Origin of the sequence: Bartonella sp. HY761 (assembly GCF_026743145.1) — a bacterium.
In the GTDB taxonomy this organism is placed as follows: Bacteria; Pseudomonadota; Alphaproteobacteria; order Rhizobiales; family Rhizobiaceae; genus HY038.
This window is the reverse complement of record NZ_CP104887.1, coordinates 2,075,445-2,190,787: the sequence shown is the minus strand read 5'-3', so window position 1 is coordinate 2,190,787 and position 115,343 is coordinate 2,075,445. Positions and strand designations below refer to the sequence as shown.

Below are 115,343 nucleotides of genomic sequence, written 5' to 3'. Positions count from 1 at the left end.
GACGGCAATTTTTAATTGATGTGCATAATCCGCAATAATCTTATCTTGCCCCACATCGCCATTAGCGGCAAAAATTAGCACAGCACCATAGAGATGCTCAGAAGTGAATTTCTCAGCAAGCCAAACGAAATTATTGTCTTCAAGGCTATATTCTTTGATAAAATCTAAAAGATCATCTTCGGGCGCATCAGCAATTAATACCAATGCAGCTGAAGTTTCACGTAGGAGGCGCAGTTTCGCATAGGCTTCAGCGCCATTGCCGATAATGACAATTTTTTGCCCTGCAACTTTAAAAAATGCTGGAAAGGTTGCAAGTTTCTGCGCGTCAATGCTCATCATAAACCCCACATATGTAGCCGATTTCTTTGAGTTGAATAAGTTTGGCGAACTTATCTGGTAAAAAATCAGTATTACGATATTTTCCTTAGTATCGAGCAATTTGTGCATTTGGTTAAGAGATAACCGGTTCAATTTTTTAGAATTATTCGCATTAATTTTGCATTAAAAGAACTTTTTTGAGAAATTATTTTTTGTGCTAATGATAGCAACCCTCAGTTTATATGTGTCGCTAAAAGTTATATTTATTTAATTTATATAATATATTAAATATAACTAATTTAAAATGAACTATATTAAATTAAATATTGGGGTTTTTAAAAAATAAATTGAAATTTAAAAAATATTTAATATAAACGTCATTTGTATAGTTTTATTTAATGTTAAATTTTATCTTTATGGGGTGTTTAAATGGCAAGAGGCGTAAGTATAACAAAACCGTCAATGGTGGTTAATTCTGGTACGAATTATATATTTGGTACTAATAACGATGATTATGTAAATATTAAAGGTGAAGTTAAAGCGGGTTGGCGCTCACAGAATACAATTGAACTTGGTCACGGTAACGATACTGTCTGGATCGGTCAAAGTATGTGGGGATACGGCCAAAACACTATTAAGGGTGGTAATGGCAATAAGGTACTCAGCATCATGGGCGGGGTTGATTCCTGTGCTGGGGCATATAGTAAAAATGAAATCGTGTTTGACGGCGTAAGCACTGATAAACGTACTTTAAATTTGGGATATGTTCGATCAGCTGATTCAGGCTTGAACACCATAACAACAGGTGCGGGTACAGATTATTTGAATATTTGGGCAATGCATGCATTCAAATATGGTACAAATAGCATTTCTTTAGGCGATGGTGACAAATACCTAAATTTCCAAAACGACATTTTCGCCCGAGATTGGTATGGCGTTAATACAATCGATTTGGGTATTGGTAAGCATGACATTGTCATTGGCAGTAACTATATCGCTTATTATAGCACCACCAACAGACTAAGTACAGTATCAGGCGACACTAACATATGGATCAAAAATGCCATGTGGAGTGATTCTGAAAACAGTATTGAACTTGGTGAAGGTGTTCATAACATCCATATTGGTAATATGTGGTCACATTATAGTGGTTATAATTCCATCGTAACCGAAGGTACAACAACAATTAATATTGATCGTGACCTTGTTAGCTTCTCAAAAAACCTTATTCAAACTGGTGATGGCAACGACGTTATTAATATTAACTGGGGAATTAATGCCGATAAAGGCACCAACATGATTAATACTGGCGCTGGCAATGATACTGTTCGTGTTGGTTTTATGAATGCACAATATGCGGATAACATTATTGATCTCGGTGAAGGTGATGATCGCTTATCAATCAATGGTAACCTAACCTCAGGTCCCAATGCGAATAACTATATTTACGGTGGTGCCGGAAACGATTTTATCGAAATTTACGGTTACATTTTCCCAAATAGCCTCGTACTCGATGGTGGTGAAGGTTATGATACACTTTCCTTAAAAGCTGATTATAGTTGGGATTTTGCAGGGCGATATCAAAATTGGGTAAGTAATTTTGTATCAAGCCCAAGTTTTGGCTGGGCAAGTCTTGAAAATATTGATGTTAATATCAATAATAAATATAGTTTGAACCAGATTTCATGGCTTACAAACCTAATTAATAATCACAATGATCAAAATTCGGATTCTCACATCGATATGAGTCTTAATCTCGATAAATGGGGTAGTGTTTTTGAATTAAATAGCATTTTCACTTCAGCTGACGAAACTGCTATTAATAAAATCAATCTTACTGGCGGTAGCGCTAACCAGTTAAACATCCATTCATCATTGGATTTTAATGGCTATGATAATGATAAATTATTTATCAATGGTGATGCCAATGACACTGTTGCTTTTGATAATCTTTGGACAAAAGCTACAGATAAGTACACCGATGCCCAAACAGGTTTAGTTTATAACGAATTCCATAATTCGTATAATGAAACCGTCTATGTGCAAGAGAATGTTCAGTTGTCATATGTATAATTGAATATCTTAAAATCGATTATTTTTAATTTAAAGCCCGTAGAGTTTTATCCTTTACGGGCTTTTTATTTGTTTGATATCGGGTTGATCGTTTCCTTTAAAATCGTATATCATTAAGTAAATACAAAATTGCTTTTAAAAGCATAAAAAAACCCACTGGAAAACCAGTGGGTTAATGAGAAGGAATTTGGGCTGGCTGCTTTTTTATTCGCAAACCTTGCGAAAGACAAAAGCATGTGAGTTTATCAATCCGCATTTTCTCGTAAGGATCAAAAGATCAGTTGTATGCGTTTTATGATATATGTCGGCTTTCAAAAGAGTTTTAAAGGCCGACATATGCCATTAGTTAGCCTGACGACGCAGGAATGCAGGAATTTCCAACTGTTCATCTTCGCTTGGCGCTTCAGCGCGTTGTTGCTGTGGACGCATTTGCGCTTCATTTGGGCGGCGCGGTGTATAAATTGCCTGATCCTGATTAGGAGCCTGACGATTGTCACCCATGTTTGGCCGTTGTCCCATTTGATTTGGTTGAGCATTTTGACCGCTAGAACGCTGTGGAGCACTTTGCTTTGGAGCTACCGCAGGTTCGAGACGTGCGCTTGGCTCCTCGTCATCGCGATGAATAAAACCCTGTTTTAAACGCTGCCACAAACTGCGAGGTGTATTGCTTTCGTTGCTACCTTTACTTTTTTGATCAGCATTAATGCGCAAAGATGGCGGAAATGCTTCAATTTCAGGAATGCGCGACGAAGCTTGTTGTTGGGCCTGTTGCATAGGCTGTTGTTGAGCCTGCTGCATTGACTGTTGTGGTGCGCGCTGTTGTGGCGCAACTACACGCTGTTGACCATTAGCCTGTTGTGCCTGCATGTTGCCCTGCTGCGGGTTTAATGATTGGCTAAAATTTTGGCTAGCTGGAGCTACACTGCGGTTTGGTGCAACAGTATCAACACTTGGCGGCGTTGCTGCTGTTTGGCCCATAGGTTGCAAGGGAGCTGATGTGCGAGCAGGTTGCTTTGCAAGATTAGGCTGACCAACTACACGATTTGGTGCGGCTGGCTGCGCGCTTGCAAAAATTTGGCTTTGTGGACGAAATGGCTCTTCCATAGGCGCTGCCATTTCTTCTTCTAATGCCTCAATGACTTCAATAAAGGATTCTGGCTGCGGCTGCACTGGTCGAGTCGAGACCGGAGCTGCCGCTTCAAGCTTTTTTACAGCATGTACCGAAGTAGAGTTTTCAATTGTCAAGCCAGCTTCAAGTGCAGCGCGGTCAATGCCGGTTGCAACAACAGAAACGCGGATGATGCCTTCAAGTGCTTCATCATTAATAGCACCAAAGATGATGTTTGCGTCAGCATCCACTTCTTCCTTAATGCGGTTAACAGCTTCATCAACTTCAAACAAGGTAAGATCGCTACCACCTGAAACAGAAACAAGTAGGCCACGTGCACCGCGCATTGATGTTTCATCAAGCAATGGATTAGCAATTGCAGCCTCAGCAGCTTTTAATGCACGTCCTTCACCTGATGCTTCGCCAGTGCCCATCATTGCTTTGCCCATATCATGCATGACAGAGCGCACATCGGCAAAGTCTAGATTGATAAGACCCTTGCGGATCATCAAATCAGTAATCGAAGCTACACCTGAATAAAGAACCTGATCTGCCATAGCGAAGGCATCAGCAAAGGTTGTTTTTTCATTCGCAATGCGGAAAAGATTTTGGTTTGGAATAACGATAAGCGTATCAACGCTTTTTTGTAATTCTTCAATACCAGCTTCCGCTGTCTTCATGCGGCGTTGGCCTTCAAAAGAAAAAGGCTTGGTTACCACACCAACAGTCAAAAGACCTTTTTCACGGGCGGCGCGTGCAATAATTGGAGCCGCGCCCGTACCCGTACCACCACCCATACCGGCAGTCACAAATACCATATGAGAAGAATTAAGGTGATCTAGAATTTCATCAAGAGATTCTTCCGCTGCTGACTGCCCAACTTCTGGGCGTGCACCAGCACCAAGACCTTCAGTGACTGAAGCACCAAGTTGAACAACTTTTTCAGCCCGTGACATTGCAAGTGCCTGTGCATCCGTATTGGCCACAACAAATTCAACGCCTTCAAGACCAGCATTGATCATATTGTTAACGGCGTTGCCGCCGCCACCACCAACACCAAAAACCGTAATTTTTGGCTTTAACTCGACTATTTCTGGTCTTTGTAAAGTAATAGACATAATTTATTCCTTCTCACCTTAAACCGCAAGCCCAATGCGGTAAACTGACTATTTCTAGATATGAAAAAGGCATTCCAAAACCAAATTTCACATCCCATGATCTAAAACCGGTAAGCTTAAGTTAAAAGACAAGCTTACAAGCTAATTTTTTTAAGAACCTTTGCGAAGTCCTCCGCGCAACCAATGACTAACGCGGGAAAAATGTCCGCTATTGGCACTTGCATTGCTTGATGATCCCTGCACTTTATATTCTTCCATTCCGCTAATTTGCGGATAGATTAATAATCCTACAGCCGAGGAGAACGCCGCGCCCCTTGCCATATCTGGCAATCCAGAAATACCAAGCGGTCTGCCTATGCGTAATTGACCCTTAAGAATATGACGACCAACTTCGGCAATACCAGGTAGTTGCGAACCACCACCAGTTAGAATTATGCGCTTTCCAACCAAACTACCAAAGCCAGATTGTGTAAGCTTATCTCTTGTCATTTCAAGAATTTCTTCCACACGAGCGCGAATAATACGTGCAAGTAAGGCACGTGGATATTGACCTGCAAGCCCTGAATCTTGCCCATTACTGTCGCGCATTGGTGGCATGGAAATCATATGGCGATCATCGGCACTAACCGAGAGAGCCGAGCCATGCATCACTTTGATGCGTTCGGCTTCATCTAGCGGAATGGTAAAGCCGCGAGCAATGTCGAGTGTAATATGATTTGCCCCAATCGGTAGCATATCGGTAAAGACAAAACGACCCTCAGCAAATATCGAAATAGTTGTAGTGCCCGCACCGATATCAATACAGGCGGTACCAAGGCGCGGTTCATCACCAACAAGAACAGAAAGGCCGCTTGCATAAGGTGTTGCGACAACTGTCTCGACACTTAAATGCGCGCGATTGATACAATGCTCTAAATTACGCAACGGCGCACTTTCGGCCGTTACTATGTGCATTTCTGCACCAAGTTCACGCCCCATCATATCGCGCGGATCAGAAATGCCGCTTTCACCATCAAGGCTAAAATTGCCAGGTAATGAATGCATAATATAACGATCAAGATCAAATGCTGATTTCGAACATTCAGAAAGTGCACGGCGCACATCGCGCATATCAACCTTATCACCGCTAATATCAATTTTTGAATTAACTTGTGTACTTTTAAGCTTGCCTGCAGAAAAGTTGACAATCACTGAATCAACAATGAGGCCGGCCATACGTTCAGCGCTGTCAACAGCCAAACGAATGGCTGCTTCAGCCTTGGACATATCAACTATAATGCCGGCCTTTACACCCTGCGAACGCTGAATACCAAAACCAAGTACTTCCATACTATGGGTGCGACCATGGAGATATTCTGTTTGTTCCAATGGGCGTAAACGAGCAATAATGCAAACAATTTTACTTGAGCCAACATCTAGCACCGTCAAAAGCCGGGTTTTACGTGATGAAGAACCATTTAAGTGGGCGATAAAATTCATGCTCGCCCCGCTTTGCGTGCTTTTTCACGCTTTTCTAGTTCTTTTACAGTTTCGGTGCGTCGTTTTAATGCCTCATCAGTTAGCGCAACCGTGACACGGTCATCAAGGCGTAAATCAACACTTAAAATATCACGTGACAAAAGTCCGTCCTTTTGATCCATTTCAAGAATTTGGGTGAGACGTTTGCCAAAATTTTCTTCTGGTAATTTAACCCTTACGCCATTATCTAAAACAATGTCCCAGCGGCGGTCACCGATACGAATATAAGCGCGAACGCGCTCTTTGATGTTTGGAAATTCATCCATCGCATTAAGAAAATTTTGAGCCGTATTTTCGGCGCCAGTACCAACAATCAAGGGTAAGTGGCGGCTAAATCCAGCGCGATAAGGAATAATGACATTGCCATCCTTATCAACAATATCAACTTCACCATTATGCTGCCACAGCGCCATTGGTTGATGTTCGCTTAGCATAATATTGAGACGATCAGGATAAATTTTTTGTACAGTGACAGCTTTTACCCATGGTAAAGCTTTCAATTCATCGCGCACCTTATCGACATCATAGCCGATAATTGATGTATCGCCATCAAGGCCGATTGCGCCAAGCACATCAATCTCTGATGTAAAATAGTTACCTTTTACGTCAACCTTTTCTACGGCAAAGCCGAGGGATGATGTCGCAAGCTTTACTGCATCATCACTATGGTTTCCTGCATAAGTGCCATAAAATATTGTTGAACTTAATAAGGCCAATACAGCAAAAGAGCCGCTATGACGCGGTATAGCAATATGTCCAGACGTAAACCGTAAGACAATACCTTTTATCCGCCGTGAAAATTTAATCACGCGGTTTTTGAGCATTGTTCTCAAGTTCTGCTTGAAATTGCTGTTTAGCGCATGCACGATGCATCCTCCACGATCCATTTTACTAGATCACCAAATGTTAGACCGGAAACTTTAGCCATATCAGGGACTAGGGAGGTTGGCGTCATACCAGGTTGGGTATTGACTTCAAGCCAGATGAGATCATCTGTTTTTTCATCAAAACGAAAATCGGAACGACTGACCCCACGACAACCAATTGCCTGATGGGCTAGTAGTGCCATTCTTTGTATATTTTGGTAAATATTTGGTGAAATTTCAGCAGGACAAACGTGAATTGATCCGCCTTGTGCATATTTTGCATCATAATCATAGAATTTATAGCTGGCATTAGGAACAATTTCGCACACATCAAGTATGCGATCGCCTAAAACGCCGCAGGTAAATTCACGACCTGGAATATATTGCTCGACAATCACTTCATCACCATAAGGCCATTCTGGGGCGCTAAGTGATGCGGGTGGTGTATTTTGTCCCTCCAAAACGATGACAACACCAAAGCTCGAACCTTCTTTAACGGGCTTAACCACATAAGGAGGGGTAATAGGATGAATAGTACCAATATCATGGCGATCCATTACCCGAGACGGAGCAACCTTAACCCCTGCCGCGCTAGCAATTATTTTAGCCCGCGCTTTATCCATAGCAAGAGCTGATGCAAGTACGCCAGAATGGGTATAAGGAATTTTCAAAAACTCTAAAATTCCTTGAATTGTACCATCTTCACCAAAAGGACCATGAAGCGCATTAAAGGCAACATCAGGGCGAAGTTGTGCAAGGCGATCAGCAACATTGGTATCAACATCAAGGCGTGTCACTTGAAAACCAAGGGCTTCAAGTGCATCGGCACAAGCATTGCCTGATGACAGGCTAACTGGTCTCTCAGATGAAAAACCACCCATAAGCACAGCAACATGTTTGTTGTTCACCTTAAATCCCCTACAGATTATGCACAGTAAAAATTACAGTTTTGAATCATCAATTACCAAAAGATTCATGATACGAATCAAATATGTAATTATGGTTAACATAAGAATCAGACTGGCGCTGTAAAAACAAGTCCCCTTAGCTTGGCAAGGCTTGCCAAAGGCGGTTTTTATGTCTCATGTTTCTGAAAAGACTCAAAAATTTTTTTTTGATTTTTTTTGTATTTTTTAGAAAGTCGTTATCAATCTGCGTCTTTTAAAGCACTATCGAAAAGTCTTTTATTATTTTGTAAAAAAAGGACAGCAAAGCAGTCGATTTGGCGTGATAGTTTTTATTAGAGCAGATATAGATCTAAGATAATTTTTTTTAATATTAGTCACATTGAAATTATCTTTTTTATATTTCACCATTGAATGCTTAACCCAAGATTGTTTATGTTGTGACTGATATTTTTCCTACCCAAAAAGGTTAATTTCATCAAAAATCAGTAAATTACGATATTAGAATATATCTAATTTTTAGAGTTTTATTAATATTTGTTACAAATAGTGATAAATATGATTTTTTGAGCTTTATCTTTTGTTAAAGCTGCTTTATGCACATTTACGAATAAATGTTTTGCGTATGAATTGACTTTATAATCAAGGAACAAAAAATGCATAATAGCATTGGTTTACGGCCAATCAGGTCGACGATTTTTCGCACTCTCTTTTTAGGTGTATTAGCAATTGGCTTGGGGGCATGTACGACAACTGGTACAACGACAGTTGACGGACAGCCAACGACTAAAACAACCATCAAGCCACAAAGTTTTATTGAAGGAAATAAGTCGCTTGATGAGCGTTATGGCCCTGATAGAGATGAACCATTTAAAATTAAACCAATTCCTAATGGTGTTATCCCTGAAAAATTCCAGCGTACGGTTGTTGCTTATCCATCACGCGAAGCGCCTGGCACAATTATCGTTGAGCCAGCCAATCACTATCTTTATTTCATTGCTGGCAATGGCAAAGCTATTCGCTATGGTGTGAGTGTTGGTGCCGCCGGTCTTGGTTTTCAAGGCGAAGCAGATCTTAAAGTAAAACGTAAATGGCCGCGTTGGATTCCAACCAAGGATATGATTGCGCGTGCGCCAGAACGCTATAAAAAATATGAAAATGGCGTAGATGGCGGTCCAAGCAACCCCTTGGGCGCGCGTGCGCTTTATCTTTACCAAAATAATGTTGATACCTATTATCGCATTCACGGTACAACCCAACCATCAAGCATTGGTAAATCGGTGTCAGCTGGTTGCATCCGCATGGCAAATCCAGATGTGATTGACCTTTTTGCCCGTGTGCGTACAGGTGCTAAAGTTATCGTGCGCTAAGATACAAAAAATTGTATAACAAAAGGGCAGGAAGAGATTTTCTTTTCCTGCCCTTTTTACATGTTTAATCAATTTTCAGCTTTGGTTTTTTCATTTAAAGTGGCTTAATCGAATTTTTCTTTAGAATTGGCAAAGCCTTTTACCCAATAACCAGCAGCCTTAATCCAATTAAGTGGCACATGACGTTCGGTATTAAAGAACATACGTAAGTGGCGGGTTACCTTTCCTTCGGCGGCAATCCAGATAAATGTCCGCTCTTGCAAGCTTAGTTCCTTAACCTTTTCAAGCAGAAATTTGGGTTCATCAGCAAGTTCAACCGAGCGGTAAACCCAATGATAGGTTACATTGGCCTTGGTATTAAATTTTTGCACTTCCTGTTCATTGGCAACCGTTGCAATAACGGTGATGTCAGTGCCTTCAGCGGCTTCCTCAACCCGTCTGCCAATGGCTGGCAAAGCCGTTTCATCGCCGATTAATAGCCAAGCATTAATATTGCCGCCAATAACGGCTGAACCGCGTGGACCACCAATGACAAGTTCATCACCTTGTTTTGCATTTAATGCAAAAGTGCTTGCTGGTCCTGCATCATGTAACACAAAATCAATCGCTAATAGGTTGGCCTGTTCGTCATAAAAACGTGGTGTATATTCGCGGCTTTGCTGGGTTAGTTCATTCTCGCCAAAAAATAGCTTGATATGATCATCGGGAGCTGCTGAAACAAAGCCCGTAAGATCATCTCCACCAACGAATACCCGGCGCATCAAGGGGGTTACATCTTCAATTTTTTCAACTTTCAATATGCGGCGTTTGGTTTCGTGACGTACACGCTCAATATGCGGTGCTGTATCATTTTCTTGGGTCATGACTTTTCCTAAAAATTTTTGTTCTATTTTGCTTGATTTTACCGCTATTATAGCTGCATAATATTGTATTTGTCTCTTATATTTTTACATCAAACTCATCAAATTGCTCGATACCTTTACCTTGTGCAGTAAGGTCTATGTAATGGGCCATGCGCTTTTCATCCACAATGCTTGATGTCATGCCGCGCTTCCAATAGCCGATCGCTTTTATGTCGGCTTTCGCCACTTGCCCGCCACTTAAAAAGTGGTCGCGTATTTGTCGCGCTTCTTCACGCTCGCAGGCGATCCAAAGATTGGCTTTGGTGGTTGGATTGATGGAAAGAGCTTCTTTGACTAAAAAACCAGAAGTGCCGGCGGCACAATCATCTTGACGAATAAAGGTTTTATAATCTACCCCTGCGATCTTCGGTAATTCGTCTATTGCGGATTGATGGGCGCAATCAATATAGGCTGTGGCTTTTAAACCTTGTGGCCAATTTTTAAAAATAGAAAATAGCGCAGGAATTGCCGTATCGTCGGCAAAAAATATATTATCATGACCATTTTTATAATCAGGCATAAAATGTTGCTTTGGTCCCATAAGATAAATCTTGTCACCAATTTTTTGCTTGCTCAACCAGTCCATAGCCAAGCTTTGGCCGTGATGAACTACAAAATCGATTTCTGCAATATTGGTTGCGGCATAATAGTCACGAATGGTGTAAACACGGGTGATTGGCTTTCCACTACCAATGGCATCCATTTCAATTCGGACAGCATTATTGGCTTGCAACCATTGATCTAGGTTTGGATCTTTGACAATGCCGCTTACACGTATTACTGAAGCAAACGGTTTTGCAATCTCAGTAATTGTCATGCTATTGCGTATGATCTTGTGTCCCGACATTTTTGCGGTTTCACTTGCATTTTTAGAACTGGCTTTTGTTTCCATATTTGCCATTTTGCACCTACCCAAAATATTGTTGTCAGCATTGGTATAATGGCAATATTTCACAATGACAAATAAAACATGATAAAAATACTCAAATTAAATAATGAAAATAATTTTTGCGATAATGTTCTTGATATGTTCTTTAATTTTTGATATTGTGTTTCTGTCAGGGAATGGATGTTTAGCTATGCCTATAGGCAAGTAAATGCCATTTATTTATTAAGCTATTTCAATCAAGTATGGTTGCTCATTTGCTTTATGGCATTTCAGCAAGTTTTTGGCAGTGGTGCAATGTTAAAAATTCGGATTAATCATAATCTTGCTGATAATCTTGCCAAGGCTGATAAGGCAGCTTTTGGCGATGGTCGCCAAGCGCACGCTAATGATATTATTGAAGATAGCAATATGCGGCTTCAAGCAAAGCGTATAAAAGGGCGTGGAGCAGGGCTTAATCCTGCAGGGCGCTTTGAGGATAAATCAGTTTGTTCCTTTGATGATGGCTGGCAAAATGATGAAGAAATAGCACCGCTTAAAACAATTGTTCAAATTGAAAAAGCTCGCAATATTATTACAAGCAACAGTTCGCCTGATCTTGGATTTGACCGCTCTATCAATCCTTATCGTGGTTGTGAGCATGGTTGTATTTATTGTTTTGCCCGTCCTAGCCACTCTTATATGGGCTTGTCGGCAGGGGTTGATTTTGAAACACAGCTTTTTGCAAAACCTGATGCAGCAAAATTGCTAGAAAAGGAATTATCAAAAGCTGGCTATAAACCGAAAATCATTGCCATTGGTACGAATACTGATCCTTATCAGCCGATTGAAAAAAAATGGGCGATTATGCGAGAAATTTTGACCGTTTTAAATAGGGCCAATCATCCGGTAAGTATTGTGACAAAATCAGCTTTGATTTTGCGTGATGTTGATATTTTAAGCGAAATGGCGCAAAAACGGTTGGTACGGGTTTGTATATCACTTACCACATTGGATAGTAGGCTTTCACGGGCAATGGAGCCAAGAGCTGCAACGCCAAAGCGCCGCCTTGAAACTATAAAGCAATTGCATCAAGCCAATATACCGGTTTCCACATTAGTTGCGCCGGTTATTCCGGGTTTAAATGATCATGAGATTGAAAATATATTAGAGTCTGCAAAAGAAGCTGGTGTTCATGACGCAGATTTTGTCATGCTGCGTTTGCCTTATGAGGTTGCCCCTTTATTTAAAGATTGGCTTTTGCGCGAATATCCCAATCACTATCGTAAAATTATTTCAATTTTACGATCTATGCGTGGCGGCAAGGATTATGATGCTGATTGGCAAAGTCGGATGCGCGGTACAGGCCCTTTTGCCGAACTGGTTGCCCGCCGCTTTGCTATAACATGTCAAAGGCTAGACATTGGCAAGCGTCGTATTCCTCTTTCATTTGAAAATTTCGAGCCACCAATAAAATCGCCCGTACAATTATCGTTGTTTTAAAACATAAGGGGCTTTGATATTATGCAGTAAACTATTTAAGCAAAAATTATCGTAAAATAACTCTTCGGCAATTGCTAGGTTAGTATGTTAACATGGTCATAGAGTGTTGTTTAAATTGCCTTAATTATTTTGAATTGGAATTATGCTCTTGTCTCTTTATGATGTTAAGGACTTTGATGAATTTGTAACTTCGCTAAAATCTGTCACCTTGCACGACCAATGGCATGCAAGGGTAGCCAAGATTGGTGGTAAATTTTTTGCCGCCCTTGGTGGTAAAGGTGGTTTATGGGTTGATTGTTTGGTTTTTAAGGTAGCGCCTTCAAGCTATCTTATGATGCTTGAGCAAGATGGTATAAAACGTGCGCCTTATACATCAAGCACCTGGCCGGCCGTACATAAAAATTCAGAACTAACTGATGATGAATTAAAAATCTATATCGCGCGTTCCTATGATATTGTTGCTAAAAGTTTAACGAGAAAAAAGCGCCAAGAATGTGGTGTTGAGTAGAGTTTTTTAAGTTGATACGATAAAGAGATTTAAAACCATATACTCGTAAATAATCTTGTAATCATAAATATTGGGGCAATGCTGCAAATCTTCTCAAAATGCTTGCACAAATTTGCCGGTAATGTCACAAGGCTTTATGGCAAAAAAATTTAATCCTTTACCGCTTTTATTTGATATTCCTAAGCAACCAGATTTTTCTGGCGAGCAACGTTTAATGCGCCATGGGGCAAAATTTGTTGCGGGTACTGATGAAGCAGGACGCGGGCCTTTAGCTGGGCCAGTAGTTGCTGCTGCGGTTATTTTAAACCCTGATAACATCCCTGTTGGTCTCAATGACTCTAAAAAATTGTCGCATAAGCAGCGCGAAAAATTGTATCAACAAATTTTGGATAGCGCTCTTAGCGTTAGTATTTGCAGCGTGAGTGCATTATCCATTGATCTTAGTGATATACGTAAAGCCTCGCTTGAAGCCATGCGCCGTGCATGCCAAGGCCTTGCAGTGCAGCCCGATTATATTTTAATCGATGGCCGCGATATACCTGATGGCTTACCTTGTGCTGCCGATTCTTGGGTAAAAGGCGATCAACGCTCCGTCTCCATTGCTGCCGCCTCGATCATTGCCAAGGAAATGCGTGATAAAATGATGATTTTAGCAGCCAGTCAACATCCCCATTATGGGTTTGAAAAACATGCCGGTTATGCAACAGTTACCCATCGGCAAGCTATTGAAAGTCATGGGCCAGTTAAAAAATTGCATCGCTATAGTTTTGCGCCGATAAAAAATATGGATATTAAATAGTAGGCTTTTTAAATTTCTTGTTCTTGTGCTATAAATCTAAAAAATCTAAAAATAAAACTTAAGTAAAATATTATTATCGTTCATCTTTTTATTATAAAAGTTTAAAATATCATGATTGTTTCAGCATCGCCTACTATTATAAAACAAGTCGTTGCGCATTTGCGTGAGGGCAAGTTGGCGGCTCTACCTACCGAAACAGTTTATGGTTTGGCAGCAGATGCAACCAATGGAGAGGCGGTGGCAGAAATTTTTGCCACCAAAGGTCGTCCCCATTTTAATCCTTTAATTGCTCATGTTGCCTCCATGGATATGGCAGCACGTTATGTTGCAATTGATGATATGTCAGCCAAGTTGATGCAAGAATTTTGGCCAGGACCTTTGACACTTGTTTTACCACTGCGAAAAAATAACAATATTCACCCTTTGGCAACAGCTGGCTTGCCAACCCTTGCCTTGCGCAACCCTAAAGGAATTTTTGCAGATATTGTGCAAGGTCTTGATCGTCCTATTGTTGCACCAAGTGCTAACCGTTCTGGTCGAATTAGCCCAACAAGTGCCATTGCGGTTGAAAATGATTTTCAAGGTCGTGTGCCATTAATTATTGATGCAGGTCCATGTGAAGTAGGGGTTGAATCCACCATTATCAAAGTTGATGGTGATGATGTTTATTTACTGCGCCCTGGTGGTTTAGAGCGTGAAGCGATTGAGGCTATTATAAAGCGGCCAGTGAAACAACTGGATCATGGTGCAGCTATTCAAGCACCGGGTATGATGAAGTCTCATTACGCGCCCAATGCAACAATGCGTTTAAATGTTGATGAAGTCATGGAAGGGGAAGCGCTTTTACACTTTGGTGACACAGCAATTAAGGGGCAGGCAAATGCAAAAGCCATTTTAAATTTGAGTGAAAGTGGAGATTTAAAAGAAGCAGCAGTGCATTTATTTGATTATATGCAGCGCCTTGATCTTGTTGGCGCAAGTTCCATTGCGGTTGCACCAATACCGTTGACAAGTCTTGGTGAGGCAATAAATGACCGGCTTAACCGCGCCGCTGCACCAAAATAAAAACTCTGTTATGATAATTCCGCTGTGGCACTGGTTAAAAAGGCTAAATCGTCACCGCTTACAAATGGTGAAAGCTTTTCATAAACCTTTGCATGATAGGCGTTGAGCCATTGGCGTTCTTCCAAAGTAAGCATAGTGCTATCAATCAAGCTTTGATCAATTGGACATAGGGTCAAGGTTTCAAAACTATGCATGTCAATTTCGCCGCCATCAATTGGTTCTGCATCTTGCACAATAAGCAAGTTTTCAATGCGTATGCCAAAGGCGCCCTCGCGGTAATATCCGGGCTCATTGGAAATAATCATGCCTGCCATTAATTCTTGTGTGCTAGCGCGTGATAAGCTTTGCGGCCCTTCATGAACCGATAGAAAAGAGCCAACACCATGCCCTGTACCATGCTTATAATCAAGGCCAGCTTTCCATAAGGCGCTGCGTGCCAAAATATCAAGATCAACACCGCGTGAATGGGCAGGAAAACGTGCCAATGACATGTTGATCATGCCTTTTAACACCAATGTGAAACAGCGAATTTGTTCCGCATCTGGCTTGCCACCTTTAGCACAAATGGCAACGGTTCTGGTAACATCTGTGGTGCCATCGCGATATTGCGCGCCTGAATCAACGAGGTATAATTCATGCGGTTCTAATTTGCGGTTGGTTTTGGTGTTAACACGGTAATGGATAATAGCGCCATCACTCCCCACGCCCGAAATCGTGTCAAATGATAAATCTTCAAGCTTAGAATTGTGCTCAATTGCGGTTTTTGCGCGAAATTCTTCAAGCTTAATAGCGGCGGAAATTTCGTCTTGAGTACCTGCACTTTGCCGACTTAGCCACGAGAAAAATCTAACCAAGGCAACACCGTCACGCAAATGCGCCCGTCTTGCGCCTTCTAGTTCTACTGCGTTTTTAATTGCCCTTGGTAATTTTGCCGGATCTTGCCCTTCAACAATTTTTGCGCCAGCATCTTCAATAAGTGTGCGGATTTTTTCAGCACATAAATTGGCATCAAGCAATATTTTTTGATTACCGGCAATAATTTCCTTCAATTTATCAATCATATGGTTTGGAGCCACAATATGGCATAGCGGGTCTAGATAGGCTTTTTCTTCAACCCCAAGTTTTCTTGGATCAATAAATAAATAGGGCTTACTAGATGCTGATATAAAAGCAAAAGATAATGGTAATGGCGTATTTGAAACATCTGTTCCGCGAATATTAAACAGCCATGCAATTGATGATGGATCAGTTAAAATAGTGGCGGTGCAATTTTTCTGCCTAATATCCTCCTGAATTTCTGCAAGTTTAATATCTGCTTCTTTACCAGCCATGGAAAGCGGTTGAATGGTCACGCGGCCAAGTGGTGGTTCTGGCTGGTCATCCCAAATGACATCAACAAGATTATAATCTAAACTATGCAAATTGCCACCAGCCTTTGCCATAGCTTCACGCAGATGACGTGCTCCTGCAATAGTGGTGAGCCAAGGGTCAAAGCCAATTGTTAGACCTTTGCCATGCTCACTCAACCACTTTGATGGTGGATGTGATATTAAATCTTCATAGTCAAAAACATTATTATCGGTTTGTTGGCGAACTTGTAAACTATAACGCCCATCGGTAAAAATATAGGCTTTATCTTGCAAGACAAGTGCGCTTCCCGCCGATCCGGTGAAACCGGTTAGCCAAGCAAGGCGTTGCGCATGTGGCGGCACATATTCACCCTGATGCTCATCGGCGCGGGGTATGATAAAGCCATCAAGCCCTAAGCGGCTCATTTCTTTGCGCAATAGTGCCAGTCTTGGCTTGCCATTGTCCGGATTGGTTGCAATATCAAAGGTTTGAAACATTTTACACCTTGCAAGATTTGGCTTTATCGCTTGGATTAATTATTATTTGATTTATCGTTTTAAATGTAGTGTTACCCAACCATTACGGTGAAATGTTGATTGGTGATACAGTCCCTGTGCACGATAAGCTGCAAGAACACGGTCTCGTTGGCTATCTAAAATACCCGATAATATGATGGAGCCATTGGGTTTTAATGCCCGTGACATTCGCGGCGCTAGCATCATTAACGGCCGAGCAAGAATATTGGCAACAATCAAGTCAAATGGCGCACGCATCAATAATTCACGATGGTGGAAACCTGCTGCTGTTACCGCATCAATGCGCGATGCAACGCCATTTAATTTAATATTTTCCTTAGCAACCTTGGTCGCAATCGGGTCAATATCACTGGCGACAATCTTTACGGGGTAAAGCTTAGCCATGCCAATGGCTAACACGCCGCTGCCTGTACCAAGGTCAAGAATGTTTTGTGGATGCTCGTTGCGCATCACCATGCCAATCATTTCAAGGCAACCGGCAGTTGTGCCGTGATGGCCGGTACCAAATGCTTGGCCTGCATCAATTTCAATGGAAATATCATTAGCGGCAATTTTTTCTCGGTCATGGCTACCATGCACAAAAAAACGGCCGGCACGTACAGGTTTTAACCCTTCAAGGCTGTGTTGAACCCAATCAATTTCAGGTAAAATTTCAACCGTGATGCTATTTTCATCAATATTTAAAATATTGGCAAAGCGCGTGCGCATATCCTCAAGGTCATCATCTTCACAATAAAGCGAAACCTCGAAAATTTCTTCATCTTCATTAATTTCTGCAATAGAAACTGGTAAGCCATCTTCTTCAAAAGCTGGCTCAAGCTTGGCATAGATTGCCTCGGCATCGGATTTTGTATGGGTTATAAATAGGCGTATCTGTGACAAAATATTAGTTTCCTGCGCTTTTTGCCAATTCTTTTAACCATTCTACAGCAACTTCCTTATCTTGCTGGTAAGGAATAGTGGTGCGAACGCGCCCACCTTTTCTAAGCAAGATAACCGCAGCAGTGTGGTCATAAGTATAATCACCATCATTGCCAGGTACTTTTTCAGCCACAATATTAAAACTCTTTATGGCTGCATGTACCTTTTGCGGATCGCCAGATATGCCAATAATACGGTCAGAAAAATTGGAAATATAATCATGCATAACTTGTGGCGTATCACGCTCTGGGTCAACGGTAAAGAACCAAACTTTAATTTTATCTGCATCAGGGCCTAAAGCCTCTAACCATTCGGTAATATCCAAAAGTGTTGTTGGGCAAACATCGGGGCACATCGTATAGCCAAAAAATACGGCTGATGGTTGCGCACGAATATCATCTTGCGTAACGCTCTTACCATTGGAATCGGTAAGGCTAAAATCATCACCAAAGGGTTTGGGTTTGGTAAAATGTGCCCAAGCAAATATTGCCACAAAAAATAGGGCAGTAATTATGGCAAATTTGGTTAGTGCTTTCATTGAATAACCTAGTTATAATTGCGGCAAACCGATGCTTGATTTTAATACTGTAATTTGTTTTTTAACAAATCAATTTAAAAAACGTCATCAATTTATGGATGAAAAGGCTCTGTTTGCCTGTTAGAGTAAATTAAAGTAACTATAAGCATGCATTGATTGCTATTCAACCAATTTTAAAAGATAAAAAGTCGCACTATGAAAGATATCGGAAAAGATATAGGGGCTGAAACTGCTGATTTGCGGTTTCAAGATAAGGCCCCGCGCATTCACTCAACCGCGCGGCTAAAAGGCACAAAACTTGGTCCCTATAGTGAAATTGGCGAGCGTGTGCAGCTCACCGATATAAATCTTGGTGCTTTTAGCTATTTTGAACGCAATGGCGAAGCAATCTATGCCGACATTGGCAAATTTTGTTCAATCGCTGCCAATGTGCGGATTAATGCCCTTGAACATCCGATGGAGCGATTAAGTACCCACAAATTTAGCTATCGCCCCAATGAATATTTTCGTTTTTTAGCGCTCGATAGCGAATTTCGTGCACGGCGACAAAATAAAAGAGTGTCAATTGGCCATGATGTGTGGATTGGTCATGGCGCGGTAATTATGCCAGATATCAAAATTGGTCATGGTGCGGTGATTGGTGCCAATGCTGTTGTAACCAAAGATGTGGGGGATTATGAAATTGTGGTTGGAGTACCTGCAAAAAACATAAAAATGCGTTTTACAAAGCCCGTAGTTGAAGCTTTACTTGCACTTCAATGGTGGGATTGGCCATTGGAAAAGCTTTATGAAGCAATTCCTGATATGCAAAATATGAATATTGAAGATTTTATCGAAAAATGGCAAGCATAGTATTGTCAAATATTTGCCGCAAATAAAACAAAGTTATGAGTTTTTGATTTTAGAAACATTTTCATTCTAATATTGCCTGAAATATTGCATTTTTGTTGCAAGGTTTTCACAGTGACGTGATAATCTATTTTTACTGTTTTCTTTTTTTAAATTTGTAGCACTCTATGGCCACGATATGCTTATGGCGCATATCACCATTTAGAGCGCATTTCGATCTGATTGGATCAGATCGGCGCTCTAATGCATTGTTTACATCGCGTTTTTTGTCCGAAAACCGCTTCACACTTTTCGGAAAACGCTCTAATTAAGGAGATTGCATTATGTCCAAGAGAGTTGCAGATATCGTTGTAAAAACACTGGAAGATGCAGGCGTGCGGCGGTGCTATGGTATTGTTGGTGATACCCTAAACTATGTGACAACCGCGATTTCAAAAAGCCAAATCAGCTGGGTGCATATGCGCCATGAGGAAGCTGGGGCTTTTGCCGCTGGTGCTGATGCTTATCTTACTGGTGAAATTGCTGCTTGCGCTGGTTCTTGCGGGCCAGGTTCATTGCATTTTATTAATGGTATTTTTGAAGCAAACCGCAATCGCGCACCAATGGTATTGATTGCCAGCCAATTGGCAAGTGGAACTTTAGGTACAGCCTATCCACAAGAAGTGGATTTTCGCGCGCTTTATTCTCATTGCTCGGTATTTTGTGAGCAGGTATTAAATCCAGAAGATGCCCAGCGTATCACTGCGCAAGCCTGCCAAGCGGCTATTGCTAAAAAAGGTGTGGCGGTTATCATTTTACCATCGGATATATCTGAGGCTTTTATTAAAAATGAAACGCAATTTAAAACCTATCGTACCCATCCAGTTATTCGCCCAAGTGATAGCGAACTTTCTGAAGTTGCAAGCCTTTTGGCCAAGGGTAAAAAGGTTGGTATTTTTGTTGGCGCAGGTGTAAAGGGCGCTCATGATGAAGTGATTGCACTTGCCAAAAAATTAAAAAGTCCAATCGGCCATTCAACCCGTGCTAAGGATTTCATCGAATATGATAATCCTTATGATATTGGAATGACAGGGATGCTAGGTGGCAAGCCTTGCTTTACCATGATGGAAGAATGTGACACGCTCTTATTGCTTGGTACAGATTTTGCTTTTAGCCAGTTTTATCCCAATAAAGCGACATTAATCCAGATTGATGAAGATGCATCTCGTCTTGGTCATCGTCATCCTGTTGAGCTTGGTTTGGTGGGCGATATTAAAGCCAGCGTTGAAGCATTATTGCCAATCGTTGCAGAAAAATCCGACGCTAATTTCCTTGACCATTGTTTGAAAATAAATGAAGAGCATAAAAAAGAACAGGAAAAAGAGGTTCAAGAAGCAAAGTCAATTATCCATCCTCAGCGTCTTGTTTCCCTTATTAGCGAACATGCTGATGATGATGCGGTAGCTGTAGCAGATTGCGGAACTGCTATGGTTTGGGTTCTTCGTCATTTTAAAACCAATGGTAAACGGCGCACTTTATCCAGCCTTTTACATGGTTCAATGGCAAATGCTATGCCACAGGCACTAGGCATTAAAAAAGCCTATCCCGATCGCCAAGTCATTTCCATTTCTGGTGATGGTGGTCTTTCAATGCTTATGGGTGAATTATTGACGGCGGTGCAAGAAAAAATCAATGTCAAAATTGTTGTGCTCAATAATGCTTCCCTTAACTTTGTTGAACTTGAGCAAAAGGCTGAATCTCTGGTTAATGAATATACGGATTTAAAAAATCCAGATTTTGCTAAAATGGCAGAAGTTATTGGTTTTGGTGCTTGGCGAGTTGAAAAGCCAGAGCAACTTGAAAATGCCATAAAAGAATTTTTAGCCTATGATGGGCCTGCGCTTCTTGACGTTTTAACTAGTGGCTATGAATTGGTTATGCCACCAGAAGTTAGCGTTAGTGAAGTAAAAAACATGGCGCTTTATGGTGTAAAAGCCGTTTTAAAAGGACGCGTAAAAGAAGTTAAAGATCTACTTGTAGATAATTTTGTTCGCTAATAGTTAGAATAAAAAATCTAGCTTAAAAATGGATTTAAAAACACCTTTTCATTTTATGAAAGGGTGTTTTTTTATGCTTGACTCTCACCTTACGTAATCATTTACAAAAGCTTATGCAGTGAAAAACTACGATTAAAGCAAGCTTATGCCAAGATATAATCCAAATTGGCTTCGTTAGCTTTATTATTTATCTAGGGGCTTTTTATGAAAAAAGTAAAAAGGGATTGTGCGCTTTATAGTGTTAAAAAAATTGGGCAATTATCGGGGGTGTCGGTACGGACATTACATTATTATGATGCCTTTGGCTTGTTAAAGCCTTGCCATGTGGGAGCTAATGGTTATCGGTTCTATTCCCAATATGAATTAGTGCGTTTGCAACAAATTATAATTTATCGCCAAATGGATCTCAGCCTTGCAACCATTAAACAGCTTTTGGATGGAAATAACCAAGTTGAACTATTGCAAGGGCAAAAGAAGTTACTGGTTGAAAAAATAGCATCTTTTCAAAAAATGCTTCAATCCGTTCAGGCAACGATTGAAGCACTAGAAGGAGATAAAGGGTTGAAAATAAAAGATTTATATTCTGGTTATATCGAGCCTGAAAAACAAGCTCAATATGAAAGCCAATTGATTGAATACTACGGCAAAGAGGCTACCAAAATTATAAAAAATTCTATGCCAGAAAATAACAACGGCGAGATTTTTAATCAAGAAACAATGCAAGAATTGCAGTTTATTGAAACTGCGCTTGCAAATAGTTTTAAAAATAAACAAAAGCCTGATGCCGCAAATGTTCAAAAACTAATTTCTCAGCATTGGGCGTGGGTCTTAAAACAATGGCGTTGTGAAGCGCCTTGTGATGCCTATCTTGCACTGGCCGATAGTTATGAAAATCATCCTGATTTTATTGCTCGTTATGAAGCAATTGCTAGCGGGTTTACAGTGTTTTTAACAACCGCAATCCGCCATTTTGTTCATGCTCAATCAAAGTAGTCTAAAAAGCTTAGCTATCGCTCAAAAATGGTAAAGCGGGTAGGGTGGCTGTCTTTTTCGCCTGCTGCAACATCAAATGTTTCAATAGTTTGCCAATTGGTTAAATCTGGAAGTTTAAAAAACGTGTCGCCATCAATAGTGCTTAATATTTCAGTCAAATAAATGCGGGTGACAAAAGGCATAGCAATTTTAAAAATCTCGCCGCCGCCAATGACAAAAATCTCGTTAATATTACTAGCTTTTGCTGCTTCAATTGCAATAGTTTTAGCGTCATCAAAATTGGTGACGCTAGTTGCTCCACTTGCTTTAAACTTGGCATCACGGCTAATAACAATATTTTCGCGCCCCGGTAAGGGGCGACCAATCGAGTCCCAAGTTTTACGCCCCATAATGATTGGTTTGCCAAGGGTATGAGTTTTAAAGCGCTTTAAATCAGTTGATAGCCGCCATGGCATATCATTATCAAGACCAATGATACCATTTTGCGCAACTGCTACAATAATACTAATATCCATGATTTAATAACCTTTTAAACCGCAATTGGCGCCTTGATCGTTGGTTGGGCAATATAATCTTCCAACGTGAAATCCTCAAATTGGAAAGCAAATAGATCATGGATATTTTTATTAATATGCATTTTCGGCAAAGCGGTTGGCGTGCGGTTTAGTTGCTCTTTGGCTTGGTCAAAATGGTTGGAATAAAGATGGGCATCACCAAAACTATGGATAAATTCACCCAGTTGAAGCCCCGTTACCTGAGCGATCATCATGGTAAGCAAAGCATAGGACGCAATATTAAAGGGAACACCAAGAAATATATCAGCCGAGCGTTGGTAAAGCTGGCAAGAAAGACGGCCATTTGCGACATAAAATTGAAATAAGCAATGGCAAGGTGGCAAGGCCATTTCGTCGACTAGGGCAGGGTTCCAAGCCGAAACAATTAACCGGCGAGAATCTGGATTGGTCTTGATCATATGGATAAGATTGCTAATCTGGTCTATATGGCGGCCATCGGGTGCTGGCCATGAACGCCATTGGTAGCCGTAAACCGGACCAAGATCACCATTTTCATCAGCCCATTCATCCCAAATAGAAACGCGGTTTTCTTTAAGCCACGCAATATTAGTGTCGCCTTTTAAAAACCATAAAAGCTCATAAATTATTGATCTTAAATGCAGCTTTTTGGTTGTAAGAAGAGGAAAGCCCTCATTCAAATCAAAACGCATTTGATAGCCAAAGACTGAGCGTGTACCCGTTCCGGTGCGGTCGGATTTATCCGTGCCAGTATCGATGACATGGGAAAGAAGATCAAGATAAGTCTGCATGAAATCATTTACTCTAATTTATAAGATTGCAAAACTTTATATATTCTCATACGATTCTGCTACCATCAGAATAGCTATCAGCTTAAAAAAACTAGCTGTATCGCATATAAGTTATTATAAATTTGTCTTTCAAAATTTGGTAAGTTGAATAAAAGATTGGAATAATTATGTCGCCATTTGTAAATCAACCGCCATGGCTACTTAAAAAAGGCATGGCTTTTGAGCAAGAGAGCTGCAAAGCAGAATTAGTTGAGTTTATTGGCTGGTTAAATTCTTTGCCAATGGATCAGCGGCAAGTTTATGAAAAGCGTTTTTATCCGCCTTTGCCCTTGCGTAATATTTATCAACAAGGCGGCTCAAATCATGATGAGGATTATCTCATTCATAATGATTATAGGATCTTTAATTGGCAAAAATTTCGAAAATCTCATTTGACTGTTAAAACAATTGGCCAAAGTGCTAAAAAACAAAAGTTCTTATTCTTTTGGGGGCATCGCCCAGCCGCCAATGCACTTATAACCAAATCTTGTTTTAGCCAATGGTGGATTGATGAATTTACCATTAGTGGTGAAAAATTTTGCTGCATGGAGCAATATATGATGGCGGCAAAAGCGCGCCTATTTGGCGATGAAGACATGCGACTATTGATTATGGCGAACAAAGATCCAAAATCAATTAAGGCTTTGGGGCGTGGTGTCCGTGGATTTGATGAAAGTGCTTGGGATAGGTTCAAATATTCGACTGTGTGCAATGGTAATTATTATAAGTTTTTGCAAAATAGGCCCTTATTGGATTTTATCCTTTCAACAAGCAGTCGTATTTTGGTGGAGGCAAGTCCTTATGATAAGGTTTGGGGTATAGGGCTTCCAGAAAGTGATGAAAATGTCGATAACCCTAAATTTTGGCGTGGTGAGAATTTGCTTGGTTTTGCTTTAACGCAAATACGCGATGATTTAGCATCTGTTACCCAATAATTACGCTAGTATAGACCTAAATTTGAGGACTTCAAAATAATTTTGTCTTTGGTCTTTTCTTTGCCTAAATTTTCTCTTATATAGAGATTGCCTCTATAAGGGGCTATGGTGATAAATGGGCTTTGTAATAAACCTATTGGACCCGGGGGCGGTACCCGGCGCCTCCACCATAAATCGGACAATTGGCATTTTGGTTGTTGTCCGCTTTATGATGGGGGCGAAATAGGATCGACAAGGGCGTAAAGATTGATCTTTCACTCGGCATTGTACCACCGTTATCGGGCTAAAGTAGTAGTTGCAAATGACAATTACGCGGAGGCACGTCTCGCTGCTTAATGCAGTGCGATAGCTTCAAATTAAGTCTTATGCCGTCGCAGGTATAAGCGGGGTTCGGAGGCACCTGGCAACAGAAGCCTTCACTTTCAAATTCTTCATTTTTAATATTAGATATTGTTTATCCATCGATATGCTTAATTTGATATAATTGCTTTTTGCGAGATAATGTCTAAAATGTATTGTCAATGACTTTAAACATGCTGATGGTAAGTAAACCTATTTATAGATGATTTAAAAATCTTCATTTTAATGATGGTTGCAAATTTATCCTTATTATTTGCTATAAACAGCCCTTAAAAAGAGCTATAACTTAGTTAACCTCTAAATTTTAATCGGTACTTTTTAGTTGAAAGTTTGATTTTCTTCGGCTAACAAAAACGTGCGTTAAGATAATTTGTCGCTTTAAAAAGATTTTTAATTATGCAATGTTCTGTCTATATACTAGGCAGGAAAAGTTTTGAAAGAAGAGTCGCAAATGGCAACAGATCGTATCCATTATGAAGTGCTTGTGCAGGATGCATTACGCAATGTTATCCGCAGTGTACTGACCGAAGTGGCAAAATCTGGCTTGCCAGGTGAACACCATTTTTTCATTACCTTTTTAACCAATATGCCCGGCGTTGAAATTTCCAAGCGCTTGAAAGAGCGCTATCCCGAACAGATGACAATTGTTTTGCAAAATCAGTTTTGGGATTTAAAGGTAGATGATAAAGAGTTTAGCGTCACTTTATCTTTCGGCGATGTGCCAGAATATATAAAAATTCCTTTTATTGCTGTGCAGGGCTTTTACGATCCTGCGGCTGCATTTGAGGCCTCATTTGATCTTCCTGAATTGGTTATCTCTAGTCTTGATGATGATGAAGAGGAGGTGATGATTGAAAAGGAAGATGGTGTAACTGTTCCAGTTATCACTATAAAAGCGCCTGAAAAGCCTGCGACTGAAACCTTAGAAAAAGCTGAAAATAATATTGCCAGTGAAAGTAAGGAAAAAGCTTCAGCCGATGTTGTTTCGCTTGATTCTTTCCGTAAGAAATAATTAGTTTTGCGGTCATATAGAGTTTAGTTGAGTTTTATCGCAGTTGGACAATTGGCTATGGGTGATATTGTTAATTTACGTCTTTTCAAAAAACAAAAAGAGCGTAAAAATAAAGAACAATTAGCAGATGAAAACCGCCAAATTCATGGGCGAACTAAAATTGAAAAGAATTTTGATAAGCGTCATCATGAAAAGGCAGATCAATTCTTGGACAATAATCGCTTGCACCATGATGATAGTAATAATTGAATTTTTATGTGAGGCGTAGATTACGTAAAAACTGCTTATGTTGCCAGATAATAAGAGGGCAGCCCAATCTGCTAGCCATAACCCAATTGATGCAAATTTTGATGTATTTATCAATTGGCAAGATGCGACTTTACGTAAAATATCGATAAACTTAGCTGGCCATTCAACCAGCTTTTCATTGGAAAATCCATTTTTAGATATTTTGAAGAGTGAGGCACGGTTAAGACAGATACCCTTTGCCCAATTGGTGCGCATAATTGATGATCAACGGCCAACCAATATCAACTTATCATCGGCTTTACGGCTGGTAGCTTTGGCTATTTTAAAAAATAAATCCAATTATACAATAAATATCTAGCTTTGTTTTAATGAATTTATGATTATAAAAACTTTATTGGTCTATATTATTTTCGTTGTTTGCATTATAAGGCATCATTATGTCCTGTTTTACAAAATGGTGACAGCGAAAAAGTGCCGCAATATGATGAATCATTTGGTTGTTTGTTGAGTAGTTATGGAAGATTTTGAAGATAGTACCCGTCCAATTAATCCGCTTAAAGATGCAAGTTCGCTAAATGATTTCAATGTGACTGCTGTTTTAAAGCGCGATGTTTTTTCCGAAACACGGGTTGGCTATTTTACCGGTGATCCTGAAACACGTATTGTGCGCCGTATTGTTACCGCTTCGCCATGGTGGTCACGACCTTTGGCATGGATTTTAGCAAAGCGTGAAATTAAGGCATTGCATAATATACGCGGTCTTACTGGTGTACCGCAGCTTATTGCAGTCGATAAGCATGGGCTTTACCGTTCTTGGAGTGAAGGTACACCCTTGCATCTTGCCCGCCCTGACACAAAGCATTTTTATAAAACTGGCCATAAAATATTACGCGATTTGCGCCGCATTGGCGTCACTCATAATGATCTAGCTAAACCGCAAAACTGGTTGATGACGCCAGAGGGTGATGCATCCTTAATTGATTTTCAATTAGCAAGCTTTCATAAGCGGCGCGGTGCGTTTTACCGTTATTTGGCCTATGAAGATTTTCGCCACCTTATCAAGCAAAAGCGCAGCTTTGCACCAGATTTGATGACACCTACCGAGTGGCGCATTTTGCGTAAACGGTCATGGCCTTCAGCCCTTTGGTTGGCAACGGGTAAAAAAGTTTATAATTTTGTTACAAAGGGCCTATTTAACTGGTCTGATGGTGAAGGCACTGGCGATCGCTTGCAATCGCAAGGGCCAGAAATTCGCGCCGTTTTAGCAGATAATCCTGATATTAAAGACGTGGCAATTTCCGTCTATTCATTGCCTGCAAAGGGCGTTGGTCTTTATGTCTTTGCCGAAACTGATAATCTTGACGAAAAGCAAATCCGCAATCTTTTAAAAGGCCAAAAGGTTGAGGCAGTGCAGCCAGTTACAACGCTACCGCGCAGTGAAACTGGTGAAATTCGTGATGATCTATTGCGCTTAATTGCGATGAATGAATTGGGCGAGTTGGATGACATGCTTATTCGTGAGCCGCAATTGCGTGATATTATTCAACTCATTGTAGATGAACGTAAAAACTTTACCGATCGGCGCGTTTATGAATTTGAAAAAGAGCGCAGTGAAAGCTAGATTTTTATTGTCTACCTCAAATATTTTACAAAAAAGCTTTATGAAAGAATGCCGCTTGTGAATAACAGCGGCACGGCGACATTTATTAAGACAAGCCTCTTTATTGTACATTTAATTGCTGACTATTTTCGGTTTTTTTAGAAATAATATAAGCTATGTTGACATATTGTTCACAAAAAACGCACTTATTATTCGTTTGAAATAGGGTATATCCTAATTTTAATAACCACAATTAATCTGTGGCTTTTTAAAATTGCATCTATAGGATATTTCGACCATGTCAAATCACTCGCAAACTAAGCTTTTAGGCTATAGCACTGGTGCTATGATATTGCATTGGCTTATCGCTGCGCTTATTTTGTTAAATATTGCGGGTGGTTTCTTAATGGTACGTCTTGGCGGCATTTCAGATAGTACACGCTTTTATGTTTTCCAATGGCATAAAACTCTAGGTCTTCTAGTATTATTTTTAACCCTTGCTCGTATTGCATGGCGTTTGATGAATAAACCACCTAAAAAAGGTCCAATGTTAAAAGTTGAAGCATTGGCAGCAAGTGCAGTTAGTATTTTTTTCTATGGGCTAATGCTTGCGGTGCCGCTTTTAGGGTGGGTTGTTGTTTCTACAACCACAGTACGCATTCCAACATTCCTATTTTTAAGCCCATCTTTACCTTGGCCAAACCTGCCATTTTTGCGGAATGAAGCTTTTTCCCACCTTGCATTAAATGCCCATATGCTGCTTGCCTATGCCTTTGTTCTTTTGTTGTTTTTACATGTTGCAGGTGCAGTAAAGCATTCCCTTATTGACCGTCAAGCGGAGTTTTCACGTATGTTGCCCACCAAGCGTCTTGCGCATTTAAAAGCTAAAGCATTTAGCTGGCCTGTTATGTTGTTGGTTGTTATTGTGCCTGCATTAATTGGCGTTATCATTGCACAACGTCAAACCATTAATCAGTTGGAAAATCAAAGCGCTGCTTCAAGCGCAGCACCAATTACCAGTCAATCAAATGCTGGTAATTGGGTTATCAATATGGATAAATCAACACTTGGCTATAGTCTTGATTTTTCCGGCGCAGCAAAACAAGGTAAGGTTGGCAACTGGCATGCTGATGTGACATTTGCACCCGACCAACTTGATAACGCCAAGGCCGAAATCATTCTTGTTGCAAGTTCAATTAGTTATGAAGATTCTTTTGTGTCGGGTAGTATTGCGGATCCTGATGGGCTTGACCCAACGAAATATCCCGAAATTCGTGTTTTACTTCATAAATTTAGTGCCGATGGGGAAAATTTCCTTGGCAAAGGTACAATTACTATTCGTGGTGTGAGCCAGCCAATTGAAGTACCATTTAGTTTCACTAATAATAATGGCATTGCCAAAGTTTCAGGAAGTGCCAAGATTGAACGCCTATTATTTGGAATTGGTGCGCAAAATGATGGTGATGGTTCCTGGCTAGGTAAAGTGATTAATGTTAACTTTTCGCTAGAAGCTGAAGAAAAGAAATAATCCAAAATTAAAAATTAAAAATATGCCCCTTATTTTGTGAGGGGCATTTTTTTACAAATATATGAAAATAAGGCTAATGATAGCTTATTGTCAGATCATAGGCTTTTGGTTCCCAGCGCGTATTATAGGGCTTGTTTAGCAATGAGCAAACAATTTGCCCAAGCGTCATGTCAAGATGGGTCATAGCGGCTTTGGCACCACTGTCTAAGCGATTACTGTCTTCTACAAATTGTTTAAATGCATGTTTTTGCTTGGCAAGATGATAAACTAGCATGCGCCCCAAATCGTAAGCAAGCTCTGCTTTAGTGGAATGACTATAGGCGTCACCAGACCAAAAATTTTGAATAGTTTGGTGGTCCCAATAGGCTATATGCTTTTCATAAAGTTCAACAAGATATTCAGCCGGTGGCGCATTTTTTGCAATAACGCGCTCAACATTAACCGCAAGCCCTTCATCAAGCCACAGCGGTAATTCAAGGTGCGCTAAGTGGTAATGGGTCATTTCGTGAATAATGGTTGGTTCAGCTAAAGTTAATCGCGTTTCATTGGTAACAAAATGCGGTAGCACTGATTTTATAAAGACGCCAGCACTTAAAATTGTTTGTCCTTTGCCACTATTATATTTGCCAGTATAATTATAATACTGCTCCCCTTCATTGATCATAATTGAAAGGAGATCGCCAAAGGCTGCTGTAAGACCCGGTAAAGCTTTTAAAACACGCTCTCGCCCACTTTTTAAAAAATCCATAGTTAGCTTTATGATACGCTCATTTTGACTGGAGAGTAAAAAGACTTCATCGCTTTGATAAAGCTTATAATCAATGCCCAAACTATCGCGCAAATGCAGCAACCAAAAAATTGTCAATTGGCGGTTGAAATCTTGCAGTTCAGCTTGATTAAGCAAATCCTGCATATGAATGATGGATTGCTCTTTAAGTAGAGGATAATTATCCCGAAATGTTAAAATATTTAACGCTTCTGTTTTGATATCTTCATCGAATATGAAGATATTGGGTGCAGATTGATCAATGATTTTTAATGTATTTTTCTGCGTTAAAGCCTTTTTATTAAATAATTTTTTTAAAAAATTCATAAGAGTTCCCGCAATATCAATTGAAATTAATACTAAACAATAAAATGATAGATGTTTATTTACTATTACGCTCATTAAGTTATTTAATTTTTTGTATTGCTGCAAAACAAAAGTCAATTTAAATTTAAAAAATAGCAATTCCAAGTTGCATAATTCCTGAACTATTTTATAGTTAAGATTTGTGATATTTAGGGCTTACACCAAATTCTTTACGAAAGGCCGTGGTAAAACTTGCTGGGCTATCATAGCCAGTAAGATAGGCGGCCTGCGATACTGCAATGCCGCGGGTCTCTAGTAAAATTCGCGCTTTTTCTAGCCGCTCTTTACGAATAAAGTCAAAAATCGTCACATGATAATGGGCTTTAAAAGAGCGCTGCAGGCTTGATATATTCGCCGCCATAGCCTTTGATATTTCGCTCATTGTTAAGCAATCGGTCAAATGCGTAAGCAAAAAATCACGGGTTTTTTCTGCCAAGTCTTGGTCGCGCTTGTTGATTGGTTTTATACCATTTTGACTATTTTTGCTGGTAACAAAATGAGTGCACGCTTCATAAATTATATCCATACCAAGGGCATTATTGCGCAAATTCATCAATTCACTATTCACGCAATGGGTTGGCGTAATAATTTGCTCGGCGGCAGCGATAATTCTATTATTAGGCGCAAAAGAAAAATGATTAAGGTGGCCTTGTAAAAAATCTGTAATCAAAGGCATATCGGGCGCATTTTTGTCAAAAACAGTTTCAACCCAAGGTAAAGGCGCAGAGATCAAAACTTTTTTTAATGGAATTTGGCTATCATTAAAAAAGCGAATTTGACTAAACTGTGCAATATTTATCATAAAGGTAATTGGTGAATTATTTTTAATATTGCCAGCATCAATGCAAAATAATTGTCCATCGATTTCAAATTTTTGGCTTCCTGTAAAGAAAACCATTATCATGAATTTCGGCCAAATTTCATGGTAATTTTCGTCCGAACTGCACGATGTAACGCCATTAAGGCTACCTACAAAAATATGCTGTGGCACTTTTTTTACAAAATTCATGAGCCAATGCCGTTATTGAATAATTATTTGCCGCCTGCGAACAATAATATTTGGGTGACGGTGTAAACTTTACGCTTATACTTGATAAAGTCAATCAAGTTTGATCAAGTTTCTGATAAGGTCAGAAAATAGATCGGGGTAAAAGATGAAACAAAATATAAATCGCGTCAAAAATCTTCGGCATATGTCAGCCTTAGTTGTCGCTCTAGCAATAAGCTGTAGTTTTGCGGCAATATCAAAAGCACAAGAAAATTTGGAAAATAATCAAGCGCTTGATACAATTGTTATTAATAGCGAAAGCGATGATGGTGTTAAAACCTATGTGGCGCGCCAAAGCACGTCGGCCATGAAGACCGATACGCCGATTAGTAAAACGCCACAAACTATCAACATTGTGACAAATCAACAAATGCAAGATCAAGCGGTGCAATCGGTTGCTGAAGCATTAAGATATTCCCCCGGCGTTTTTGCCGAATATCGTGGCGCATCTAATCTGCGCGATGAAGTTTTTGTGCGCGGTTTTTCATATGTGCCAATTTATCTTGATGGGCTATTATTATCGGGGGATTCTTCCTATGCGCAAATAAATCCATATTTACTTGAAAGAGTGGAGTTAATTTCGGGGCCTAGTTCCGTTTTATACGGGCAAACCAATCCCGGTGGTCTCGTTAATGCTATATCCAAAAAACCAACCGATATGCCATTACGTGAAATGGAATTATCCATTGGCAATCGCGACGCTTATGGACTGTCGTTTGACCTTAGCGATAAGGTTACTAAGGATAGTCATTTTTCTTATCGCTTAGTTGGCACGGGGTTTACAACAGATCTACAAGAGCAATTTGCCCGAAAAAAAGGCTTTGCAATAGCACCTTCACTTCGCTGGGAACCAAATGCCCAAACGACCTTAACAATCTTATCTGGCTACCAATATGAACCCAAAGCAGGTTTTCGAAACTTTTTAGAAGCTGCCGGTACTGTAAAGCCGATTAATGGCTATGGTTATGTGCCGCGTAATTTTTTTGTATCTGATCCTAGTTTTGAACGTTTTAAAAGGCAGCAAGCATGGGTAGGTTATGAATTTGAACATGAGTTCAATGATATATTTACTGTCCGCCAAAAAATTCGTTACCATGAAATTAAAATGGACCAAAACCTATTGGTTTGGGGTTCATTAATGAATGATCCGCAAACAGGATTAAATACACTCATATCAAGGGTCGCCTCCTCTGGCCGCGACGAGTGGAAGCAATTTGCGGGTGATAATCAACTTCAAGCAAAATTTAATACAGGTGATTTTGAGCATATAATTTTGGCTGGCATTGATAGCCGCTATCGTAAGCGCAGTTACGTTTGGCAGCGTAATCGCAATGTACCTTCCATCTCACTAACTGACCCAATTTATGGTGACTATGACTTTAATAATATTGATATGCCTTTGAGCAGTTTTGAGCACCTATCAGCACGCCAAACAGGAATTTATTTACAAGACCAAAGTGCCTTTGGACGCCTTAATCTCATGGGTGGTATGCGCTATGACTGGGCTAATACCAATATTGATGATTACTTAAATGAAAAAAACTATCGCTATAAAGACAAAGCTTTCACATGGCGTTTGGGCGCACTTTATGCCTTTGATAATGGTATCTCGCCTTATGTTAGTTATTCGACCTCATTTGAACCATCATTGACCACTCCTAAAGGCGGGCAGGCGGCTTTTGATCCTGTCGATGCTAGACAAATTGAGGTTGGAATAAAATATGTGCCAGATAGCTTACCACTCGCCCTGACAGCTGCCTATTATGATTTAACCCAAAAAAATATTGTTCAAGGCTCATGGAATTCTCAATTAGCTGAAACTCTTTATCAACAAATTGGTAAAGTTCACAATAAGGGTTTTGAATTATCAGCGCGGGGTGAGGTTACGCAAAATTTCGCGCTTATTGGTTCATATTCCTATGTTAAGTCAACTATTGAAGAAACAATTACAGCAAGCGAGCTTGACAAAACACCATCACGCATACCGCAGCATCAAGCAAGCCTATGGGCAAATTACGATTTTAATAAAACAAAATTGCGGGGTTTAAAACTTGGCGGTGGATTGCGCTATATTGGTAAAAGCTGGGGAGATAATCAAAACACCTTTGAGGTTGATTCAACTTTGCTTATTGATGCAATGATTTCCTTCGATTTTGGCGAAATAAAACCGGAATTACAAGGACTGTCTTTGCAAATAAATGGCAAAAATCTTGGCAATAAAAAATATGTTGCATCATGCGCCAATAATTTCGCATGTTTTTATGGCGATGGCAGAACACTTACCGCTAGCCTTAAAAAGACATGGTAAATGCTATGATGTTTAAAGCTATTACATTACCTTTGTTATCAGCAATTTTGGTCTTATCCTTACCGGTTTTAGTGCATAGCCAAGACTTACTTTTGCAAGAATATTTAAAAAAGGGCGAAAGTCGTACTTTACCATTAAAAGGTCAAAATGGTGATTACGTTATTTTAGAAGTTGGAAGCAAACAAGGCTGCTTTGAGCTCAATATTATTGATAATCATCATAATATTTTGCGCCAACTTGCCAGTGCGCAAAGCGGATCTATATCACGGCGCTTTATTTTAGATAAGGCAACTAAGCTTGAACTAACAATTTTAGATGAGGGAGATTTTTCAGCCGCGGCGCGATTTTTAGCGCCGCAGCCAAAGGCAGTTTTACCAAGTGACAGCGAGATCTATTTAAGTCCTTTAATTAAAAATTTGGCGAAATCTGCCGATGAAAACAACAATGTTTTGCAATTTTGGCAGCAACAGAAGCATAAAGGAACACCGCTTATTGAAAAAGGGAAAGGCGATAGATTTATTTTGACCTTTCTTTATTATGGTGCCAAAAATAATGTTCGCTTATTCGGTGCACCCTCTGGCGATCATGAGGATTTATTGCGCCTTGGTCATAGTGATCTTTGGTATAAAAGTTTTGAAGTGCCAAGCGATACGCGCTTAACCTACCAGCTTGCTGCTGATGTTCCTTATATTGAAAGTGATGCGCGTGAACAACGCATGGCGATTATTGCAACTGCTAAGGCTGATCCATATAATCCGCAGCACTTTCCTGCACATGCGATTGATGCCTATAGTCAAGAATCTATCATTGAATTGCCCAGTGCCGAACCTCAACCCTTTATTCATGAACAAGGGGCAAAAAAAGGGAAAATTACCAATTATAATTTTAAAAGCAATATCTTAAAAAATGAACGCATTATTAGTATTTACCAATCGCCCAATGTCGATAAAAATAGTAAGCCATTATTATTATATGTTTTTGATGGTCGTGAATATCAAACCAAAGTAAACCTTCCGCAAATTTTAGATAATATGATTGCACAAAAAGCAATTGCCCCGATCATTGCGGTATTTATAGAAAACCCTGATCGGGAAACGCGAGCAATTGAATTGCCTGCTAACCCAGATTTTGCCGATTTTATGGCTAAAGAATTATCACCTTTTATCCATGAAAAAACTGGCTTTACAATAAAGCCATCTCATACGGTTTTGGCAGGCTCAAGTTATGGCGGGTTGGCGGCTCTGTCGGCAGCGCTACGTTATCCGCAATTATTTGGCAATGTTATAAGCATGTCAGGTTCTTATTGGTGGCATCCAAAGGATGCTCCGCTTGAGGATAATGAATATATAGCGAGCCAAATTTCTAAAAATCTTAAACCTCATATTAAGGTGTTTTTATCTGCGGGCCTATTTGAAGGGGGACATAGCGGAGGCACCGCATCCATACTCGATGCAAACCGCCATTTGCGTCATGTCTTAACGGCAAAAAATATTGAAAATTTTTATCGCGAATATGCAGGCGGGCATGATTATATTGTTTGGCAAGGGGCTATTTCAGATGGGCTTATTGCCTTATTTACCAAATAAAATCATGATGATTTAAGTTTCCAACAAAAGTAGCGGCCAAGGGATCATTGACCGCGGTTTGAAGTATTGCTTACGAATAAAAATTTTAAACGATAGTGGCATCGATAAAGCCATTTTCAATATCACCGCTTACCAAAATACCATGTTCTGTGAACATTTCGTTTTCACAGGCGAACCAAATTTGAAACTCAACCATATTATTAATATCAACGGTTGTTAATCGTAGAGTTTCAACAAAAGTTGTTTGGTTGATAGGGACTACTTTACTATTAGCCTCATCACCTTCTTCTTTGGCCCAGTCAGCTGCTTGTTGCGCCCATTCATTGGCAAGGGGTAACAACTTGTTGCAGGCAAAGGTTTTTGCTTCCGCTATTTTTGTTGAGTTTGGACCAGCAAGATAATCTAACTCCTCCAAGAATTCACGTGACGGAATTTGAAAACAACAATCAGGTATTTCATTGTCTAACCAACTTTCAAAAGCGTCCATTTGATAATCATATTTAAAGGTCCCAAAATATGGGTCAGTAAATTCCCTTTTATCTTCATCATCAAGCATCACTTATTCCCTTTATAAAAATTTGAAAACCTCACTTATATACACCTTGCATTTGAAAGCCTGAAAGAGAGGTATGTCATTATTTATCATCGTTCGTCTTGATCATTTGATTTTTTAAAAATCAAATGCGCTCAATACAAAAAAGAGTGCTCATTGATCTTATCAAAAAACACTCCTTTAATATTTATGTCAATCTTAGGCTATTTAAGCAAAACTACATGCCTTGCACGCCGCGATTCATCGCAACAATACCCGTGCGACAAATTTCGATAAGACCTAATGGGCGCATGATTGAAATAAATTGATCGATTTTTGACGATTTTCCGGTTATTTCAAAAATAAAATGATCAACGGTGGCATCAACGACTTTGGCATGAAACGCATCGGCAAGGCGCAAGGCCTCAACGCGGTCAACACCTTTGCCGGACACCTTAACAAGTGCAAGCTCGCGCTCGATCGGTGCATCTTGACGCAATTCCTTAGCGCGCTCCTCAAGGTCGATTACGCGGTGAACGGGCACGATGCGTTCTAATTGATGGCGAATTTGGTCAATAACATGCGGTGTTGCGCGTGTTACCACCGTGATGCGCGATAGGTGTTGCTCTTGCTCGGTTTCAGAAACAGTAAGGCTCTCAATGTTATAACCACGACCGGAAAATAGGCCGATGACACGCGCAAGAACGCCGGGCTCATTATCAACCAAAACCGCTAATGTGTGCTTTTCCAAGGGATCATTATCAGCCTCGATGAAATAAGCTGAACCGAATTTAAGACTTTGGGTATTCATGGTCTTATTCTTTCTAGCAAATGCTATAAATAGGTTTTGAAAAACAGTGTTGGCGCCAAATTGATCAGCGCCAAGGCTTTTGTGTTTCAATATTAGACGAGTGCGCGTCCTTCGCTATCAATGGCGTTGGCTACAGCTTCATCGGTTGCTTCATCTGGCAAGAGCATATCATTATGCGCGCGCCCTGATGGTATCATCGGGAAACAATTTTCAAGCGCAACCACATTACAATTGAAGATAACTGGACCATCAGTCTCGATCATTTCAATGATTTTATCATCAAGTTCGCTTGGTTTGCTGCATTCAATGCCTTTTGCGCCATAGGCTTCAGCTAGTTTCACAAAATCTGGCATAGCCTCAGTATAGGAATTGGAAAGGCGGTTGCCATGCAATAATTGCTGCCATTGGCGCACCATGCCCATATAATGATTGTTCAAAATAAATACTTTTACCGCAGCATTATGTTGGATAGCGGTACTTAATTCTTGAATGTTCATCTGGATAGATGCGTCACCTGCAATACACATAACCAAATCATCAGGATGGGCAATTTGCACACCGATTGCCGCAGGAAAACCATAGCCCATGGTGCCAAGCCCACCTGAAGTCATCCAATGCTTTGGTTTGTCAAAACCAAAATATTGCGCCGCCCACATTTGATGTTGACCAACTTCAGTGGTGATATAGGGGATGCGTTCCTTGGTAAGCTCGTAAAGGCGCTCAATCGCATATTGCGGCATGATGACATCGCGGTTTTCGCGATAGGCAAGTGAATTGCGGCGGCGCCATTTGTTAATTTCTTGCCACCATTGCGCGCGTGATTGTGCATCGGGTTTTGGTTGAACTGCGCGATAGCGGCGCATCAAGTCTTCCAATACGCGGGCAACATCACCAATGATTGGCACATCAACACGGATATTCTTATTAATAGATGACGCATCAATATCAATATGGATAATACGGGCATTGGGCGCAAAAGCATCAACGCGTCCAGTGATGCGGTCATCAAAACGCGCACCAATCGCTACCATAACATCACAATCATGCATGGTCATATTCGCTTCGTAAGTGCCATGCATACCAAGCATGCCAAGCCAATTTTTACCAGTTGCCGGATAAGAGCCAAGCCCCATCAAGGTTGACGTGATAGGAAAATCACCAAATTCCACCATTTCGCGCAATAGGCGAATCGCATCGGGCCCAGAATTCACGACGCCGCCGCCTGAATAGATTACAGGCCTCTTTGCTTCTGCAAGAAGCTGAACCGCATATTCAATGGCAGTAGCATCGCCATCAAGCACGGGCTGATAGCTAGTGCGCGGCATAGATTTTGGTGCTGTGTAAATACCTGTTGCAAATTGAATATCTTTTGGCACATCAATAAGCACAGGTCCGGGGCGGCCAGTGCGTGCAATGTGAAATGCCTCATGGATTGTTTTTGCAAGATCATTTACATTTTTCACCAACCAATTATGCTTGGTGCAAGGACGGGTAATGCCAACGGTATCGGCTTCTTGAAAACCGTCTGTGCCAATTAATGAAGTTGGAACTTGTCCTGAAATACAAACAAGGGGAATAGAATCCATTAAAGCATCTTGTAGTGGTGTGACGGCGTTAGTTGCTCCAGGACCCGATGTTACCAGCATGACACCGACTTTACCTGTTGAACGAGCATAGCCTTCCGCAGCATGTCCTGCTGCTTGTTCGTGGCGAACCAAAATATGTTGGAATGTTTCCTGCTGGAAAATTTCATCATAAATTGGAAGTACAGCACCGCCCGGATAACCGAAAATATGTTCGACACCTTGATCAATAAGCGCCTGAACTACGATTTCCGCCCCTGACATTTCCTGCCCATCTCTTGTCTTTTTCGGTTTTTGGTCGTTTATCATTGCTGTTACTCGTTTTTTGCTGATATTAAAAATAAAAAAGGCTCCCTTGTGGGAGCCTGGTTTTGCGCATGGGAGGCTTGTGCCGGGTGGTTACACCACCAGCTCCATGCGCATCCACACCACAAGAATAATAAGAAACTTTTTCATGAAAATAGCATATTCGCGTAATTTCCATTCGTCAATAACTATTTTTATGTAATTTTATTATTTGGATAAATCTATTCTGCATAAAATAAGTTTATATTTCTGCTTGATGATAAACGACATAATTAAAAAGTGAACATTCAATATGTACTCTTACCATGTCGACTTTTTACGAAGCTAAGTTAAAAACCAAGTTTTTTTAACATTTTGCTAAATAGGTAAGTAAAGCTTTCAAAGTTTGGGGTGTACCATAAGCCATAATTCCTTCATAGGTCTCAAGCTCTATTTTAATTTCTTGATTATCAATACAAAATAGCCATGTCTCAATTTCTTGAGATCCCGCAACCCCCCAATCATGTTTTACAAGAGTAGCATTTTTATCATGCAAATATCGTTTGATTTTTAATATTAATGCTTTATCTGCTTCACTGCCAAGATTGATTGCATTCATAATTAGCGCTTTAACTACCCATCAGATTTTTTAAAGAAATAAATGCTTTGTCGCTACTTTCAAAATGCTGCCAATCCTCTTTAAATTGATTGCGAAACCATGTCATTTGTCGTTTGGCATATTGGTAGGTTTCAATTTTTGCCCGCTCTAACGCTTCATTCAATGGGGCTTTGCCACTTAAAAAATTAGAAAACTCACGCACGCCAATAGCTTTCATTGCTGGCATTGAGGGCGCAAGGTCAAGAGCTAAAAGCGTCTCGACTTCGTCCAATGCACCGAATTTTACCATCTGATCAAGGCGCAAGCTGATACGGCTTTTATTGCTTTGGCGTTCGGGTGCCAAGACAATTTTAATCGCATTTTCAGCATTGATTAAGGGCTGTGTCTTTTGTGCCTGCCACCAAGTTATAGATTTTTGGGTCGCCTCAATGATTTCTAAAGCCCTTGCAATGCGTTGTCCGTCATTTGGATTAAGGCGCTCTGCGGTTATTGGGTCTTCAGTGCTTAAAACTTCATGTAAAGTTGGAGCGCCTTTTTCAATTAAAGCATTACGCCATTTTTCACGAATATGATTTGGTATTTCTGGCATTTGTGCAACGCCGCCGATTAGCGCGCGAAAATAAAGACCTGTACCACCTACAAAAATGAGCGTTTTGTTGGCGATTTGATTATCGTATAAAAGTTGTTGAACATTTTCTAACCAGTGGCCAGTAGAAAAAAATAGCTTAGGGGAAACATGTCCATAAAGATGATGAGGTGCTTGCGCGAGTTCGCGAGGCGAGGGGCGTGCGGTTAAAAGATTTAAAACATCATAAATCTGCATGGAATCTGTGTTAATGATGACACCATCATAGGCTAAAGCTAGATCAATTGCTAATTGTGACTTGCCGCTGGCTGTCGGACCAGCTATCAAAATAACATTGTTTTTTTGCGTGTTCGCGGAGTTCTGATCCATGCCTAATAGTGAACCTCTTATTGCTACGCTCATTGCCAATCCGGTTGATCCAGTTTTAACACCTGCATTGGCTGAAAAAGCCTCACAAAGTGTTAATGCAAGTGCTATTTATTGGCTTGCTGATAATATTGCTCTTGATATGCCATTAAAGCAAGGCATATCGCAAGAGGAAGCCTATCAAACTTTACTGGAAAGTCTTGATGGGGAGCCAATCGATGTAGTTGTGCAAAAAGTAGAAAAACGCCGCAAGAAATTGTTACTTGCTGATATGGATTCTACCATGATTGAGCAAGAATGTATTGACGAGCTTGCAGAGGAAGCAGGGCTTCGCGATCATGTTTCCGACATTACAAAACGTGCAATGAATGGTGAGATTGCTTTTGAACCCGCATTACGCGAGCGTGTAGCTTTATTAAAAGGTTTACCGCTTACAATCATTGACAAAGTTATTAAGGAGCGCATTAGCCTCATGGCAGGTGGGCGTGAACTCATACAAACAATGCGGGCAAATGGTGCTTATACTGCTTTGGTATCGGGTGGCTTTACGTTGTTTACTTCTGTCATTGGTGAAAAAATCGGCTTTAATGAGCACAATTCTAATCAATTATTGCATGATGGTGAAAATCTCACTGGTATTGTACAAGAACCGATTTTAGGCAAACAAGCAAAACTTGATAAATTATTAGAAATCTGTAACCGCTTGAGTATTACCCCGCTTGAAGCAATGGCAGTCGGTGATGGCGCTAATGATCTGGCTATGTTGCAAGCCGCAGGCTCTGGCGTTGCACTACATGCAAAACCCGTTGTTGCAGAAGCTGCTTCCATGCGAATTGACTATAGCGACCTTACTGCACTTTTATATATTCAAGGTTATCGAATGGCGGATTTTAAAGGTTAATTATTTTTGAAAAATAGAGCGCAGTAAAATGCGCTTTTACACTATTTTTGAGTAGTTAAAAATTAGCTGCTTTTTTCACCACATAGAGTGTAGAAGATCAATCTCATCAATATTTTGCATTTCGATAAAGATATAGAATAATAGAAAGATAAGATAAATGGAGACAGCCCGCTTGATTATTCGTAATTGGCAGGATGCTGATTTTTTAGCCTTTTATCGCTTAAATAATGATCCAAATGTTATGGAGTTTTTCCCAAAGCGGTTAGATGAGCAAGAAGCATTTGAAAAATTTCACCAAATACGTGAAAATAATGAAAAAACTAGTTTTGTGATTTATGCCTTAGAAGACAAGGCATCAGGTAGACTTATTGGCCTATGTGGATTGCAAGAGGTGCACTTAATACCAATAATACCAGCTGGAAAAATTGAAATAGCATGGCGTATTTTGCCTGAATTTCAGCGCCGAGGCTTTGCTTTTGAGGCAGCCCAACATATCATGAATGATGGCTTTCAGCGTCTTGCTGTCAATGAGATTATTGCTTTTACTGCTGCTGTCAATTTGCCTTCACTTGGGTTAATGCAAAAATTGGGCATGCGTGAATTATTAGAAAAGCGCTTTATTCACCCCAAGGTTCCTGATAACCATGCTCATTTAAAGCCTCATCGCATTTTTGCGGTCCATAAATGATCTTGGCTATGAATTGTCTTAACTTTCAGGAAAATGAAGGATAGATATTGTTGTAATGAGTATATGTGGAGGCAAATAATATTGCCCAACAAAAAAATGCTGGGCAATATTGTTATCGTTTACACACGGATAAACGGTCATCTAAAAAAATATATTTTTGCTTGAAAAATTAATTTTTAACAGATGGTTTGCGTGCAAACATTGTTTCCAATGTCGTTAATACTGGTGTTATCATTGGTGATGCAACTGAGTAATAAATTGTTTGCGCATCACGTCGTGTTGTAACGAGTTTGAGTGCACGCAATTTAGCTAGATGCTGCGAAAGCGCAGACTGACTTAAGTCCACTTTTTCGGCAAGCATTCCAACAGAAAGCTCTGCATCTGATAATTCGCACAATATTTGTAGTCGTTTTTCATTGGCCATTGCCGTCAAAAGGCCGCTAGCCTTATCCGTGTTCAAAACCAAATTTTTAAATGCAAGTTTGTTTGTCATTCAGTTATCCATCAAGCAGAATGTTTCAATGAATGGCTATGCACAAGCATAGACATCCCATCAAGATAACTAGCCCCCAATTCAGATGACTAAAACAAGTGAATTGATAATAAAGGCTTATGTACTAAAAAGCACACCCCACCGCTAGCCAATTTTAATTAATGTTTTTTAAAATAGCCTTTATTATAAGCTATTCCTATTGCCCCGATAAAAAACATTAACTAATCTTATTGATATTTAATTCGTGTATTATTGTCAAATGAAGTTTATCAATTACCGACATCTATTTTATTTTTTTTGCGTAAAAAGGCATTCTTATTTAATAGGTGCTAAAATTTAAACTTAAAATATGGGGTTTTTTCTAAGTATAGTCATAAAATACATTAACGCCGAGAAAGATGCGTGAGGATTTCCCTGTTGGAAACACTACCGATGATTTGACCTTTTTCGACGATTCCAATCTCTCCTGGGCTTCTTGCTAAAGCATTGATAAGCTCGCTAAGAGGGGTTGTCGCTTTAGCCATGGCCGAGACGCGAACACGTGCTGTTTCACGGTTGAAGGGAAGCATGATGTCGCGTGCTGTTAAAAATGTCAGTGGGTTAATATGTTGAACAAATTCAGCAACATGACTATCAATTGGTGATAAGACAATTTCTTGTGGAGTGCCATATTGGACAATGCGAGCATCACGCATAATGGCAATGCGGGTGCCAATGCGCATCGCTTCATTTAGGTCATGGCTGACAAAAATAATCGCTTTATTTAAGCGCTTTTGAATTTCTTTTAACTGGTCTTGCAAGTGAGTGCGGATAAGCGGATCAAGAGCTGAAAATGGCTCGTCCATTAAAAGAATCGGTGCGCCTGTGGAAAAAGCTCGCGCAAGACCAACTCTTTGCTGCATTCCGCCTGAAAGGGCACTAATGGGGTGGTCGGCCCATTCTTCAAGACCGACGAGAGCAAGTTGTTCTTTTACAATTTCTGCGCGGGTGAGTCTTGGAGTTTTAGCTATTTCCAAGCCAAGTCCTACATTTTCTGCAACGCTTCGCCATGGTAGTAACGCAAATTGTTGAAATACCATAGATACAAGCTTGGTGCGTAAAAACTGTAGTTCACGCTTTTTTAATTTTGCAACATCATAGGCATTATTCTCATCTTCAATAATGACTTGGCCGCGTGCCGGAGCGATAAGCCCGTTTATTGTTCGCAAAAGTGTTGATTTTCCAGAGCCTGATAGCCCCATTAATACCAAAATTTCGCCTTGCTCAATGGTAAGGTTACAATTGTGAACGCCTAATATGCCTTTGGTTGCTGTTTCAACCTCGCCTCTATTCGCGCCCTCATCGGCTAAAGCTAAAGCTTGCTGTCTATTTTTGCCAAAAACTACTGACACATTGTCGATTATAACGCGGGTCATTTAAATTTACCTTTCAATGCGCTTTTTTATGGGTCAGCGTGTTTTGCCGGGGCGGAACATGCGGTCAAGGAGAACGGCAATAACTACAATCATTAGGCCTGCTTCAAAGCCAAGGGATAGGTTAGCCGTGCTAAGGGCACGGACAACCTTGACGCCAATGCCGCCTCCACCAACAAAAGCTGCAATCACCACCATGGATAATGCCAACATAATTGTTTGGGTCATTGCTGCACGTATTTGTGGTAGAGCTGATGGAAGCTCAACTTTCCATAATAATTGCCAAGGGCTTGCACCAAAGGCACGGCCAGCTTCAAGCAATATATGGGGAGTGGTTCTAATGCCAATCTCAGTAAGACGGATGGGGGCAGGTATAACAAAGATAATTGTTGCAATCATACCTGGTACCATGCCGATACCAAAAAACATTAAAGCCGGTATAAGATAAACCAACGAAGGTATAGTTTGCATCAGATCAAGAATAGGCTGGATAAACCGATAAAAATGCCGGTGGTGGGCCGCATAAATGCCGATTGAGACGCCAATAAACATGCAAATAAGACAAGACCAAAAAACGATTGAAAGTGTTTCCATCGTATCTTGCCAATAACCTTGATTAATAATGAACAGCAAAGCAATAACAACGAGAACAACCACGCTAATACGTTCTTGCATAAACCATCCCAATAAGGCGAAAATCAAAATAAGTGTAGCCTCTGGTGGCCAAAAATCCATATTGACCAATCTTGTAATAATTGTAAGAGCAAGAACAACTGCGCCCAATAATAGGCGAGGTAGCTGCTTTGATAAATTGCGGCTAGTTATAAGGTAAAAAACGAGCGTGATGCCAAAGCCAGCAATAAGAATGGTATTAAAAAGGGGGGTAAAAAAACTATCAATAATTGCAAGGGCTATTAAGCCAGTTAAAAGCAAAATTCTATAACGCCAAGTTTTTTCCATTACCCACGCAAAAAGCATTATAAATAAGAGCAGCAATGGCGGAGCCATTAAAAATTCCAATGTCCATTGCAATACTGCATCAAGGCTAGTGCTAAAATAATCAAGAGGAAAGCTAAAGCTATCTTTAAGCCAAGTAAATAGCCACTCGCAATAATCACCTATCGGTATTTTTATAGCAAAAATATTTTGTAGCCATGTGAAAACCATTTCAAAAAAACCAAAAACTGGGTTTTTTTCCGCATTAGAATAGTCCAATGGTATCTCCATTTCTACACATAGGCAATCTCCCGTGAATGTCATAAACTATCCACGGGATTTAACGTAAATTATATCGAGGCTTATATACCGCAAATTTTGTTTTTTAAAACCATAACCAACATAATAGTTAATTGGCGATTAAAACATGCTGATAATGCTTTTATGTTAAGAATATCTCAATAACCTTAAATATACCAATTTTGACTTATTGGTTGCTTTATTTGCTAATAGCGTCTTTTACCAATGGAAGGCTTTCTTTGCCATCAAATGTGGTAACTCCTTCAAGCCATTGGTCGAGAACGTTGGGGTTGTTTTTTAACCAATTTGCTGCCGCGAGTTCTGGCTTTATGTGTTTTTCCAAAATGTCGCCCATAATTTCGTTTTCCATGGCAAGCGAAAATTCTAGATTGTTCAATAATTGGCCAACATTAGGGCATTCATTGGTATAATTCTTGCGAACATTGGTACTAACTGTCGCGCCGCCAAAATCTGGTCCAAAATACTCGTCGCCGCCATTTAAATAGGCAATGTCAAAGCGAGTATTCATTGGATGGGGTTCCCAAGCTAAAAAAATGATCGGTTTCTTTTTAGCAATATCGCCTTGCACTTTTGATAGCATGGCTTGTTCAGATGATTCAATAATTTTAAATCGATCAAGCCCATAAGCATGTTTTTCCAACATAGAAATAATAATGCGATTGCCATCATTGCCAGGTTCAATACCATAAATTGCGTAATTCACGTCTTTGCCAAATCTTGCAATATCTTCAAAGCTTTTTAGGCCGGCATCATAAGCATATTGTGGTACTGCAAGGGTGTATTTTGCACCGGTCAGGTTTACCCTTACAGTTTCCACGCTACCTTTATCAGCATAAGGCTTTAAATCTGCCGCCATTGATGGAGACCAATAGCCCAAGAATACATCGATATCACCGCGTGAGAGTGCTGCATAAGTTATAGGAACAGACAAAAATGTTGTTTTGGTTTCATAGCCAAGTTTTTGTAAAATATGTGATGTTACCGCCGTTGTCGCAGAAATATCGGTCCAGCCTGGTTCAGCAAAGCGTACAGTCTTACAGGCTTGCGGATCATTGGCAAGAGCGGATGAAATCAATGCAGGCGTGGTTAAGCAGCAAGTGAGTGCAATGCCAAATATTTTTAGTAAATTCATGGGCTGGGAGTTCCTGTTTTGTGAATTTTAGCAAGCTTTACAAGTTTCGGGTGGTAATAGAATTACAAACGAAAAAGACTTTATCACGAAAAGCTTTCTATTCCTATCTATGAAAATAGCTATGATTAATTCAATTTATCACGGCTATTGCGAGATTATCCAGTCTTTCACCTTTTCAATAATACGTCTTTTGGTACTATGTTTAAGGTAAACAATATAAAAAGCTTTTTCCATCAGTAATTGATGGCTAAATGCAAGAGCCAGCCGGCCGGCATCTAAATCTTGTTTTATAAAGCCAAAGCTAGTTAACACAATTCCTTGTCCAGCAAGGGCCGCGTCTATCGCAAGCGATGTTTGGTTAAAATGCAAATTGCGCCTTATATTCGGGCGCGGTGCATCAAAAAACGTATCAATAAATTGTGGCCATGCGTCATGAATGTCATGCAATAATTGATATTGCACAAAGTTATCCTTCACTTGGGGATCGCCGATCTTACTTAATAGAAGTGGGCTCGCCGCTGCAACCAAACTATGATCGAGAAATTTTACCGCATTTAATTCTTTGCTAAAAGGCGGCGCACTATAACGTAAAGCAATATCTACATTATCCGTTGCAAGATTGGATAATCTATCGGTTGCAAGAATAATAAGGTCGATATCAGCATGGGCTTTTGTGAAATCTGGTAGGCGCGGCAATAGCCATTTAGATGCAAATGTCGGGGTGACACTTAATGTTAGCTGCATAGGCTGTGGTTTTATATTTTCAGTTGCTTCGCTAATTTGCGAAAAAATAGCATGCATTTTTTCGGCGTAAATTGTGCCGGCACTTGTTAGTGCAAGCCCACGCGGCAAGCGATCAAATAGATGAATACCGATTTCTTGTTCAAGCGCACGCACTTTTTGGGCAACTGCACCTTGAGTTACCAATAATTCTTCAGCCGCGAGCCGAAAATTGAGATGCCGCGCCGATACTTCAAAGGCACGAAGACCGTTAAGTGATGGAATTTTCATGATATACAATAGAAAATCTACAGTCGATAAGAGTTAATATGATTTGTTAGGCTTTGTTTATCGAGTTAATAAACTGACATAAAACGATTTTTATCAAAAGGATAATAATATGACAATAGAAAATATACTTCGTTTATTGTTTAGTCAGATTGATATGAAGCGCAATTTATTGCCATTGCTTTTAACTGCCAATTGGGCAGATTGGCTATTTTCGATGATGCTGGGTTGCCAAAGGCGGTAGGATAATGAGAAAGCAAGCTCTTTTAGCCTTTGTGTTTATAGCGATTATTTGGGGAACGAATTTTATTTTTGTCAAATGGTCGGCTGAATATCTTAATCCGCAGCAAATTGTTTTCATGCGCTGTGTTTTTGGATTTATTCCCGTTTTTATATTTGCACTTATAACCCGTTCAATAAAACTGCATCATATTTTTTATCTTCACCATTTTCTTGTTATGTCGTTTTTGGCAACAAGTCTTTATTATTATGCTTATGCGGCAGGTACTGCGCTTTTACCCTCAAGTATGGCAGGGTTGTTAAGTGGGGCGATTCCCATTTTTACCTTTATTTGTGCCTTTTTGTTTTTAAAGGCAGAAAAAATCACCGCTTTAAAATGCTTAGGGGTATTTTTCGGCTTTATTGGCGTTGTGCTTATTGCCCAGCCTTGGTCGTTAAAAGGAGAGGTTGATTTGAAAGGCGTTTTTTTGATGGTTTTAGGGTCGCTTAGTGTTGGCATATCATTTGTCTATGCTAAGAAATATTTAAGTCCGCTTAACTTGCCTGCGAGTGCTTTAACCACCTATCAAATTGGGCTTGCATCAATATTTTTATATTTTATTACCGATATGAATAATATTGGTATTGTTTGGGCATACCCTAAAGTGTGGGTGTCGCTTGTTTTGGGTTTGGGGTTACTGGGAACGGGCTTTGCTTATATTTCCTATTATTATATAGTTGCAAAGATCGGCGCGGTTGCGGCTGCAAGTGTTACCTATTTTCCGCCTATCATTGCGCTTTTTATTGGTGTGTTTCTGGCTGGAGAAAAAATAAGTATTTTAGCCTATTTTGCCTTGGTATTTATTCTACTTGGTGTTGCGTTGTTACAATTTAAGCCAAAAAATATGGGTGGATCTAATATTTAGCCCACTGTTTTATCATAGAATGGTTATAAATTAAAAGTTAGCTATTGACCATTGTTATTTATAGAAAGTATTCTTTTCATTATTAAAAGCCAAGACATAGTGCTGTTTTTTTAAAAGTATTTAATTATAGTTTTCACTATGTTTGATAGCCTTTTAATAATGTTACGCAATTATAGATAATCGCGATTTTAAGGATCTTCCAAAATGACCAAGTGGGTTTACAGTTTTGGTAATAGCAAGGCAGAAGGTTCCGTTCGTCAGCGTGATCTTCTTGGTGGTAAAGGTGCAAACCTTGCTGAAATGAGCAATCTTGGTTTGCCTGTACCGCCTGGCTTTACTATTACAACTGAAGTTTGCACTTGGTATTATAGCAATAATCGCGGCTATCCAACTGGGTTGATAGCCGATGTGGATAAAGCTTTAGCAGAAATTGGTGCGTTAACTGGCCGCGTATTTGGTGACGGCGAAAATCCGCTATTATTATCGGTGCGCTCTGGTGCGCGCGCTTCCATGCCCGGTATGATGGACACAGTTTTAAACCTTGGTCTTAATGATGAAACGGTAAAAGCACTTGCTAAGCATGCAAGTGAGCGATTTGCATATGATAGTTATCGCCGCTTTATCCAAATGTATTCTAATGTTGTTCTTGATATTGACCATTCGGTTTTTGAAGAATTGTTGGATCATGCCAAAGCCGCCCATAATTATGAAGCCGATACCCAAATGACCGCAGCTGATTGGCAAGCTTTGATCGAGCTTTATAAGGATGCCGTTGAAGAAGAGTTGGGTGAGCCTTTTCCTCAGGATCCGCAAAAGCAATTATGGGGTGCAATTGGCGCGGTGTTTTCTAGTTGGATGACTGCGCGGGCGATTATTTATCGTAAGCTACATTCTATACCAGAAGATTGGGGTACGGCGGTTAATGTGCAAGCCATGGTATTTGGCAATATGGGGGATGATTCTGCAACGGGTGTTGCTTTTACAAGAAATCCATCAACCGGCGCTAATGAGCTTTATGGCGAATTTTTAGTGAATGCGCAGGGTGAGGATGTTGTTGCTGGTATTCGAACGCCGCAAAATATTACCGAAGCTGCCCGCATTGCTGCGGGGTCAGATAAGCCATCGCTTGAAAAACTAATGCCTGAGGCTTTTGCCCATTTTACTGATATTGCCCATAAGCTTGAAGCTCATTATCACGACATGCAAGATCTTGAATTTACTATTGAAAAAGGTAAGTTATGGATGTTGCAAACCCGTAGTGGTAAGCGTACAGCAAATGCTGCTTTAAAAATTGCGGCTGAAATGGCGCAAGAGAGGCTGATTACTAGCCAAGAAGCGGTATTGCGGATAGAGCCGGCATCCCTTGACCAATTATTGCATCCTGCGATTGATCCAAAAGCCGAGCGTAAAATTTTAGCCTCTGGTCTGCCTGCTTCCCCTGGAGCTGCAGTTGGTGAAATTGTTTTTTCATCAGAAGACGCAGAAGCTGCCGCTGCTGAGGGGCGTAAAGTTATATTAGTGCGCATCGAAACAAGTCCTGAAGATATTCATGGCATGAATGCTGCTGAAGCTATTTTAACCACGCGCGGTGGTATGACCAGCCATGCGGCGGTGGTTGCACGCGGTATGGGTAAACCATGTGTTTGTGGTGTTGGTAGTATTAAAGTTGATTATCATAATAATAAAATGGTTGCTGGTGGTGTTGAACTTAAAAAAGGTGATATTATTACTATTGATGGTGGTAGCGGACAAATTTTGCTTGGCCGCGTTGCCATGCTACAACCTGAATTATCGGGTGATTTTGCGCTTATCATGCAATGGGCTGATGAAGCGCGCCGGATGAAAGTGCGCGCCAATGCCGAAACACCTAATGATGCGCGTGCTGCACGTTCTTTTGGTGCGGAAGGTATTGGCCTTTGCCGTACCGAGCATATGTTTTTTTCCGGCGAACGTATCATTGCGGTGCGTGAAATGATCCTTGCGGATAATGAAAATGGCAGGAAGGCAGCTCTTGCCAAATTGCTACCAATGCAGCGTTCAGATTTTGTTGAATTGTTTGAAATTATGGCAGGGCTTCCTGTTACTATTCGCTTACTTGATCCGCCATTGCATGAGTTTTTGCCCAAAACGGCAGAGGAAATTGCTGAGGTTGCAAGTGTTATGGGAGTTGATGAAAAGCATTTAAGCGAGCGTGCCAATGCGTTACATGAATTTAATCCCATGCTCGGGCTTAGAGGCTGCCGTCTTGCAATTACTTATCCCGAAATTGCCCAAATGCAGGCACGAGCAATTTTTGAAGCTGCAATTATTGCGGCTAAAAACACCAATAGTGCGGTAATGCCTGAAATTATGGTGCCTTTGGTGGGCTTGAAGAGCGAATTAGATTTTGTGAAAGCGCAAATTGACAATGTCGCCAAAGCGGTGATGAGTGAGCAGAAAATGCAGCTTTCCTATATGGTCGGTACTATGATTGAGCTACCACGTGCGGCAATACGGGCTAGTGATATTGCGCAAAGTGCAGAGTTCTTTTCCTTCGGTACCAATGATTTAACCCAAACAACCTTTGGTATTTCGCGCGATGATGCTGGGCCCTTCCTTAATACCTATTTGCAAAAAGGCTTGCTAGAACAAGATCCATTCATCACCATTGATATTGATGGCGTTGGCGAATTGGTGTCTATTGCGGCAGAACGCGGACGCAAAACGCGTGCTAATATCAAGCTTGGAATTTGCGGCGAACATGGGGGGGATCCCGCATCCATTGCATTTTGCGAAAAGCAAAGGCTTGATTATGTTTCATGCTCGCCCTTTCGTGTACCAATAGCGCGATTAGCTGCGGCACAAGCTGCATTAAAAGGTAAGACCCATAAAATATATTAAATAAGTTGACTTTTAGCTTAATTACGCTTCACCTGTGCGAGACTCTGACCTTAGGGTTTGCCTTAAAACAAGTGAAGCGTTTTTGGATTGTGCATTGAATAAAATGATAAGAAAAGCTTTTAATAAATTTATAAGTACAGCTGTGGTTTTAATGACCAGTACAATCCTAATTGCGCCAAGCTGGGCAGTAGAAAAAACATCTTCAATTGAGCCATATCTTGCCATTAAAAAGGATATTGATCCACCACGCATTGCACTTACTTTTGATTTATGTATGGGGAAGACGGATCGGCGTATTTTTGATGTTTTGATTGCTGAAAAAATTCCTGCAACATTATTTGTAACTGCGCGTTGGCTGGTTAAAAATCCAGATGTTATTGCACAAATAAAGGCTCATCCCGAATTATTTGAAATTGGAAATCATGGGCAAAATCATATTCCAGCCATTGATGAACCAGGGACTATTTATGGGTTAAAGACGGCAGGCAGTTTACGTGCTGTTTGCGAAGAGGTGGAAGGTGGAGCGCAAGCCATTGAAAAATCGGGTTTGATGTCACAGTTTAAGCCGTTTTATCGGGGAGCTGCAGCACGCTATACAACAAGATCGCTAAAGTTAATTGAAGATCTAGGGTTTCATGTTGCAGGTTTTTCAATCAATGGTGACCAAGGCGCATCGCTTTCAGCGAGTATGGTTTTAAGGCGGCTAAAAATGGCAAAGGATGGCGATGTTACTATTGCCCATATGAATCAACCAACGCGCGCTTCGGGGGCAGGCGTTGCCGAAGCTTTGCAAGATTTAAAAAAGCAAGGCATGCATTTTGTAACGCTTTCGCAAGGACTTGGAGTTAATCAAGGTGCACCAACACTACAATCTTGTGCCGAGTTTTTTAAGGGTACTCAATAAATATGCGTAAAAAATTTCAAAGAATGCCGTCTAAGGCAGCAAGATGGTCACCGCGCTTTGGTTGGCTGGCACTTGTTTTGCTAATCTTGGCTGCCATATGCCATCGCTTTGGTGTGCTTGCCAGTGTCTATTTTTTTGTTATGGTTGGGTGTGTAGCATTTTTGGGGTTAGTTGCATTTATTTTGGCACTGAAGGGCTTTTTAGACCTTTGGCAAAGGGCTGATAAAGGCGGCGGTAAATCGATTAAAGGATTTATTTTGGCCTTTTTAGCCTTGTTGCCGATTATTGCTGCAGCTGTTGCTTATTTTGTCTTTCCACCCTTTTACGATATTGCCACCGACAGTGAAACACCGCCGCATTTTATTGCTAATAACCGACCAAGCGATGCTTTGCCTGTGCAACAATCCCTTTATTATCAGGCTAATGAGCAGCTTGCCATGTGGCCAGAGCTTAGCGGTAGGCGTTATGATGGATCGCCTGATAAGATTTTACCTGCGGTGTTAAGCGTGATAGATGATTTGGGTTGGAAGCATGTTAGCCAAGCGGGAGAGGTTGGCAAAGATAATATGCTATTAGTTGAGGTAACCGCCAAAACACCAGTATTGGGTTTTGTGTCTGATATCATAATTCGTCTTAATGATGAAGGTGATACAACCTTTGTTGATATGCGAGCAACATCACGCTATTTAAGCCATGATCTTGGCATCGATGCACGTTTCATTTTAAACTTTATGGAAGCACTTGATGTTAAAGTTCTATTGACGCCAAGCGATCAACGAGAAGAGTAACTGCTATTAATTAGCGGCGATGTATCACAATGGATAAGATTGCGCTGATGTAAATCAATAAGATGCGCCCAAACGGAAAGAGCGGCTGCATTTTTTAATCTTGGGTCCAGCTTTTGATAAATTGCTGCAACAATTTCTGTAACCGTTGTATCGCCTTGTTGCAGCCGCTTAAGAATTGCGTTTTCTCGTAATTTTCGGTGGCTACGAAAGCCACGTATCAATTGTTGAGGGTTTGTAACTACGCCGCCATGGCCGGGCAGATAATAGCTATCGCTGCGTTCCAATAATTTTTCAAGTGACGCCATATAGTCTTGCATAACCCCGTCTGGGGGAATGATGACAGTTGTTGCCCATGCCATGACGTGATCACCAGAAAATAACACATCGTCTCCCATGAGTGCAAAAGCGATATGATCGCTAGCATGGCCGGGCGTGGCAATGCTTTGCAATGTTATTTCATTATTGCTGATTAGCATGTCGTCACTAAGGGAAATATCAAACTCTATATCGCTGCTCGTTGCTTCGCCGCTTTGTTTGCCTTGGTTAGGCTGATCTTTTTTAGGTGTAAGAGGTGCTTTGCCAATGGGGGCTGAAAAATATTGGCTTACCCGATAGGCAAGGTCACTATGATCCGCATGGCTATGGGTGAGTATAATATGGCTGACATGACGACCATTAACCGTTTTGATTAAATTTTCGAAATGTTGGTCATTATTTGGTCCCGGATCTAGAATCATTAAATCTTTTTGGCCGATTATATATGTATTGGTGCCATGAAATGTGTAGGGGCTCGGATTTCTTGCGGTAAGTAATTGTATATTATTGGTGATTTTTACTGCCTTATCGTAATTTGGAAAAAATTCCTTATCGAAATCGATGCTCATTTGGTCACATTCATTGGCTTGATCTTAGGTTGTTAATAAAAATATTGTAAGGATTGCACAAAATTATGCAATAAATAAAATAGGTTAGCAGAGAAAATAAAAAAATATCAAAAAATATGCATTTTTTTTAATAATAGATATTGCACATATGAAATCAAGCAGCTATAAGACGCGCCAAGGACATGATAGAGTGTTCTTTAAAAATGATGTTGGGGTATAGCCAAGCGGTAAGGCACTGGTTTTTGGTACCGGCACCCCTGGTTCGAATCCAGGTACCCCAGCCATTTTTAAGCTTAAAGCTAAAAATAAATTTTCATAAAAAATAGTTAGATTTTTTGATATTTGCAACAGGTTTATTGTTGCAATTGTTAATTTATCGCGGTGTTGGCTTTATTTTTGATGCCCTTGCAGAATAATTAAGTTTTTCTAAATCTTAGTTTATGAGCCTTAAAATAATAATAATTTTTAAGATTTGTTCTTAAGCGCAAATTTTTTGATTCTCACAATGAGCTTCTCCCGCCATTTTATTGCATTGAGCTTATGCTGACATTATTTAAATCAAATAATCAAAAGCTGTTTAATATTTTAGGCTCTTGCCTAGCTAAGTGATAATTATTCAATGTAAGGCTACGATAAAACGTAAAAAATAAGATAGAATATCAGTAAGTTAACCTTTTAAAGGCGATTTTAATGATTTGCATTTCATTGAAATCGCCTTGATCATTTTAAAAGTCATATTTAATTTTTATGCCGCCGCTACCGCCGCGTCGTTCCCCAATAAAGCCCTGACCAACAAATTCAATGATAAAGTCTTTATTGTGATGTAATGGCTGCCAGTTAAGTCCTAATTCGAAAATACCGGTACCACCTTTAAGGCTTGGCCTATCTAGCTGCAACTTATAGGCTGTGGCTGCAATGTCTCCCTTAAATTCATATTCATAGGCCGCACCGACAAATGGCTGGAATTGTTGGCTGTAGTGATAATTGTAGCGGCCGCCAACGCGTAAGCGAGAAGATTCTGCCGTTTTAAAATTTAAACCATCTTTGCCAATTTTTACGTCTTCGCCTTTAAGCCTTGACCAGCTATAACGACCATAAATATCAAGACTATTTTTTTCATTAAAGTTAAAAACATAGCCCGTTGCAATATGAGCGCTTTGATAGTTAGAACGGCTGTTATATGTGCCGCGATAGCCTTCACCATCGAAAATATCATTTGTATCAAAATCATATTTTATGGTGCCGGCGCGCCATGAGCCTTCCATATAAAGCCCATCAGCAGCATTGATATCAAGTTTTGCCACGCGGTTTAAACCAGTATTGGCGAAATCTAAGCGGAATAAAACACCACCACCATTATAATTGATATTTCCATCACCATGAACGGTATTGTAATTGCTAAAATAGTTATAGCTATCATAGCTTGCTTTGCCATATTCATAAAAGCCGCCAATGGTGAGTAGACTAGTATTTTTAAACTCATATCCCGTTGCTAGACCTATGGCTGCATTAACACCGTCAATATCGACATGGGAACCTGTTTTGTATCGGCTGGAACCACCATTGATAATTGCAAAGGGTATGAGGCTGGTTGGGCGCCCGCTTTCAGCTGCTTGGCGAATAGCAGAGCGTGCGGCGCGTATACCATAATCAGCAATAAGATCACTGCCTTGGTTTAAAAATGCCATTGCTGCAATGCGGCCTTCCGAAAAAGCCTTAGTGCGCGGATTAATGTGCCCTGCGGGTTTGGGTAAGGTAACTTCAGGCTCTGTGGTCTCTTCTGTGGTGCTAGAGCCGCCAGTGTCTGTACCTCCGGTATTGGTTCCGCTGGTATCGGTTCCTCCAGTGTCAGTGCCTCCGGTATCGGTGCCACCAGTATCGGTTCCACCAGTGTCTGTGCCACCAGTATCGGTTCCACCAGTGTCAGTGCCTCCGGTATCGGTTCCTCCAGTATCGGTTCCACCAGTGTCAGTGCCTCCGGTATCGGTTCCTCCAGTGTCAGTACCTCCAGTATCGGTTCCGCCAGTGTCTGTACCGCCACTATCTGAATTTTCATCTTTAATTCTTAAGACAAATTTATTATTTTCATCGACTGTTACTTCGACATCATAAATAAGAAAGAGCCCTTGTTCTATTTGAGTGGGAACCGAGGATGGTGTTCCTGTCGCATTGCTGATCAATGTAACTTCATCACCAACATTAAGGCGATTACCATCATTTTCCATTGCAATGGTGTGATTAGTCCCATTAAGATCAACATTATTCCGGCTTGTAATATTGATAATGGTGTCGTTATTGACGACATTTTTTGGTAAAATCCAGTTATAATTCTCAATATTATAAATGCCCCAAACACTGCCACGATAGCCATTAAGATTTAATGTGTTACCCGTAAAAAAATCAGAGCTTGTATTTGAGCGATTACCAAAGCCACCGAAAATTCGGCCCGTAATGTTAAGATTTTCACCATTAAGTGTTATTGTATTATTTGTTGCATTGCCTGAAAAGCCGCTCATGGCATTGCTATAACCACCATAAACATCGCCTTTAATATTAACTTTTCCAGATAATTCAACATTGTTATTGGTAATATTGCTGCCCGTTGTCGTTGTAGGGGTGCTTGAATTGAGGCTAGTTGTCCCCATGCCACCGTAAACGCTCCCGGTTACCGTAGTATCACCGGATATAGAAACTTTGTTACTTGCAACCTGTGTTGATGTTCCATTATAGGCATAGTTGTATGAATTACCCCCATAAACAGATCCTGAAATTGTATTCTGCCCGCTAATCAAAACTTCATTATTGGTGACTTGTCCAGCAATAGTACCATAGCTACGGCCACCCACGACATCAGCTGAAATAACCGCATTGGTCCCATTAAGGGTTACTGTGTTGTTGGTTGAGTCGCCTCCTAATCCACGTGTGGCTTCGGTATATCCCCCATAAACGCTCTTATTGAGTTGTGCATTGCCGGTTATCGTAACGATGTTATTATTTGTATTGCCCGATGCGCCAGCTGTATTTTGGCTAAACCCACCATAAACAAAGCTTGTAATAACTGCATCATCCGAAATGGTTACTTTATTGTTTAGGGCATTGTTAGCTATGCCATTTTGCGTAGTATTCCCACCACCTGCAACCATACCACTAATTTTTGCATTACCCGAAATTGTTACTTCATTACTTGAGGTCTCACCAGTGGAGACATAAAAAGTTGAGCTATAGCCACCATATACATCACCGCCAATTATCGCGGAGTGAGATATAATAACCTTATTTTCATTGGCAAATCCAGCATTTCTTCCAAATGTATACCCACCATAAACGCCTCGGCTGATTTGCGCGTTGTCGCTTATAGTAACAATATTGCCAGTTGCATTGCCGCTATTGCCAGTCCTCAAATAGCTATAACCACCATAAACTGACCCTGCTTTACCAGTGCCAGAAATAGCGACACTATTATTGGTAACATCATTGCCAGTACCCGATGTTAAATAGCTAATACCGCCATAAATATAACCGGGTGTTTCATAGCTGCCATCGGTGGTTAAATCATTTACAGATATTGTGTTGCCAATAAGATTGGTGGTCGTGCCGTTGCCTGAAAATAGGCTGCGCCCTAAATTACCACCTGTCGGATCTGTTCGTAATATTGATTTGTCAGTGCCATCATAAGCCACATCCTCTGCATAGCTTGAGGATAGTATGGTAGTACTTAAAAAAAACGATGTTAGTCCGAAAATTAGTAATTTGGTAATTGGCGTATTAATCAACCATGGTTGATTTTTAAAGACATGTTTCGACATTAAAGGAGACCCAACCGCAGATTCCAGCTTGTACATCGCTTGAACCTATTATATTTTTATATTTATAATTAATTACATAGTTATTATTTAAATTAGTCAATATTTTGACGGCTATTCAATAAATAATAAAAGTAACAGGTACTAAACTATTCATATAAAAGCCATATTTTGTTCCGAAAAAACACAACATGAGAATATGAGAAATTTATAAAGTTAAATTATTATAAACTAATATTCGAACTAAATAAATAAAAAATTAAATTGAATGGCAATTGGGGAGATAAGTTTAAGCGATTTCAAACCAATCAAGAAATTGGTTTTCTATTTTAAAAATAGGAATTAATATATTCTGCAAACAACGAGTATTAGGCCGAGTACACCATTAAAATCCTTTTTAGCCAACAATTAAATAATTAAGATATTTATATCTTTTTTATATAATCCTAAAAGCTTAAAGTCTTAATTAGATAGGTTTCATTAACACCGGCAGAAACACATTAACTGCCGCGTGGTTTAGCCCGTGTTGTTGGCACAGCTTCGGCTGGGTTTTCAGGCCATAAATGCTTTGGGTAGCGCCCACGCATGTCACTGCGCACATCTTTCCATGATCCAGCCCAAAAGCTTGGTAAATCACGCGTAATTTGGATAGGGCGATGCGCTGGTGATAAGAGTTCAATAATAAGGGGAATCTTATTCCCCGCAATTGTTGGATGGGTGATTAAGCCATATAGTTCTTGTACGCGCAATGAAATAGTTGGTTCTTCCCCCTCATAATCAATTGCAATTTTTGAGCCAGTCGGCGCGGTAAAATGGGTGGGTGCAAGGGCGTTAAACTCGCGTTGCAAATGATACGGGATCAAAGAATATAGGCCGTCGCTTAGCATTTTACTGGTTATTGTGCTAAGCTCAGCCTTGCCATTTAAAAATGGTAAAAGCCATTCATCTAATTGCTGCAGTAATGCGTCATCATTTACATCGGGCCACGGCTCGCCCAATCCTTTAAATAGCCAAAATAGTCTTTGCCGCATTTGCTTGGCATCTTTACTCCAAGCTAAAAGGCTAAGACCTTTTTGTTGTATTATTTCAAGCCATTTTTGGTTGGCAATGTCGCCTTTAGGGCTGGGTAGGTTCTTTTCACTTAGAGAAATTGCGCCAAGATTTTCGCGCGCTAATGCACGAAGAGTGCGGCTTTGCTCATCAAAATAAACCAGTGTTTCTTGGCTTATTGAGCTGCCCTGTTGGGCATAAAGGCTATCTTCGCTAAGGTTTGCCGCCGCTAATATGCGCGTGCGCTCAGCGCTACCAGTCAATTCGGCGATAACTAAAAATGTACTATTGGCTAAAGGTTCAATAGCATCCATATAGGCTCCGCTCCCATTACATAGCAAAAATTGTCCTTTTTTAGAGCGTGCTTTGGCGATCCTATCCGGCCACGCGTCCATCAAAAACTCGCTTGCTGGTATAATATCGCTATTGTTTGGCAATTTTTGCTTTTTTGTTGATAATTGAGCCGCTTCATCCGCAAGGGATTTTGCAAGTCGCTTCACATCTTGGGCGCGCTTTGATCGATCACGTTGGAAAAAACGCAGTCTTTCATCAATATCAATGTTGTTGCCGCCAAGTCCCCGTTCTACAAGCAATAGTGCAAGTTCTGCCGCCGCTTGAGCTTTCCCTCTTTCTGCGGCTTTTAATACCATATGCGAATAGCGTACAGGCAAACTCAAGGCACGCATGGCTTGCCCCATTAGGGTTAGTCTGCCATTTTCATCAATTGCATCTAATTTGACAAGTAAGTCGCGTGCTTCTTTTATCGATGGCAGGGGAGGCGGATTTAAAAAACGTAAGTTGGCGGGATCTTGTATACCAAAGGCTAAGCAATCCAAAACAAGGTTAGATAAATCAGCATTTAGAATTTCAGGTGTTGCAAAGGCAGGAAGCGCTGCATTTTGCCCTTGTAGCCAAAGGCGAATAGCAATGCCTGTCTGGGTACGTCCTGCACGCCCAGCACGTTGATCAATGGATGCACGTGAGGCACGCACCGTTTCAAGCCGTGTTAAACCACTTGCTGGTTCAAATATTGGCACTCTAGCGAGGCCACTATCAATGACAATGCGCACATCTTCAATCGTTATGGAACTCTCGGCGATGGAGGTTGCAAGCACAACTTTGCGCGAACCTTTTTGGGCGGGCAGAATAGCATTGTCTTGATCTTTTATATCAAGTGTTCCAAAAAGCGGACTAATAATAATGCTGTTGCCGTTGATGGTTGGATTGTCGCCTAAGCTATTTTGGAGCCTTTGCTTTGTTCGCTCAATTTCGCCTTGACCGGGTAAAAAAGCTAAAATACTGCCATCTTCCTCCTTTAAGGCTTTGATAATGGCGCGGCTCATGGCGTCTTCAATGCGTTCATCATTAGCTTTTGGGCTATAACGAATATCAACATTATAGCTTCTGCCTTTGCTTTCAATAATCTGCGCATTATCTAGCAAGCTGGCAACGCGTGCGCCATCAAGAGTTGCTGACATAACGATAATTTTTAAATCATTACGCAAACCTTCTTGTACATCAATCGCTAGTGCAAGACCAAAATCGGCATCAATATTGCGCTCATGAAATTCATCAAAAATAACAGCGCTAATGCCATTTAGTTCTGGGTCATCAAGCACCATACGAACAAAAACGCCTTCGGTCACAACGATTATGCGTGTGTCCTTAGAAATTTTTTGGTCCATTCGCATGATGTAGCCAACTTGTTGCCCAAGAGATTCTCCAAGTAAATCGGCCATGCGCCTTGCTGCCGCGCGTGCAGCCAAGCGGCGCGGTTCAAGAAGTATTATTTTGCCATTAGGATTTTTTTTAAGTTTATCCAGTAAAAATAATGGGATAAGTGTCGTTTTACCTGCCCCGGGCGGTGCAACTATTACTGCACGATTATGCATTTTCATGCACTCGTGAAGCGATCCAAAAATTTCAGTTACGGGTAAAGGCGGCAAATTTATCATGCGTGTTTTATAAAAAGCATCAATAGCTTTGGCAAGGATATTGTAAATACAAAAAATTTAAATACCCCATGTTTGCATGTATCAATTTTATTGGCACTTTTACGTATAAACGATTTAGAGCACATTAACGGCTTAATAAAAGCTAAATGTGCTCTAAATTAGTATGTTGATATTATGGGATTATAAAATTTCTCGAGCGATTTGGCCCAATAGTTTAGGCAATTGATCAAATGCATAAGGTGCGTAAACACGCTCAAGTTTTTGATGAAATTCTCGCCCCCAAGGTCCAATATTAACCACAGGAAAGCTAAGGCTTTGGCTTGGCGGATTATCTTGTAAACGAGAAATGGGCGTATTATTGGCAATTAAATTATTCTTATCGGCCTTTTGCCCCAAAAAGCTCATATCCGATATGCCTTGGAAATAAGGCTTCCAAGTAAGCACTTGATCTGCAAGGTCTTGATAAGATTTCTTGGCATGATCAATTGCCGCGTGGAAAGCTTTATCCTTATCGAGCTTGAGGTCAAGATGGCTTGCAGGATAATGTAAACCAGCAAAACCAATAATGATAGCAGGACCATTTATCTTTGCTTGATTTATAAGCCAATCTGTTAGTAAACGACTTACGGTTAGCGGGTTATCAATTTGGTTTAGTTCATTTTGTTTTTGCTCATACAGTGCATCGAAATTTGCGCCTATAGTCGCTTTGGCTTGTTGCAGTAGCTCTGCATATTCGATAATCTTTGGCTTAGCTGGCACTGCGCCAGATTTTTTGCCAACCATATGGCTGTAGTTTTTAGCTTGCTCGGTAAATTGCTCAATAGCTTGGTTTGCGCATTTTTCTACGGCTTCTTTAAAATGATGAAATAATGTTTCAGCTCTCATAGAATGGTAAAGCCAATTAAAAGCCAACCAAAAACGCTCTGGCGTTGTTACTTCGTAAGCATCACGCAAATCTCTTGCCTCAAGACATATGGGGGCCGGTGAAATGTCATCCTCATTCTTATCGGCTAACGCAGCATTGGCTTCGAAATGGCTAAGAATTTTAGCACCTATTGCTAAAGCACTTACTCCTTCATAAGGGTAGCTTGCATGGGCACTACAACCAACAACAAATGCAAAGGGTAATAATTTACCAATTGTGCCGGCATAGATTGCGCGCCCCTCACTGCCGTTGCCTTGATCAGATGTTACATCAAGATTAATGGCACCAACAATTTCAAGGTCATTTTCTTTAACAAAAGTTGCAAGGCTAGCACGTAGTGAGCGCATGCCACGACTTTCACGCTCTTCATCTGGGGTAGCAACGAGAAGAATGTTACCCTTGCGCTGGGTATCAGCAATAAACTCTTCAACACATATTATACCAGCGGCAAGTCCACTTTTCATGTCAAGCATACCGCGGCCGGGCAAAAATTGACCAGTTAATAAGTCTTGATAGGCACATTCTTCTTGTTCAGAACGCACTTTATTCGCCAAGGTTTCGATTAAGGCTTCGGCAAGTTTTTCGCTTTCGCAAGCAAGGTTTTGTAATTCATGATAATTATCAATTGATACTGTATCGAAATGCCCCGCTAATATCAGCGTTTTTTTACCATTCCCTCTTGCTAGCGCTAAGACATTCGAGGTTAACGGTTCGCCATGGCTTGCTGATTTAACAATATTTTGCGGATTTTGGTTAAAATAGGGTATTTCTTTTAAAAGCCCAATATATTTGTCCGCAAATTCGGCTTCGCCTCTACTGCCTGTCTCACTGTTAAAAGCAACCATTCTTGTTGCTAAATCTGAACATTTATTTTTATAAAGATTGGGACTATTTCGTTTATTATTATCGGTAACTTGCGGCATTTTTACCTCGAGTAACTTTTATGTTAATTAAATTCTATCTCTCAACACCCATAGGCAGAGCGTTAATCATTTTTTGTTTTCAAAGATCAATGTCCTTGCAAATGTTTGCGTAAAAATTCGCGCGTTCGCTCTTCTTTGGGGTTCTTCAAGATATCATCAGGAGTCCCTTGTTCGACAATGACGCCGCCATCCATAAAAACAACGTAATCAGAAACTTCAGCTGCAAAACGCATTTCATGGGTAACAATCATCATGGTCATATGTTCAGCCGCAAGCTGTTTCATTACTTGGTTGACCTCTTCTACCAATTCAGGATCAAGCGCAGAGGTTGCCTCATCAAACAGCATTGCTTTTGGCTGCATAGCAAGAGCACGAGCAATAGCAACGCGTTGCTTTTGTCCCCCAGATAAACGGGCAGGGTAAGAATCGCCTTTGTCTGCTAAGCCCACTTTTTTTAATAAGGAATGGGCAATTTCTTCCGCGTCATGTTTGGGTATATTTTTTAATATACGAGGTCCGATGGTAATATTGTGCAAGACACTAAGATGAGGAAATAAATTGAATTGCTGAAAAACCATGCCAATTTGTTGGCGCATATAATTTAAATGTTTTTCAAAGGCGCGGCCTTTAAGGGGCAGATTAACTTGATTGCCATCAAACCAAATTTCGCCTTGGGAAATTTCTTCAAGCATATTGACTGAGCGTAATAAAGTACTCTTTCCAGACCCGCTTGGGCCAATAATTGAAACGATTTTACCGCGATCTACGCTAAAATTTATTCCCTTTAAGACCTTATGGGCGCCATAGGATTTATGGATATTGCGCAAATCAATCATAATATTTGTATTCATTGCATGGCTCCTATCTTACGAGTGGTGACATATAATCCGAACTCCATAATTAGATTGATAATGTAATAGAGTAGGGCAGCAACCAAATAAAATTCGAAAGATCTATAGGTTTCAGCAATTGCTTGCTGAGTATTTAGGGTTAATTCGGCAATGCCGATCAAGGAAACAATGGCGGTATCTTTTAAAAGAATGATGGTATTGTTGCCCACCTGTGGCAAGGCTACAAATACTGATTGTGGTGTGATAAAATAACGTAAGGCTTGAAAGTAGCTAAACCCCAAAGATCTTGCTGCTTCCATTTGTCCATTATCGATTGATTGCAAAGCTGCCCGGAAAATATTTGCATTATAGACTGCATAATGAAAACCAAGAACAATGACACCGGTCCAAAAGGCGGGTAAAAGAATTTCCAACTGCGAAAGGCCATAATAAATAAGGTAAAGTTGCAGCAAAAGTGGTGTTGTCATAAAAAGCCAAGAAATAAACCGCAATGGCCAATTATAAATTTTATGCACATAGTTTAAAATCAGAGCGATAATGATACCGCCGAAAAAACTAATAAGACCGGCAAGAATAGTGATAATCACAGTCCACAAAAGTCCCGTTAATAGAAGACTACCAAAAGGTGGAATAGCCGAAAAATCAAGCGGAATCTCATCAATACGTTGCCAAAATCCATCAATAAATGATTGTAACATCAGGATGCTCCACTTATTTTGGTTTTATTGAATGCAGAAATAAGTAACTGAAATAAAGTGAGAATTGCGCTTAAAATTATGATATAGGCAATTGCTGCTAAACCAAATATTTCAAATGAATTGCCAGAATTGGAAGTTACAAATCTTTGGGCTGTATAGGTAAGCTCAATAACGCCGATCGTAGAGGCAAGAGCCGTGCTTTTTGTCAATATAATAGTATTTATTTCAATCGTCCGGATCATAACTGTTGCTGCTTGCGGAATGATAAAATAAAATAAAGTGCGTATTTTGCCAAAACCCAGTGCTCGTGCCGCTTCATATTGGCCTTTATCGACCGATTGTATTGCCCCTCTGATGCCTTCAGACATATAAGCACCAATATTAAAACCCATTGTTAAGGTTGCAGCAAAAAACGGTGTAGTATCAAATCCAAAAGCAAAGGCACCATAATATATAAGAAAAATTTGGATCAAAAGTGGCGTACCGCGCATGATGCTGACATAAAATGCTGCCAAAGGCCAAATAAAAATATGTTTGGAGGACCGCAAGGCAGCCACAACAAAGGCAACACATAGGCCAATTGCTAAAGAGACAAACGCAAGTTGTATGGTTATCCAACCGGCTTGGATGGTAAATGGCAATAATTGTGCAATAAGATCGAAATCCATGACACCTCACTAACACATGAAATAATTAGAAATTAAACAGCGGCGCAGCTTGTAACATCATCGCATAAGCGCAACAAAATTGCATATTTTACAAGATTTTAAATAAGAGCACTTTAGATTAAGCTCAATCAAAAAAGTGCTCTTTGCGATGCTTTAAAAAACGCATAAATTTGCCGTCAATACCAGTGGTTAATCAGCTTCCAAATATAATCTGGTAGCCTTTTGGACGACTAAATAATATGAAAAACACACCATTGCCGCGATGTTGGCTTAACGGATATCAGTACCAACCCATTTTTTTGAAATAGCTTCATAGGTGCCATCGGCCATCATATCATCAAGTGCTTTTTTCATGGCAGCCGCAAGATCGGGGTTCTTTTTGCGGATGGCCATGCCAATATCGAACTTTGGTAGGTTGTCATCTTCAATCTGAACTATTTTCGCGTCATTATTCTTGATTGCGACATAAACAACTATATCATCAGATATTATTGCATCGACACGACCTGAGTTTAGGTCGATCAACATTTCAGGCAAGCCTTTATAGGTACGAAGGTTGAATTTATTTTGTTCTCGCGCCCATTTTTCAGAGGTTTCCCCTAAAATTGCTCCAACATTTTTTCCTTCAAGAGATGAAAGTGTTTTATAAGCCGATCCCTCTTTGACAAAAATGCCAATACCTGAACGGTAATAGGGGCCAACAAAATCAACTGCCTTTTTGCGTTCCTCGGTTATGGCCATGGAACCAATAACAGCATTATAGCGGCCGGTAACCAAACCAGCTATAATACCATCAAACGGTGTTGTAACAATTTCAGATTTTACATCAAGGCGCTTAGCAATTTCATTGGCAATATCAATATCAAAGCCAACTACATTATTATTCGTATCCACAAAACTAAATGGCGGAAAAACGCCAGATGCGGCAATTTTCATAACACCGTTTGACTTGATCTTATCAAGTTCGTCAGCATGGCTGATATTTAAGCTAAAGAATGGGATGAGTAAAGATAAGCTCATTGCGGCAATTTTTTTTATGTTCATAATTTCCTCCATTTATAAACAAGTACCGAAATTTTTAATGCATTATTGTCCCTTTATTGGCAGTATGAAAGTATATATTGGTTTATTTTTCTGTAAAATAATAGAGTGCAAAATGCCTATTTTTGCCATATACTGCCTTATTAGGTAGAAAATTGGCGAAAAAGTAACATTATGGATGAGTTAGATCGTAAATTAATTGCCGAGTTAAAAATAAATGGACGTGCTTCAATTCCACAGCTCGCTCAGCTGTTAGGTGTCGCTCGCGCAACTGCGCAAAAGCGGCTTGACCGCTTAATAGACAATGGCGATATCAAAGGCTTTACAATAAAGTTAAAAGATGATGTCGATGAAAAACGTATTCGCGCATTTATGGTCATTGAAATTAATAGTCCGTCAACCAAACATATTATTGCCCGAATAAAACGCACACCAGGCTTACTTGATGTTTATAACACTAATGGTAAATGGGATATTATTGCAATTGTTGAAGTATCTAACATTGTTGAACTAAATGATGTGATTTCAACAATACGTTCTAGCGATGGTGTTGCTAAAAGTGAGACATTTATCATTCTTGGCCCGGCTTAATGTTAATCCATTAAGTTAAAGAAACAAGGCTATTAAATCGCAAAAATATACACTTTTGATTTATAAAGGGGAGGTAAGCGAGAAGGGCTTTAGCGATTTGAGCTTTACGACACTGTTGATGATAGCTATTGTCGTAACCTTTCATTTCAATGAATAAGTCGTTCTTTTGCTGGGCTTTGTTGGCTGAAGTGGTAGTTGTTTTTTACCACTTCAGATCTACTGAAAAATTTTACAAAAAGCTAGGGTCGGCAGTCAATATAACTGCGATATTTTACATGAAATCACCCCATCTATTGGGGCAATACTGATTAGGACCGTGAGGATAGGTGTATGCCCGCAATTGTACAGCGTACTGAACCACCAGCTTGTTCAATTGTTGGAATTTCTAACACAATTGGCGTTGCACTTTCTTCAATAATTGCAATTTGATCAGGCGTTAAGGAGCGATAAGCGGTACCAGATAATGCAAGGTAACGTCCATCTTTTCCTTTTAACTCAATGGCATTGCCTGCAAATTGGTGTATTTGTTCTGAAGTTAGATTTATAATCTTACGACCAGATTGTTCGAAACGCGAAATGATTTCTTGAGCTCTCGCTTTATTTGAAATCATATCTAAACCAATCATAACAAATTCGGTTGCAATACACATAAGTACATTGGTATGATAAATTGGTGTATTGTTTTTATCAACGGCATCAAAAGTCATTGGTTCAAAGTTAAATTGGGTGCAAAATCGTTCAAGTGCAATTGGATCGGTACGATCTGATTTAACCGCATATGCAACGCGGTCGATATGATCAAGAACCATTGCGCCGGTTCCTTCAAGGAAAAGCCCATCAGGTTCTAGTCCAGAATAATCAATTACTTCCTGTACACGAAAATTGCGTTTTAAATCCTCGATGATATCGTAACGGCGTTCAAGTCTGCGATTTGGTGCTTTCATTGGATAAATAGCAATATAACCACCCGCATGGGTCGAAAACCAGTTATTTGGAAAAACTGAATCTGGGGTTTTTTTACTTTCATCTTCATAAAGATGTACGCCAATTCCAACGGCCGATAATTGCTCTACCGCCTTTGTAATCTCATTATAGGCGGTGGGCGCTAACTGTTCGCTTAAAGGCACATTGATCTGAAAACTATTATCGGTAGCGGTTTCTGTATTCACCGTGAAGTGATGAGGGCGGATCATAACAACAGCGGCAGGTGCTTGAACAGAAAAAGATTGTTTGCGAGCCATGTCGCATCCTCCAAATGAATGTATTATTTTTAAGAATTTATTTAATTTGTAATAGCAATTGGCATATGGAAGTTTAAGGCCTTATAACCATGTTAAGTTTATTTATGCTTTTAGGTTACAAGGCCGTATTTCATTCAATATTCAGTTGCTAATGGGCGCGTTGTAACATGCCAAATAGATCACGTGGATCATCTGGATCTGCAAGAATATCAAGTTCTTCAAAAAATTCTGTATCCTTGATTTTAGTATGGATGTAGCGAAGTGCTGAAAAATCTTCAATTGCAAAGCCAACACTATCAAAAAGTGTAATTTGGCGTTTATCTGTGCGGCCTTTTGCTTGGCCGGTTAGGACTTGCCATAATTCAGTTACGGGGTAGTCTGCCGGCATTTGTTGAATTTCACCTTCAATACGAGTTTGTGGCGGATATTCGACAAATGTATCAGCCCGCAGCAATATATCCTTATGCAATTCAGTTTTACCCGGACAATCGCCGCCAATAGCGTTAATGTGAATGCCTTCACCCACCATATTATCAGTTAGAATTGTCGCATATTGCTTATCAGCCGTGCAGGTAGTGATAACTTCCGCGCCTTCGATTGCCTTTTGGGCGCTATCACAGGCAATGATATTTAGTCCGCTATTTTTCAAATTGTTAAATGCTTTTTGAGTGGCCAAGGGGTCAATATCATAAAGATGAATATTTTCAATGCCGCAAATTGCTTTAAGAGCAAGAGCCTGAAACTCTGACTGCGCACCATTGCCAATCATCGCCAGTGTTTTAGCGTCTTTTGGCGCAAGGTAGCGTGTTGCAAGAGCTGAAGTTGCAGCAGTGCGTAACGCTGTTAAAAGGGTCATTTCAGTGAAAAGAACCGGATAACCAGTTGCAACATCAGCAAGCAAACCAAAACCAGTTACAGTTTGTAAGCCTTCCTTGGTATTTTTAGGGTGGCCATTGACATATTTAAAACCATAAATATCGCCATCAGAGGTAGGCATGAGCTCAATAACACCTTCATCCGAATGGCTTGCAATGCGTGGAGTTTTATCGAAAATTTCCCAGCGTTTAAAGTCCTCTTCAATTACAGCGCATAACTCTATTAGAAATGTTTCGATTCCAATGTGATGTACCAACTGCATCATATGGTCAACGCTTACAAAAGGAACAAGTGCTTTGGTAGAAGGGGTTGTTTTGTTCATTATAGCTCCTCGATACTTAATAAACCCAATTATTGATCTTTTAGTGCCAGTGTTATTACTGGTATTGGCGCTTATGTTTTGCAAAATCTCCAATTTGGTCTTTACGAGAAATCCCTTAGCAAAACATTCGTCGTAATCAATTTCCCTTCTTTTATAAAATAAAAAATATTAGTAAAAAATATCAAATTATTATAAATACTACGCATAAAATTATAAAATTTAACAGTCAATTTGTGCAAAATCGCAAAAAAGTGCCAAATTTATGTAAATAGTTTTTTTGAGTGGATTAGTAAAATTATTGGTAGTTTTCATTTTATTTGCAGTTGGAAGATTATAAATCGATATTTAGAAAATGAAATCACATTGCCAATAAATATTGTTATGGTAATTATGGCTTCTTTTATTTTAAAAAGTGCGGCAAAAAGGAGGTTTCCTTGAAAAAAATATTATTAATATTACTTGCATCTGCTTTGTGTCCATTGTCTGCATGGGCAGAAAGTCCATCTCACCTTGATCATGTATTGGAAAATAAGACTCTGCGTGTGTGCACAACAGGTGATTATAAACCCTATACATTTTTAAAAGAAGATGGGGATTATACGGGTATTGATGTTGATATGGCACGCTCATTGGCAGCAAGTCTTGATGCCAAGGTGGTATTTGTTCCCACCACTTGGAAAGAGCTCATGCCTGATTTTTTAGCCGGTAAATGTGATATCGCCATGGGTGGCATTTCCATTTCATTAGAACGCCAACAAAAGGTTGCTTTTTCTGATGCTCTTGGTGTTGATGGCAAAGTACCCTTTGTGCGATGCGAGGAGGTTGAAAAATACGCAAGTGTTGAGCAGTTAAATCAGCCGCATGTACGTGCGATTGAGCCAGCCGGTGGCACAAATGAAAAATATGTTCGCAAATATATGCCAAAAGCACAGCTTGAACTTTTCCATGACAATAATATTATTTTCCAAAACCTTGTTGATAATAAAGCCGATGTCATGATTACTGATATTTCGGAAATTTTGTATCAAAAGCGCTTTTATCCAACCCTTTGTCCAGTAAATCCTGAGCAGCAACTTACCTTTGCCGAAAAGGGCTATATGCTACCAAGAAATGATATTGTTTGGAAAAACTATGTCGATCAATGGCTGCACATTACCAAAAATAATGGCGAATATAAAGGCTTTGCTAAAGAGTGGCAAAGTGAATAGTTAAAGTTAATTTAGCCCATAAAAAAGCCCCCTTTATGAGAACATAAAGGGGGCTTTAAAATGCAAACTTTTAAAATTATTGCGCGCTATAAGCTGTTGCAATGGATAATGGGCCAGGGCGTAAACCAGTATGCTCTAATACGCCTTTTGCTTTGGCATCATAATAAAAACCACGTGCATAAAGACGTACAGCGCGTGACTCATCACCGTCCGCAACAAGATAAGCACCGGCAAGATATTTTACTGCATAACGCAGATTGGTCTCAGCGTCTAAAAGACCCTGTGCATGACCACTATAGCCCATGCTTTGTGCCGTTGGGTGTGAAATCTGCATCAAGCCCCAGTAAGGGCCATTTCTTGCTTGTGGATTGCCGCCACTTTCACGTAAAACAACCCGGCGAACAAGGCGCTCAGGAACATTGTAGGCACTGGCATATTGACCAATCAACTGCTCAACCTCAGCAGTTGCATTAGGCAGGTGATAAGTGGTTTTAACCCGTGGACCAAGATTTGCCGTGTTAACTCTTGTTACCTTTGGCGTAGTCAAAACAGCGCTTGCTGCATTTGATGATGTTTCAATCTTGCTGTAACCAAGCAATGATGTTTTTTGCTTTGATTGCTCAATTTGGCGATATTGCTCATCTAACCGTACAAGGTTAAATTGGCTGTAGCCTAATGGTGTCATACTGGTTCCAAGACGAGAAACCGCTTTGGGAGATACTGAATTTGCTGCAATCGCTTGTGGAGTAATTGAACTTGTAAGTGTTTTATCAACAGAATTACAGCCTGTAAGTGCTGCAGCAGATAAAATAAAAGCAACTGGTAAAAAAGTTTTGATGCTAGTCTTCATGGCTTAACCCTAGTTCCTTTTTCCATTTGCAAGCTCTTCTTCAAGAGCTACTAGATCTTCAGGAAGGGGTAGGCCTTCAGCCTTCATGATATTTAGCTTTTCTTGCAATTGCTCGGCTAATTGGTGCTTATCTTGAGGTTGATTCACCATATCTTGAAGCAATATTGCTATCTCTGCCTTGATATCTTCCAGAGCCATAAACGACACCCATAAAAATTGACAATATGCCTCACTAGCACATTTTTTTTGAAATGAAAAGCTATGTAAGCTGAAGTTTCGCAGATATGGTTTCCGCAATGTTACGATAAGCTGCTGCATGAGCACCATTTGGGCTTGCCAAAATAATTGGTTTGCCATCATCACCGCTGACACGAATGTCGGGATCTAGCGGAATTTCGCCAAGGAATGTCAATTTGCGTTTTTCAGCTTCTTGTCTTGCACCGCCATGGCCGAAAATATCATATCGTTTACCAGTGTCGGGCGCTATAAAATAACTCATATTTTCAATGACTCCTAAAATAGGAATTCCTACTTTACTAAACATTTCAATACCCTTACGCGCATCAATTAGTGCAAGGTCTTGCGGAGTTGATACAATAACCGCACCTGATAATTGCACTTGTTGGGCAAGGGTAAGTTGGGCGTCACCAGTGCCTGGCGGCATATCAACAACCAATACATCAAGGGGTGCCCATAGCACATCGCGCAGCATTTGGGTGATAGCAGACATGACCATTGGTCCACGCCAAACCATTGGTGTATCTTCACTAACAAGAAATCCCATCGACATTAATTTTAAATTATATTTTTCAAGCGGTAACAATTTTTTACCTTCAACCGCTTCTGGCTTGTCATATATTGCGGTCAAACGCGGTAATGATGGACCATAAATGTCGCCATCCATAATTCCGACATTTAATCCTTGTTCCATTAATGCAAGGGCTAAGTTAATCGCGGTTGTGGACTTGCCAACGCCGCCCTTGCCAGATGCAACGGCAATAACGTGTTTAACGCCGGGGATGGGGGTGCGCGGCGGAATATCAGAACTTTTATGGGGGTGGCTACTCGCAGGTGTGGATTTTTGCACAATTGGCTTAGTTGGGCGTTTTACTTCGCCCGAATGGTCGCCCGCACGCTTTTCAGCTGTTAGGGTAACAATTGCTGATTTTACCCCGTCAATCGCTAAAACGGTTTTTTCAGCGGCAAGCCGTAAGGGTTCCAACTCTTCTGCACGGTTAGCCGGTACATTGATTGAGAAAAATACTTTTTTATCAGCAATAAAAATTTCGGATACCAAGCCAAGGCTTACAATATCACTTTCAAAATCGGGCCCTTTAACGGCGCGTAAATGTGAAAGAACAATGTCTTGGTTGAGTGCGGACATGATATTTTTCCAATTGAAAATGAGTATTAAAGTTTTAGGGCTTGTTTAGCCATTTGTGTACTAGGATATATGGAAACGTTTCCTGAGTGGCAAGGCTTTTCATTAAACATTGTTAAATGTCTTTTGAATTTAACTCTATTGGGTATTAAATATTTGTTTTACGCAATTCCAAGCCACTGTTTTACCTGTTTCGTCGTTTCTTCATCGCCGAGTTCGTTAATATATATCCAAATGAATGTTTGATTTCTAAAATTTATCAACCAAATTTCATCAGTGAGCTTGATGCATTCGCTAATTTGATTATAGTTAGTAATTGTAGTGTTCCAGTCAGATTTTATCTGTAATTGTGTTTTATCAAGAATAAGTTGGTAGCCATTTTGTGCCTCTGGATTATCTGCATAGAAATTTTTGTATTGGCAGTTAGCTGCAGCTTTACATGCCATTGAATATAATAAAATACCTATATTAATGCCAAATAGAAAATAAATAATAGAAGATTCAATTGTATAAGGGATTTTGCTGACGCCAAGTTCTTTTGAAAATATTAAGCCAATGATAACAATAGCGGGTATAAAAACTAGAAGTTGTATAATGAGCTTTATTTTTTTTGAAACGTATTTTTGATAATGTTTTTTTGCATCAAATCGTAATTTTTTTTCTCTGTCTTCTACACCTAAGCCCCTAACATGGATTGAAATTTTTTCTTCGGTCATGATTTATCCTTTTGTTCGGGCAGCGCTAAATCGATATAAGATTAAATTTTAAAAGTATGTTAGCACAATTTGTCAAAAAAGTAGATTTGTATACATTCTAGATTTAAAAGTGCATTTTTATAAAATTATCCTTATTTTGTGAAGATGCTTGTTAATATGAGAAGGTTAAGTAAAATTTATGCCAATAGGCGGATTTTTTCCAAAAACTCATGCAATTTGTGCTTATGTAAAAAATATTGGTAAAATATCAATTTTTTGCTTGATCTTTGTGGAATCTATCTTTAATGAACCGCTCACGAAGTTAATTTACAGCTTCTACCAAATCAAAAGGCAACTTTATAAAAGTCATGCACATTGATTATGGGGCTATAGCTCAGCTGGGAGAGCGCCTGCATGGCATGCAGGAGGTCAGCGGTTCGATCCCGCTTAGCTCCACCAAATTTCTCAATTTTAATAGAATTCTTTTTATTGTGCATGCGCTGCAATCTTGTTTGTTTAAACTTTACCATTATTTGCCTGCAAAAGTCTTGATTACAAGCATTTCATAAAACTGTCATCTAAATGTCAATTTTTTGCAACCCAATTATGAAAACCGAATAGGCAAGCCCTTTTGATGGGGAATCTAGTTGCTTTTATTCGAGGTTGTAAATGCAGAACCGTTTTTTAAAAACTCTTGCTCATTTATCAATGGGTGCAACAGCGCTTCTTTTTTCTTGCCACACGCTTTTTGCCGCAGATATTTCTGCGCTGGTCGATGCTGCTAAAAAGGAAGGTACGGTTAATTCCGTTGGTATGCCTGATAGCTGGGCCAATTGGAAAGGTACTTGGGAGGACTTAGAAGTAAAATATGGCCTTAGCCATTTTGATACGGATATGAGTTCAGCTGAAGAGCTTTCCAAGTTTGAAAATGAAAAATCTAATGCATCAGCTGATATTGGTGATGTGGGTTTAGAATTTGGTCCGATTGCGGTTGCTCGTGATCTTGTCCAGCCTTATAAGCCAACCACTTGGGAGCAAATTCCTGATTGGGCTAAGGATAAGGATGGTAATTGGGCGCTCGCTTATACAGGTACCATTGCTTTCATTATCAAGAGCGATTTGCCAAACCCACCCAAAAGCTGGGAAGAGCTAAAAAACGGTAATTTCAAATTTTCCATCGCTAAGCCAGGTAGCGGGGCGCAAGAAAATGCGTCAATCTTAGCTGCTGCTATTGCTATGGGGGGAAGTGAAGAAAATTTGCAACCCGGTATCGAGCTTTTTGCCAAGCTTGCTAAAGAAGGGCGCTTGCGGTCTAATTCGGTTTCTCCCGCCAATCTTGAACGCGGAGAAATTGAAGTCGCAGCTATTTGGGATTTTAACGCGCTTAATTACCGTGATGCTGTGGGCGGTGGAAAATATACCGTGCTCATTCCATCGGATGCATCAGTTATTTCTGGTTATACCACAGTTATTAATAAATTTGCCAAAAATCCAAATGCTGCAAAATTAACGCGTGAATATATCTTCTCGGATGAGGGGCAGATTAATCTTGCTCGTGGTTATGCACGTCCAATTCGCATTGATCATATTACTTTGCCGCAAGATGTTGCAAACCGTGTTTTACCTTCCGAACAATATAAGGCTGCACGCGTTATTAACTCAGAAATTTGGAAAAACACAGCACCAACCATTACTCAACTTTGGCAAGAAAACGTGCTTTCTGAAATGTAATGCGCGGTTAACTCAATTAAATTAAGCTTTTGCCGAGTAATTAATAGCTCGGCAAAGGCGTATTTTTTCAATTACGCTATTTAAAGGTGCGTTATGTCCAAGCTAATTTTGGTTGTGCTAGATGGTCTGCGTTATGATACAGCGCGCGAATGTTTAGGCTATTTGGAAGGATTAATTGACTTAAAGCGCGGCAATGTTACAAAATTGCGATGTGAATTACCTGCAATGTCACGCCCCTTATATGAAACCTTATTAACTGGTCGCAGCCCTGCTGATCATGGCGTGGTAAGTAATGCAATTGTTCGCAGGTCTAATGGCGATAATATTTTTGCGCTTTGTCGTAAATCTAATTTAACCACTGCCGCAGCTGCCTATTATTGGGTGAGTGAGCTTTATATCAATGCACCATTTGATAATAAAAAAGATCGCATTTTGATTGATCAAACTAAAGACATTAATTACGGTATGTTTTATTGGGATGACAGCTATCCCGATAGTCATTTATTTGCAGATTCGCAAAACCTGATAGATCGCTTTGCGCCGGACTTTTTATTATTGCATCCTATGAATATTGATGACGCAGGTCATAAAAGTGGTGGTAATTCGGTTACTTATCGCAATACAGCTCGTAAGGCCGGTGATCTTTTGGCGCAATATATGCCCAATTGGCTAGAGCAAGGCTATAAAGTTATTGTCACCGCCGATCATGGAATGGGCGATGATGGCAACCATAGTGGACCATTACCAAGTGAATCTGAAGTACCGTTTTATTGGTTTGGTTTTGATATGAGTGTGGAGGCGTTACGCCAAACAGAAATTGCGGCGCTTTGCTGTGCTGTCTTAGGTGTAGATGTTGCAAGTCTCACACCCTTTAGCGGAAAATTAGTCTAAATGAAAAGTGCAAAATATATGCGGCTCTATGCCTTGCCTTGGCTTGTTTTTTTAGGCTTTATCATTGCCGCTCCCTTGGTAAGTGTATTTATTGGCTCGTTTAATTATATTGGTGATTTTCTTTTTTATTACCAAAAAATTTTAACCAGCAAATTTTATATTAATTCCTTTATTGCAACCATTGAATTATCCTTGCTTACAAGCTTTATCGGCATGGTTTTTGCCATTCCGATTTGTATTATTTTGCGGGCAGGCTCTTATTTGTCTACGCGTTTTGCCACTGCTTTTGCAAATTTGGGTTCTAATTTTGCCGGCGTTCCATCGGTCATGGCTTTTGTCATTTTGCTTGGTGCAAATGGTGTCTTAACTAAAATTTTAATTGATATGGGCATTATAAGTGAACTTAATATTTATAGCTTTTCCGGTCTTGTTTTAACTTATTGCTTTTTTCAAATATCTTTAGCAATTGTTTTGCTTTTACCTGTTGTTGTTGCCTTGCCAAAAGATATTGAAGAAGCGGCTTTTTTAATCGGTACAACAAGACAAAAATTTTGGTGGTTTATTGGTTTACCAATTATTTTTAGGCAATTGGTCGCGGTAAGCATTTTGCTTTTTGCCAATGCCATGGGCACTTATGCAACCGCCTATGCGCTGGTTGGTACCAATGCCCGCATTGTCACCGTTCGTATTGGTGAGTTGGTGGCAGGCGATGTTTTTGCCAATCCCGGTCTTGCCAATGCCTTATCAATCTGTTTGCTCATTGTGCTTCTTGTTCCCATTGCGGTTAATCAACTAATTGGCAAAAAGAGGTAATGATGAAACAATCCTTTATTGCCCGCATTTTGTTAATAGTTTTTGCACTGCTAATGGCTTTGCCGTTTTTGGCAATTATAATCAATGCTTTCGCGGTTGATTGGTCAAATAGCTTTTTACCACGCGGTTTTACTCTGGCAACAATTGTTGATGTACTCACGGATACGCGCTTTCAAATGGCATTTTTGCGCAGCGTGTTTGTTGCCATTTGCGCTATTGCTTTAGCCGTTTTGCTTATTGTGCCTGCTATTTTGGTAGGTCATATTTATTGGCCAAGTCTTGATAAATGGATGGCACGTTTAATTGTCTTGCCCTATGCTATTCCAAGTGTGGTTTTGGTGGTTGGCTATTTAAAGATTTTTTCAGTACCACCATTGCAGATTAATGGTACAATCTGGATATTGATTTTTGCTTATGTGCCTATTTGTTTTCCCATGCTTTATATTGCTTTAAAAAATAGCCTTAATGGCATGGCAATTGATGATTTGCTTGATGCTGGCCGCCTTATTGGTGCAAAGGATGAAACTATTTTAATGCGGGTTGTTATACCGCTACTAACGCCCGCCTTATTGCTGGCTATATTGTTAAATTTTAGCATTTTAATTGGCGAGTTTGTTTATGCCAATTTGTTGGTGGGCGGCCAGTTTGAAACTTTGCAAATTTATATCTATGCGCACCGCAATGAAACAGGACGCTTTGCTAGCACTATTGTCTTTATTTATCTCATATTTTTATTGGTGATGACTATCTTAACGCTGGCTTTAAACGCGCGTCTTGCAAAAAGCCAGAACTAGGTAGAGAAATTAGGAAAGTTTAAAATGACCGGTTTGGTGATTGAAAATCTTGAGGCAAATTATGGCGATAAAACCATTCTTGATGGCATATCACTGTCAATTGCTCAAGGCGAATTTCATGTGCTTTTAGGGCCGTCAGGTTGTGGTAAAACCACCTTGTTGCGCTGTATCGCTGGTTTGCATCAGGTGGCAAAGGGGCGCATTTTGATGGCATCACGTCAAATAGATCAATTGCCACCAAGCGAGCGCGAATTGGCCATGGTTTTTCAACAATATGCGCTATTTCCCAATATGAGTGTGCGTAAAAATTTGAGTTTTGGCCTAGCGCAAAAAAAGTTAAGCAAGGCAGATATTAACAGCCGCGTTGATAAAATGCTTGATATGGTGGCATTAACCGAATTTGCGGATCGTTTACCTGCCAATTTGTCGGGTGGGCAACGGCAGCGGGTTGCCTTAGCCCGTGCGGTTATCTTGGAGCCTAAAATATTGTTGCTAGACGAACCCTTATCGGCACTTGATGCGCAAATCCGGCGAAAATTACAATTTGAACTTAAAAATCTGCAAATGCAGCTTGGTGTCACCGCAATTCTTGTCACCCATGATCAGGATGAGGCGTTAATGCTAGGTGACTATATTTCAGTGCTAGATAAGGGCAAAATTGCACAGACAGGTAGCGCTAAAGACATTTTTTATCGGCCGCAAAATATGTTTGTCGCGAGCTTTTTGGGGGATGCCAATATTATTCCGCCTAATTATATTAGCGGTGAAGCTGCGCAAAAGGGCAGTGGGGCTTATATTATCCACCCTGCCAATTTTATCGAAGGTGAAATTGCTGATGCAGCTTTGAGCTTTACCGGCAAGGTTGAGGATTGCCAAATTATCGGCCAGTTTCTGCGGGTAAATATTCGCTATCAGGATTTAGAACTGCGTTATGACAAAATCAACCAATATGATTTGCAACCGCCGCAAAAGGGTAGCGATATGACGCTTTCTTGTCGTTTAAGTGATCTACATAATATTCAATGATGAAGTGCGGTGATGGCTTAACTTAGCAGGCGACTACCAACGACCAGATGCACCGCCACCGCCTGATGAGCCGCCACCGCCTCTAAAGCGGCCGCCTCTAGATTCACCGCGTCCACCGCCAAAACCGCCACCACCAAAGCCGCCAGGACCTCTGCCATTGCCTGGTCCTCCGCCTTCTAATAATCCCTGATACCAAAGGAAAAATACAATTCCAAGCCAGCGATATCTTTTGGGGCCGACTTGTGTACCGAATATAGATGCAAGCATCGGCAACACAATGAAAACCAGAAAACACAGCGCAATAATGGTTATAATGATGAAGTTATTACGAGCTTCAATAGACTTTTCGTTTTTTATCCGTGCTTCATTTTCGCGAATGCGGCTTAATAATTCACTTTCTTCACCATTTATTACTGTGATAATCGCTGTAGTGCCGTCAATAATTCCCTGCTGATAGTTATTGGCTCTAAATTTAGGCAAAACAATAGTGTTGATAATGACGCTTGCCGCGGCATCGGTCAAAACACCTTCTAAGCCATAACCAACTTCGATCCGGACGGCGCGATCATTAGGAGCAATTAGAAAGAGAACGCCATTATTTTGATCTTTTTGCCCAAGTTTCCAATAACGAAATAATGCATTACTATAGCTTTCAATATCGCGGCCATCAAGGTTTGGCAGGGTTGCTATAACAATTTGGTCGCCGGATTTTTGTTCTTGCTGAACAAGTAAGCGTGAAAGCTGATTAATCGTATCTTGGTTAAGCAGATGGGCATTATCAACAATACGATCACTTAATTGTGGAAAGTTGGTTTGTGCAAATACCGCATTATAGGCACTCAAAGATAAACACGACAAATAGACAAGTAATGTCCATATAAAAGCGCGCACCACCATAATGGATGGTGCCACTAATGCATAGAAAAGGCTTTTTATCAATGAGCCTACCTTTATCAATTGAACTCAACCTTTGGTACCTGTTGAGCTACAGGATCAATGGTAAAGCTTGGCAATGGTTTTGCATCGCGGTACCAAATCCATGTCCATATTATTGTTGGCATTGTTTTTAAAGCTGTATTATTGATCCTAACCGCTTCAATATAGTCGCGTCTTGCGACTGCAATTCGGTTTTCGGTGCCCTCTAATTGTGACTGCAAGGCAAGAAAGTTTTGATTGGCTTTCAAATCTGGATATTGTTCGCTAATTGCCATTAGGCGTGATAGTGCACCAGTAAGGTTTGTTTGATTTTTCAAAAATTGCTGCATAGCTTCAGGATTATTTAGACTATCAACATTGATGGTGGTTTGGGTTGCTTTAGCACGGGCTTCAATAACGCTATTAAGGGTTGATTGCTCGTGGCTGGCATAGCCTTTAACTGTTTGCACAAGATTAGGAATAAGATCACTGCGGCGCTGATATTGGTTTAATACTTCACTCCAAGCTGCTTTGGCTTTTTCCTCATTAGAAGGAATCGTATTGAAGCTAAATAAACTCCAAACAGCTAAGGCTACTAAAATAAGCAGGATTATTTTTGTTAGACCAAAAGATGATGGGGTAGGATTATTATCCCGCATTGATATAGCTCCGTGTTTTTGATTAAGAACACTAACCTTTTAACATTTCGCTAGAGTAATTGAAAAGCAATTATTTATGATGTTGATAATTATATCTTTTAGTAGATTTTTAAAATTATAATTAAAAAAAATGAACATTGTCCAAAAAATATCATTGACTTTTATTTGAACATTGTTCATTATTAATTGTGAAGTTATACTGCGTACGGGTGGGGATATGGAAAAGGTGACATTACCATTAAAAATTTTAGGGGTTGGAACGTGCTTACCGCAGATTTCAATTAGCACACAAAAAATCGAGCAGCAGCTCGGTGTAGGCGGCGGGACGCTTGAGAAAAAAGTCGGGGTGATCTCGCGTCCCGTTCGCTCTAATGGTGAGGATCAAATTAGCCTTGGCGTAAAAGCTGCAAAAAATGCAATTGAACAAAGTAATATTTCTTTATTAGATATAGACCTTATTCTTTTTGCGTCTGCCGTTGGCTATCAGTCAATACCTGCAACGGCGCCGCTTATTATGCGCGGGCTAAATATTAAAAGTGGTCAAGCCGCCGCCTTTGACGTCAACTCAACCTGCCTTAGTTTTGTAACCGCCCTCGATATGGCTGCATGTTTTTTAAATAGCAAACGTTATAAAACTATTCTTATTGTTTCATCAGAAATTGCTTCAATGGCTTTACCTTGGCATGATGATGCTGAAACGGCAGCGTTATTTGGCGACGGTGCAGCGGCAATGGTGGTAATCAGTTCAGAGGATGCAAGCCAAGGCATTAGTGCGGCGTTAATGGCAACTTGGCCCGAAGGTTATGAGCATTGTCAATTGGGAGCTGGTGGCACGCGCTTTAATCCGCAAGATAAAAATAGCGGCTTTAATGAAAATGTATTTTTCCGAATGCAAGGCAAAGCTGTTTTTCGCCAAGTTCGTGATCATTTTAACCGCTTTATCTCTGATCTATTAGAAAAAGCCGGTTGGCATGCCGATGATATTGACGTTGTGGTGCCTCATCAAGCAAGCCCCTTAGGTCTTGCCCATATCATAAAAATGGCGCCATTTAAAAATGCCAAATTCATCAATATTTTGGCCAATCACGGCAATCAAATCTCTGCCTCGATTCCAATTGCCTTTCACCATGGGCTTGAAAATGGATTAATCAAAAAAGGTAGCAAGGTCTTACTGATTGGAACATCTGCAGGCCTATCAATCGGCGGTATTTTGTTAAAATTTTAGGTCCTGACCCTAGACTATTTCATTTATCATTAAGATTATGTGAGCGAGGGAACCATGCGTGTTATTGTTACAGGAGCAACAGGCTTTCTTGGGCTTGAAACCTGCCGCTTATTACGCGACAAAAAATGCGATGTGATCGCAATTGGGCGCAATTTAAAGCGCGGCGAACTATTAACCCAGCTAGGTTGTACTTTCTGGCCAATTAATCTTGAAAACCTGCAAGATATGCAAGAATTGCACCAAAGGTTACAAAATGAAACCATTGATGGTCTTGTCCATGCTGCTGCCCTTTCATCGCTTTGGGGGAGGCGAGAAGATTTTTATCGTGCCAATGTCGAGGTGACCGAGAATTTATTAAAAATAGCTCAATCCTGTGCTATAGGCCGTTTCATTTTCATATCATCGCCAAGCATTTACTTTACATGGGCAGATCAGCTTGATGTTGATGAAAATAAATCGTTACCAAAGCCGATCAATGATTACGCGGCATCAAAGGTAAAGGCTGAGCGTTTAACTCTTAGCTATGCCGATTTGTCACCAATTATTTTGCGACCAAGAGCGATTTATGGCGCGGGTGATACAGCATTGTTGCCACGCTTAATCAAGGCTGCACAAAGGCGACCATTGCCATTATTACGCAATGGTGTAGCTGTTACCAATCTTACCCATGTGGAAGATGTTGCTCGCGCTATTTGGGCAAGCCTTTTAGCACCACGGCAATTGCCACAAAATATATTTAATATTGCAGGTAAAGAGGCTTTGCCCATCACCAAAATCGTTAATGAAGCGGCAAAAAGGCTAGATTGCAATGTGCGTTGGAAAAAGACACCGCTAGCAGTTGCAAGACCTTTAATTTACATGATGGAGCAATTTCACCGTAGTTTTTTACCCAATACTGAACCCTTATTGACCAGTTACAGCCTTGGCGTTTTTGCCTATTCACAAACCTTATCCATCAAACAAGCACAACAAATTTTAGGCTTTGAACCGCAAATTTATTTTGCGGAAGGATTGGATAAAACATTTCATCATAATGGGGGCTTACAATGAAGGCGCCTCGTTTTTTTAATAGCGCATGGGTCAGCGCCTCGAAAGGCATGGTCGCACGCCATGGTGGTTTTAAAAAACAACATTTTTGCGTGCGTTGGGGACTATATGAAACAGAAAATCATGACAATATTGTTATTGATACCGGTTATAGCCACCGAGTTACTCAGGGTAAGCGCCGCACATTTCCATTAAAACTTTACAATGCTCTTTTGCGCCCTAAGCTTCATGCGTTAGGACTATGTGAAACAGTTTTAAGTCAGCTGCAAAGTGATATTAGCCTTGTTATTTTAACGCATTTTCATGCCGATCATATTGCTGCCGTCAAGGATTTTCCAAATTCACGGTTTTTGGCGAGCCGTATAGGATTTGAGCAATTTAAACGAGCGTCAAATTTCAGCCAATGGCGCCATGGCCACTTTAGTGAATTATTGCCGGATGATTTTGAAGAGCGACTTTGTTTTATCGAAGACTGCGAGATCATTACGATCAACAACCATCAAACCTATGATATTTTGGGTGATGGCTCGTTGCTTGCCTTGCCTTTGCCCGGGCATGATATTGGCCATTTTGGGCTTTTATGGCCAAAATTATCACCACCTTTGCTTTATGCGGTTGATGTTGATTGGTTGGCTTGTAATTTACAAGATCAAAGGCAAAGCCTTGCCATGCGCATGGTGAGTTTTAATTGCAATGAGGCTCAGCAAAGTCATGCAATCGTCAAGGATTTTATTCAACAAGGCTATAACCTTGTTTTGTGCCATGATCCCTCAACCAACTCCTATGACGGTTCTAATCCCGCATTAACTCATCACTATGTTGAAAAAGGGGAAGCGTGATGTTTGAGCATTTATTTACCAAACGGTTTGCGTTGCAAAGCTTTTATCAGGTTTTAAAGTTAAAAAAGGCACTTAAGACAGAAGAGCAATTAACGAAATGGCAAAACAAAAATCTAGCGCGTTTAATTAGCAAAGATATTGGTAAGGTTGGTTTTTATAAGGACAAAAATTTTAGGGCTTTAGAGGATTTACCGATTATCGACAAAAAAATCATGATGGATAATTTTGCCGATTTCAATCGCCTCGAAATTAGCGGCGATGAGTTGCGGCAAAAATTGCATGATAATGATCAGCCGAAAAATTACACCATTGGTATGAGTACCGGCACGAGTGGCAATCGCAGCCTTTATATTATTAGCGAGCGTGAAAAATATATTTGGCTTGGCACTATTCTTGCAAAGCTGTTACCCCAATATCCATGCCAAGGCGCAAAAATTGCAGTTGCCTTACCCACCGCGACACCAATTTATCAATCAGCCAATCATTTATGGCGGTTACAATTGCAGTTTTTTAACTTAAATGATGGCTTGGAAAGTGTCGCCGACAAATTGGCGGCCTATGCCCCTGATACATTAATTGCACCGCCGCATCTTTTACGTTTTTTGGTTGAAAATGGCTTAAAGCTGCCGCTAAAACGCGTCTTTAGCGGTGCAGAAGTGTTAGATCCATGTGACCGTAAAATTATTGACAACGCCTTTGGTGTTAAGTGCCAAGAAATCTATATGGCATCGGAAGGCTTATTGGCAACGCCGTGCGAGCATGGCAATCTTCATCTTTGCGAAGACAGCATGCATTTTGAGTGCGAAGCGGTTAGTGATGATGGCTTGGTTACGCCAATCATCACAGATTTTATTCGCAGCACACAAATTATGGCCCGTTATCGCATGAATGATGTTTTGCGCCTTGATGAAAGACCATGCCCTTGTGGTTCACCCATGCGGCGCATTAGCGAAGTTGTTGGCCGTATGGATGATGTTTTTAAACTGCGCGCACGTGATGGGCGGCTTGTTACTTTAACACCAGATATTATGCGCAACTCTATTCTTGATGCATCAAAACAAATCGAAGATTTTAGGCTTGTTTACCGCAAAGACGGCGCAATTGTCATAACTTTGCCGCCCCATATTGATGCGCAAAGCCTAATAAATCTGAACCTTGCTTTTGAAAACCTATTGGACAGATTTAATATTTCACAAACATTTATTATCGAACAACAAGTTTTAACGCCGCCGCCAAAGGGGAAGTTGCGGCGCATTATCAACCAAAATCGACATCACAAATAAATATAGCATTACTATTGAAATAGTGGGGATGATATGAGTTTTTTTAACAACCTCAATTTTTCCTCCTCAAATGAGGATGGACAAAGCGAGCTACAAGCGCTGCAAGATGTATCTCAAAGTCTTTTATGCTTGACAGGTTCAGGTACACGACCGCTTGATATGCTTTTCACCAATGCACAAGAAGTCATTGCTCTTGATTTAAGTTTTGCCCAAAATGCCATGCTTATGCTTAAAATGCTAGCAATTAAAACCTTGGAATATGATGAGTATTTAAGCTTTATCGGGCTTTTACCCGCTAAAAATCGCCTTAATACTTATCATTTATTGCGAGGTGAATTAACGGCTGAAGCACGCGACTATTGGGATAAAAATACCAAACTCATTAAAAATGGTATTTGGTATTGTGGGCTCTGGGAAAAAGTCTTGAATTTTACCGCAAAAACATTGCGCGTTATGAAAGGTAAGGCAGTTAATGCTTTATTTGCCGCAACAACGCTGGAAGAACAGCAAGCGATATGGAACCGCGAATTTAACCAAGGTATTTGGCGCAGCGGCGTTAAATTTTTATCCCACCGCTTTATTTGGACCCATATTATTGGTGAACCAGGCGGTGCATTTATTCCATCACGTGAAGAGGTAGAAAAACAACTTGCACAAAAATTGCAAAATAGTGCAAGCGAATTTTTCTTTCGCGATAGTGATTTTGCCTCGTTAATGTTGCGTGGGTATCATGATGTTAACCAAGGTTTACCCTATCATATGGCGAAAGATCGCTATCAATCATTGCGCGATAATTTACCAAAAATGAAAATTGTAAATGGTGGACTTCATCAATTGCCAGAATTGGATTTGGGGTTAATCGATGGCTTTTCAATTTCTGATTTTGGCTCTTATTGCACATTAAAGACCTATAAGGCTTGTTGGCAAGGTGTAATTAGCAGCGCGAGTAAAGATGCCATATTTTGTGAGCGCATTTTGCTTAATCCATTGCCACTACCCTTTGAAAACATACACATAAATGAAGAATTATCATGCGAGCTTACCCGTCAAGATCGCGCCATTATTTATGATATCCGAGTTGGAACTATTGGGAGCCTATTATGACAAAACATTTTTGGCATGCCGTTTATATAGCCGATAAGTTAAAGAAAAAGCCCGTCCGTATTATGTTTGAGGGCGAGGCGTTAGTGTTGTTTCGCAGCAAGGATGGTATTGGCTGTTTAAAAGATATGTGTCCGCATCGCGGTGCATCACTATCAAAAGGGCGCGTTGTCGATAATACGGTGGAATGCCCCTATCATGGTTGGCGCTTTGATAAAAAAGGTGCGTGCAAAGAAGTGCCGCTTTATGATGGTGAATTACCACGCCGTTTTTTACGCAATTTTACCGCTAAAGAGCATAATGGGCTTATCTTCATTACCCAAGATGAAGAAAGCGCCGGTAATTTGCCTGAAATTATTTGGGACGATCAACCCTATGCCCAATATATTATGGAAAATGATGCCATTTCAAATTTAGCGGATGTGGTGGAAAATGTCCTTGATCCCATCCATACACTTTTTGTCCATAAGGGTATCGTGCGCGGATCCAATGCAAGCAAAAATTCGGTAACATTTACCGCAAGCGTTGAAAACAGTGTTTTGATTATTCGCCATCAAGGTGAAGAAAAGCAAAATGGCTTTTTGTCCCGTCTATTAGAACCAGAGCGTAGCCATGCCATTAATCGTTTTGAATTACCCGGCACGGTAAGCCTTGAATATTATGGCAAGCAAGGTTTAAGCTTGTGTTTAACCGCTTATTTTAGCCGCGAAATTGATAATCAATATAAGGGCTTTGCTGTCTTTCGTGGTCCCAAACAGCATGGTCTTGGCTATCTTAAAGGATTATTTCTCATACCGATTATGCGTAAAGTCATTTCACAAGATCAAGACATTATGAAAGACGCAACCAATAATCGCCATCTTGCTGGCAATCCGCCTTATGCAAAATCACCACTCGATCTTTTTCGTCCAATGATTGACCGCATCATTGAAACGCCAAACGAGCTGATTAATTTGCCAGAAGATCAAATGACGTTATTAATATAAAACGGTAATTTAAAGAATTTTAAAACGAGCACTTAACTATCAAGAAAAGTACTCGTTTTTTTGCATTGCGGATGAAACTAAATTAGCAGCTTTGTGCCACAGCCTTAGCCTCAAGTCCAAATAATGGGCGGGCATAAACGCCAACAATATTGCCAAAAAAAGCTGCAATTAGCCATAGCCAACCATGTAAGCTGCCCGAGGCAATGCCAGAAAAATAAGCGCCAATATTACAACCATAGGCAATTCTTGCGCCATAGCCCAGCAATAAACCGCCAATGATAGCCGCACAAAAAGATCCAAAAGACATTTTTAGGGTTGGTTTAAACCGCCCTGCAAGGGTTGCAGCTAACATTGCGCCAACAATAATGCCAAAATCCATGACGGTTTGCACATTGGTAAAAATACTTGAAGTTAGTTTTTTTGCATTGCTTGGATTTTGCCAAAAAGCCCATGAGCCAACATCAACACCCAACATAGTAGCAATTTTTGCGCCCCATATAGGAAAAGCACCAGCAACCGTCCATGGCCTGCCAGAAACAATAAGCGTTACATAATTGAGTAAGGCAAGGGCAATTGCCCCCCATATAAGCGGCCAAGGACCGCGTAAAAATCGTAAAAATCCGTGGCTGTTAGAAGGCTTTTCTTTTTCAACTGTGCCATATTTTCGCTTTTCCACCCATAGGGTCAAAAGCGATATTATAGCAAACAAAGCAAGCGAAATTGTCATGCCAGCCCAAAGGCCAAAGCTTGTGAGTAACGAAACTGCTTTAAGAGCAGGAACCGCATTCCAAAAAGGCGCATGGGCAGTGGAAATAAGTGCCCCCAATACAAAGAAAAACAATACAACCAACATGCGGGCACTCCCGCCGCCTGCGGTAAAGAGAACGCCAGAGGCACAGCCGCCGCCAAGCTGCATGCCGATGCCAAACATAAATGCGCCGATAATAACCGCAAGGCTTAACGGTGCACTTATTCCAACAACGGGATTGCCAAAAAAGCTTCCACCTGCAAGAGTTGGAAAAAATAAGCAAACAGCAATGGCAAGCATAAGCATTTGCACTCTTAACCCGCGCCCACGTCTATCGCGGATAAAAACCCGCCATGCGGAGGTGAAGCCAAAGGCTGCATGATAAAGTGTAATGCCGAGTGCACCGCCCACTAATAATAATAGGCCTTGTCGCCAACCATAGGTAAGGGCGATAAAAGCGGCACCTAAAAGGAGAAATAGAATTGAGATGATTTTAGAAAAAGTCAGATAAGCTGACAGCTTTTTTGTCTGACCAGACACGACCGTGTACATGGCAGTTCCTTTCATTTGATAATGAAGCTCTTTTAGGCATATCGCATGTAGTTGTCGAGTATTGATTTTTTAAATTGTTAATAATGAAATAAGTATTTTGCTTACAAATGAATAGACTTTACGCCATGTATCTATAAAATGCACTCCATTGCAAAAATATTTACATTAAAGCAAAAAAACGGACTATTCTCAGTATTAAAACTTCCAATAGATTTGATAGTAGGATTTGTCATGCAAAAAAATATTGGTTCAGCAACGCGGCCGATTTTTATTCCTAATAGAAATAGTCCTGCGGTTATAACCAAGGAAATTACTTTTGATTGGCATATGGGTATGAGTAGCGCGGTTAGAAAGCGCTCTATTGCCAGCCTGCATGAAAAAGCAGGTGAGGCTGGTATAAAGTCTGTTTTGGAAGCATCAAGCAAGTCAGATGAAGCTATCGGATTGGATTTAAGCGCTTTTTCCTTGTGCAATGATAAGGGGATTGCAGTTGAAAATCTTTTTCAAAGCAGCAAAGTCTTTGAAGGAGATATTCAGTTTAAAGACCTAATGAGTGTAACACCGCGAGAGGCTAAAAAAGATCCGCGACTAAAAACATCAGGAAAAGTGATAAAATTTAGCTATGATGGTAAAGATTATCCCCTAAATCCAACCAGTCTTTTTTATGATTGGCTTTACACCAAAATACTATTTACCGAAGAGAATAATGCTGCGCTAAAAGACAATTTCGTTAATAATAATTATGATGCATTTAGCGATATTGAATTTAATCCTAAAAAATCATTTAGTTGTCAGGCACGAACATTAGCTTTGAGTATTTCACTTTATAGCAATGACAAGATTGATGATTTTTTGTCTGATCCAATTGGCTTTTCAAAAGCATCTAATCTTTATGCTTAACGGTGACAAAAATTATCAGTAATCAACACCAGTTAAATAAAGCCCATGGGGTGGGGCAACAACACCGCAGCGTTGCCTGTCCTTAGCAAGTAAAGCTGCCTCAACATCATCAGCGGTAAACCGCAATGTGCCAACATCCATTAAGGTGCCGGCAAAAGATCTTATCTGATTGTGCAAAAAGGCACGCGCACTGGCATAAATATCAATATAGTCGCCATTGCGGATCACATCTAATCGATCAAGGGTTCGAATAGGACTTTTGGCTTGACATTGGGTCGAGCGAAAAGTGGTAAAATCATGCCTTCCTAAAAGCCTTTGCGCTGCCTCATGCATTTTACCACTGTCAAGTGGTTTTGGCACCCACCAAACGCGCATGGCATCAAGAGCGGTATGGGAGCGGCGATTTAAAATACGATAATGATAATGGCGCTTTAAAGCTGAAAACCGTGCATTAAACTCTTCATCAACAAGCTCAACAGCAAGGATTGATACCGTGTCGCGATTTTGAATGAGATGGGCATTACAAGCATCACGCACCGTGTCAATGCGCCATTCTTTTGTCAAATCAACATGAGCGATTTGTCCTAAAGCATGCACTCCTGCATCGGTACGTCCTGCTGTCGTAATGGTTGGATTTTCGCCTGTAAATTTAAAAATAGCGCTTTCAATTGCCCCTTGGACACTTGCAAGATTATCCTGCCTTTGCCAACCAGCGTAAGGCGTGCCATCATATTCAATTAAAAGCTTATAGCGAGGCAAATCACAATCCTATTTTTATTAGTTAAATGATGCTTGTTACAACATTGCCGCGCAAAAATTCATCACTATTTAATGGTTTACCACCAGCTTTTTGCAATCTTGTCAAAATAACTTTGCCATCTTGGCATTGAACCGAGCAATCTTGGCGATCAAAGCTTGCGGTTTCACCTAGCGCTTTTTCACCAAGTTTAGCACCAAGAATTTTTACGCGCTCAACACGGCCACCAATATCCATTTCGCACCAGCTACCTGGAAAAGGCGCAAGGCCACAAATTTGCTTTTGTACGCTGCGTGCTGGCTGCGCCCAATCAATACGGGTTTCTTGCTTGCTGATTTTTTGTGCGTAAGTGATGCCATCATTGCTTTGTTGGGTGAGGGGGAGTTCACCTTTACCTAGCAAGTCCATGGCTTTCACCATTAAGTCTGCACCTATTTGCGATAATGCATCATGCAATTGTCCTGCAGTCATTTCCTCGCCAATGGTAATCGATTGCGTTAGGGCAACAGGTCCAGTATCCAACCCCTCATCCATTTTCATAATCATCATGCCAGTTTCGCTGTCGCCGGCCATAATCGCACGTTGAATTGGGGCAGCACCTCGCCAACGCGGTAAAAGGGACGCATGGCCATTATAGCAGCCAAGACGTGGCGCATCCAAAATAGCTTTGGGTAATAAAAGACCATAGGCAACCACTATCGCGGCATCCAAGTTTAAGGCCGCAAATTTTTGTTGCTCTTCTTGAGATTTCAAGCTTTTTGGCGTAAAGACCGGAAGCCCTAAAACTTCCGCGCGATTTTGTACGGGGGATGGCGTAAATTCAAGCCCACGGCGACCGGCTGGGCGCGGCGGTTGGCTATAAACTGCAACAATTTCATGGCCAGCTTTGACCAAAGCATCAAGAATCGTCACCGAAAAATCGGGTGTGCCCATAAAACATAGCCGCATTATAATACCTTTTCGCCCTGTTCTTTTGCCCGCTTTTTAAATTTCTTTACCACCATCTCGCGCTTGATACGTGATAAATGGTCGATAAAAAGCTTACCATCTAAATGGTCTATTTCATGTTGGACACAGGTGGCTAAAAGATCATCCGCAGCAATTTCTTGTGCCTTGCCATCAAGATCAATATAGGTAACGCGCACCATTTTTGGGCGTTCCACTTCGGCATAATAATCAGGAATGGAAAGGCAACCTTCTTCATAAGTATTACGCTCATCCGAGGACCAAATGACTTTAGGATTAAACATCACCATTGGTGCCTTAGGCTGGTCTTTATCAGCAACATCCATGACTAAAAGGCGTATAGGCTCAGCAATTTGTATAGCCGCAAGCCCAATGCCTGGCGCTGCATACATGGTTTCAAGCATATCATCAGCAAGTTGGCGTAACGCGTCATTAATGTTTTCAACTGGTTTTGATATTTCCCGCAAAATTGGATCGGGCAAAATAATAATCGGTTTTATAGACATGGCCTTCAGCTAACCAACTGCAAATAAGCAATTTTATATGTTTTAAAGTGAGCGCATTTGATTTTGCGTAAAACCAAATGAAAAAGATGAATAATTAAGTGCAATCCATATAGTCTGCCACTTAAATTTAAAAATGGACAGAATATAAAGTTTGGCGAATTTACCCCAACATGTTGCAAGTGTAAAGATTGAGCAGATATTAGCTGTTATCAAGTCTGTCAACAATAATTAAAATACTATGTTCATGTTTTGATCGATTTTTGTTTCTGTTTTATTTAATATTGTTACACAATTTGATTCGTATTTTACAATTTGAAAGACTGGTACTCCATGCCAATCAGCAATTTTTCCTCAAGTGAACTGGCGATGTTTGGGCTTGGCAGTGTGCTTATTGGTGTCATCATTATCGCAATTATCGTCTCTAGGCTTAATCTACGACAAAAATTAAGTATTGAGATTGAGGCCGATGAGCGCGCGCGCCATAATGATTATCATATCAATGCATTGCTGCAAGCCCAAGCGGAAATGCAAGGGCGCATGCAAACCATGGCGGAGTTGTTTGGAACACGCCAAGCCGAACTTAACCATGCAATTGGCGAACGTTTAGATGGTTTAAGTCAGCATTTAGGGCAGTCTATTGGTCAACAAACCCGCACAACCCATGAAAATCTGGTGCGTTTGCAAGAGCGGCTTGCGGTTATTGATCGTGCACAAAACAATATTCAAAGCCTTGCGGGGCAGGTTGTTGAATTGCAGTCGATTTTATCCAATAAACAAACACGCGGTGCTTTTGGTCAGGGGCGGATGGAAGCTATAATATCCGATGCATTACCGCCAACCAGTTATAAATTTCAAGCAACTTTATCTAATGGCACAAGGCCTGATTGCGTGATTTATTTGCCCAATGCTGCGCCTCATTTGGTTATTGATGCAAAGTTCCCGTTGGAAGCTTGGAATGCGATGCGTGAAGCAACAACCGATGAGCTTCGCCAAAGAGCCGAGCAACGTTTTCGCACTGATATGGATGTTCATATACGTGATATTTCGCAAAAATATCTCATTAGTGGCGAAACCCAAGACACAGCCTTTATGTTTGTGCCATCAGAATCAATCTTCGCAACCATTCATGAAAATTTTGAAAGCATTGTTGAAAAAGCCAATCGTGCTCGCGTTATTATTGTGTCGCCGTCATTATTATTGCTAGCCATTGATGTGGTGCAGCAAGTCTTAAAAGATGCGCGCATGCGTGAGCAGGCTCATTTAATACAGGCAGAGGTTTGGGCATTGATGCAAGATCTTAACCGCCTTGATGAACGGGTGCGCAAATTGCAAAGTCATTTTCAAATGGCCGAAAAAGATGTTGATGATATTCTTATTTCGTCATCAAAACTATTGCGGCGCGGTAGCCGCATTGAGGCTTTGGAACTGGGTGAAATAAAGCATAATAAACCGCCCGATGATGGTTTGCCATCGGATAGTTTACTGTAATTTATTAATAGGCCTGAAAGCCAAGCGCATTGAGGACTTTTCCAAATTGGCGACTTGGCCAATGCGCTTGGCAGTTATCATTAATATTTTAAAGTGCGGCTTTCTTCGCGGCCAAAACCTTTAATTTCCAAGCGGTCATCATGAACGGTAAAAATCGAATAAGCAGTCGTATCAGGTGTTTCCACCATGCCTTTTAGATTAACAAAATATTTGCCGCCTTTTTCGCCATAATTGCCTTGATGATTATGGCCACAAAAATAGCCGATAACATTTTTATGGGCGGTTAAAAGATCAAGCAATCGTTCGCTATCCCACATATTATGCATATTGGCTGGAAAAATTGGGTAATGTCCAAAGACGACAACGCGTTCATTGGCTTTTTCCGCAGCTCGTATCGTATTTTCCAACCATTGGAACTGCTCGTCAGATAATGAGCCATTCCAAATTTGTGCATTATCAGCACCTTTGGCTTTTAATGCGTCTAAACGCTTTTGAGCAATTTCTAACCGTGGATCATCAGGAATATTGAGGTATTTATTGCCTTTAGGTGGAGCAAATAGGCTAATTTCATTGCCATCAATGACGATAAAACGGTAACCACCACCACTAAAATCATAATAGTTTTTGGTAAGTCCAAGGGTGCGGGAGATAGACCTGATATAATCGCCTGCCACATCATAATCATGATTGCCTAAGACAAAGAAGTTTGGATGTTTTAACCGGTCATAAATTGGCAAAATATCGTTAAAACTGGTATAATGGCGGTCAATAATATCACCAAGGGTGATAACAAATTCCAACTCTTCTTTATTGTAGTGATTGATACATTCTTCCAATTTCCAAAGGCTATTGGCATAAAAACGTGTTTGGCCGTTGGAGGCTATTGCCGCATATTGTGGATCGGTTAATACGCCAAAAGAAAATGACCCTTGTTTGTTTGCCGCAATTACTGGTTTAATACTGGCGAAAGGGGCGAGAACCGCCGCTGCTGAAATAGTTTGTAAAAGATTACGCCGATTAATCATCTTATCTTCCCTCTTGAATGCACATTTTTGAATGTGCATTCTTTAAAAAGCTGAGGTTTCATCCGCGTGACTATTTTATTGCGTTTTTGTTACATATTTTGCCAATAGTAAGTTTTCACTATGGTTGTTCACTTCAATGGTAATATGCGATAATTCATGAATTCCATGTAGTCGCCCTTTATAATAATCGGGCGTTTGCGGCACTTCACTATTTAAAGCGATAATCGCTCCATGGTGACCTGGTCCTAACTGCCAAATATGCAAATCGGTTATTGTTGCATTTTCATCTTTTAATGCAGTGGTTATTTCTGTTGTTAGTTGGCTATTTTCTGGATCTGCATCAACAAGCACGCCGCCAGTATCACGTATAAGCCCCCAAGACCACCGGCCAATCACAATTGCGCCGACAACCCCCATTAAGGGATCCGCCCATAACCAACCATAAATCCAACCAAAAATAAGAGCAATAATTGCAAGGACTGAAGTCAAGGCATCGGCCAAAACGTGTAAATAGGCAGCGCGTAAATTATTATCCTTTGCTTTTTTGCTTTGATGATGATCATCATTATGAACATGATCGTGGCTATGCCCGTGATCATGTTCATGAGCATGGCTGTGTTGATGGCTATGTCCAAGGTGATGATGGTGATCATCTTTTAATAAATAGGCGGAAACGAGATTAACAATTAATCCTACAACTGCTACTAAAATCGCTTGGCCAAAACTAATCTCTATTGGATTAAATAAGCGCAAAAGGCTTTCAAAGCAAATGATTACCGCAACGAGTGCTAGAATAATCGCGCTCGCAAAACCAGCTAAATCGCCAAATTTTCCAGTGCCAAAAGTAAAACGGCGATCTTTTACAAAACGGCGTGCATAATAATAGGAAAGGGCGGTAACCAACATGGCGCCAGCATGGGTGGACATATGCCAGCCATCGGCAACAAGTGCCATTGAGCCAAATATCGTGCCAGCGATGATTTCAACAACCATCATCGAAGCGGTAAGCGCAATCACCAGCCATACTTTGGTTTCGTTGCGATTATGATCACGTCCTAAAAAAATATGGTCATGATTGGCAGTAATTGGTTGTATAGTCATCTTAAGCTCCAATAGATGATAATCAACAATTTGTGGGGGGCAGCTTTATCTCAATGTTTTAATGTGATTTATTTATCTAACACATTAAAAATATTACTATTTCATATAGGTGCGTATAACTTCTATCATTTCATCGCCACCTTGTTTGCGCTCTTGTTCATTGTCGGCTTCAAGCACATGGGCAATAAGATGCTCTTCTAATAATTGTGCGGTTAATCCACCAACGGCACCGCGTACCGATGCTGTTTGTCGCAAAATATCAGCGCAAGGTGCTTCATTTTCCAAAGCTCGCTCTATTGCTTCTAATTGACCCTTTATCCGCCTAATGCGAGCAATGAGTCGGTCTTTTTGCTTGATCGTATGGGCCATAATAGCTCTTTCAGTAAAATAATATACCCCCCTATACTATATTTACGACGTTTCAACAAGGCGCAAAGAATTAAAGCGAGAGTAAAATTGGGCTTAATTTTCAAATATAAGAAAATTCTGTTACGGTCTAAATTGGGGAGAAGAAGTAAATAACTTGGAAGTAGCCGATTTAATTTATAAATTTTATTTTGAACGGAAATTAAATATTGAAAATGGGAAAATTCGTCAAACAGAATAGCTAAGCGGTTGCTATTTCAACAATGCAACAATGCAACAATGCAACGATTTAACGCTTAATGGTAGAATTTGCGCACTCACATTATGCACTAATATCAATGGGGCAATTTAGGCTATATGTGATCAAAGCGCTTAGAAAAAGATTTCGCCTTGTGCAATTTTTACTGATTTTCCGCCAATACGGGCATTGGCAATTTTATCATCATGGATGTGGAAGCCAAGTTTGATACGTGATGGCCGCCCCATTTCAAGCCCTTGCTCTAGCCATAATTCATGGTCACCATTTTGATATTGGTCAAAATGATGGGCAAGCCCAATAAAGGCTGAGGCTGCCGAGCCGGTTGCTGAATCTTCTGAGCCATCAGCACGCAACATGCGCGCATGAAAAGCTGTATCGATACGCTGTGTTTCGCGGCAATAAAGGTAAAATGACGGTATGTTGCCTTCTTCATCAGCAAAATTTTGTGCAATAAACAAAGGGTCAGCAGAAATTCCAGCAATTGTTGATAAATGATCAATTGGTACAAAATAAAATGGCACCCCGGCAGACCAGAGGCTTGGGCGATGATTTTCAAAGCCAATTTCGCGATTTTCTACGCCAAAGGCTACGGCAAAAACTTCACTTTTTAAGGTTAGGGGGAGTGACTGTGGCAATTTGGGTAGGTCAAACTCAACAAACGATGTGTCACCGCAAAGCTTTACAGCGCAACGCACAATACCAATTTTTTCTTCCAATATCATCAGGGTTTCAGTTTGTTGTGATGTTGATAGATTAGCTAATGCGCTTGCAGCTCCAATGGTGGGGTGACCTGCAAAGGGCATCTCCCCGCTTGGTTTAAAAATTCGAATCTTTGCTCGGTGAATAGGGTTTTCTGCAGGTAGTACAAAAACTGTTTCAGCAAGATTAAATTCTTGAGTAATTTTGAGCATTTGCTCATCATTTAAGTCTTGTGCATCATAAACAATAGCTAAAGGGTTTCCGGTAAAAGCGGCATTGGTAAAAACATCAAATATTTCGTAACGATGAGTGTTTTTCATGTTTTTACCCCACTACATTTTCTAGTCAAACCCAAATAAAATGAACTTTTATCAAATAACATTTTTATTTAATCTGTGTAATCGTTTTCCTGCATAGGATCTTTTAACCTTAATGCATTTTGATTACACCACTTAATTTTGCACAATATTTACAAACTGTTGATATAAAAGAAATACATTAATGACAATGGCTATGTAAAAAGAAATTTTAAATTATTGGAATTTTCTTTAAAATTCTCGTATTGCTTGCTAAAAACACTATATTGAAAAGAGGAGGCCATAATGACCAAGCTTTGTTTTTTATTATCTTCTCTTGTAATGATATTGGCGAGCAGCACCGGCAATAGTTGGGCGGTTGATATTAATAATCCTTATGTAAAACCGCTACCGCCACGTATGGTGGTGCCAAGTCCGCAATATCGGACAGGGCAACCGCGTCAACCTTATAATCCAAGCCCGATTGAAGTACCCGCACGCCAACAAAAGCTTAATGGGCAGCTAGATATAAAGCATATTGAATGGTGCAATAATCAGTATCAAAGTTATAAACGCACCGATAATACTTATATTCCCTTAGGCGGCGGCCAAAGGCGTTCATGCTCGTCTCCTTTTTATCAGCCTTAATGCTATTCATGAAAAATAGACATCAAAATCACAGTAAATATAAACGTAAGATGCGGGCTTTAGACGACAATCGCCCATGCCCTTTGTTTGATGGTAAATCCATTGAACTAGGTTTATGCATTGATATTATGAGCTTTTTAATCGATTATCCTCATGAGGAGCCATATGAGGATTATGTGATAGATAACATCATTAAAGATAATAACTCTGATATTTATCTTATAAAGAAATTATGTTGTACGCATGCTTTATTTAAAAAATACATTAATCAACATCTTTATAATGTTGCTATCGAAAAATTAGTTGATAAGGATGAGGCTTAGCCGCCGAAAAAACTTTTATCAAAAGAAAACATTGATTGATACAGTTATGGTTTTAAGGTTTGCAAGTTATTGTATTTTATATGTTTTATTATTTTTGCAAAATCTCAGCTTGTTTTGTAAAGCAATAGATTACTTATTGATATTTTAAAAGGGTAGGGGATGATTATAAAATTTAATACCGGCTATCTTTGGGTGAAAATTGGCAATAAAACTGCGAAAATCGCTGGCGAACTATATTTTCCAGAAGAAACAAAAATTGCCTTTGCTGTTCAATTATCTTCAATAATAAAATGGCAACCACCGCACGCTAACCAAGAAATAACCGCTGAAGATCGTGATTTGATCATTGAAGATATAAAAAAAGAGTTTTTATCGAAAGATCGCTATGTAACTTTCGAGTAAGCTGCTTTGCTTAGAGCAGCGAGGACCAACGGCACGTCTTAGAATTTCGGTGTACAAAAAAAGCTGCCTTATTGCTAAGGCAGCCTTTTCTTTTGTGCTATAAACGCAAATTAGTTACGGTCTTTGTCAACCAATGCGTTTGATTTAATCCAAGGCATCATATTACGAAGCTTTTCACCAACTTGCTCAATTGGGTGCTCGTCATTAAGACGACGTGTTGCTTTAAAGCGTGCAGCGCCGGCCTTATATTCTTGCATCCAATCAGAGGTGAATTTACCGTTCTGGATTTCGGTCAAAATGTCTTTCATTGCCTTTTTGCTTTCGGCAGTGATAACGCGTGGACCTGACATGTATTCGCCCCATTCGGCAGTATTCGAGATGGAGTAGTTCATATTGGCAATGCCGCCTTCATAGATAAGGTCAACAATGAGCTTTACTTCATGCAAGCACTCAAAATAAGCCATTTCAGGTGCATAGCCGGCTTCAGTCAAGGTTTCAAAACCAGCGCGGATAAGTTCAACCAAACCACCACAAAGAACGGCTTGTTCACCAAACAAATCAGTTTCACATTCTTCGCGGAATGTGGTTTCAATAACGCCTGAACGGCCGCCGCCAACGCCACAAGCATAAGAAAGGGCTAGGTCATGGGCATTGCCAGATGCATCTTGATGTACTGCGATAAGGCAAGGAACGCCGCCGCCTTTTTGATATTCGCCGCGCACTGTATGGCCAGGACCCTTAGGGGCGATCATCACAACATCAACGGTTTTCTTGGCTTCAATAAGGCCAAAATGAACGTTAAGACCATGGGCAAAAGCAATTGCTGCACCGTCGCGTAAGTTGTCATGGATATGATCTTTATAGATTTCAGCCTGCAATTCATCAGGAGTTGCCATCATCATAAGGTCAGCCCACTTTGCAGCATCGGCAACGCTCATCACCTGGAAACCATCTGCTTCAGCTTTTTTAGCTGTTGGTGAACCTTCACGAAGAGCCACGCGAATTTCGCTAGCGCCTGAATCCTTAAGATTAAGGGCATGGGCACGGCCTTGGCTACCATAACCAACCATAGCAACTTTTTTTGACTTGATTAAATTAACGTCTGCATCACGATCATAATATACGCGCATGGAACTCTCCTTTTGCGGTCTGTTTGGTGTTTATTGCAAGCATTTAAACAAAATGCTTGTTTTGGTTTTGACTAGTTTTGATTGGGCAATACTTCACCCATTCAAATTTATTTCAACCATTCACCAAATATCAGGTATTTAGCGAATAATTGTGAAACTTCATTACAAAAGAGTTTTAAACTCCTCAGCTACATATAGATGGAAGAAATGACGGGTCGCATTGCGCGCCTCCTTAATGATGATGTCATCATTCATTTCAATCTCATCGCCCAATAATAGCCTTATTTGCATATCCCGCACAACAAGACCAAAAAACGTTCTAAAGGCTTGATCAATAGTTTCAATATCTAGTAAGCCAGCGTCACGGCCAAGCTCTAAAAGGGGCTTAACTCGCTTTGCCATTGCAAAAGGTCCATTAGAAAGCACAATTTGACCAAGTCGAGCATTGTCAGGTGACGCTGAGCCTACCGCTAAGCGATTTAAAGCAATGGATGTTGGTGATGATAAAACCATCAGCCAGTCACGTGCAAAATGTTCAAGGCTAGAAAAAAGCGACCCTAAATCAAGCGCTTCTTTCTTTATTGGCATAATCCGCACTTTGGCTGCTTGCCATTGCACCATGGCTTCAAGAAAATGATCGCGGTCACCAAACCATTTATAAAGTGTTTCTTTAGAGCAACTTGCTTCTTGAGCGATCCGCCCCATGGTAAGGGCTTTGTCACCGGTAACCAGTAAATGCAAAGCCGCATCAAGCACGTCTTTTTGACGTTCCGTCAGCGCTTCAACTGTTGCTTCTACCGTTTGCATGAATGCCTTACTCAATAAATATAAAATACTAAATTTGCTTTATTCGATAAGTGTCAACGTACCGTACCGTTCGGTACCATGCACAATAATTTTAGCTTTAGCAAGTGGAATCTTTGGTAAATCAATAGAAGATTTTATGTGCTCGTAAAAAATGGCCTTGTTGTGGTTGTACTTGGTCCCGTTCATTTTCAAAAGCAGCAATTATGCTAAATTAAAAATTTGTGCAGCTTGTTGATTTGGTAAAGATTGCTTACATATTATAAAAGTCGTAAGATTGGATTAGTTGACACTTTGGTTAAATGTCCGTGGCTGCCAATAGGGAGGATTGCTATGATTGATAATGAGCATGCAGTGATCGAATTTTGGAAAAATGCTGGCCATGAAAAGTGGTTTAAGAAGAGTGATGCCTTTGATGAGGAAATCCGCCAAAAATTTTATGATCTTTGGCAAAAGGCAGCCAATGGTGAGTTAGATGATTGGCAAAAAACGGCAGAAGGTTCACTTGCCTTATTGCTGCTGCTTGACCAGTTCTCACGCAATATGTTTCGCAATGATGCAAAGGCTTTTTCTTGTGATTCCAAGGCCTTAAAAATTGCCAAAAATGCTGTAAAATTGGGCTTTGATCAAAAAATAGAAAAAGCTTTGCGGGCGTTTTTTTATTTGCCGTATGAGCATTCTGAAGATATTGACGATCAAGAGGAAAGTATTAAATTATTTAAAAAGTTGGGTGATGATAGCTTTTATCAATATGCCCTTATCCATCAAGATATTATTAAACGTTTTGGACGTTTCCCTCACCGCAATGGGGTATTGCATCGGAAGACGACCACCGAGGAACAAAAATTTCTTGATAGTGGTGGTTTTGCCGGCTGATGTCGTTGTTTACTTAGTTTTTTGGTTTGAAATGAAGATGAAAACCGTGCCTCTTGTGTCACAGACATAAAAAAACGAGTTGTAAATGCTTTAAGTTTAAAAAAACAGGTTTATCGCAGATATAATATTGCGTATATTATTCAGTAATTTATCGCAACAAAAAGGTAAGTATTTAGCAAATAGTTGTTGTTAATAATATAGCCTTATGGAAATTGGCTTTAAAGATTGAAAATTGTGATTTATAGCTACAGAAGTCTAATGGCTTGGCTTAATAAGGTGTGGTTTTCAATTGACGCATGTCTTTTGAAATTTAAGCAAAAATATAAAAATATATTTTAATTAGAATATATTATATTAAATATGTGCAGTGAGAAAAATAATGGCAATGGCTTTTAGTCAAACTATATCAACAAAAGGCAAACAACGTTCTTTAAAACGTTTTTCTGTTCAATTTGCTCTATTGATGTTGCCACTGTTAAGTAGTTGCACATTGATAGATTATAGCAAACCTGATGGTGGGTTAAAGCCATCTATTAATCCTTATATTGTTGATACTGTTGATAAAAATAATCAAATGTCGCAGCTTGGTGCCGCTCAACATCCGCGCATTCTTGCTACATATGGTGGCGAATATAATAATCCACAATTGGAACGTATGGTTGCCAAAATTGTTGGTAAACTAACTGTTGCTGCTGGCAGTTCTGACCAAACTTATCGCATTACTATTTTGAATTCCCCCAATATTAATGCATTTGCCTTGCCAGGTGGTTATGTTTACGTAACGCGTGGTCTGTTGGCTCTTGCCAATGACTCATCTGAAGTTGCTGCAGTAATTGCGCATGAAATGGCGCATGTGACCGCTAATCACGGTGTACAACGTTTGCGTAAAGAGGCTGAAGTTGAATTAAGCAATCAGGTCGTCTCTGAAGTTTTATCGGATAGAAATCGTGAGCGCCAGACGGAGCTGCGCGGTAAAATGTCTTTGGCGCAGTTTTCGCGCAATCAGGAATTGGAGGCTGATAAGATTGGTATTAAAACCGTTGCAGAGGCAGGCTATGATCCTTTTGCATCTGCAAGGTTTTTACAGACCATGGAAGGCTATTCCCAGTTTAGAAGCGTATCAGGTGCAACTGATGCCAAGCTTGACTTTTTGGCCACCCACCCAGCAACACCGCAACGTGTCCAATTAGCTCTTGGGCAGGCACGCTTGGTAAGTGCACCAGGCGTTGGCTCAACAGATCGCGATTCATTTTTAAAAGGTATCGATGATATGGTATTTGGTGATACCGCCAAAGAAGGTTATATCAGAGGTCAAAACTTTATTCATCCTGAACTTGGGGTTGCTTTTACCGTACCTAATGGTTTTACAATTGATAATTCTAGTGCTGCAGTGGTTGCTAGCGGCGCTGATGATACCGCTATTCGCTTTGATGCTATTAATAAACCAGACGATATTAGCAGTGCTAAGAATTACATTCAAAGTGGCTGGGTATCAGGTCTTGATGTAGATAGTGTGCGCTCGGTTGATATTGGCGGATATCCAGCAGCAACTGCTAGCGCGCAAAGCCCTAAATGGCAATTTGATGTTATTGTCATTCTTGTTAAAAATAAGATCTTCCGTTTTTTAATTGCAGCACCTAAAAATAACAATTCGCTGCCAAGCATTACGAGCACGACAATAAACTCGTTTAAAATATTAAGCCGTCAACAAATTGCTGCATTAAAACCGCTTCGCGTTCATGTTGTAACGGTAAAACCGGGAGAGACCGTTGCATCGCTTGCTAATCAAATGCAAGGAACCGATAAAAAGGTTGCATTGTTTCGCATATTAAATGCATTGTCACCAACATCGGTGGTATCTGCTGGTGACCGCGTTAAGATCATTGCTGAGTAATGATCTTAACTTGTATCGCCATTTTGATATAGCAACCCAACGATTTAGTAAAAACTGTAATCGGGGTTAGGGCTGTATGAAATTTCATTGATGCAGATTATAACAGTGATGCTGCCTATAGTGAAAATTCTACTTTCATGGGCAGATGGTCTGAGCCAATTGAAGGAAGTTGTTCGACCTTGTTGAGTTTAAATTCATCGCTGAGCAATATTTGGTCGATTGGCAGTCCTAAAATTGGTCTTATGCTATCAGGGAAACTGTAACTTAGCCAGCTTGAAGCAATGCCATTGACATGGCGCGTTGCAGTTTTGTCTTCAACAAATTTCACAGCGTAGCTCCAACTGGTTGCATTAAAATCGCCACCAATAAGTTGTAACGGCTCTTTTGTTAGGGGGAGTGCAATTATTTGGCTTTTTTGACGATAAGGCCAAGGCCAAAATAAATGCAGAGATGATAGTTTTAGCGGCGTTTTTGCATTAATATCAACCATCGCAGTAGCTATGCCTGCATCATGCGGGCATGCTTCTTCTGGCATGGTGCTAATGAATGGATAGCGTGATAAAAATCCGGTTGCACCAATCATTGATATTTGGGCGCGTTCACATTTATAAGTATAATAGTTGTTGGTTCGTGCAAATTCGCTTAAGGCTTTTTGCCAGTGGCTTGATGCTTCTTGATAGGTAATAAAGTCAGGCTTTTCTGAATTCAACAAATCAATCAGTTTTTGGGTGTTGGGATTATCATAACGCAAATTTGTCTGTATGAGTTTAAAGTGCCGTGTGCTGCTGATGTTTGTTGGTTTCAAACCTTGTGTTTGATAGGTGGATAAAACACAAAATAAGCTAAATGTAATAATTGCCAATCCAAAACGTTTAAAGCTTGTGAAAAAAATTGGAATAGTTGCTATAATAAGCACAAATGCCATATGGCGTCTAAAATGAGCAACGGAATCCAGCATTGGATGCAATACGCCTAAATAGCTGATTAATAATGGTACTGTCGCTGCAATTAGTAAGAGCATCCAGATAAGGCTAAAAAGGCCAGATTGGGTATTATTGCGCATATTGTCTCCAAATGTTTTGTCACAACATTTAAAGCGAGTAATTACGGCAAAATTTCCAGTGTAATTTAAATGCTAACAATAAAGTTTAACTATTATTACCATTCATATTTTGACTGTTTTGATAAAGCGGTGCTGCATAGGCCGGCATTTTAGCATAATGAATGGCAAAGCCCAAAGTAAGCGCCGTTGCAAAAATGCTAAGACTTAAGATCGACATGCGTTTTGCGTAACTATCATTCATTGTAATATTCCATATGAGATTAATAACTATAATCTAACTGGTGTTCATTGAATAAAGGCTGAGCGAGCCGTTCATAGTTTATTTATTGATCTTAAGGAATTATTAAAAATAATGGTTAATTCAGACTAAAATTTAGGCTATAATTTAACCATGAAACACGATAATTTACATTTGTTTATAAAGTGTGGTATTAAAAAGCAGCTTTAAAATTTCGCAATAATGGTTTCTAAGTTCATGAAGCCTTTGTCAGCGATTATGTGTAAACAAATTGGGATAGATCAAAAAGCCCAATTAGCAACCTATTTTACGGAGTTATCGACGATGCCTAGCCAGAATAAACCAATACAGTTTTTTTACTGGCCAACCCCAAATGGGTGGAAAATTAGCATCATGCTTGAAGAGCTCGGTGTGCCTTATAATGTTAACTATTTAAATATTGGCAAAGGCGAACAGTTTGAGCCAGATTTTTTAGCGATCTCACCTAATAACCGCATGCCGGCAATTATTGATCCAGAAGGACCAGATGGCGAACCAATCTCGGTTTTTGAATCAGGCGCAATTTTAATGTATCTTGGCCGTAAATTTCAGCGTTTTTATCCAACTGATGAAAGAAAGCGGGTTGCGGTTGACGAGTGGTTGATGTGGCAAATATCTGGCCTTGGGCCAATGTCAGGGCAAGCTGGTTATTTTGCTGTTTATGCCAATGAAAAAATCCCTTACGCTATTGAGCGTTATACCAAGGAAGTGCGCCGCTTATATGGTGTGATGAATAAACGCCTTGAAGGGCAGGAATATTTGGCCGATAATTATTCTATCGCTGATATTGCATCAATTGGTTGGGTATCAAAATATGATGCCTATGGAATTGATTTGCTAGAATATCCAAACTTAAAACGTTGGTTGCGCACCATGCGCGAGCGTCCTGCTGTACAGCGCGGACTTGAACTTGGTCGTGAAATGAAAAATGATTTATCTCATGATCAGGAAGCGCAAAAAATCCTCTTTGGCCAAGAGGAAAATAAATAAGCTTAAAACACATTATTTTTAAAAGGGGAGGGCAGTTTAAAATCTGCTCTCCCTTTATTTTTGACCTAATTTAGTGGCAGTGTTACCATACGTAAATCGCCATTGGGTTTTGCAACCATGATGAGGGCGTTTTGGCGGCCCGTATCACGCAAGGTTTTTATACGCTTAACCACATCTTCGCGGTTGGAGACAACTTCTTGATTGATGCTGATAATCACTTCGCCAATAAGGATCCGCTTATCAGAGGCGATCGAGTTGGTTTCAATATCGGTAATGATTACGCCTTTAACACTTTCTACAATGCCAAATTTCTTGCGTAAATTTTCGTCAAGCGCTGTAATTTGCATACCAAGAAGCGGCTTTGGTGCATTATCAGCACTTGTCGTATCTTCAGTCCCATCACTGGTATCATCAATTGCAGGCTCATTTTCTTCTTCTTTTAGCTGTCCAAGCTTAACGTTAACCACCTGTTGCTTACCATCACGTAAAATAGTTACTTTTACATCGCGACCAACTGGACTTTCAGCAACAATACGCGGTAAATCCTTGGCATTTTTAATCGGCTTATCGCCAAATTTTAAAATAACATCGCCCTCTTTAAGCGCTTTATTATCCACATCTTCAGCTTCCATTTTACTGGCAACCATTGCGCCATCGGTATTTGGCAGCCCAAGAGTTTCAGCAATTTGTTCATTGATCGGTTGGATACGAATGGCAAGCCAACCACGATGAATTTCACCAAATTCTTTTAATTGCGCAATAACGCCAGTTGCCATGTCGGCAGGAATAGCAAAACCAATGCCAATAGACCCCCCCGTTGGCGAAATGATTGCTGTGTTAATGCCAATCACTTTGCCATTCATATCAAAAAGTGGTCCACCAGAATTACCACGATTAATTGCGGCATCGGTTTGAATGAAATCATCATAGGGGCCAGCGCTAATATCGCGGTTGCGCGCTGATATAATACCAAGGGTTACAGTCCCTCCAAGACCAAATGGATTACCAATTGCCATTACCCAATCACCAATACGGGCATTTTCAGAATCACCAAAACTAACCGCAGTGAGCTTTTTTTTGTTTGGATTAACTTTCAGCAAAGCGATGTCAGTTTTTGGGTCTGTTCCAAGCAATTCAGCTTTTAGCTTTGAACCATCTGTAAAATTAACTTCAATATCATCAGCATCGGCAATGACGTGATTATTAGTCACGATCAGCCCTTCTTTCGCATCAATAACAAATCCTGAACCAAGCGACTCAACCTTGCGTGATTGTTGGGGAGCCTTGCCGTCTTTATCGGTGAAGAAATCTTGAAAATAATCTTCAAAAGGCGAGCCTTTTGGAATGTCGACAACAGGTGGGTTATCACCGCTTTCAGTTCCTTTGACATTTTGTGAGGTGGCGATATTAACCACCGCATCAAGCAGACCAGAAGCAAGATTTGACACCGATTGTGGGGCACTCGTCATATCGCGCGGCGCAGTTGCTGATGCATTTTGTGCCCATGCAGCTGTTTGAAAAGCACCACTAGAAAGCGGCAGGGTACAAGCTACAGCAAGAGGTAAAAGGCGGCGCAGTCTGGTCATACCGATTCCTTAAAATGTCTTATAATTCAACTATCATCACCCCTATCGGGCACTTGATAATATTATATAGCGGCAAATAGATAACAATAGGTATAAACACATTGCAAGCATTGCATGACCAAAATACGGCATGGTTTGGTTGTTTTAAGAATTCTTGATATAAAATTACGACGGTGTTTTGTCTATTCGCACTTCAAAGGGGCCATCTTTTAGCAATTTATCAATAGAACCGCGAACTGTGCCAATTTTGACAAGACCTTTAGAATAGGAAAAGTCTTGATAAAAAATTGCAAGATTGCCCCAAGGCGCATAATAAGCAATATCACCAATGACGGGGGTAAAACCGTCAGGTGCTTGTTCTAGGTTTAACCGCTTAGGTAAATTGGCTACTTTTTCGGTTGATGCGTAATCATTAAGTGTCAAAGTAATCGGTAATAGCGATAAAAAATCATGACCAATTGGACTATCTTCAATTTCAGCAGTTAAAATTTCACCATCAATGGTTAAGGTAATGGCCATAATATTTCCTTTCTGGTTAGCATGCGCAATATTGAGATAAAAAATCGAACCAAGGACAAGGATTAACACTGTTCTAAAGAGTTTAAGCATGCTTGCCTGTCCTTTTATAAAATAGTTGGAAGCTGATTAAAATTAGAGTGATGGCACAGCCAAGAAAGAGCGTTGCAATGGCAAATATGCTCTTAGCGCCACCACCATCAAAAACAGCGCCGCCAGTTGCCGCGCCAATTGATATGGAAAGCTGGATGGCTGCAACCATAAGTCCACCAGCAATTTCAGCGCGATCGGCAAGGGTGTGAACAATCCATGTTGACCAAGCAACTGGAATAATGCCGAACATGAAGCCCCACATCATAATCAACACTATATTTTCAATAAGATTTCCATTGCTAAAATAGAAACTAATGGCGATAAATGCTAATATGGCATGGATAGCAATGATGGTAATGCGAAAACCTTGACCTAATAATTTTCCGGCAAAAAATGTGCCCAAACAATTAGCAATGCCAAAGCCAAGCAAGATTAGCGATAGCTTGGCACTATTCAAAAACAGATATTGTTCAATATAAGGGCGCAAATAGGTAAAAAATACATGGTAACCGCCGTAGCTGAAAATCATACCGCCAAGGCCAGCAATCACCCAAGTGGTTTTTAAAAGTTGCCCCATATCGCGAAAGCGACTTACAGTTTTAACTGGCATGGATGGCAAAGATAAAAATTGCCAGATAAAGCCAATCGTGCCAAGCAGTGCTGCTAGCCAAAACACATTGCGCCAACCGATAAATTGTCCAATATAACTTGCTACCGGAATAGAAATAATTGTAGCAACAGCAACACCTGCATAAATAATACTTAATGCGCGTGGTACATTTTTTGCAGGCACAAGCCGCAAGGCAACCGCCGATGACATAGACCAGAAGCCGCCAACACAAATGCCAAGTAAAGCACGGGCAATAAGCAAGACAATGTAATTGGGGGCAATGGCAACCAGCGCATTGGAAACAATCAACAAAGTTGATAGGCTAAGCAAAATAAGCCGCCTATCAATAGTTTTGGTAAGCGGACTAAGCAGAATACTCGTAGCCACGGCAAAAAGCCCTACAACAGTTACAGCTTGTCCAGCTAAACCTTCGCTGATCGATAAGTCATGGGCAATAGGTGTTAACAAACTAATTGATAAAAATTCACCAGTGATAAGACCGGTAACGCCAAGGAAAAGCGAAAAAACTGCCGACCATTGTGGTGCTATAATTGCTGTTTCATTTTGGTTGAGTACCATGGTGGATTACATCTCTTTATAAATTTCAAAATGGGTAAAATATGTCATTGATCTAATGTGATGATTGCCAAGGCATTTACCTTGGCAATCTGACTTTCTTTTAATAGTCTTTTGCCAAAAAAAACGTGGCTATTTACTTCAAATTACTTTCAAAAAAGCTGGTTAATTTACCAAAAGGAATGAGATCAACGCGGTCATAAAGATCGACATGGCCGGCATTTTTTACATAAAATAGTTCTTTTGGTTCACCGGCACGCTGATAGGCATCTTCGCTAAATTCTTTAGAATGCGCTTGATCGCCAGTAATGAATAGCATTGGCCGTGGTGAAATGGTTTCAATGTCATTAAAGGGATAAAAATTCATGAATTTGACATTGCTAGCTAATGTTGGATGAGTGGTAAGTTCAGGCGATTGGCCTTGTGGTGTAAACTCACCGCGTGGCGTGCGATAAAAATCAAAAAATTCGCGTTCAATGGTATTGGAATTTTCGGTTAAAGCATCAACTGTACCACTGGTATATTCGGTTTTTGCGCCTTCAAACTCTTTTTGGCGTTGTTCGATGGCTGCTTGAATGTTTGCTTTACGCTGATCAAGCGTTACACCATGATTGATGCCGTTACGATTGGCTGCGCCCATATCATACATGCTAACCGTTGCAACCGCCCGCAATCTTGGATCAATTTTTGCTGCACTAATTGCAAAGCTACCACTGCCGCAAATTCCTAGAACGCCAATTCGGTTTTTGTCGACAAAATCTTGTGTGCTTAGATAGTCGACTGCTGCACTAAAATCATCGGCATAAATTTCAGGGGAAACAAGATTACGTGGCTCACCTGCACTTTCTCCCCAGTATGAAAGATCAATTGCGAGGGTTACAAAGCCTTGCTCAGCAAGTTTTTGTGCATAAAGATTGGATGCTTGCTCTTTAACTGCACCCATTGGGTGACCAACAATAATTGCTGCATTCTTTTTGCTGCGATCAAGATTGTTAGGGACAAAGAGATTACCAACAACATCCATATTATATAGATTTTTAAAATGGATTTTTTGAAGTGTGACTTCATTGCTTTTATAAAAATTATTGACGCCATTTGACATATCTTGTGCCATAACCTGGAACGCGCTGAAAATTAGTGTTAGCAACACAATCAGTGTTCGCATGGTCCTTTCTCCTTAAATGAAAATACAAATTCAAGAAGATTATGGCACAGCTTAATAGGTGTGATAATTGCATTAATATTGCATACTATTATGAGCTTTACTCATGAATAAATATGGCCAATTTGTTAATCTATAAAATTAGTCTTGCGCCTTATTAGCATTTTTGCTCCAGGCACGTAAAGCATCGCAAAAGAGTTTGAGCGCCTGCGGCTGTTGGCGGTTAAGTGGATAATAAAGACATGTTCTGCCGATCTTCGGGCTCCAATCCGCAAGCAGCTGCACCAATCGGCCTTGCTTGATATGTTCATGGACATGATAATCAGGCACCCATGCTATGCCTATACCAGTTAATGCTGCTTCAACCATTAGATTAGTATTGCCAAGCGTCATAGGGCCATTCACATCAATATTCATACTGCGCTCCTGCTTTTCTAAATCCCAATGATACAGCGCACCACTTGAAAAACGAAAGCGGATACATTGGTGTTTTTTAAGATCATCTGGCGACGTTGGCGTGCCATGCTGTTCAAGATAATCCGGTGATGCAACCGCAGCAATACGGATTTCATCGGGGCCAAAAGGAATGGCAGCCATATCAAGCGGCACATCTTCAAGAAGGCGAATGCCGGCGCTAAAGCCATCGGCAACGATATCAATATAACGCGTATCGACAACAAATTCGACATGAATATCGGGATAGGTTTTAAAGAAGTTTGGTAACATATGGCGAATAAGCAGCTTTGCACCAGCTTCGGCGCTGCTAATACGAATAGTTCCCGATGGGCGATTGCGCGAAGAATTTAAATCATGAATAGCCTGCTCTAAATCATTAATTGCAGGAACTGAACGCAGAAATAACTGCTCACCAGCCTCGCTTAAAGCAACAGATCTTGTGGTTCTGATAAAAAGCTGGATGCCAAGCCGCTCTTCAAGTTTTCGGATTGAGTGACTTAAAGCAGATGTTGAAACGCCTAATTCACGTGCAGCAGCACTAAAATTGCGTTGCTCGGCAACAGTGATAAAAATGCTGAGTTCTGGCAGTGCAATACGCGACATGCTGTTTTTTCCTATAATGCTGAATGCAGGATATAGCTTAATCGATTATTGAAAATTACTCAACAGGCTATGAATAACATCGCTAATTGTCAAATTTTATTAATCAATTATAGTTGGCTAATCAGCAAAACGGTGTGAAAAGTGAATTTTACGCCTTAACTTAAGGATAAACCCCTTGCGATCTAAAAAGCTTTTATCAGCGCTTCTTTTATCCGCCACACTTATATTGACAGGAAATGTTATGGCCAATGATTATCAACAAAATCCGTTTACACTAACCTATGATGGGGCAATTACTAAAAATGAGGCTGGAAAAGTCAATATTCATGCGGTGCACTATAAGGTTAATGGTATTGAAATAGCCGCAAATATTTATACGCCCGCTAATTATAATCCAGCAAAAAAATATCCAACAATTGTTGTGGCCCATCCTAATGGCGGCGTTAAGGAACAAGTCGCCGGATTATATGCGCAGCTTTTAGCAGAGCAAGGCTATATTACAATAGCTGCTGATGCTGCCTATCAAGGGGCAAGTGGCGGTGAGCCACGGAATGTTGATAAGCCATTTAACCGCATTAATGACATTCATGGCATGATTGATTTTATTGCCACCTATCCTGGTGTGGATACGACACGCATTGGTGCTTTGGGTGTTTGTGGCGGTGGTGGTTACACACTTGCCGCCGTACAAAGTGATAAACGCGTAAAAGCGGTTGCGACTATCAGCATGTTCAATTCAGGTCTTGTGCGCCGTAATGGCATGCAAGATAGTCAGGTCAGCACAATCCAACAACGTTTAAGCGAGGCAAGTGAAGCACGGGCAAAAGAATTTCTAGGTGATGTGCAATATACTGCCAATTTTGATTTAAAAACCACAACCGATCAAGATATTGCCAAGGCTCCTGCTGGACTATACCGCGAAGGATTGGAATATTATGGCAGAAGTCATTATCACCCTAATTCTACCTTTAAATATACAACAAGTAGTTTACTTGATCTTATGACCTTTGATGCAACCGATCATATGGATCTCATCGCGCAGCCATTATTGCTCATTGCTGGCTCTAATGCCGACACCCTATATATGAGCGAACAGGCACTGGCAAAAGCCACTGGCACAAGCAATAAAAACCTTATCAAAATTAATGGTGCGACTCATATCGAGACTTATTGGAAGCAGCCTTATGTCAATGAAATTGCGCAAGATTTGACCAATTTTTTTAATAAGGAATTGTAAGTTATTATTGCATAGCTCTTAGCCCATTTTAGAGCTATGCAATTGCCGTTCATCGTAAAGAGCAAGATAGCTGCGCATATATACTGCACCACGAACAAACATCATAAAAAATAGAAATTTTTCTATCCTACGCTTTAAAGGGGAGATTTCGTGACGCATAAATTAGTTAAATTAGCTTTTTAGTGTCTTTTGTAGCCACATTCCAAGCACCTAAGGTTTCTAGGCGCAGTTACGTTCTGATGTGGGGGCAAGTTTGCGGCAAGGTATTAGCCAAAAGCAAATTTTAGGATTTGCTAAAATTTGCGCCAGCATCTTTAAGAAACGGCGGCAAACCGCTTTGAATATGCGCTCCAACAAGCAATAAAATAATAATTGTCACCTTCATATCCATGAAAATAAGGTGTTCAAAATTGTTCACTTTGATTTTTTCACCTAAGGAATAAAAATGTCAAAACCTATTCAAAATACCACGCGGCGCGGATTTTTAGGAGTAACTGTAGGTCTTGCAACGCTGCCCTTTTTGTCAGCTGCTTATGCTGGAAAAGATAACCAATCTTTAGCTCGCGATACGCCACAAAAAATAGAGAATAATCGCCGGCGAAAATTAGGTGCGCTTGACGTTTCAAGCATTGGTTTAGGTGTACAAAATATGCACCGTACCTATCAAACCACCATACCACACCGCGCGGATATGATTAAACTTATTCAAGCGGCATATGATAATGACATAACTTTATTTGATACGGCAGAAGCCTATGGCCCGCTTGAATGTGAGCGCATTTTGGGTGAAGCAGTAAAGCCATTTCGTGATAAGATTGTAATTGCGTCAAAATTTGGCTGGAATATTGACCGTAATACCGGCGAGCGTAAACCAGGGTTAAACAGTAGGCCCGAGCACATTAAACTCGCGGTTGAAGCCATGCTTAAACGGTTACAAACCGATCATATTGATCTGCTCTATCAACACCGCGTTGATCCAGATATTGCGATTGAAGACGTTGCTGGCGCGGTAAAAGATCTTATGAATGAAGGCAAGGTTTTGCATTGGGGCTTAAGCGAAATGGGTACAGGCACATTGCGTCGTGCCCATACGGTATTACCGCTAAGCGCTGTGCAAAGCGAATATTCATTGCTTTGGCGAGGACCAGAACAGCAAGTGCTAACCATTTGCGAAGAACTCGGCATTGGTTTTGTACCATGGAGCCCGCTTGGCGTTGGCTTTTTAACCGGTGCAATTGATGAGCGGACGCGCTTTGCTGATGGTGATATTCGTAAAGTTGAAACACGCTTTTCATCAGAAAATTTGCCCAATAATTTAAAGATTGTGGAATTACTCAGAAAATGGGCAGAAATAAAACAAGCAACACTAGCACAAATTTCACTTAGCTGGTTATTGGCGCAAAAGCCTTGGATTGTGCCAATTCCTGGAACTACGCAAATGGCACATCTAGTTGAAAATTGCGGTGCTGTTAAGGTACAATTTAACCATGATGAGCTTTTAGCATTTAATCAGCAATTATTGGCAATCAAGATAAAAGGTCAACGCTTGCCAGATAATGTCCTTGCCTATTCCAATGTTGAAGCACCAATCATGAGCAGATAGCGGGAGAGGCGCATTAGGTTAAAGCTGGCGATAGTTTAATTTGTGAGAAAAGTTGTTGCAATGTGATTCCATAATTGCTTGAAATATTTGTCGGGCTGCTCTTGGCGCACCGCTTAAATTTTATTTAGTTTCGCTAAAAATCACAATTAAAAATTATATCGCAACCTTTAGTGAAATATTTATGATGGTTTTAATTCTTTGAAAAAATTGTGTTATTTTCTCATGGGAGTAAAAATAAATTACCATGGACTGAAAAAATATAGAAGATTACCCCAGTTGTCGATAGCTTGTGAATATTAGTTTTTTGTGATCAAATTCTTGTATTTACTCATCATTCACATTATAGAACGCCAATAAATAGAGTGCTTTTGCATGTGCAAAAGCCAAAAAACTCTTAAGCTTTTATTTGAGCAGTGAGCGCAAAGTGATGATTTTCACTGTTGCGCTTCATTGCTTTTGGAGAATTGATGTGAGCGATATTCGTGAATTTATTCGGGCGGCTGCCGGCCTTGAAATGAAGGCAACTCTTGCGGTTAGGGGTGGCAAACTCGTCAATGTTGTATCAGAAGAAATTTATGATGCAGATATTGCCATTTATAAAGACAAGATTATCGCAGTTGGTGATATTGAAGATTATGTTGGTCCTAATACTGAGATAATCGATGCGAAAGGTCGGTATCTTTGCCCAGGCATGATTGATGGTCACCTTCATGTTGAGTGCTCTAAGTTATCCTTAACTAGTTTTGCAAAAGCAGTTGTTCCACTTGGCACGACCTCAATTGTTACCGGTCTTGATCAAATTATTGTTGTTGGTGGCCCAGATGCTGCTCGTGAATTTTTGGATGAAGCAAAAAATACGCCATTAAAAGTCTTTTGGGGTGCGCCTTGCAAAACACCTTACACAATGCCGCGTTCAACCGTTGGCCATTATTTTAGCCCTGAAGACCATCGTAATACCCATCATTGGCCTGAATGCGTTGGTATTTGGGAAACAGTTCGTGAATTTATTCAGGAAGAAGATAGCGATGTTTTAGAAGCATTGGCTATTGGTGCTGCCAATCGCTTACCAGCTTTGGGTTGCTGCCCAATGACACGCGGCTCTAAATTAAATCAATATTTGGCAGCAGGCGTGCGTTCAGATCATGAAAGCTATAGCCCTGAAGAAATGCTGGAAAAGCTACGCAATGGTATGCATGTTGTCATTCGTGAATCGTCGATTTCGCATTTCTTGACCGATAATTTACGTATTGTCACTGAAATGGGCGTTAAAGCCCTACGCCGCATTAGTTTTTGTACTGATGATGTGGTTGCAAGTGATATTCTTACTCGCGGCCATCTTGATAATATGGTGCGTATGGCAATTGCTATGGGCATTTCACCAATGGCTGCTATTCAAATGGCAACCATTAATGGTGCCGATGCTTTGCGTATTGACCATAAGGTAGGCTCTATTTCACCAGGACGCATTGCTGATATTCTTCTTGTTGATGATTTGCGTAATTTCCGCATTGATGGTGTTATCGCTAATGGTAGCCTTGTTGCAAAGGGCGGCAAAATGAGCGTTAAGCTTGTTGCGCCAACGCGCAGCCCATCTTTGTTGCAAAGCATGAAAGCCGAAGCAGTTGTAGCAAGCGAAATTCGCGTTGAAGCCAAAGGTAATGGCGACAAAACCGAGCTTATGGCAATTAATGTTACACCTGAGAAAATCTTTGTGCGCACCAAACGCATGGTAACATTGCCCGTTGAAAATGGTTTTGTAAAAGCAGATCCTGCACAAGATGTTCAATATTTAACTGTTGTTGAGCGTTATGGCAAAACCCGTAATCGCCCCGTTGGGTTTATTTCTGGCTTTGGCTTAACGTCTGGGGCCATTGCATCATCAACTGCGCCTGATGATAATAATATTATTTGCGTTGGTGCCAATGAAAAAGACATGGAACTTGCTATTAATACCTTGATTGAAAAGCAAGGTGGACAAGTTGTTGTTAAAGATGGCAAGGTGATTGAATTCTTGCATCTGCCAATTGGTGGTATTGTTTCAGATATTGAGCCTGAAGAAATGATGGGATTTGAAACCCGCCTTGATGATGCCGCACGCAGCCTTGGTTGTCAGCTGCCTTGGCCATTTATGTATATGTTTGTGTTGCAGATTACCGCAATTCCAGATTACGCCATGACTGATCTTGGCATTGTGGATTGTGTCAATTTGCAAGTTATTACCCCTTATGGTGAACCAGTGCAAACCACCCATAATGTTTAAGTTTTTAAAAGGCATTTATTCGTAAATGCCTTTTTTCGTTTCAAATCAATATTCGAGCGCATTTCGATCTGATTGGATCAGATCGGCGCTCTAATCCATTGTTTACACCGCGTTTTTTGTGCGAGAACCGCTTCACACTTTTCGGAAAACGCTCTAAGAACAACACCAGCATATTTTGTCATAGTAAATGCTAAGACAAAATATGCTTTTCATTTTATTTTAAATTAAAAAACCAACAATGTGGCTTTCAATACCATTGGGGGCGCTGGTTTAAACTGCAGCTAAAAACATGCTGCAAGTGCAATAGATGAAAGGGTGCCAAATGGCCGTTGAGCAACAAGGCAGCGTACAACACAATAATCAACAATCTGCAAATCATCAACATAAAGGCTTTGCTGCATTTTTAGACCGCTATTTTGGTATACGTAAGGCCGGTTCGTCGATACGCATTGAGTTATTGGCAGGGCTCACCACTTTTTTAGCAGCCTCTTACGTTATTGTGGTTAATCCCGATATTTTGACCAAGGCAGGTATTCCTTTTTCTGCAGGTTTAACAGCCACCGTTTTAGTTAGTTTTCTATGTAGCTGTGCCATGGGGCTTTATGCCAAAAGCCCTATTCTTGTGGCACCCGGCATGGGCATCAACA

Annotated in this window: 106 protein-coding genes, 2 tRNA genes and 1 other RNA gene (2 of these 109 cut by a window edge); 52 read left to right on the top strand and 57 right to left on the bottom strand. The window is 40.3% G+C overall.

Annotation, left to right across the window (positions count from 1 at the left end):
• A protein-coding gene (locus tag N6A79_RS09505; RefSeq protein WP_268545750.1) for an NAD(P)-dependent oxidoreductase crosses the window boundary here: on the bottom strand, nucleotides 1–339 show its beginning. Its footprint begins 729 nt before the window's first position; 339 of the gene's 1,068 nt are visible here — the first part of the coding sequence; the start codon lies at nucleotides 337–339; its stop codon lies beyond the left edge, outside the window.
• A gap of 408 nt (nucleotides 340–747) precedes the next feature.
• Between N6A79_RS09505 and N6A79_RS09500 the strand changes: the two genes are divergently transcribed.
• Nucleotides 748–2,391 (top strand): hypothetical protein, encoded by a 1,644-nt coding sequence (locus N6A79_RS09500; RefSeq protein ID WP_268545749.1) that lies wholly within the window; start codon nucleotides 748–750, stop codon nucleotides 2,389–2,391.
• A gap of 342 nt (nucleotides 2,392–2,733) precedes the next feature.
• On the opposite strand, the gene ftsZ is transcribed toward N6A79_RS09500, so the two are convergent.
• The 4 genes from ftsZ to N6A79_RS09480 form a co-directional block, all read right to left on the bottom strand.
• On the bottom strand, nucleotides 2,734–4,617 hold the full coding sequence (gene ftsZ / locus N6A79_RS09495; RefSeq protein WP_268545748.1) for a cell division protein FtsZ: 1,884 nt from the start codon (nucleotides 4,615–4,617) through the stop codon (nucleotides 2,734–2,736).
• Nucleotides 4,618–4,767: 150 nt separating this feature from the next.
• On the bottom strand, nucleotides 4,768–6,096 hold the full coding sequence (ftsA, locus tag N6A79_RS09490; protein ID WP_268545747.1) for a cell division protein FtsA: 1,329 nt from the start codon (nucleotides 6,094–6,096) through the stop codon (nucleotides 4,768–4,770).
• Complete coding sequence (locus tag N6A79_RS09485) at nucleotides 6,093–6,959, bottom strand: cell division protein FtsQ/DivIB (protein ID WP_268545746.1); 867 nt, start codon at nucleotides 6,957–6,959, stop codon at nucleotides 6,093–6,095. The genes ftsA and N6A79_RS09485 overlap by 4 nt, the downstream gene beginning before the upstream one ends.
• 29 nt (nucleotides 6,960–6,988) lie before the next feature.
• The gene (locus N6A79_RS09480) at nucleotides 6,989–7,909 is read right to left on the bottom strand and encodes a D-alanine--D-alanine ligase (RefSeq protein ID WP_268545745.1); all 921 of its coding nucleotides are present in this window, start codon (nucleotides 7,907–7,909) and stop codon (nucleotides 6,989–6,991) included.
• A 653-nt stretch (nucleotides 7,910–8,562) separates the two neighbouring features.
• On the opposite strand from N6A79_RS09480, the gene N6A79_RS09475 reads away from it, so the two are divergent.
• Nucleotides 8,563–9,276 carry a L,D-transpeptidase gene (locus tag N6A79_RS09475; RefSeq protein ID WP_268545744.1) on the top strand — a complete coding sequence of 238 codons (714 nt, stop codon included), beginning with the start codon at nucleotides 8,563–8,565 and terminating at the stop codon, nucleotides 9,274–9,276.
• Between the two features lie 104 nt (nucleotides 9,277–9,380).
• Here the strand turns inward: N6A79_RS09475 and N6A79_RS09470 are convergent, their stop codons facing one another.
• Together N6A79_RS09470 and N6A79_RS09465 are read right to left on the bottom strand one after the other, a co-directional pair.
• Nucleotides 9,381–10,139, bottom strand: coding sequence for a siderophore-interacting protein (locus tag N6A79_RS09470; protein ID WP_182417387.1), 759 nt, complete (start codon nucleotides 10,137–10,139; stop codon nucleotides 9,381–9,383).
• Nucleotides 10,140–10,215: 76 nt separating this feature from the next.
• Nucleotides 10,216–11,079, bottom strand: a complete 864-nt coding sequence (locus tag N6A79_RS09465) for a siderophore-interacting protein (protein WP_268545743.1) — start codon at nucleotides 11,077–11,079, stop codon at nucleotides 10,216–10,218.
• 282 nt (nucleotides 11,080–11,361) lie between these two features.
• On the opposite strand from N6A79_RS09465, the gene N6A79_RS09460 reads away from it, so the two are divergent.
• The 4 genes from N6A79_RS09460 (at nucleotide 11,362) to N6A79_RS09445 (ending at nucleotide 14,918) form a co-directional block, all read left to right on the top strand.
• Entirely contained in the window at nucleotides 11,362–12,546 is a 1,185-nt protein-coding gene (locus tag N6A79_RS09460; RefSeq protein ID WP_268547575.1) for a PA0069 family radical SAM protein, read from the top strand.
• Between the two features lie 148 nt (nucleotides 12,547–12,694).
• The gene (locus tag N6A79_RS09455) at nucleotides 12,695–13,054 is read left to right on the top strand and encodes an MmcQ/YjbR family DNA-binding protein (protein ID WP_268545742.1); all 360 of its coding nucleotides are present in this window, start codon (nucleotides 12,695–12,697) and stop codon (nucleotides 13,052–13,054) included.
• Between the two features lie 136 nt (nucleotides 13,055–13,190).
• Entirely contained in the window at nucleotides 13,191–13,853 is a 663-nt protein-coding gene (locus tag N6A79_RS09450; protein WP_268545741.1) for a ribonuclease HII, read from the top strand.
• A gap of 111 nt (nucleotides 13,854–13,964) precedes the next feature.
• The gene (locus N6A79_RS09445; protein WP_268545740.1) at nucleotides 13,965–14,918 is read left to right on the top strand and encodes an L-threonylcarbamoyladenylate synthase; all 954 of its coding nucleotides are present in this window, start codon (nucleotides 13,965–13,967) and stop codon (nucleotides 14,916–14,918) included.
• A gap of 8 nt (nucleotides 14,919–14,926) precedes the next feature.
• On the opposite strand, the gene N6A79_RS09440 is transcribed toward N6A79_RS09445, so the two are convergent.
• The 3 genes from N6A79_RS09440 to N6A79_RS09430 are packed head-to-tail and all read right to left on the bottom strand — an operon-like array spanning nucleotide 14,927 to nucleotide 18,263.
• Nucleotides 14,927–16,765 (bottom strand): aminopeptidase P family protein, encoded by a 1,839-nt coding sequence (locus N6A79_RS09440; RefSeq protein ID WP_268545739.1) that lies wholly within the window; start codon nucleotides 16,763–16,765, stop codon nucleotides 14,927–14,929.
• A gap of 51 nt (nucleotides 16,766–16,816) precedes the next feature.
• Nucleotides 16,817–17,686, bottom strand: a complete 870-nt coding sequence (locus N6A79_RS09435; RefSeq protein WP_268545738.1) for a 50S ribosomal protein L11 methyltransferase — start codon at nucleotides 17,684–17,686, stop codon at nucleotides 16,817–16,819.
• A gap of 4 nt (nucleotides 17,687–17,690) precedes the next feature.
• Nucleotides 17,691–18,263 (bottom strand): SCO family protein, encoded by a 573-nt coding sequence (locus N6A79_RS09430; protein WP_182417380.1) that lies wholly within the window; start codon nucleotides 18,261–18,263, stop codon nucleotides 17,691–17,693.
• Nucleotides 18,264–18,458: 195 nt separating this feature from the next.
• On the opposite strand from N6A79_RS09430, the gene N6A79_RS09425 reads away from it, so the two are divergent.
• The 3 genes from N6A79_RS09425 to N6A79_RS09415 all read left to right on the top strand — a co-directional run bounded on the left by N6A79_RS09425 (nucleotide 18,459) and on the right by N6A79_RS09415 (nucleotide 22,141).
• Nucleotides 18,459–19,115: a DapH/DapD/GlmU-related protein gene (locus tag N6A79_RS09425; RefSeq protein WP_268545737.1), complete on the top strand. Its 657-nt coding sequence runs from the start codon at nucleotides 18,459–18,461 to the stop codon at nucleotides 19,113–19,115.
• A 320-nt stretch (nucleotides 19,116–19,435) separates the two neighbouring features.
• A complete protein-coding gene (locus N6A79_RS09420; protein WP_268545736.1) occupies nucleotides 19,436–21,148 on the top strand; it encodes a thiamine pyrophosphate-dependent enzyme in 1,713 nt (570 codons plus the stop codon).
• Between the two features lie 204 nt (nucleotides 21,149–21,352).
• Nucleotides 21,353–22,141, top strand: a complete 789-nt coding sequence (locus tag N6A79_RS09415; protein WP_268545735.1) for a MerR family transcriptional regulator — start codon at nucleotides 21,353–21,355, stop codon at nucleotides 22,139–22,141.
• A 14-nt stretch (nucleotides 22,142–22,155) separates the two neighbouring features.
• Here N6A79_RS09415 and N6A79_RS09410 read toward each other — a convergent pair whose 3' ends face one another.
• Nucleotides 22,156–22,656 (bottom strand): dihydrofolate reductase, encoded by a 501-nt coding sequence (locus N6A79_RS09410; RefSeq protein ID WP_268545734.1) that lies wholly within the window; start codon nucleotides 22,654–22,656, stop codon nucleotides 22,156–22,158.
• 14 nt (nucleotides 22,657–22,670) lie between these two features.
• Entirely contained in the window at nucleotides 22,671–23,465 is a 795-nt protein-coding gene (locus N6A79_RS09405; protein WP_268545733.1) for a thymidylate synthase, read from the bottom strand.
• 167 nt (nucleotides 23,466–23,632) lie between these two features.
• On the opposite strand from N6A79_RS09405, the gene N6A79_RS09400 reads away from it, so the two are divergent.
• The 7 genes from N6A79_RS09400 to N6A79_RS09370 all read left to right on the top strand — a co-directional run bounded on the left by N6A79_RS09400 (nucleotide 23,633) and on the right by N6A79_RS09370 (nucleotide 29,188).
• Nucleotides 23,633–24,439: an NADAR family protein gene (locus tag N6A79_RS09400; protein WP_268545732.1), complete on the top strand. Its 807-nt coding sequence runs from the start codon at nucleotides 23,633–23,635 to the stop codon at nucleotides 24,437–24,439.
• Nucleotides 24,440–24,489: 50 nt separating this feature from the next.
• Nucleotides 24,490–24,860, top strand: a transfer-messenger RNA (tmRNA) gene (gene ssrA, locus N6A79_RS09395).
• 390 nt (nucleotides 24,861–25,250) lie between these two features.
• Nucleotides 25,251–25,811: an SspB family protein gene (locus tag N6A79_RS09390; protein WP_182417373.1), complete on the top strand. Its 561-nt coding sequence runs from the start codon at nucleotides 25,251–25,253 to the stop codon at nucleotides 25,809–25,811.
• 57 nt (nucleotides 25,812–25,868) lie between these two features.
• A complete protein-coding gene (locus tag N6A79_RS09385; RefSeq protein WP_268547574.1) occupies nucleotides 25,869–26,060 on the top strand; it encodes a DUF4169 family protein in 192 nt (63 codons plus the stop codon).
• 37 nt (nucleotides 26,061–26,097) lie between these two features.
• Nucleotides 26,098–26,418 carry a ribbon-helix-helix domain-containing protein gene (locus tag N6A79_RS09380; RefSeq protein WP_326848733.1) on the top strand — a complete coding sequence of 107 codons (321 nt, stop codon included), beginning with the start codon at nucleotides 26,098–26,100 and terminating at the stop codon, nucleotides 26,416–26,418.
• A 156-nt stretch (nucleotides 26,419–26,574) separates the two neighbouring features.
• Nucleotides 26,575–27,681, top strand: a complete 1,107-nt coding sequence (locus tag N6A79_RS09375) for a serine/threonine protein kinase (RefSeq protein ID WP_268545731.1) — start codon at nucleotides 26,575–26,577, stop codon at nucleotides 27,679–27,681.
• 277 nt (nucleotides 27,682–27,958) lie between these two features.
• On the top strand, nucleotides 27,959–29,188 hold the full coding sequence (locus tag N6A79_RS09370; protein WP_268545730.1) for a cytochrome b/b6 domain-containing protein: 1,230 nt from the start codon (nucleotides 27,959–27,961) through the stop codon (nucleotides 29,186–29,188).
• 73 nt (nucleotides 29,189–29,261) lie between these two features.
• On the opposite strand, the gene N6A79_RS09365 is transcribed toward N6A79_RS09370, so the two are convergent.
• Nucleotides 29,262–30,281, bottom strand: a complete 1,020-nt coding sequence (locus N6A79_RS09365) for a hypothetical protein (RefSeq protein WP_268545729.1) — start codon at nucleotides 30,279–30,281, stop codon at nucleotides 29,262–29,264.
• Between the two features lie 172 nt (nucleotides 30,282–30,453).
• The gene (locus N6A79_RS09360) at nucleotides 30,454–31,329 is read right to left on the bottom strand and encodes a helix-turn-helix transcriptional regulator (protein WP_268545728.1); all 876 of its coding nucleotides are present in this window, start codon (nucleotides 31,327–31,329) and stop codon (nucleotides 30,454–30,456) included.
• Nucleotides 31,330–31,474: 145 nt separating this feature from the next.
• On the opposite strand from N6A79_RS09360, the gene N6A79_RS09355 reads away from it, so the two are divergent.
• Both N6A79_RS09355 and N6A79_RS09350 read left to right on the top strand, forming a co-directional pair.
• Nucleotides 31,475–33,676, top strand: a complete 2,202-nt coding sequence (locus tag N6A79_RS09355; RefSeq protein ID WP_268545727.1) for a TonB-dependent siderophore receptor — start codon at nucleotides 31,475–31,477, stop codon at nucleotides 33,674–33,676.
• 5 nt (nucleotides 33,677–33,681) lie between these two features.
• Nucleotides 33,682–35,262 carry an esterase family protein gene (locus N6A79_RS09350; RefSeq protein WP_268545726.1) on the top strand — a complete coding sequence of 527 codons (1,581 nt, stop codon included), beginning with the start codon at nucleotides 33,682–33,684 and terminating at the stop codon, nucleotides 35,260–35,262.
• An 85-nt stretch (nucleotides 35,263–35,347) separates the two neighbouring features.
• Here the strand turns inward: N6A79_RS09350 and N6A79_RS09345 are convergent, their stop codons facing one another.
• From N6A79_RS09345 to miaA, 5 genes are all read right to left on the bottom strand, one after another.
• Nucleotides 35,348–35,818, bottom strand: a complete 471-nt coding sequence (locus tag N6A79_RS09345; RefSeq protein WP_268545725.1) for a DUF2262 domain-containing protein — start codon at nucleotides 35,816–35,818, stop codon at nucleotides 35,348–35,350.
• Between the two features lie 214 nt (nucleotides 35,819–36,032).
• A complete protein-coding gene (gene ilvN / locus N6A79_RS09340) occupies nucleotides 36,033–36,605 on the bottom strand; it encodes an acetolactate synthase small subunit (protein WP_182417364.1) in 573 nt (190 codons plus the stop codon).
• A gap of 92 nt (nucleotides 36,606–36,697) precedes the next feature.
• A complete protein-coding gene (locus N6A79_RS09335; RefSeq protein ID WP_268545724.1) occupies nucleotides 36,698–38,497 on the bottom strand; it encodes an acetolactate synthase 3 large subunit in 1,800 nt (599 codons plus the stop codon).
• 343 nt (nucleotides 38,498–38,840) lie between these two features.
• Entirely contained in the window at nucleotides 38,841–39,092 is a 252-nt protein-coding gene (locus tag N6A79_RS09330) for a hypothetical protein (RefSeq protein ID WP_268545723.1), read from the bottom strand.
• Nucleotides 39,093–39,102: 10 nt separating this feature from the next.
• Nucleotides 39,103–40,047: a tRNA (adenosine(37)-N6)-dimethylallyltransferase MiaA gene (gene miaA, locus N6A79_RS09325; protein ID WP_268545722.1), complete on the bottom strand. Its 945-nt coding sequence runs from the start codon at nucleotides 40,045–40,047 to the stop codon at nucleotides 39,103–39,105.
• Here miaA and serB point away from each other — a divergent pair.
• Together serB and N6A79_RS09315 are read left to right on the top strand one after the other, a co-directional pair.
• Entirely contained in the window at nucleotides 40,046–40,945 is a 900-nt protein-coding gene (gene serB / locus N6A79_RS09320; protein ID WP_268545721.1) for a phosphoserine phosphatase SerB, read from the top strand. The two genes, miaA and serB, sit on opposite strands and share 2 nt — an antisense overlap.
• Nucleotides 40,946–41,102: 157 nt before the next feature.
• The gene (locus N6A79_RS09315) at nucleotides 41,103–41,633 is read left to right on the top strand and encodes a GNAT family N-acetyltransferase (protein ID WP_268545720.1); all 531 of its coding nucleotides are present in this window, start codon (nucleotides 41,103–41,105) and stop codon (nucleotides 41,631–41,633) included.
• Nucleotides 41,634–41,802: 169 nt separating this feature from the next.
• On the opposite strand, the gene N6A79_RS09310 is transcribed toward N6A79_RS09315, so the two are convergent.
• From N6A79_RS09310 to N6A79_RS09290, 5 genes are all read right to left on the bottom strand, one after another.
• Complete coding sequence (locus N6A79_RS09310) at nucleotides 41,803–42,126, bottom strand: ArsR/SmtB family transcription factor (RefSeq protein ID WP_182417357.1); 324 nt, start codon at nucleotides 42,124–42,126, stop codon at nucleotides 41,803–41,805.
• 383 nt (nucleotides 42,127–42,509) lie between these two features.
• The gene (locus tag N6A79_RS09305) at nucleotides 42,510–43,541 is read right to left on the bottom strand and encodes a quaternary amine ABC transporter ATP-binding protein (protein WP_262078290.1); all 1,032 of its coding nucleotides are present in this window, start codon (nucleotides 43,539–43,541) and stop codon (nucleotides 42,510–42,512) included.
• A gap of 33 nt (nucleotides 43,542–43,574) precedes the next feature.
• Nucleotides 43,575–44,321 carry an ABC transporter permease gene (locus N6A79_RS09300; RefSeq protein ID WP_442784281.1) on the bottom strand — a complete coding sequence of 249 codons (747 nt, stop codon included), beginning with the start codon at nucleotides 44,319–44,321 and terminating at the stop codon, nucleotides 43,575–43,577.
• A gap of 652 nt (nucleotides 44,322–44,973) precedes the next feature.
• Nucleotides 44,974–45,927, bottom strand: a complete 954-nt coding sequence (locus N6A79_RS09295) for a choline ABC transporter substrate-binding protein (protein WP_268545719.1) — start codon at nucleotides 45,925–45,927, stop codon at nucleotides 44,974–44,976.
• A 144-nt stretch (nucleotides 45,928–46,071) separates the two neighbouring features.
• Nucleotides 46,072–46,938, bottom strand: a complete 867-nt coding sequence (locus N6A79_RS09290) for a LysR substrate-binding domain-containing protein (RefSeq protein WP_268545718.1) — start codon at nucleotides 46,936–46,938, stop codon at nucleotides 46,072–46,074.
• 109 nt (nucleotides 46,939–47,047) lie between these two features.
• Between N6A79_RS09290 and N6A79_RS09285 the strand changes: the two genes are divergently transcribed.
• The 5 genes from N6A79_RS09285 to N6A79_RS09265 all read left to right on the top strand — a co-directional run bounded on the left by N6A79_RS09285 (nucleotide 47,048) and on the right by N6A79_RS09265 (nucleotide 52,652).
• Nucleotides 47,048–47,179, top strand: coding sequence for a hypothetical protein (locus N6A79_RS09285; RefSeq protein ID WP_268545717.1), 132 nt, complete (start codon nucleotides 47,048–47,050; stop codon nucleotides 47,177–47,179).
• A 4-nt stretch (nucleotides 47,180–47,183) separates the two neighbouring features.
• The gene (locus N6A79_RS09280; protein WP_268545716.1) at nucleotides 47,184–48,080 is read left to right on the top strand and encodes a DMT family transporter; all 897 of its coding nucleotides are present in this window, start codon (nucleotides 47,184–47,186) and stop codon (nucleotides 48,078–48,080) included.
• Nucleotides 48,081–48,284: 204 nt separating this feature from the next.
• Nucleotides 48,285–50,960, top strand: a complete 2,676-nt coding sequence (gene ppdK / locus N6A79_RS09275; protein WP_268545715.1) for a pyruvate, phosphate dikinase — start codon at nucleotides 48,285–48,287, stop codon at nucleotides 50,958–50,960.
• Between the two features lie 151 nt (nucleotides 50,961–51,111).
• Nucleotides 51,112–51,864, top strand: a complete 753-nt coding sequence (locus N6A79_RS09270; RefSeq protein WP_268545714.1) for a polysaccharide deacetylase family protein — start codon at nucleotides 51,112–51,114, stop codon at nucleotides 51,862–51,864.
• A 2-nt stretch (nucleotides 51,865–51,866) separates the two neighbouring features.
• Entirely contained in the window at nucleotides 51,867–52,652 is a 786-nt protein-coding gene (locus tag N6A79_RS09265; protein ID WP_268545712.1) for a DUF1499 domain-containing protein, read from the top strand.
• On the opposite strand, the gene N6A79_RS09260 is transcribed toward N6A79_RS09265, so the two are convergent.
• Nucleotides 52,637–53,536, bottom strand: a complete 900-nt coding sequence (locus N6A79_RS09260; protein ID WP_268545711.1) for an MBL fold metallo-hydrolase — start codon at nucleotides 53,534–53,536, stop codon at nucleotides 52,637–52,639. The two genes, N6A79_RS09265 and N6A79_RS09260, sit on opposite strands and share 16 nt — an antisense overlap.
• A gap of 210 nt (nucleotides 53,537–53,746) precedes the next feature.
• Between N6A79_RS09260 and N6A79_RS09255 the strand changes: the two genes are divergently transcribed.
• Nucleotides 53,747–53,820, top strand: a tRNA-Gln gene (locus N6A79_RS09255).
• 441 nt (nucleotides 53,821–54,261) lie between these two features.
• Here the strand turns inward: N6A79_RS09255 and N6A79_RS09250 are convergent.
• The 7 genes from N6A79_RS09250 to N6A79_RS09220 all read right to left on the bottom strand — a co-directional run bounded on the left by N6A79_RS09250 (nucleotide 54,262) and on the right by N6A79_RS09220 (nucleotide 65,453).
• A complete protein-coding gene (locus N6A79_RS09250; RefSeq protein ID WP_268545710.1) occupies nucleotides 54,262–57,378 on the bottom strand; it encodes a hypothetical protein in 3,117 nt (1,038 codons plus the stop codon).
• A 461-nt stretch (nucleotides 57,379–57,839) separates the two neighbouring features.
• A complete protein-coding gene (hrpB, locus tag N6A79_RS09245) occupies nucleotides 57,840–60,344 on the bottom strand; it encodes an ATP-dependent helicase HrpB (RefSeq protein ID WP_268545709.1) in 2,505 nt (834 codons plus the stop codon).
• A 180-nt stretch (nucleotides 60,345–60,524) separates the two neighbouring features.
• On the bottom strand, nucleotides 60,525–62,114 hold the full coding sequence (locus N6A79_RS09240) for a M20/M25/M40 family metallo-hydrolase (RefSeq protein WP_268545708.1): 1,590 nt from the start codon (nucleotides 62,112–62,114) through the stop codon (nucleotides 60,525–60,527).
• Between the two features lie 164 nt (nucleotides 62,115–62,278).
• Complete coding sequence (locus N6A79_RS09235) at nucleotides 62,279–63,043, bottom strand: amino acid ABC transporter ATP-binding protein (RefSeq protein WP_371739412.1); 765 nt, start codon at nucleotides 63,041–63,043, stop codon at nucleotides 62,279–62,281.
• Nucleotides 63,040–63,741, bottom strand: a complete 702-nt coding sequence (locus tag N6A79_RS09230; protein ID WP_262078279.1) for an amino acid ABC transporter permease — start codon at nucleotides 63,739–63,741, stop codon at nucleotides 63,040–63,042. Before N6A79_RS09230 ends, N6A79_RS09235 begins: the two co-directional genes overlap by 4 nt.
• On the bottom strand, nucleotides 63,741–64,409 hold the full coding sequence (locus N6A79_RS09225) for an amino acid ABC transporter permease (protein WP_268545707.1): 669 nt from the start codon (nucleotides 64,407–64,409) through the stop codon (nucleotides 63,741–63,743). Before N6A79_RS09225 ends, N6A79_RS09230 begins: the two co-directional genes overlap by 1 nt.
• A gap of 270 nt (nucleotides 64,410–64,679) precedes the next feature.
• Nucleotides 64,680–65,453 (bottom strand): transporter substrate-binding domain-containing protein, encoded by a 774-nt coding sequence (locus N6A79_RS09220; protein WP_268545706.1) that lies wholly within the window; start codon nucleotides 65,451–65,453, stop codon nucleotides 64,680–64,682.
• 171 nt (nucleotides 65,454–65,624) lie between these two features.
• On the opposite strand from N6A79_RS09220, the gene N6A79_RS09215 reads away from it, so the two are divergent.
• On the top strand, nucleotides 65,625–66,041 hold the full coding sequence (locus tag N6A79_RS09215; RefSeq protein WP_262078276.1) for an Lrp/AsnC family transcriptional regulator: 417 nt from the start codon (nucleotides 65,625–65,627) through the stop codon (nucleotides 66,039–66,041).
• A 308-nt stretch (nucleotides 66,042–66,349) separates the two neighbouring features.
• Here the strand turns inward: N6A79_RS09215 and ctlX are convergent, their stop codons facing one another.
• Together ctlX and N6A79_RS09205 are read right to left on the bottom strand one after the other, a co-directional pair.
• Nucleotides 66,350–67,282 carry a citrulline utilization hydrolase CtlX gene (gene ctlX, locus N6A79_RS09210; protein WP_262078275.1) on the bottom strand — a complete coding sequence of 311 codons (933 nt, stop codon included), beginning with the start codon at nucleotides 67,280–67,282 and terminating at the stop codon, nucleotides 66,350–66,352.
• 148 nt (nucleotides 67,283–67,430) lie between these two features.
• Entirely contained in the window at nucleotides 67,431–68,480 is a 1,050-nt protein-coding gene (locus N6A79_RS09205; protein ID WP_268545705.1) for an ornithine cyclodeaminase, read from the bottom strand.
• A gap of 434 nt (nucleotides 68,481–68,914) precedes the next feature.
• Between N6A79_RS09205 and N6A79_RS09200 the strand changes: the two genes are divergently transcribed.
• Entirely contained in the window at nucleotides 68,915–69,688 is a 774-nt protein-coding gene (locus N6A79_RS09200; protein ID WP_268545704.1) for a transporter substrate-binding domain-containing protein, read from the top strand.
• A gap of 76 nt (nucleotides 69,689–69,764) precedes the next feature.
• Here N6A79_RS09200 and N6A79_RS15850 read toward each other — a convergent pair whose 3' ends face one another.
• From N6A79_RS15850 to N6A79_RS09180, 4 genes are all read right to left on the bottom strand, one after another.
• Nucleotides 69,765–70,538: a lytic transglycosylase domain-containing protein gene (locus N6A79_RS15850; protein ID WP_315973308.1), complete on the bottom strand. Its 774-nt coding sequence runs from the start codon at nucleotides 70,536–70,538 to the stop codon at nucleotides 69,765–69,767.
• A gap of 9 nt (nucleotides 70,539–70,547) precedes the next feature.
• A complete protein-coding gene (locus N6A79_RS09190; RefSeq protein ID WP_182417341.1) occupies nucleotides 70,548–70,736 on the bottom strand; it encodes a hypothetical protein in 189 nt (62 codons plus the stop codon).
• Nucleotides 70,737–70,797: 61 nt separating this feature from the next.
• Nucleotides 70,798–71,922 carry an Mrp/NBP35 family ATP-binding protein gene (locus tag N6A79_RS09185; RefSeq protein WP_268545703.1) on the bottom strand — a complete coding sequence of 375 codons (1,125 nt, stop codon included), beginning with the start codon at nucleotides 71,920–71,922 and terminating at the stop codon, nucleotides 70,798–70,800.
• A 158-nt stretch (nucleotides 71,923–72,080) separates the two neighbouring features.
• Nucleotides 72,081–72,635, bottom strand: coding sequence for a hypothetical protein (locus N6A79_RS09180; RefSeq protein WP_268545702.1), 555 nt, complete (start codon nucleotides 72,633–72,635; stop codon nucleotides 72,081–72,083).
• Between the two features lie 362 nt (nucleotides 72,636–72,997).
• Between N6A79_RS09180 and N6A79_RS09175 the strand changes: the two genes are divergently transcribed.
• The 6 genes from N6A79_RS09175 (at nucleotide 72,998) to N6A79_RS09150 (ending at nucleotide 77,869) form a co-directional block, all read left to right on the top strand.
• Nucleotides 72,998–73,073 (top strand) — tRNA-Ala (locus tag N6A79_RS09175).
• A 210-nt stretch (nucleotides 73,074–73,283) separates the two neighbouring features.
• Complete coding sequence (locus N6A79_RS09170) at nucleotides 73,284–74,345, top strand: ABC transporter substrate-binding protein (RefSeq protein WP_268545701.1); 1,062 nt, start codon at nucleotides 73,284–73,286, stop codon at nucleotides 74,343–74,345.
• Between the two features lie 93 nt (nucleotides 74,346–74,438).
• The gene (locus N6A79_RS09165; RefSeq protein ID WP_268545700.1) at nucleotides 74,439–75,236 is read left to right on the top strand and encodes an alkaline phosphatase family protein; all 798 of its coding nucleotides are present in this window, start codon (nucleotides 74,439–74,441) and stop codon (nucleotides 75,234–75,236) included.
• On the top strand, nucleotides 75,237–76,049 hold the full coding sequence (locus tag N6A79_RS09160; RefSeq protein WP_268545699.1) for an ABC transporter permease: 813 nt from the start codon (nucleotides 75,237–75,239) through the stop codon (nucleotides 76,047–76,049).
• Complete coding sequence (locus tag N6A79_RS09155) at nucleotides 76,049–76,843, top strand: ABC transporter permease (protein ID WP_268545698.1); 795 nt, start codon at nucleotides 76,049–76,051, stop codon at nucleotides 76,841–76,843. The genes N6A79_RS09160 and N6A79_RS09155 overlap by 1 nt, the downstream gene beginning before the upstream one ends.
• A 24-nt stretch (nucleotides 76,844–76,867) precedes the next feature.
• On the top strand, nucleotides 76,868–77,869 hold the full coding sequence (locus N6A79_RS09150) for an ABC transporter ATP-binding protein (RefSeq protein ID WP_268545697.1): 1,002 nt from the start codon (nucleotides 76,868–76,870) through the stop codon (nucleotides 77,867–77,869).
• 33 nt (nucleotides 77,870–77,902) lie between these two features.
• Here N6A79_RS09150 and N6A79_RS09145 read toward each other — a convergent pair whose 3' ends face one another.
• Complete coding sequence (locus N6A79_RS09145; RefSeq protein WP_268545696.1) at nucleotides 77,903–78,808, bottom strand: TPM domain-containing protein; 906 nt, start codon at nucleotides 78,806–78,808, stop codon at nucleotides 77,903–77,905.
• 14 nt (nucleotides 78,809–78,822) lie between these two features.
• Nucleotides 78,823–79,443 carry a LemA family protein gene (locus tag N6A79_RS09140; RefSeq protein ID WP_442784230.1) on the bottom strand — a complete coding sequence of 207 codons (621 nt, stop codon included), beginning with the start codon at nucleotides 79,441–79,443 and terminating at the stop codon, nucleotides 78,823–78,825.
• Nucleotides 79,444–79,660: 217 nt separating this feature from the next.
• Between N6A79_RS09140 and N6A79_RS09135 the strand changes: the two genes are divergently transcribed.
• From N6A79_RS09135 to N6A79_RS09110, 6 genes are read left to right on the top strand one after another with little or no spacing between them, the layout of a single operon-like run.
• Nucleotides 79,661–80,668 carry a 3-oxoacyl-[acyl-carrier-protein] synthase III C-terminal domain-containing protein gene (locus N6A79_RS09135; RefSeq protein WP_268545695.1) on the top strand — a complete coding sequence of 336 codons (1,008 nt, stop codon included), beginning with the start codon at nucleotides 79,661–79,663 and terminating at the stop codon, nucleotides 80,666–80,668.
• 54 nt (nucleotides 80,669–80,722) lie between these two features.
• Nucleotides 80,723–81,718 (top strand): NAD-dependent epimerase/dehydratase family protein, encoded by a 996-nt coding sequence (locus N6A79_RS09130; RefSeq protein ID WP_268545694.1) that lies wholly within the window; start codon nucleotides 80,723–80,725, stop codon nucleotides 81,716–81,718.
• On the top strand, nucleotides 81,715–82,554 hold the full coding sequence (locus tag N6A79_RS09125; protein ID WP_268545693.1) for an MBL fold metallo-hydrolase: 840 nt from the start codon (nucleotides 81,715–81,717) through the stop codon (nucleotides 82,552–82,554). The genes N6A79_RS09130 and N6A79_RS09125 overlap by 4 nt, the downstream gene beginning before the upstream one ends.
• Nucleotides 82,554–83,837, top strand: a complete 1,284-nt coding sequence (locus N6A79_RS09120) for a F390 synthetase-related protein (protein ID WP_268545692.1) — start codon at nucleotides 82,554–82,556, stop codon at nucleotides 83,835–83,837. Before N6A79_RS09125 ends, N6A79_RS09120 begins: the two co-directional genes overlap by 1 nt.
• Before the next feature lie 33 nt (nucleotides 83,838–83,870).
• Nucleotides 83,871–84,941, top strand: coding sequence for a DUF3419 family protein (locus tag N6A79_RS09115; protein ID WP_268545691.1), 1,071 nt, complete (start codon nucleotides 83,871–83,873; stop codon nucleotides 84,939–84,941).
• The gene (locus N6A79_RS09110; protein WP_268545690.1) at nucleotides 84,938–85,924 is read left to right on the top strand and encodes a Rieske 2Fe-2S domain-containing protein; all 987 of its coding nucleotides are present in this window, start codon (nucleotides 84,938–84,940) and stop codon (nucleotides 85,922–85,924) included. Before N6A79_RS09115 ends, N6A79_RS09110 begins: the two co-directional genes overlap by 4 nt.
• 82 nt (nucleotides 85,925–86,006) lie before the next feature.
• On the opposite strand, the gene N6A79_RS09105 is transcribed toward N6A79_RS09110, so the two are convergent.
• Nucleotides 86,007–87,224 carry a YeeE/YedE family protein gene (locus N6A79_RS09105; RefSeq protein WP_268545689.1) on the bottom strand — a complete coding sequence of 406 codons (1,218 nt, stop codon included), beginning with the start codon at nucleotides 87,222–87,224 and terminating at the stop codon, nucleotides 86,007–86,009.
• A 231-nt stretch (nucleotides 87,225–87,455) separates the two neighbouring features.
• Here N6A79_RS09105 and N6A79_RS09100 point away from each other — a divergent pair, with 231 nt between their 5' ends.
• Complete coding sequence (locus tag N6A79_RS09100; RefSeq protein WP_268545688.1) at nucleotides 87,456–88,124, top strand: DarT1-associated NADAR antitoxin family protein; 669 nt, start codon at nucleotides 87,456–87,458, stop codon at nucleotides 88,122–88,124.
• Between the two features lie 15 nt (nucleotides 88,125–88,139).
• Here N6A79_RS09100 and truA read toward each other — a convergent pair whose 3' ends face one another.
• From truA to def, 3 genes are read right to left on the bottom strand one after another with little or no spacing between them, the layout of a single operon-like run.
• The gene (truA, locus tag N6A79_RS09095) at nucleotides 88,140–88,883 is read right to left on the bottom strand and encodes a tRNA pseudouridine(38-40) synthase TruA (RefSeq protein ID WP_268545687.1); all 744 of its coding nucleotides are present in this window, start codon (nucleotides 88,881–88,883) and stop codon (nucleotides 88,140–88,142) included.
• A gap of 22 nt (nucleotides 88,884–88,905) precedes the next feature.
• Nucleotides 88,906–89,829: a methionyl-tRNA formyltransferase gene (gene fmt / locus N6A79_RS09090; RefSeq protein WP_268545686.1), complete on the bottom strand. Its 924-nt coding sequence runs from the start codon at nucleotides 89,827–89,829 to the stop codon at nucleotides 88,906–88,908.
• Complete coding sequence (gene def, locus N6A79_RS09085) at nucleotides 89,829–90,353, bottom strand: peptide deformylase (protein ID WP_268545685.1); 525 nt, start codon at nucleotides 90,351–90,353, stop codon at nucleotides 89,829–89,831. The genes fmt and def overlap by 1 nt, the downstream gene beginning before the upstream one ends.
• A 330-nt stretch (nucleotides 90,354–90,683) precedes the next feature.
• On the opposite strand from def, the gene N6A79_RS09080 reads away from it, so the two are divergent.
• Nucleotides 90,684–91,841: a DNA recombination protein RmuC gene (locus N6A79_RS09080; protein ID WP_268545684.1), complete on the top strand. Its 1,158-nt coding sequence runs from the start codon at nucleotides 90,684–90,686 to the stop codon at nucleotides 91,839–91,841.
• An 80-nt stretch (nucleotides 91,842–91,921) separates the two neighbouring features.
• Here the strand turns inward: N6A79_RS09080 and N6A79_RS09075 are convergent, their stop codons facing one another.
• From N6A79_RS09075 to N6A79_RS09060, 4 genes are all read right to left on the bottom strand, one after another.
• The gene (locus N6A79_RS09075) at nucleotides 91,922–92,866 is read right to left on the bottom strand and encodes a metallophosphoesterase (protein WP_268545683.1); all 945 of its coding nucleotides are present in this window, start codon (nucleotides 92,864–92,866) and stop codon (nucleotides 91,922–91,924) included.
• Between the two features lie 75 nt (nucleotides 92,867–92,941).
• Nucleotides 92,942–93,967, bottom strand: a complete 1,026-nt coding sequence (gene dmeF, locus N6A79_RS09070) for a CDF family Co(II)/Ni(II) efflux transporter DmeF (protein ID WP_268545682.1) — start codon at nucleotides 93,965–93,967, stop codon at nucleotides 92,942–92,944.
• A gap of 96 nt (nucleotides 93,968–94,063) precedes the next feature.
• A complete protein-coding gene (locus N6A79_RS09065) occupies nucleotides 94,064–94,336 on the bottom strand; it encodes a metal/formaldehyde-sensitive transcriptional repressor (RefSeq protein ID WP_182417319.1) in 273 nt (90 codons plus the stop codon).
• A 369-nt stretch (nucleotides 94,337–94,705) separates the two neighbouring features.
• On the bottom strand, nucleotides 94,706–95,611 hold the full coding sequence (locus N6A79_RS09060) for a PhzF family phenazine biosynthesis protein (protein WP_182417318.1): 906 nt from the start codon (nucleotides 95,609–95,611) through the stop codon (nucleotides 94,706–94,708).
• Between the two features lie 282 nt (nucleotides 95,612–95,893).
• Between N6A79_RS09060 and N6A79_RS09055 the strand changes: the two genes are divergently transcribed.
• The 3 genes from N6A79_RS09055 (at nucleotide 95,894) to N6A79_RS09045 (ending at nucleotide 96,960) form a co-directional block, all read left to right on the top strand.
• Nucleotides 95,894–96,235 carry a BA14K family protein gene (locus tag N6A79_RS09055; protein WP_268545681.1) on the top strand — a complete coding sequence of 114 codons (342 nt, stop codon included), beginning with the start codon at nucleotides 95,894–95,896 and terminating at the stop codon, nucleotides 96,233–96,235.
• Nucleotides 96,236–96,243: 8 nt separating this feature from the next.
• The gene (locus tag N6A79_RS09050) at nucleotides 96,244–96,558 is read left to right on the top strand and encodes a hypothetical protein (protein ID WP_268545679.1); all 315 of its coding nucleotides are present in this window, start codon (nucleotides 96,244–96,246) and stop codon (nucleotides 96,556–96,558) included.
• Nucleotides 96,559–96,717: 159 nt separating this feature from the next.
• On the top strand, nucleotides 96,718–96,960 hold the full coding sequence (locus N6A79_RS09045) for an Imm74 family immunity protein (RefSeq protein WP_262078247.1): 243 nt from the start codon (nucleotides 96,718–96,720) through the stop codon (nucleotides 96,958–96,960).
• 110 nt (nucleotides 96,961–97,070) lie between these two features.
• Here N6A79_RS09045 and ilvC read toward each other — a convergent pair whose 3' ends face one another.
• Nucleotides 97,071–98,090: a ketol-acid reductoisomerase gene (gene ilvC, locus N6A79_RS09040; protein WP_182417314.1), complete on the bottom strand. Its 1,020-nt coding sequence runs from the start codon at nucleotides 98,088–98,090 to the stop codon at nucleotides 97,071–97,073.
• Between the two features lie 162 nt (nucleotides 98,091–98,252).
• Nucleotides 98,253–98,897, bottom strand: a complete 645-nt coding sequence (locus tag N6A79_RS09035) for a TetR/AcrR family transcriptional regulator (RefSeq protein ID WP_182417313.1) — start codon at nucleotides 98,895–98,897, stop codon at nucleotides 98,253–98,255.
• A gap of 330 nt (nucleotides 98,898–99,227) precedes the next feature.
• Here N6A79_RS09035 and N6A79_RS09030 point away from each other — a divergent pair, with 330 nt between their 5' ends.
• Together N6A79_RS09030 and N6A79_RS09025 are read left to right on the top strand one after the other, a co-directional pair.
• Nucleotides 99,228–99,770, top strand: coding sequence for a DUF924 family protein (locus tag N6A79_RS09030; RefSeq protein ID WP_182417312.1), 543 nt, complete (start codon nucleotides 99,228–99,230; stop codon nucleotides 99,768–99,770).
• A gap of 463 nt (nucleotides 99,771–100,233) precedes the next feature.
• Nucleotides 100,234–101,664: a M48 family metalloprotease gene (locus N6A79_RS09025; protein ID WP_262080621.1), complete on the top strand. Its 1,431-nt coding sequence runs from the start codon at nucleotides 100,234–100,236 to the stop codon at nucleotides 101,662–101,664.
• Between the two features lie 115 nt (nucleotides 101,665–101,779).
• Here N6A79_RS09025 and N6A79_RS09020 read toward each other — a convergent pair whose 3' ends face one another.
• Nucleotides 101,780–102,727: an endonuclease/exonuclease/phosphatase family protein gene (locus tag N6A79_RS09020; RefSeq protein WP_268545678.1), complete on the bottom strand. Its 948-nt coding sequence runs from the start codon at nucleotides 102,725–102,727 to the stop codon at nucleotides 101,780–101,782.
• 85 nt (nucleotides 102,728–102,812) lie between these two features.
• Complete coding sequence (locus N6A79_RS09015) at nucleotides 102,813–102,968, bottom strand: hypothetical protein (RefSeq protein WP_262078244.1); 156 nt, start codon at nucleotides 102,966–102,968, stop codon at nucleotides 102,813–102,815.
• Between the two features lie 321 nt (nucleotides 102,969–103,289).
• Between N6A79_RS09015 and N6A79_RS09010 the strand changes: the two genes are divergently transcribed.
• Nucleotides 103,290–103,994, top strand: a complete 705-nt coding sequence (locus N6A79_RS09010) for a glutathione S-transferase family protein (protein WP_268545677.1) — start codon at nucleotides 103,290–103,292, stop codon at nucleotides 103,992–103,994.
• Between the two features lie 65 nt (nucleotides 103,995–104,059).
• Here N6A79_RS09010 and N6A79_RS09005 read toward each other — a convergent pair whose 3' ends face one another.
• From N6A79_RS09005 to N6A79_RS08985, 5 genes are all read right to left on the bottom strand, one after another.
• Nucleotides 104,060–105,580 (bottom strand): Do family serine endopeptidase, encoded by a 1,521-nt coding sequence (locus tag N6A79_RS09005; protein ID WP_442784229.1) that lies wholly within the window; start codon nucleotides 105,578–105,580, stop codon nucleotides 104,060–104,062.
• Between the two features lie 165 nt (nucleotides 105,581–105,745).
• On the bottom strand, nucleotides 105,746–106,099 hold the full coding sequence (locus N6A79_RS09000) for a cyclophilin-like fold protein (protein WP_268545675.1): 354 nt from the start codon (nucleotides 106,097–106,099) through the stop codon (nucleotides 105,746–105,748).
• 82 nt (nucleotides 106,100–106,181) lie between these two features.
• Nucleotides 106,182–107,378: an MFS transporter gene (locus N6A79_RS08995; RefSeq protein WP_268545674.1), complete on the bottom strand. Its 1,197-nt coding sequence runs from the start codon at nucleotides 107,376–107,378 to the stop codon at nucleotides 106,182–106,184.
• A gap of 133 nt (nucleotides 107,379–107,511) precedes the next feature.
• On the bottom strand, nucleotides 107,512–108,540 hold the full coding sequence (locus tag N6A79_RS08990) for an alpha/beta hydrolase (protein ID WP_268545673.1): 1,029 nt from the start codon (nucleotides 108,538–108,540) through the stop codon (nucleotides 107,512–107,514).
• 138 nt (nucleotides 108,541–108,678) lie between these two features.
• The gene (locus N6A79_RS08985) at nucleotides 108,679–109,596 is read right to left on the bottom strand and encodes a LysR family transcriptional regulator (RefSeq protein WP_268545672.1); all 918 of its coding nucleotides are present in this window, start codon (nucleotides 109,594–109,596) and stop codon (nucleotides 108,679–108,681) included.
• A 241-nt stretch (nucleotides 109,597–109,837) separates the two neighbouring features.
• Here N6A79_RS08985 and N6A79_RS08980 point away from each other — a divergent pair, with 241 nt between their 5' ends.
• The 4 genes from N6A79_RS08980 to N6A79_RS08965 form a co-directional block, all read left to right on the top strand.
• Nucleotides 109,838–110,833: an alpha/beta hydrolase gene (locus tag N6A79_RS08980; protein WP_268547571.1), complete on the top strand. Its 996-nt coding sequence runs from the start codon at nucleotides 109,838–109,840 to the stop codon at nucleotides 110,831–110,833.
• A gap of 445 nt (nucleotides 110,834–111,278) precedes the next feature.
• The gene (locus N6A79_RS08975) at nucleotides 111,279–112,436 is read left to right on the top strand and encodes an aldo/keto reductase (RefSeq protein ID WP_268545671.1); all 1,158 of its coding nucleotides are present in this window, start codon (nucleotides 111,279–111,281) and stop codon (nucleotides 112,434–112,436) included.
• Between the two features lie 469 nt (nucleotides 112,437–112,905).
• Nucleotides 112,906–114,696: an adenine deaminase gene (locus N6A79_RS08970; protein ID WP_268545670.1), complete on the top strand. Its 1,791-nt coding sequence runs from the start codon at nucleotides 112,906–112,908 to the stop codon at nucleotides 114,694–114,696.
• A 322-nt stretch (nucleotides 114,697–115,018) separates the two neighbouring features.
• Nucleotides 115,019–115,343, top strand: partial view of an NCS2 family permease gene (locus N6A79_RS08965; protein ID WP_268545669.1) — the start only. It continues 1,172 nt past the right edge of the window; the window shows 325 of its 1,497 coding nt (coding positions 1–325); it begins with the start codon at nucleotides 115,019–115,021; the stop codon falls past the right edge of the window.

Excerpts from the sequence above, each read along its gene's own strand:
- N6A79_RS09500 (WP_268545749.1), top strand. The coding sequence starts at position 748 with ATGGCAAGAGGCGTAAGTATAACAAAACCGTCAATGGTGGTTAATTCT.
- ftsZ (WP_268545748.1), bottom strand. The coding sequence starts at position 4,617 with ATGTCTATTACTTTACAAAGACCAGAAATAGTCGAGTTAAAGCCAAAA.
- ftsA (WP_268545747.1), bottom strand. The coding sequence starts at position 6,096 with ATGAATTTTATCGCCCACTTAAATGGTTCTTCATCACGTAAAACCCGG.
- N6A79_RS09485 (WP_268545746.1), bottom strand. The coding sequence starts at position 6,959 with ATGCTCAAAAACCGCGTGATTAAATTTTCACGGCGGATAAAAGGTATT.
- N6A79_RS09475 (WP_268545744.1), top strand. The coding sequence starts at position 8,563 with ATGCATAATAGCATTGGTTTACGGCCAATCAGGTCGACGATTTTTCGC.
- N6A79_RS09470 (WP_182417387.1), bottom strand. The coding sequence starts at position 10,139 with ATGACCCAAGAAAATGATACAGCACCGCATATTGAGCGTGTACGTCAC.
- N6A79_RS09465 (WP_268545743.1), bottom strand. The coding sequence starts at position 11,079 with ATGGCAAATATGGAAACAAAAGCCAGTTCTAAAAATGCAAGTGAAACC.
- N6A79_RS09460 (WP_268547575.1), top strand. The coding sequence starts at position 11,362 with ATGTTAAAAATTCGGATTAATCATAATCTTGCTGATAATCTTGCCAAG.
- N6A79_RS09450 (WP_268545741.1), top strand. The coding sequence starts at position 13,191 with ATGGCAAAAAAATTTAATCCTTTACCGCTTTTATTTGATATTCCTAAG.
- N6A79_RS09445 (WP_268545740.1), top strand. The coding sequence starts at position 13,965 with ATGATTGTTTCAGCATCGCCTACTATTATAAAACAAGTCGTTGCGCAT.
- N6A79_RS09440 (WP_268545739.1), bottom strand. The coding sequence starts at position 16,765 with ATGTTTCAAACCTTTGATATTGCAACCAATCCGGACAATGGCAAGCCA.
- N6A79_RS09430 (WP_182417380.1), bottom strand. The coding sequence starts at position 18,263 with ATGAAAGCACTAACCAAATTTGCCATAATTACTGCCCTATTTTTTGTG.
- N6A79_RS09425 (WP_268545737.1), top strand. The coding sequence starts at position 18,459 with ATGAAAGATATCGGAAAAGATATAGGGGCTGAAACTGCTGATTTGCGG.
- N6A79_RS09420 (WP_268545736.1), top strand. The coding sequence starts at position 19,436 with ATGTCCAAGAGAGTTGCAGATATCGTTGTAAAAACACTGGAAGATGCA.
- N6A79_RS09415 (WP_268545735.1), top strand. The coding sequence starts at position 21,353 with ATGAAAAAAGTAAAAAGGGATTGTGCGCTTTATAGTGTTAAAAAAATT.
- N6A79_RS09410 (WP_268545734.1), bottom strand. The coding sequence starts at position 22,656 with ATGGATATTAGTATTATTGTAGCAGTTGCGCAAAATGGTATCATTGGT.
- N6A79_RS09405 (WP_268545733.1), bottom strand. The coding sequence starts at position 23,465 with ATGCAGACTTATCTTGATCTTCTTTCCCATGTCATCGATACTGGCACG.
- N6A79_RS09400 (WP_268545732.1), top strand. The coding sequence starts at position 23,633 with ATGTCGCCATTTGTAAATCAACCGCCATGGCTACTTAAAAAAGGCATG.
- N6A79_RS09390 (WP_182417373.1), top strand. The coding sequence starts at position 25,251 with ATGGCAACAGATCGTATCCATTATGAAGTGCTTGTGCAGGATGCATTA.
- N6A79_RS09385 (WP_268547574.1), top strand. The coding sequence starts at position 25,869 with ATGGGTGATATTGTTAATTTACGTCTTTTCAAAAAACAAAAAGAGCGT.
- N6A79_RS09380 (WP_326848733.1), top strand. The coding sequence starts at position 26,098 with ATGTTGCCAGATAATAAGAGGGCAGCCCAATCTGCTAGCCATAACCCA.
- N6A79_RS09375 (WP_268545731.1), top strand. The coding sequence starts at position 26,575 with ATGGAAGATTTTGAAGATAGTACCCGTCCAATTAATCCGCTTAAAGAT.
- N6A79_RS09370 (WP_268545730.1), top strand. The coding sequence starts at position 27,959 with ATGTCAAATCACTCGCAAACTAAGCTTTTAGGCTATAGCACTGGTGCT.
- N6A79_RS09365 (WP_268545729.1), bottom strand. The coding sequence starts at position 30,281 with ATGAATTTTTTAAAAAAATTATTTAATAAAAAGGCTTTAACGCAGAAA.
- N6A79_RS09360 (WP_268545728.1), bottom strand. The coding sequence starts at position 31,329 with ATGAATTTTGTAAAAAAAGTGCCACAGCATATTTTTGTAGGTAGCCTT.
- N6A79_RS09355 (WP_268545727.1), top strand. The coding sequence starts at position 31,475 with ATGAAACAAAATATAAATCGCGTCAAAAATCTTCGGCATATGTCAGCC.
- N6A79_RS09350 (WP_268545726.1), top strand. The coding sequence starts at position 33,682 with ATGATGTTTAAAGCTATTACATTACCTTTGTTATCAGCAATTTTGGTC.
- N6A79_RS09345 (WP_268545725.1), bottom strand. The coding sequence starts at position 35,818 with ATGCTTGATGATGAAGATAAAAGGGAATTTACTGACCCATATTTTGGG.
- ilvN (WP_182417364.1), bottom strand. The coding sequence starts at position 36,605 with ATGAATACCCAAAGTCTTAAATTCGGTTCAGCTTATTTCATCGAGGCT.
- N6A79_RS09335 (WP_268545724.1), bottom strand. The coding sequence starts at position 38,497 with ATGATAAACGACCAAAAACCGAAAAAGACAAGAGATGGGCAGGAAATG.
- N6A79_RS09330 (WP_268545723.1), bottom strand. The coding sequence starts at position 39,092 with ATGAATGCAATCAATCTTGGCAGTGAAGCAGATAAAGCATTAATATTA.
- serB (WP_268545721.1), top strand. The coding sequence starts at position 40,046 with ATGCCTAATAGTGAACCTCTTATTGCTACGCTCATTGCCAATCCGGTT.
- miaA (WP_268545722.1), bottom strand. The coding sequence starts at position 40,047 with ATGGATCAGAACTCCGCGAACACGCAAAAAAACAATGTTATTTTGATA.
- N6A79_RS09315 (WP_268545720.1), top strand. The coding sequence starts at position 41,103 with ATGGAGACAGCCCGCTTGATTATTCGTAATTGGCAGGATGCTGATTTT.
- N6A79_RS09310 (WP_182417357.1), bottom strand. The coding sequence starts at position 42,126 with ATGACAAACAAACTTGCATTTAAAAATTTGGTTTTGAACACGGATAAG.
- N6A79_RS09305 (WP_262078290.1), bottom strand. The coding sequence starts at position 43,541 with ATGACCCGCGTTATAATCGACAATGTGTCAGTAGTTTTTGGCAAAAAT.
- N6A79_RS09295 (WP_268545719.1), bottom strand. The coding sequence starts at position 45,927 with ATGAATTTACTAAAAATATTTGGCATTGCACTCACTTGCTGCTTAACC.
- N6A79_RS09290 (WP_268545718.1), bottom strand. The coding sequence starts at position 46,938 with ATGAAAATTCCATCACTTAACGGTCTTCGTGCCTTTGAAGTATCGGCG.
- N6A79_RS09285 (WP_268545717.1), top strand. The coding sequence starts at position 47,048 with ATGACAATAGAAAATATACTTCGTTTATTGTTTAGTCAGATTGATATG.
- N6A79_RS09280 (WP_268545716.1), top strand. The coding sequence starts at position 47,184 with ATGAGAAAGCAAGCTCTTTTAGCCTTTGTGTTTATAGCGATTATTTGG.
- ppdK (WP_268545715.1), top strand. The coding sequence starts at position 48,285 with ATGACCAAGTGGGTTTACAGTTTTGGTAATAGCAAGGCAGAAGGTTCC.
- N6A79_RS09270 (WP_268545714.1), top strand. The coding sequence starts at position 51,112 with ATGACCAGTACAATCCTAATTGCGCCAAGCTGGGCAGTAGAAAAAACA.
- N6A79_RS09265 (WP_268545712.1), top strand. The coding sequence starts at position 51,867 with ATGCGTAAAAAATTTCAAAGAATGCCGTCTAAGGCAGCAAGATGGTCA.
- N6A79_RS09260 (WP_268545711.1), bottom strand. The coding sequence starts at position 53,536 with ATGAGCATCGATTTCGATAAGGAATTTTTTCCAAATTACGATAAGGCA.
- N6A79_RS09250 (WP_268545710.1), bottom strand. The coding sequence starts at position 57,378 with ATGTACAAGCTGGAATCTGCGGTTGGGTCTCCTTTAATGTCGAAACAT.
- hrpB (WP_268545709.1), bottom strand. The coding sequence starts at position 60,344 with ATGATAAATTTGCCGCCTTTACCCGTAACTGAAATTTTTGGATCGCTT.
- N6A79_RS09240 (WP_268545708.1), bottom strand. The coding sequence starts at position 62,114 with ATGGTTGCTTTTAACAGTGAGACAGGCAGTAGAGGCGAAGCCGAATTT.
- N6A79_RS09235 (WP_371739412.1), bottom strand. The coding sequence starts at position 63,043 with ATGAATACAAATATTATGATTGATTTGCGCAATATCCATAAATCCTAT.
- N6A79_RS09230 (WP_262078279.1), bottom strand. The coding sequence starts at position 63,741 with ATGTTACAATCATTTATTGATGGATTTTGGCAACGTATTGATGAGATT.
- N6A79_RS09225 (WP_268545707.1), bottom strand. The coding sequence starts at position 64,409 with ATGGATTTCGATCTTATTGCACAATTATTGCCATTTACCATCCAAGCC.
- N6A79_RS09220 (WP_268545706.1), bottom strand. The coding sequence starts at position 65,453 with ATGAACATAAAAAAAATTGCCGCAATGAGCTTATCTTTACTCATCCCA.
- N6A79_RS09215 (WP_262078276.1), top strand. The coding sequence starts at position 65,625 with ATGGATGAGTTAGATCGTAAATTAATTGCCGAGTTAAAAATAAATGGA.
- ctlX (WP_262078275.1), bottom strand. The coding sequence starts at position 67,282 with ATGGCTCGCAAACAATCTTTTTCTGTTCAAGCACCTGCCGCTGTTGTT.
- N6A79_RS09205 (WP_268545705.1), bottom strand. The coding sequence starts at position 68,480 with ATGAACAAAACAACCCCTTCTACCAAAGCACTTGTTCCTTTTGTAAGC.
- N6A79_RS15850 (WP_315973308.1), bottom strand. The coding sequence starts at position 70,538 with ATGAAGACTAGCATCAAAACTTTTTTACCAGTTGCTTTTATTTTATCT.
- N6A79_RS09190 (WP_182417341.1), bottom strand. The coding sequence starts at position 70,736 with ATGGCTCTGGAAGATATCAAGGCAGAGATAGCAATATTGCTTCAAGAT.
- N6A79_RS09185 (WP_268545703.1), bottom strand. The coding sequence starts at position 71,922 with ATGTCCGCACTCAACCAAGACATTGTTCTTTCACATTTACGCGCCGTT.
- N6A79_RS09180 (WP_268545702.1), bottom strand. The coding sequence starts at position 72,635 with ATGACCGAAGAAAAAATTTCAATCCATGTTAGGGGCTTAGGTGTAGAA.
- N6A79_RS09170 (WP_268545701.1), top strand. The coding sequence starts at position 73,284 with ATGCAGAACCGTTTTTTAAAAACTCTTGCTCATTTATCAATGGGTGCA.
- N6A79_RS09165 (WP_268545700.1), top strand. The coding sequence starts at position 74,439 with ATGTCCAAGCTAATTTTGGTTGTGCTAGATGGTCTGCGTTATGATACA.
- N6A79_RS09160 (WP_268545699.1), top strand. The coding sequence starts at position 75,237 with ATGAAAAGTGCAAAATATATGCGGCTCTATGCCTTGCCTTGGCTTGTT.
- N6A79_RS09155 (WP_268545698.1), top strand. The coding sequence starts at position 76,049 with ATGATGAAACAATCCTTTATTGCCCGCATTTTGTTAATAGTTTTTGCA.
- N6A79_RS09150 (WP_268545697.1), top strand. The coding sequence starts at position 76,868 with ATGACCGGTTTGGTGATTGAAAATCTTGAGGCAAATTATGGCGATAAA.
- N6A79_RS09140 (WP_442784230.1), bottom strand. The coding sequence starts at position 79,443 with ATGCGGGATAATAATCCTACCCCATCATCTTTTGGTCTAACAAAAATA.
- N6A79_RS09135 (WP_268545695.1), top strand. The coding sequence starts at position 79,661 with ATGGAAAAGGTGACATTACCATTAAAAATTTTAGGGGTTGGAACGTGC.
- N6A79_RS09130 (WP_268545694.1), top strand. The coding sequence starts at position 80,723 with ATGCGTGTTATTGTTACAGGAGCAACAGGCTTTCTTGGGCTTGAAACC.
- N6A79_RS09125 (WP_268545693.1), top strand. The coding sequence starts at position 81,715 with ATGAAGGCGCCTCGTTTTTTTAATAGCGCATGGGTCAGCGCCTCGAAA.
- N6A79_RS09120 (WP_268545692.1), top strand. The coding sequence starts at position 82,554 with ATGTTTGAGCATTTATTTACCAAACGGTTTGCGTTGCAAAGCTTTTAT.
- N6A79_RS09115 (WP_268545691.1), top strand. The coding sequence starts at position 83,871 with ATGAGTTTTTTTAACAACCTCAATTTTTCCTCCTCAAATGAGGATGGA.
- N6A79_RS09110 (WP_268545690.1), top strand. The coding sequence starts at position 84,938 with ATGACAAAACATTTTTGGCATGCCGTTTATATAGCCGATAAGTTAAAG.
- N6A79_RS09105 (WP_268545689.1), bottom strand. The coding sequence starts at position 87,224 with ATGTACACGGTCGTGTCTGGTCAGACAAAAAAGCTGTCAGCTTATCTG.
- N6A79_RS09100 (WP_268545688.1), top strand. The coding sequence starts at position 87,456 with ATGCAAAAAAATATTGGTTCAGCAACGCGGCCGATTTTTATTCCTAAT.
- fmt (WP_268545686.1), bottom strand. The coding sequence starts at position 89,829 with ATGCGGCTATGTTTTATGGGCACACCCGATTTTTCGGTGACGATTCTT.
- def (WP_268545685.1), bottom strand. The coding sequence starts at position 90,353 with ATGTCTATAAAACCGATTATTATTTTGCCCGATCCAATTTTGCGGGAA.
- N6A79_RS09080 (WP_268545684.1), top strand. The coding sequence starts at position 90,684 with ATGCCAATCAGCAATTTTTCCTCAAGTGAACTGGCGATGTTTGGGCTT.
- N6A79_RS09075 (WP_268545683.1), bottom strand. The coding sequence starts at position 92,866 with ATGATTAATCGGCGTAATCTTTTACAAACTATTTCAGCAGCGGCGGTT.
- dmeF (WP_268545682.1), bottom strand. The coding sequence starts at position 93,967 with ATGACTATACAACCAATTACTGCCAATCATGACCATATTTTTTTAGGA.
- N6A79_RS09065 (WP_182417319.1), bottom strand. The coding sequence starts at position 94,336 with ATGGCCCATACGATCAAGCAAAAAGACCGACTCATTGCTCGCATTAGG.
- N6A79_RS09060 (WP_182417318.1), bottom strand. The coding sequence starts at position 95,611 with ATGAAAAACACTCATCGTTACGAAATATTTGATGTTTTTACCAATGCC.
- N6A79_RS09055 (WP_268545681.1), top strand. The coding sequence starts at position 95,894 with ATGACCAAGCTTTGTTTTTTATTATCTTCTCTTGTAATGATATTGGCG.
- N6A79_RS09050 (WP_268545679.1), top strand. The coding sequence starts at position 96,244 with ATGAAAAATAGACATCAAAATCACAGTAAATATAAACGTAAGATGCGG.
- N6A79_RS09045 (WP_262078247.1), top strand. The coding sequence starts at position 96,718 with ATGATTATAAAATTTAATACCGGCTATCTTTGGGTGAAAATTGGCAAT.
- ilvC (WP_182417314.1), bottom strand. The coding sequence starts at position 98,090 with ATGCGCGTATATTATGATCGTGATGCAGACGTTAATTTAATCAAGTCA.
- N6A79_RS09035 (WP_182417313.1), bottom strand. The coding sequence starts at position 98,897 with ATGCAAACGGTAGAAGCAACAGTTGAAGCGCTGACGGAACGTCAAAAA.
- N6A79_RS09030 (WP_182417312.1), top strand. The coding sequence starts at position 99,228 with ATGATTGATAATGAGCATGCAGTGATCGAATTTTGGAAAAATGCTGGC.
- N6A79_RS09025 (WP_262080621.1), top strand. The coding sequence starts at position 100,234 with ATGTTGCCACTGTTAAGTAGTTGCACATTGATAGATTATAGCAAACCT.
- N6A79_RS09020 (WP_268545678.1), bottom strand. The coding sequence starts at position 102,727 with ATGCGCAATAATACCCAATCTGGCCTTTTTAGCCTTATCTGGATGCTC.
- N6A79_RS09015 (WP_262078244.1), bottom strand. The coding sequence starts at position 102,968 with ATGAATGATAGTTACGCAAAACGCATGTCGATCTTAAGTCTTAGCATT.
- N6A79_RS09010 (WP_268545677.1), top strand. The coding sequence starts at position 103,290 with ATGCCTAGCCAGAATAAACCAATACAGTTTTTTTACTGGCCAACCCCA.
- N6A79_RS09005 (WP_442784229.1), bottom strand. The coding sequence starts at position 105,580 with ATGACCAGACTGCGCCGCCTTTTACCTCTTGCTGTAGCTTGTACCCTG.
- N6A79_RS09000 (WP_268545675.1), bottom strand. The coding sequence starts at position 106,099 with ATGGCCATTACCTTAACCATTGATGGTGAAATTTTAACTGCTGAAATT.
- N6A79_RS08995 (WP_268545674.1), bottom strand. The coding sequence starts at position 107,378 with ATGGTACTCAACCAAAATGAAACAGCAATTATAGCACCACAATGGTCG.
- N6A79_RS08990 (WP_268545673.1), bottom strand. The coding sequence starts at position 108,540 with ATGCGAACACTGATTGTGTTGCTAACACTAATTTTCAGCGCGTTCCAG.
- N6A79_RS08985 (WP_268545672.1), bottom strand. The coding sequence starts at position 109,596 with ATGTCGCGTATTGCACTGCCAGAACTCAGCATTTTTATCACTGTTGCC.
- N6A79_RS08980 (WP_268547571.1), top strand. The coding sequence starts at position 109,838 with ATGGCCAATGATTATCAACAAAATCCGTTTACACTAACCTATGATGGG.
- N6A79_RS08975 (WP_268545671.1), top strand. The coding sequence starts at position 111,279 with ATGTCAAAACCTATTCAAAATACCACGCGGCGCGGATTTTTAGGAGTA.